Here is a 115,343-nt window from a genome sequence, read left to right as displayed (position 1 = left end):
ACTGACTTTGGTGATTGGCGGTTCTTTTGGTGCAGGTAACTACGGGATGTGTGGTCGTGCTTATTCACCACGTTTTATGTGGACATGGCCAAACTCACGTATTTCAGTGATGGGTGGCGAACAAGCATCGAGCGTATTGTCTACCTTAAAGCGTGATCAGATTGAAGCCAAAGGTGGTAGCTGGTCTGCAGAAGAAGAAGATCAGTTCAAACAGCCAATTCGTGAACAATACGAACGTCAGGGTCATCCATATTATGCGTCTGCACGCTTATGGGATGATGGTGTGATTGATCCAGCACAGTCGCGTGAAGTTTTGGCATTAAGTTTAGCCGCTGCCCTCAATGCACCCATCCAACCGACCAAATTTGGCGTGTTCCGCATGTAAGAGGTGACAAAATGGATTATCAGTTTTTACAGCTCGAACAGAACAACCAAGTGGCTACGGTTTGGATTAATCGTGCGGAATTGCATAACGCTTTCAATACAGAGGTGATTGAAGAATTACACGCCTGCTTTCAGACACTGAATAGCCGTGATGATATTCGAGTGGTGATTTTGGCAGGACGCGGCAAAAGCTTTTCTGCAGGTGCAGATTTGAACTGGATGAAACAGGCAGGTCAAGCTTCTACAGCAGAAAATCAAGCCGATGCCCTAAAACTGGCAAAAATGCTGCAAAGTTTAGCGACGTTAAAACAACCGACTATTGCCCGTGTGCATGGTATTGCCTTTGGTGGTGGTATGGGTTTGGCAGCTGCCTGTGATATTTGCATTGCTAGCACCGATGCCAAGTTTGCAACCTCTGAAGTACGTTTAGGACTAGCCCCTTCGACCATTAGCCCTTATGTCATTCGTGCAATTGGCGCACGTCAGGCATCACGTTACTTTTTAACGGCAGAGCGTATTTCTGCAGAACAGGCACAGCAAATTGGTTTAGCGCATGAAGTCACTTCAGCCGAAGACTTAGACAGCAAAATTGATGAAATTGTGCAAGCCTTATTGCTTGGTGGCCCAGAAGCGCAACATGCTTCTAAACAACTGATTCAGATGGTTAATCATCAAGTTTTGACCGAAGATTTACTCCAACAAACTGCACAGCATATTGCACATGTTCGCCAAGGAACTGAGGCGAAAAATGGCTTAAATGCTTTTTTAAATAAACAAAGCCCGGCTTGGATCAAGACCACGGCAGAATAAAAGAAGGATCGCACGATGTTTGAAAAGATTTTAATTGCCAACCGTGGTGAAATTGCCTGCCGTGTAATTCGTACCGCAAAAAAACTTGGGATTGCGACTGTCGCGGTGTATTCAGATGCCGATGCGCAATCACAACACGTTAAACTGGCAGACGAAGCCATTTATATTGGTGAATCGCCTGCGGCACAAAGTTATTTGCAAGTTGAACGTATTATTCAGGCAGCCAAAAGCACAGGTGCACAAGCGATTCACCCGGGTTATGGTTTCTTATCTGAAAATGACCAATTCGCACTTGCCTGTAAAGACAACAATATTGTTTTTATTGGCCCGCCAGTTGAAGCCATTTTGGCGATGGGTCTAAAAGCAACCTCTAAAGCCTTGATGGAAAAAGCAGGTGTGCCACTAACTCCGGGCTACCACGGCAGCAATCAAGATGCGGCATTTTTAAAGCAACAAGCCGACAGCATTGGTTATCCTGTGCTCATTAAAGCCAGTGCAGGCGGTGGCGGTAAAGGCATGCGTTTAGTAGAACGCAGTGAAGACTTTCTCAGCTCACTCGCTTCATGTAAAAGTGAAGCACGTTCTAGCTTTGGCAACGAAGACGTGCTGATTGAACGCTATGTGATTCAACCACGTCATATTGAAGTACAGGTTTTTGGCGATACTCACGGCAACTACGTGCATTTGTTTGAACGTGATTGCTCGGTACAACGTCGCCACCAAAAAGTGCTTGAAGAAGCACCTGCACCAAAAATGCCAGAAGATAAACTCGAAACTATGCGCCAAGCCGCAATTGATGCCGCACGTGCTGTAAATTACGTGGGCGCAGGTACGGTAGAGTTTATTGTCGAGCAAGACGGTACTGCTTATTTCATGGAAATGAATACCCGCTTGCAGGTCGAACACCCCGTCACAGAAATGATTACAGGGCAAGACTTGGTTGAGTGGCAATTGCGAGTTGCTTTTGGTGAGCCATTGCCAAAACAGCAACATGAATTGCAAATTCATGGTCATGCCCTTGAAGCGCGTGTGTATGCCGAAGAACCAGAAAAAGGCTTTATTCCTGCCATTGGTCAAATCAGCTATCTGCATTATCCAGAGCAAAATGATGCCGTACGTGTCGATAGCGGGATTGTCGAAGGTGATGAAATCAGCACCTACTACGACCCAATGATTGCCAAACTGATTGTTTGGGGTAAAAACCGTGAAGCAGCATTAACGCAAATGCACCATGCTTTAGGTCAGTTCCACGTCGATGGTTTAGGCAACAACATTGCATTCTTGGATCGTTTGGTGCTGTGTGATTCCTTTAAACATGCCAATTTGGATACAGGGCTTATTCAACGTGAGGAAGCATTTTTACTTAACGCAAAACCTGAAGTCGCTACAGAAACTGTCATTGCAGCTGCGTTAATTGATGTACTTTCTCGTATTCAAAACAACAAAGCGGCAAACAACGCGGTTTGGCAAAAAGACCACTTCTGGCGCTTAAATCAGCAAAGCGCCCACACAGTGCAATTACAGTGCAATGACCAAACACTCAAAATCCAGTTAAAACCATGCACTTCTGGTTTTGAGGCTCACTACAATGGGCAAACGCTGAGCGTTCAAGGCGAGCTTTTGGATGCACATCGTCTACAGGTTTGTATCAATGGTCAGCAACAAAAAATAGCATTTAACCAACATGCGCAAGGCATCACCCTGTTCCAAAACGGTCAGCGTCATGTGTTTAGCTATGTACAAGCAAACTTTAACAGCGATGATCAACAAGACAATGCCAACAATCTGACTGCACCAATGCCGGGTGTAATCACCCAAGTTTTGGTGGCAGCCAATGCCCGTGTGAAAAAAGATGATGTACTGATGACACTGGAAGCCATGAAAATTGAATATTCAATTCGTGCGCCTTTCGATGGCATTGTGGCAAGTTCGTACTTCCAAGCGGGCGATCAGGTCAAAGCAGGCGATGAACTGGTTGAATTTGAAGCCTTGACGGAGGAAGTTGCATGACTGAATTTGTCAAAATTGTAGAGGTTGGCCCACGAGATGGTCTGCAAAATGAGAAAACACCACTCACTTTGGCAGATCGTAAAAACCTGATTTTGGATTTAATGCAAACAGGTTTAAGCAGCATTGAAGTCGGTTCTTGCGTATCGGCCAAATGGGTACCGCAAATGGCAGACAGCGATGTGCTGTTTGCCAGCCTGCCACAAAACCCAAACATTCAATTCAGTTTACTGACCCCAAACTCAAAAGGTTTTGAGTCGGCTTTGGCGGTGGGTTGCAAAGAAGTTGCCGTGTTTACCGCCGCTTCTGAAAGCTTTACCCGAAAAAATATCAACTGCTCAATTGAAGAAAGTTTGGAAAAATTTAGCGATGTCATGCGTCAAGCCAAAGCGCACAACATTCGCGTGCGTGGTTATGTATCTTGTATGGTGGACTGTCCTTATGAAGGCGCAATTGACCCGAAACAAGTCGCAAAAGTCATACAGCAATTATTGGACATGGGCTGCTATGAAGTGTCTTTGGGTGAAACCATTGGTACAGCAACCCCTGACCGTGTGCAAAAAGTCTGGGATGCATGTTTGGCAGAGGTCGATGCCAAAGTTTTAGCAGGTCATTTTCACAATACTTACGGCATGGCGATTGCCAATATTTATCAATCGCTCTTACAAGGCATTCGTGTATTTGATTCATCCATTGCTGGTTTGGGTGGCTGTCCGTATGCCAAAGGTGCATCGGGCAATGTGTCTACCGAAGACTTGTACTATTTACTGTCCAAGATGGGTTTTGAAACAGGTGTGCGGTTAGAACCGCTGATGACAGCTAGTCGTAACATCAGCAATATCTTACAGCGTGATAATCCATCTCACTATGCCAATGCCTACTGGCAAAAGGTTTGTGCTTAAAACCCATTTCATCCTCAATAGCATTGGAACATAAGCAATAAGGATGGCAACAACACAACATGGCAAGTGAATGCCGTGCAGAGAATAAATAGAGGTGACAAATGTCCAATAAAGTATATGACAGCGCACAAGCTGCATTAAATGGCGTGGTTCAAGATGGGCATACCTTGGCGGTGGGCGGTTTTGGTTTATGCGGTATTCCTGAAGCCTTGATTGCTGCGTTAAAAGATACAGGCGTCAAACAACTGACTTGTATTTCTAATAACGCTGGCGTCGATGGTTTTGGTTTAGGCTTATTGCTTGAAACCAAACAAATCAAAAAAATGATTTCATCTTATGTCGGCGAAAATAAAGAATTTGAACGCCAGTTTTTAAGCGGTGAATTGGAAGTTGAACTCACCCCGCAAGGCACACTGGCAGAAAAACTACGCGCAGGCGGTGCAGGTATTCCTGCATTTTTCACCCCAACAGGTGTAGGCACTGTCATTGCAGAAGGCAAAGAAGTCCGTGAATTTAACGGCAAAGATTATATTTTAGAAGAATCTTTGACTGCAGATGTCGCTTTGGTCAAAGCCTACAAAGCAGATAAAGCGGGTAATCTTATTTTCCGTAAAACAGCACAAAACTTTAATCCTGTTTGTGCTATGGCAGGCAAAATCACCATTGCCGAAGTTGAACAAATCGTTGAAATTGGCGATTTAGACCCCGACGAAATCCACTTAGCTGGTATTTATGTGAACCGCATTGTCCTCAATGCAAGCCCAGAAAAACGGATTGAACAAATGACTTTAAAGGCGGAGGCTTAAGACATGGCTTGGACGCGTAATCAAATGGCGCAGCGCGCTGCACAAGAATTAGAAGATAGTTTTTATGTTAATTTAGGCATTGGCTTACCCACACTGGTCGCCAATTATATTCCTGAACATATCAATGTCTGGTTACAGTCCGAAAATGGCTTGCTTGGCATTGGTGAGTTCCCAACTGCCGAAACTGTAGATGCCGACCTGATCAATGCAGGTAAACAAACTGTGACAGCGCGTAAAGGTGCGGCTTTTTTCTCTAGCGCAGATTCCTTTGCCATGATTCGTGGCGGGCATGTCAATATCGCTATTTTAGGGGCAATGGAAGTTTCTGAACAAGGCGATCTTGCCAACTGGATGATTCCCGGCAAGAAAGTTAAAGGTATGGGCGGTGCAATGGATTTGGTTGCAGGCGTACAAAAAGTTGTAGTGCTGATGGAACATTGTGCCAAAGATGGTACGCCTAAAATTGTATCGCAGTGCAGTTTGCCACTCACAGGTAAAGCGGTGGTGCATCGTATCATTACCGACTTAGGCGTGCTTGATATTACTCCACAAGGCGTAAAGTTGATTGAACTTGCACCCGATGTCAGTTTTGATGAAATTCAAAAAGTCACAGGTGTTGCCTTACAAAAAGTCGCAGCTTGATGAATTTATCTCGAGTGAATAACCCTCTCCTTTGCAAGTTTTGATGCACTGCTTTAAAACCTAATACAAGGGAGAGGGTTTGTTTTGACTTTCATACTTTCCCACTCAACTTATTCAATCTACTCAACAAATCACTAATTTATAAAACTATTCCTCAAACCAAAGAGCATCCAAAAATTACTTTCAATTTCGATATTTGTACAGTGCTTCGGGATTGATCCACAATAAAAAAGCCCTCACTGTGTAAAGTGAAGGCTTACAAGAAAATAAACCTATTTTAAGATTAAGGCGCCTTTTGCTCTACCACGCCAGCATCTTCCACACTACGCACCGTGCCTGTATCTACATTCAAGACTTCAAACTCAATACGGCGGTTTTTAAATTGACCTTCTGGCGTTGCATTTGCCGCAATCGGCTGCTCTGAACCAAAACCAATGGCTTGCAATTGACCCGGATTTACACCACGTGATACTAAATAATCGACCACTGCTTGCGCACGTTGTTGTGACAAAGTTTTGTTGGCATTGGCATCACCTACGGCATCGGTATGCCCTTTCACGGTTAATTGCACTTGTGGCGCGCGCTGCATCAATACCGCAGCCTGATCTAAAATAGACTTATTGGCTGCTGGAATTTCAGTCGATGCAGAATCAAAATTAATGATTTGCATATTGAGTGCCGTCGCAATATCCAAAGCTTGAATATTGTCAGGATTAATTGCAGCCAAAGCCTGCTCGGCATTGCTAATACTGCTGGTTACAGCCTGATTCACATCAGTTACTGTAGTTTCTGCAGGTTGCTGAGTCACTACAGTCATGTTTTTAGCCAATGGACGAATTTGACTGGCTAAACGCTCTGCATCGGCAGGGTTCGGGGCTTGAATAGACAGTTGATTACCCACCCAGTTTAAATTGACATTCGGTACACCTTTCAGCATTTTTAAAACGCTTGGAATCACGTCCTGATCAATAAATTCCGAATGATAGTTGGCAAAATTTTCTGCACCACAACCTGTTGGATGATTGAAAATTTGCTTCACTTCATTCTGCAGAATTTCCATATAGCTTGGATTATTCAGCAAAATTTGACAGGTCACCAAATTACCATCACTGCCTGTACTGACTTGCAACATTGCAGCCTGATTTGCTGCCACTTGGGTCTGTGTGGTTGCAGGCGCTTGGTTGCGGTCACTACATGCACGGAATAAAAATGCCAATAAACCAATTAAAATAATTAAAGCTAAAATTGGCAATAACCACGAACGGCGTTCTTCTACTGGCTCAGTCACAATGACTTCAGGTGCTTGATGTACGGTTTGGCTCGCAGCATTATTTACCCCCAAAGCAGCCAATAATGCTGTTGCCCACTGCGGCAAAGCTGCCTGAATTGAATCTAAATTGTTTTGCAGTAAATGCTGAATTGCAACTGGGTCAGATGAACCTGCCTGATTTTCCAAAAAGTTTAAACTTGGTGCAATTGAACGATTCAGGGTGTTTTCAATTTCGGTTTGCGGTGCTGTGCCGCTGACCAAATCTAAAAACTGCTGTTTTAAAGATAGATTTGAACCAAATACATCGCCCACACGTGGATTCAGTTGTCGCAGCAGATTGTCAATCAGTTCAGGTCGTGAATTTAAAATAGACAATAAAATGGGATAAAAACTATTTAATGCCTGATTTTTTTCAAGCAAATGCTGGGTTTCCCCTTCCAATACAATGGATGACACACTTTGTTTGAGCAAGTCTATAAAATCTGTTTGCATATATATGCCCTCTTTTTTGTCTTTGTTTTCAAGTTGTTTTTTAGTGTATATGCTTAAAATTTAAACAAATGTAATAAATTGTGGTGTTTTGATTTTGTTGTGAAATTTGAGTCAACGGAATGTAGAGTCTATTCTTCGATTTTCTATTTTTGATTTTTTTAAGAATTCAATAAAAAAGCCAGCCGAAGCTGACTCTTATTTAAACTTGAAATCAAGGTTCTAAATAATAAATTTTTTGGCGTAATTCATTGGTACGTTCGTTGGTCATACTTGTTTCACAGTTTAAACGAAAAACTTCTGGATTTTCTGTATTTGAACTTTCCAATTTGCACTCTAAATCACGCTTCTTTAACCAAATTTTTTGTTCAGCAAGCAGCTGATCACGTACGTCTTTGGTGGTAGCATTCCATACTAAATTCAAATTCGCATTAGCTTTATCTAAATTTGATTGAGCTTCTGACAATAAAACTGATTGATACTCTTCAGCGACAGCTGACTCTTCAGCTATCCTTTTTATTTCTTCTTGTTTAGCAACCTCAGCCGCATTTTGTCGTGCAGTTTTGACTAAAGAATCAACAGCAATATCTCTGACAAAATATGCAAGAGCATCTGGATTTTCTAAAGTCACATAAACTTTTTTACCGTCATCTGTTGGTTGCACTAAGTATTCAATTTCTTTTTTCAATTGATTTGATTCAAAGGATAAATCAGACAAAATCGCAGACTGAGCAATATTATTTTCATCATAAATAGCTCGGGCTGCATCTGCATCTTTAATCATTTGATCTGGGATTTTAACGACAAATTCCGTTACACAATACTGCTTATTACTATTTGGATCAGAGTTATTTGTACGAACGTCATTCACATTAAATGTAATTTGCTGAAGGGTGCTTCTTAATTTACCCATATCAATTGTGATATTTTCACTATCAACTAACTCTTTCACACGCAATGCTGCAACATCACCTACTGTTTTACTAAAACTTTCAACAACCAACTGTTTGGCAGTTTCATTATCACATTTCTCTGTACACGACAAATTTCACAGAACCCTTATCCTATCAGGGTTCTGCCTTCTTAAAATTGCCAAAATTTCCTTAAACTCTTCTTTTTTCCCAAAACCAATTAAACGCTGAATCGCCATTTGAACATAGTCTAAACCATAGCGAAATAAACTCATTGAGAGTCGTCCATGCTTCTTTATTTTTATCGCTTTTTTTTGATCATGTTGCCATTCACCCGTTAAGTAACACCAACAGAAGCTTATAGCTAACACCGCAATCAATTTTTTCACTCGTCTAGGGTCTGTCAAGCGCGTATTTTCAAGATTAAACCCGCGTCCTTTGAGACAACTGAATAAGGTTTCAATTTCCCAGCGTAATGCATAATCCTGAATAGCATTGGCATTAAACTGAGGAGAAACGACGAGTAAAAGCTCTCCATTTTCTAACTGTAGTGCACTTATATATAGTTTCACCCGACCAACCAAAATCCGTCGTTTACGACATTCAATTTGACCAACTTTAAGATGGCGAAATAAATCACTAATTTTATGATTCTTTCCTAAATGATTGGTGACAATGAAGTTTTTTTAACACGAATGCAGAAGTTGATGTCTTGTTCAATTAACCATGTAAACCACTGCTCACCGATAAACTCTCTGTCTGCGAACACATTCACAATACGGTCTTTACCAAAAATGGCTATAAAGCGTTGAATCAAAGCAATACGCTCTTTCGTATCTGAATTTCCACGTTTATTAAGCAATGTCCAAAGGATAGGTATCGCTATTCCACGATAAACGATTGCGAGCATCAGGATATTAATATTTCGTTTTCCCCATTTCCAATTGGTTCTATCTAAAGTCAGTTGCACTTGGTCGAATGAAAACATATTGAAAATCAACTGAGAAATTTGACGATAATCAAAATACTGACCTGCAAAGAAGCGCTGCATACGTCGATAAAATGATTGTGGTAAGCACTTGATGGGCAAGGCTTTAGATGCAGAAGAAAGATTACATGTTTGCTTTAAAATAATCACAAGCATGATGAGCGCAAAGCACTTTAAATGTGACTTGTTCCATTTTAGATATTTGTTTAAGATAAGATATAACTCATTGAGATGTGTCATAGTATTCGTCGTTAGAAAACAATTATTATGACATTATTTCAATGAGTTATCTATTTTTGTCGTGTACAGAGATCACATTTAACTGAGCTACCTGTAATTGATTGTACTTTATCACAGCCAGATATAAAGAACATACTACCGATTAGTGCTAATAATTTAAATTTCATAATTACCCTATTATCAATTTATCTTTATTACAGAAACAGATTATTAATATTCTTCATAACTTTCTGCGAGCACTTCATCCGCTGCTGCATTAGCGGCTTCTGCAGCTTCTAAAGCAGCTTCGTTTGCTAAATAATCAGTATTATTTCTTCGCATATTAGCTTTGGTAGTTTCCAAATTTTGGACCTGATTCTTTTCAATTTGTGGTTTTAAGAAAGCATAAGTCAAAGTATCTGAAACTAAAGTTTGCATGTCAGATGAATTTTTTATTTGTGCTAAAACCTTGTCACCTTTATCAGTTGGTTGTAAAACATATTCTAAAGTTAAATTAATTTTATTATTTTCATAATTCACACCTAAATTATTTGCTTGTGCTTCAACACTTAGAGCATCAACTTTAGATCTTGCTTCATCAGATTTTTTTATTAAATCCGATGGAACTGTAACTGTTAAATCAATTGAGCATGAAGTTTTAGGACTATTCGGATCAATAAAATCTGTTCTGCTATCTGCCAAACTAAATTGGATATTATTTGCAGATAATTTAAGTTTTGCAGGATCTAAATCTTTAATCGAACCATCTTTGATTAACAATTTCAGTTCGCGTTCTAAAGATTTTTCCAAATTATCATTTAACACCTGTGTTACCAATGATGTAGCAGACTCATCATCACATTGAACATGATTTGAAAAAAGTTTATCACAACCTGTTAATACCAAACTGGATGTAAAAGCAATAAGTATTTTATTGTTAAGTTTCATTAATAACCCCTCTTTTATTTAATTAATTATATACTAAATTAACAATTAATAACAATTGAGTCACAAAAAAGCCAGCCGAAGCTGACTCTTATTACAACTTGAAAATAAAATATCAATCAGAGCGATTAGACAGTAAAGACGCGTACTGCTTTGCCTTTTACCATTTGATTAATTAAAGGCGTATTTTTACCTTGTGACACAATCGTTTCTTTGTTCAGCGTCCATTCCACTTCTGGATCAACCAAGACCCAACCCGCTTCCTGTTCCCAACGACTTTGCATTTTTGCTACACGTGCAGGTGCAAGGGTCACTTTTTCTACCCATTCCAATGGACTGAGGAGACCTTCCTGAATCAGTTGAATCCCAAATGGAATATAAGTATCAAATGCAGTAAAACCTGACAAAGTATCCGCAAATGGTGCCATTTTTGCAGAACTGTTTAAAGGCTCGTGATGAGTACAAATCGCATCAATCACGCCATCTTTTACACCTTGACGTAGCAAAGCTTTGTCTTGCTCTGAGCGCAGGGGCGGACGTACGTGCGCTAAGGAGTTAAAACCATCAATAATTTGATCGGTTAAATGCAGTTGATGCATCGCCACATCACAAGTAACAGGCAGACCTTTAGCTTTGGCTTGTTGAATCAACTCAACTGAGGCACCACAAGACAATAAACCAAAATGTGCGCGTACACCTGTTGCTTCAATCATTAACAAATATTTAGCAATCGCCACGGTTTCAGCCAAAGTCGGAATCATGGGTAAGCCTTGACGCGAAGCAATAAAACCTTCATGCACACAGCCATCTTTGGCAATTTGCGGTTCTTCGGCATAGAACACCACAGTCATGTCTAAACCTGCTGCATATTCCAGTGTCCGAATTACCACATCATCATTTTCAAAAGGCGCATTGGCATTGGACACTGCACTACAACCGCCCTTTTTCAAACCCGCCATATTGGCAGGTTGTTTGCCATTTAAACCTTGAGTTTGTGCGCCAATTACTTCTAAATAAATGCCACCATCTAGCATGGCTTTTTCGACCAAACCATGAATAAGCGCACCGTTATCTTGCACAATCGGTTTAGAATCAGGTGGGGTAAATAAGTGCAAAATGCCGTTTTCACGTGCGGCCTTGCCTTCAGATTTGAGCGTGCCGTGTTGTTGCTGACCCGGTTCACGTAAACGTGCGCATAAATCCACCATGGTTGGCATGAGCCATTGGCCTTGAGCATCAATACTTTCGCTAATCTCAGCACTTTCTGCAACCAATTTGCCATTTTCAAGATATACCGTTTGCACGCGGTCAATTTGCTGGATTGGGTCAAGCACACGTACATTTTCAATTTTTACAATCGCCATGACTTTTTCCTTATACCGCAATCGCGTCAATCAAACCTTGTTCTTGCAATTGACCTTGCATCGCCAAAGCCAATACCGCCATACGTACCGCAATACCGTTGGTTACTTGATTTAAAATCACCGATTGAGGCCCATCGGCAATGCTTGAATCAATTTCGACACCACGGTTCATTGGACCAGGATGCATCACAATACAGTTTGGTTTTGCAAGCGCCAAACGCTCTTTGTTTAAACCGTACATTTTGTAGAATTCGGCTTGTGAGGCAAGTGCTGGCGAATCAATACGTTCATTTTGAATACGCAGGGTGATAATCACGTCGCAATCTTTAATGCCTTCTTCCATTTTGTTAAATAAGCGCACGCCTGCGCCATATTCATCAAAACCGTAGGGCAACAAGGTGTTCGGTGCAATCACGCGAATGTCTTTACAGCCCAGTGTTTGCAAGGCAGCCACATCGGAACGCGCCACGCGTGAATGTTTGATATCACCAATAATCGCAACACTTAATTCTTCATAAGGTCGTTGGGTTTCACGGCGAATGGTCAGCATATCCAACATCGCTTGCGTTGGATGTGCATGACGGCCATCACCCGCATTAATAATGGCAACCTTTGGGCAAACCGTTTTAGCAATAAAATGTGCTGCACCTGAAGATGAATGACGCACCACAAAAATGTCAGCAGCCATCGCCTCTAAGTTCCACAAAGTGTCACGCAAAGTTTCACCTTTAGAGGTACTTGAACGGGCAATATCAATATTGAGTACATTGGCAGAAAGACGCTTGGCTGCGGCTTCAAATGTGGTGCGGGTACGAGTAGAGTTTTCGAAGAACAAATTCATCACCGTGCGCCCTTCGAGCAAATTATTGGTGATCAGTTGGTTTTGTTCATTGAAAAAGGACTGTGCTGTGTCCAGAATTTGGGTGAGGGTTTCTTTGGAAAGACCTTCGATGGTTAAAAAGTGTTTTAAATGCCCATCTTTATTCAATTGAATCTGGCTCGGAGTATGCAATGCCGCCAAATGCATGAGAGATTCCTTATACGTTAAGTTAACGCATTATACAGAAATTGATTTGGCAAAGCAGTGCAACTTGGCGTGATTTAGTCAAAAGAAACTTATGATTTTAAAAATTAAGTCATGCAGACTCATCTACACTTTCTTTCATGCTTAATACTCTACAAAGCGATGTGAAAGGATGGCATTTATATTTAACTGCTCTGCTAGCCAATCATCTTGATATGAGCTTGATGAACATCTGGTGGGTCAATCTTCGCCTACAACAGCCTACGCAACCTTCAGGCTATGTAGGCAAAGTCTGTACTATTCCCCGTTTAACGCAATGCCCCTATATAATGATGCGACACCTGCGCCCGATAAATTTCTTCAGCTGTCGGTTCAGTCAAGTCATCTATATTTTCTACTGCATCTAATTGCTGCACTTCAGTCTGCGGCGACGTTATTTCTGCATCAGCATCCATTAAGTTAGCCAATATACTGTTTAAGCGCAGCGCATAACGGCACAATTCCTCATCGTGTGTAGCGAGCGCTAATTGCAGCACTGCACGTGCATAGTCAGAATTTTCCACCAGATACATGACATCAATCACACGTCCACTGACCCGTCTTAATCGCGTATAAATTAAAGTTGCAACTGAAAAAATCTCGTTATTTGCCGCTAAAGCCTGTGCCGTGTTTAAAGTAGCCGTGGTCATTTAAATATTCCCCTTATCGCTTCATTGTTGTTTTGCAGTGTTTGATGCTCATCTGCAAAATGTTCACCATCACAACAATGTATGAGCAAAATACATAACCTGAGTTCGATATAAAAAAAGAGTAGAAAAAAAGCCCTGTATTTGTAACATATTGGTTCTCAAGACAAAATGTTATAAAACAAGGCTTTTCAATGGATCATATTACCGAATTATTTTGTATTTTGGATGATTTCTGCAAAAAATTTAATGAATCTTTAGAGAAAGCTTTAATTTCTGATCAAAAAACTAGGTTGAAAAAGTCAGCTTTAAGCTTGTCTGAAGCAATGACCATTGTCATTTTATTTCATCAATCTGGGTTTAGATTCTTTAAATATTTTTATTGCCAAATGATCGTTCCATTCTGGAAATCTGCTTTTCCTAAACTGCTTAGCTACAACCGATTTATTGAAATCATGCCCCGTTGTTTGCAAGCGCTGAGTAGTTTCTTCCATCAAGTGAAAGGAAAAGATACGGGAATCAGTATCATTGACTCCACTAAATTGGTGGTTTGCCATAATCTTCGGATTAAAAGACATCGTGTATTTAAAGGTTTGGCTGGTCGAGGAAAAAGTAGTACGGGGTGGTTTTATGGTTTTAAATTACATTTGGTTATCAATAATTTGGGGGAAATTATTAAACTCAAACTGACATCTGGAAATGTTCATGATGTTGCTCTATTGGACTCTTTAACTCAAGATTTAAAAGGGATCCTACTCGGAGACAAAGGCTATTTGAGCAAAGCCAAAGCCGAAGCTTTAGCAGCAAGAGGACTGAAAATATTGACCCCATCACGTCGAAATATGAAAAACAAACCTATCCAAACAGAAGAAGAAAAACAATTGCTTTGCAGAAGAGGATTGATCGAAACAGTGAATGATCAATTAAAAAATTTACATCAACTTGAACATTCACGTCATCGTTCGGTAAATAACTTCATGGTGAATATCATGGCTGCTGTAGTGGCTTATTGTTTGAATCCCAATAAGCCAACTTTCCAAAATATGCTAAAAGGCTAAATGGATTTCATCGAACTCAGGTTACATACCAATCATGTGAATATTCAGGTTTTTATTCTTGCGCAATACAATCACTCAAAATTTTTTAGAGATGTCATTGCATCCTCACTGCATTTTTAGAAAAAAACAGTAAAAAATGCCCTGAAACTCTTCAAACCAAGACCTTTAAAATTCTGCACGATTCACGCTAAATCACTAAGTTTTCTAGCACAAAATACGGTAAAATAGCCGATTGCTGAATTGCTTTTGGAAATTTTCATGAATTCGAAACCCCGTCTTTCTACATATTGGGTCACCTGTGCAGATGGACTTGAAACCTTATTGCAAGAAGAAATGCAAGGTTTAGGTATTCAAAATATCGAACGTTTACCGGGTCGTTTAATTTTCAAAGGCACACTCGAAAATGCCTATCGTGTCTGCATGTGGTCACGTTTAGCCTCACGTGTCCTTACGCCAATTCACACACACGAAATTGAATTCAGTCACGACGCGCGCGATGTAGCCGAAGAGCTTTATGAAGGTGCGCTTAGCTTTGACTGGTCACTCATTTTTGCCCCACAAAGTACATTTGCAGTGCGTTTACACATTGAACGTGACATCAAAGTAAATAGCCAGTTTGCGACCTTGCGCGTTAAAGATGGTGTGGTCGATTCATTTATGGATGCAGTGGGCAAACGTCCAAGCATCGACATCAAACAGCCAGAAATTACCTTATACGTGTTGGCAGGCAAAAAAGAACATACATACTGCCTTGATTTATCGGGCGATTCATTGCATAAGCGCGGCTATCGTCGTTTTATGACCGATGCTCCAATTAAAGAAAACCTTGCCGCAGCTATTCTGCAAAAAGGTCAATTACAACAAATTCAACCCGACATTATTCTAGACCCAATGTGTGGTTCGGGTACTTTTATTATTGAAGCATTAATGATGCTGACTGACCGTGCGCCAGGTCTAGTACGTCGTTTTGGTTTTAATGGTTGGCAAGGTCATGACCATGAATTATGGATGAGTATTAAAGCAGAAGCGGCAGAACGCCATCAAACTGCATTACAACAACCCTTGCCAAAACTTTATGCTTTCGATGCTGACTGGGAAGCAGTCAAAGCCACCAAGCAAAATATTATTGCGGCAGGCTTTGAAAGTCTGCTCGATCAGATTCAAATTGAAGAACGTACTTTGGCTGACTGGCCCGACTTTCAAGCCGAAGGCAAAAAGGACTTTATTGTAACCAACCCGCCTTATGGTGAGCGTTTAGGTGATAAAGCCTCAAACCGTGCCTTATATTTGGGTCTGTCTGCACTCTTGCAAAAGCATTTCCCAAATCAAAAAGCAGCCGTCATTGCAGCCCAAGTTGAACAAGCCGATGTGTTGGCTTTCAATGACCCACAAATTTTACGTTTGATGAACGGTAAACTACCAATTTATGTCCGTTTTGGTACGATCAAACCTGCAGCAGTCGCACGTCCATTCTTGGCAGATTGGCAACCGCAACAATTTGAACCCATTGAAGGTGCAGAAGACTTCACCAACCGTTTGCAAAAAAATATGCAAAGTCTGAAAAAATGGGCCGTGAAAGAAAATGTGCATTGTCTGCGTTTATACGATGCCGACTTACCTGACTTTAATGTCGCAGTCGATTTATACGGCGACCGTTTGCACGTGCAGGAATATGCACCACCGAAAAAAATTGACCCTGAAAAAGCCAAAAAGCGTTTTAACCTTGCCTTACAAGCCATTCGCGCCGTTACAGGTTTAGGGCGCGATGCGGTATTTATTAAAACCCGAGCCCGTCAAGAAGGTAAAAACCAGTACACCAAACAAAGTACAGCCTCGAAGCGTTTTATTGTGCAGGAAAGTCAGGCTAAAATTTTGGTCAACCTCACCGACTACCTTGATACAGGCTTATTCCTTGACCATCGTCAAATGCGTTTACGCATTGCCAAAGAAGCCCGTGGCAAGCACTTCCTGAATTTATACAGTTATACCTCAACTGCAAGTTTACATGCCGCGCTTGGCGGTGCAGCAAGCACCACCAGTGTCGATTTGTCTAATACTTATTTAAACTGGTCTAAAGAAAACTTTGTATTGAATGGTTTAACGGTAGACCATGCCGATGAGCAACATCAATTCTTTGCCAGTGATTGTTTTGAATGGCTCAAAGAAGGTCATGAACAATATGATCTAATCTTTATTGACCCGCCAACTTTCTCAAACTCTAAAAAATTCTACGGAACATTTGATGTACAACGCGACCACGTTTCTTTAATTAAACGTGCCATGAACCGCTTAACCACAGGCGGTACGCTGTACTTCTCCAACAACTACCGTGGTTTTGAAATGGATGAAGAAATTGAAGCCATGTTTGATGTGCAGGAAATTAGCCATGAAACTATTGGGCCAGATTTCAAACGCAATACCAAAATCCACCGTGCTTGGAAAATTCAGCATCCGCCTGTTTAATTAAACGATATGGTAATACAACAAAGCCTGTTCAATTGAACAGGCTCAGTTTTTTCGTAGGTCAGTATCTAGATTATTGACCAGTTAAAAACTTCTTTTCACCATATTGATAATGCATCGACAGTTTAAATTCATCACCATCACGTTCAATTTGCTGATTGCCTTGCATCGCACTGAGCATCTGCTCTAATTCTTGATCAGACATGCTTTTACCCGCAGCATTCATATAATTATTCATAATAGTTTTGACCACTTGCTTGTTAAAGCTCACATCGGTTTGCACTTCCAATAAACTTGGGAACATTTTTGCTAAGCCTTCTACAGTGGTTTGATGCCCTGGCATCACTTTACCGACCAAATCTGCCCGAATACTGCCTGTGCCTAACTTCAACTGATTCTTCTTCGATTCAAACTGAAAACCCTCATTAATCACCGCCAACAAGGCTTGTTGAACTTCCTTCTTAAAGTTTTCTGCTTCTAAGCAGGAATTGCTTTGTTTTTGAATAATATCAAAAAAGGTCTGCATTTTTGTGCGTTGCAAATCTTTAACATCCCAATTCACTTGCAAATCTTGCATGGCAGGCACATTATTTAAACCTAACTCGGCAATTTTAAATTTTGAATGAATATCAACCGTACGCTCATGCAGTTGAGTATCCATACGCCAACTGAAGTCCTTCATTTTGCCTGAACCCACTGCTTTTGGGTCTTGACGCTGCATTTCTGCAATACTGAATTGGAAATAGCCCGGCTCTAAAGACTGCACATTCAAAGCCTGATTGGTTTTAAACTGCATACCTTTTACTTGAAGATGTCCAAATTGATCCAGCACCGTCAATTGAGGCACATCAAAACTCATATTTACAATTTGCTGCTGCCCTTGACTTTGTTTCCCCTGAAACTCAATCTGCATAGGCGAAAATTTAGCTTCAAGTCCTGCTTCTTTTTTCTCTATGGCAGGTATGCTCAATTTCGTGGTTGATACGCCCAACCAATTTACTTGTGTTGTCATATTTAAAGGCTGCTGAAAGAACTCGGAAAATTGGCCCTGCCCTTGTTCCAGATTCATTTTAGAATCAATTTGGTAACCTTTCCATGTCCGCTGAATTTGATCTTGTCCGTGAAACACCAATTTTTCTTTAGCATTACACGGGTCTGAAATAATGGTCATTTTCCATTTGGCAGTACCTTTTAAAGTCCCCATGTCGTAGTCTGTATATTGCACGCTAATATTAGGTGCAGGATTTGAATTTTGTTGATAATGCTCACGCAGGCTCTTATCTGCATATAAATTTCCCGCAGCGGCAGCTCCTGCTAACACTGCAACCCCCATTCCACCCCATACTATTTTTGACATAGATTCTGCTCAGAATTTATCTATTTTTATTGAAAATAAATTATAATTAATCTTCTTTAAAAAAGATAATTGTTTTGCAAATAAATCACTTAAATAAAATATTTATCACAAAATATTTAAAATAGCTGTCACTTTTGACCAAAAATTTTACTAATGTGACCTGAATTGTCAGTCATAAAAAACCCAGCCGAAGCTGGGTTTCTTGAAAGTTGCTAACATATAGCCAATTAGCTGAGTTTCATTTTTTCAAACAGCAAATGACCATTTTCAGCTTTAATTAAAATCGTATCGCCTGCAACAAAGTCGCCTGCTAAGATTTTTTGCGCCAACGTGTTTTCCACTTGTTGCTGAATCGCACGTTTCAATGGACGCGCACCGTAGACTGGGTCAAAACCTGCTTCAATCAATTGATCAAATGCAGTATCGTCTATCGACAAGCGCAAATCGCGTTCGCTTAAACGTGCACGTAAACGATCCAATTGAATATCGGCAATGCCACGAATTTGTGCTTTTTCCAATGAATGGAACACCACCAATTCATCAATACGGTTAATAAATTCAGGGCGGAAATGTTGCGACACTGCTGCCATGACCACGGCACGTACTTCTTCACGTGTTGGATTGTCACCTAGTTCACGTACATCGTGAGAACCCAAGTTAGAAGTCATCACAATTACAGTGTTTTTAAAGTCCACCACGCGACCTTGTGAATCGGTCAGGCGACCATCATCCAACACTTGCAATAAGATGTTAAATACGTCCGGATGGGCTTTTTCCACCTCATCAAACAACACCACACTGTACGGTTTACGACGCACTGCTTCGGTTAACACACCACCTTCTTCATAACCAACATAGCCCGGAGGCGCACCGACTAAACGGCTAACCGAGTGTTTTTCCATAAATTCAGACATATCAATCCGAATCATGGCATCATCACTGTCAAACAAGAAGTTTGCTAATGCTTTTGTCAACTCTGTTTTACCTACCCCTGTTGGGCCAAGGAACAGGAACGAACCACTTGGACGGTTAGGATCAGACAAACCTGCGCGTGAACGACGTACCGCATTCGATACCGCTACCACAGCTTCGTCTTGTCCCACCACACGGTTATGCAAGAAATCTTCCATGTGCAGCAGTTTTTCACGCTCACCCTGCAGCATTTTCGATACAGGAATACCCGTTGCAGCACTGACGACTTCTGCAATTTCATTGTCCGTAACTTTGTTACGCAATAATTTTGGTTCTTCTTTCTCTTCAACCAACTCATCTTGTGCCAGTTGTTTTTCCAACTCAGGAATCACGCCGTATTGCAAACGTGACATTTCTGCCAAGTCGTTCTCACGCTGCGCCTTTTGCAATGCCATACGTGCCTGATCAAGCTGAGTCTGTATTTGCTTAGTGCCTTCAACCAAGGTTTTTTCCGCTTTCCAGACTTCTTCCAAATCATTGTATTCATTCTGAACTTCAATAATTTGTTTTTCTAGATGCGCAACTTCGGCACGGCTGCCTGCATCTTCATCTTTCTTCACGGCTTCAAGTTGCAGTTTCAATTGAATTAAACGGCGCTCTAATTTATCTAAGGCTTCAGGCTTAGAATCTAGCTCCATTTTAATCCGTGACGCGGCCTCATCCACCAAGTCAATTGCCTTGTCGGGAAGTTGACGGTCGGTGATATAACGGTGCGACATTTTAGCCGCGGCAATAATCGCAGAGTCTAAAATTTTAACCCCGTGGTGTACTTCGTAGCGTTCTTTCAGACCTCGTAAAATTGCAATGGTGTCTTCTACACTTGGCTCATCGACCAATACTTTTTGGAAACGACGTTCTAAAGCCGCATCTTTTTCAATATATTGACGATACTCATCTAAAGTAGTGGCACCGACGCAGCGCAATTCGCCACGCGCCAATGCAGGTTTCAACATATTGCCTGCATCCATGGCACCATCGCCTTTACCTGCACCCACAAGTGTGTGTAATTCATCAATAAATAAGATGACTTCACCTTCTTGTTTCGCCAAGTCTTTTAAGACCGCTTTTAGGCGTTCTTCAAACTCACCCCGATATTTCGCACCTGCCAACAATGAACCCAAATCTAAAGATAAAACACGTTTACCTTTTAAACTTTCAGGCACTTCACCATTCACAATACGCTGCGCCAAACCTTCAACAATCGCAGTTTTACCCACACCAGGTTCACCAATGAGTACTGGGTTGTTTTTGGTACGGCGTGACAACACCTGAACGGTACGGCGAATTTCATCATCACGACCAATTACAGGGTCTAGCTTGCCCGCCAACGCACGTTCGGTTAAATCAATGGTATATTTATTGAGTGAGTCACGTTGATCTTCGTGATTATTGCTCATGACTTTTTCATCCCCTCTAATTTTGTCAATCACGCTACGCAAACTGGCTGAAGTCACGCCTACACTGTTCAGTAGTGTTTTGGTCGCGCCCACTTCGGCCAAGCCAAGCATCAACCAATCGGTTGACAAGAACTCATCACCTGCTTTTTGGGCAAAACTGTCAGCCAAATTCAGGGCTTTAACTGCATCTGGACTTAAGTTGATATCGCCTGTTGGATTGGCCAAAGTCGGTGCATCTGCAATCGCTTGCTGTAATTTACTTTGCAAATCACGTAGGTTGGCGCCTGCTTGTTGTAATAAACTGACATTGGAGGCTTCTTCGAGCAAAGTCGCCAATAAGTGAATGCCTTCAATGGCAGTATGATCTTTCCCTATCGCGAGAGATTGGGCATCGGATAAAGCTTGCTGTAGTCGGTTGGTAAACTTTTCAAAACGCATTCTTGTTATTCCTCACAACAAATTGTGTACTTGATGGATATATGGGAACGCAGGCGTAAATTTCAATTAATTTTTTATATATTTTTCAAAATCTTAATTAAAATTAACAGTTGGATTTCAATTATAATATTGGACTTATTAAAGTAAATTTCAAGTTTATTCTGGTAATTTTTTTATGGTGAGTTGAATAATTGCCATACACTTGTATATCAATAAATTAAAGGCTTTTGATTATTATTCATGTAAATAGAAATATTTAGTTACAATGATTGGCAAATATACCAACCATTGTATGACCTATCAGTCAACGCTTAATCTTGTTCAATAATTTCAAAATCATGGCTAATTTCAACACCACCATCAGATAGCATTTTACTGGCAGAACAGTATTTTTCTGCTGAAAGTTCAACCGCCTTCGCGACCTGCTTTTCCTTGACAGCCTTGCCTTTGACCACAAAATGCAAATGAATTTTGGTGAACACTGCAGGGATGCTATCGGCACGTTCTGCTGTTAACTGACATTCAACATGCGTCACTTCTTGGCGTGATTTCTTTAAAATAGTCACAATATCGAATGAAGCACAACCACCAAGTCCCATTAAGATTAACTCCATAGGACGTGGACCACGGTTTTCACCGCCATATTCTGCGGATCCATCCATCACTACAGAATGACCACTTTCTGATTTGGCTTCAAAAGCAACGTTCTCTAACCATTGAACACTTGTTTGCATTGCAACTACCTAAAAAAAACTATAAATTGACACGGGTATTTGTACACTAACATAACTTGAGTTGATAAGGAATTTCATCTCTACTGTGTGACAAGTTCAGACTAGGTCTTGTGCGATCTATTATTTATCCATTTTCGGAACCGTTAGCATGACTTCCAACTTTTCACAGCTGAGTACTGATGCATTGTCCCCAGGACAACTGCCTGAATCAGTCAAAGCATTATTAAAACGTGCATACATCAACCGTTATCCAAAACGGACAACTATTGTTGATGCAGGGACTGAATCAAAATCATTATATTTGATTCTAAAAGGTTCAGTATCAATTATTCTTCGCGAAGATGATGATCGCGAAATTGTTGTGGCATATTTGAATCCAGGCGACTTTTTTGGGGAAATGGGTCTGTTTGAATCGAATCCGCAACGTACTGCAGAGGTTCGTACTCGTGATGTCTGTGAAATCGCAGAAATTACTTATGAAAATTTCCACGAACTCAGCAAACAATATCCCGATTTAAGCTATGCCGTTTTTGCACAGCTGGTACGTCGTTTAAAAAATACTACACGTAAAGTGACTGACCTTGCCTTTATAGATGTGTCTGGTCGTATTGCACGTTGCTTGATTGATCTTTCTGCGCAGCCAGAAGCCATGATTTTGCCAAACGGTCGTCAAATTCGTATTACACGCCAAGAAATTGGTCGTATTGTCGGCTGTTCACGTGAAATGGTCGGGCGTGTTCTAAAAACACTTGAAGAGCAAGGCATGATTGAAACTGATGGTAAAGCCATTCTTATTTTTGATGCTTCATTGGAGCAAAATGAATCCACTGATGGCAACTTTGATGACGAGTAAACCATCTATATGCTCATTAAAAAAAGCAAATCTTCGGATTTGCTTTTTTATTACCAGCTGTTAACTTTTTACCATTTACAATTATCAAAATACTATTATTGCTGTCACTACAATGAAGTAGCAATTTTCGCAGCCACAAGTGGCGCAAAATGGTTTCAGCTCTTGTAACATCAATATATACATATAATCTTGAGCGAGAGACAATATGCAATTTAAACCATTGGCAAAGACGGGGATTTTAGTTCCAGAAATCTGCTTGGGCACCATGACCTTTGGTGAACAAAATACCCAGCAAGATGCCTTTGAGCAACTGGATTATGCGCTAGAGCGTGGCGTGTATTTTTGGGATACCGCAGAAATGTATCCCGTACCGCCAAAAGTAGAAACTCAAGGTGCAACTGAAACTATCATTGGTAATTGGTTACAGCAACGTGGCGGACGTGATAAATTATTTTTAGCCTCTAAAATTGCAGGCCCATCGCAAGGCGGCAGTCATATTCGAGATGGCAAAACTCGCTTTAACGCACAGGATATTCAATCTGCGCTAGATGGCAACTTAAAACGCCTTCAAACCGACTATATTGACTTATACCAACTGCACTGGCCGCAGCGCCCGACCAATTTTTTTGGCAAACTCGGTTATGGCAACCAAGAAGCACAAAATACGCAAGAAGTAACCGACCTTGCTGAAACCTTAACCGCGTTGCAACAAGAAATTCAAAAAGGACGGATTCGCTATATTGGCCTGTCAAACGAAACCCCCTGGGGCACCATGAAGTTTCTACACTTGGCAGAACAGCTAGGATTAAGCAAATTTGTCAGCGTACAAAATCCTTATAACTTACTGAACCGCACTTACGAAATCGGCATGTCTGAAATTGCCCATTATGAAGGTATTGGACTACTCGCCTACTCACCTTTGGCTTTTGGTTATTTAACTGGTAAATTCCGTCATGGTGCACGCCCTGCCAATGCCCGTGTCACGCTATATTCACGTTTTAGCCGTTACAGCAATCCACAAAGCGAATGGGCGACCGAACAATATGCCCAACTTGCAGCACAACACGGCTTGAGTTTGACGCAACTGGCGCTGGCCTTTATCAAGCAGCAATTTTTTGTGACCAGTACCATTATTGGCGCGACCAATATGGCACAACTCAAACAAAATATTGATGCTTTTGAGATCAACTTATCTGATGAAATTTTACAAGACATTGAAGCGATTCACCGTCAGCAGCCCAACCCGGCACCTTAATTTTATTTTAAACCCTGTTTTAAAATGAAATTAAAAATATAAACTCAGCAATAACTCATCATTTTTATGCTGTTTAAAGTCAAAAAGTCTTCATAAAAAAAGATGCGCATAAAACCATGCGCATCTTTTTTGTGTTTTATCTTAACCAGTTGAACTGACTGATGTCATCTTAACGACGGTTTTGGTTATATACCGCTTGTGCTGCTGGCAAGTTTTTACGCATTGCTTCAATACGCTGACTGTTCGATGGGTGAGTCGATAAGAATGACGCACCGCCACCACCTTCAAGCTTGTTCATTTTCTCCCAAAGGGTAATTGCAGCTTGCGGGTTATAACCTGCACGCGCCATCAGCATTAAACCGCCCTGATCGGCACGACCTTCCAAATTACGCGAATAGGGCAAGCCAATCCCAATTTGCGTACCCAATTGTGCTGCTGCTGCACCCAATTGACCAACGTTATTACCTGCTGCACTTAAACCTACGTTCAAGGCAATATTGGTTAAGGCCTGTGCACCAATTTTACTTTTCGCGTGTTCTTCTAAGGCATGCACCATTTCATGCCCCATAATTGCGGCAATTTCAGCATCGGTTAAATTCAGTTTATTCACAATACCTGTGTAGAACACTACTTTACCGCCTGGTGCGACAAAAGCATTGACTTGATCAGATTTGAGTACCGCCAATTGCCACTGGAAAGGCTGACCAGTTTGGTTCATTTGGTTGGCATGTGGAATCAAACGCTGAAACACAGTATTGATACGTTTATACGTGGTTGAACTCGTGTCTAACTGATTTTTATTGCGTGCATCTTGCACCATTTCGTTATAGCTTTTGGTTGCAGTTGCATTTAGGGTCGCAGTATCTGCACCCGCCATGTCTGCAACAGTGGTACACCCTGAAACTGTGATTGCGCCTGCGGCACATAAACTTAACATCAGTTTTTTGTTCATTATAATAATCTCCGCCTTGCGAGCTATCTTCATACCAATCAATTATATGAAATCAATTCAAGGCTTTAAATCTATAATCACTTCATAATCATATCATTTATGTAAACAACGCCCAAGCTGTGTACAGATTGTATGTCTAAGCGATCAATAACTGCCTTAGTAAAGAAATTGATAAGACAACCAAAACACTAAACAGAAGATATTTAAACCCAAGTAAATTTTAGACACTACTTCTACTTTTTCTTCGATTGCTGGATTTTTGCGTTTGTAGAGTAGGTAAGCATTTTGAATCAGAATCAGTGGCACCAAAATACAGGCAAAAATAACGCTCAAACCAATAAATGCCTGATACATAATATTCGGATCATGCTTTTGCGATAAAATCAGCATCATGGCAATGGTCGGTGCTCCGCCCATCGCGAACAACAAAGAATAAAAAATCGTACTGGTAATATTTTTATGCATCCTGCATAACCTTAATTAAATTTAATTTTCTAAAGCCATTGTAACAAGCCACCCTGCGCTGCACAGTGCCAGTCATCTGCAACTTTAGTCTTGAAAAAACAACTCACTCAGCATCATCTGCAATTTTTCCCAAAATGAGTCGCTATTGAAACTGAAACAACATCAATAAAAAGCCCCATCATTTAGACAGGGCTGAGTACATCATCTGAACTTGAGTGTTATGTCAAAGCACAACCACTTAAGCATCAAATGGATGACGCAATACTATCGTTTCTGCGCGGTCTGGGCCTGTAGAAATAATATCGATTGGACATTCAATTAACTGCTCAAGACGTTTGATGTAGTTCACTGCATTTTCAGGCAATTGCTCTACACTGGTCGCGCCCACAGTTGATTCAGACCAACCTGGCATAGTTTCGTAAATTGGCTTTAAGTTTTCGTATGCAAGCGCATCAGAAGAACCTACACAACCTGAATCGGCATTTTCATAACCTACACAGATTTTGATTTCTTCTAAACCATCCAACACATCTAACTTGGTCAAGCAAATACCAGAAAGTGAGTTTACATCGACTGAACGACGTAAAATTTCGGTATCAAACCAACCACAACGACGTTGACGACCTGTAGAGGCACCGAACTCATGACCCACAGTACCTAAGTGTTTACCAATCGCATCACCCACGTCATTTGCTGCGTCATACACCAACTCTGTTGGGAATGGCCCTGCACCAACACGTGTGGTATAAGCTTTGGTAATACCTAAAACGTAGTCTAAATGTAATGGCCCTAAGCCTGAACCTGAGCTTACACCGCCCGCAGTCGTGTTCGATGAAGTCACATACGGATAAGTACCGTGGTCAACATCAAGCAATGAGCCTTGCGCACCTTCAAACATAATGTTGTCACCGTTTTTACGGTAATTATGAATTTCAGTCGTTACATCAACCACTAATGGTGCAATCACTTCACGCCATTGGTCACATAGCGCTAAAACTTCATCTAACTGAACTGCTTCAACACCGTAGTATTGTGTCAATTGGAAGTTGTGATAGTCCAATAATTCAGTCAATTGAGCGCGTAATGCTTCACCGCCACGAACCAAGTCAGCAACACGAATCGCACGACGTGCAACCTTGTCTTCATAAGCTGGGCCAATACCACGACCTGTTGTACCAATTTTGGCATTACCACGTTTTTTCTCACGTGCTTGGTCAAGTGCAATGTGGTTCGGCAAAATAAGCGGACAGTTTGGTGAAATACGTAAACGCTCTTTCACTGGCACGCCTTCTTGCTCCAAAATACCCATTTCTTTAATAAGTGCTTCAGGAGAAAGAACAACACCATTACCAATTAAGCACAGTACGTTTTCACGTAAAATACCTGATGGAATGAGGTGTAATACAGTTTTCTTACCACCAACCACGAGAGTATGACCTGCGTTGTGTCCGCCTTGATAACGAACGACTGCCGCCGCCTGATCGGTGAGCAGGTCGACGATCTTACCTTTACCTTCGTCGCCCCATTGGGTACCAAGTACCACAACATTCTTGCCCATAATAGCCTCATTACATCATGCTGTTAAAATTGAAAACCAAGACTTGTAACATGAAACATGCCTTGGCGATTAAATTTTTTCGACAGTCCACTCACCATTTGCAAGAACCAATTGGTGTGTTGCGTATGGAACCGAGTTTAAATCATCATTGCCCAACAATTGAATTACACTAAAGCCTTGCGCACGTGTATTTTGAATCGCAGCGATTAAATCTGGTTGTGAACCTTTAGGCGCAACAACAACAGACGATGATTCAAAACGGCCTGCACTTAATACAAACAAGTCACAAGAGAAACCTGTTGCAGGGCGCGCACGTCCGAAATGCTGACCAATGCCATCATAACGGCCGCCTTGTGCCAATGGCGCAGCACGATTGGGTGCATATACCGCGTACATTAAGCCAGTGTGATAGTGATAAGAACGCAGCTCAACCACATCTATACCAATATGCAAATTTGGCCAACGTGCCTGAATTTCAGCTTGTGTTGCTTTAACGGCTTCAAACGCTTGATTAAATTCGCTATTTGCCAACACTTCAACACTTAAATGAGCCTGCAAAGCATTTAAATCACTGGCATAGCGACCTAACGCATAAAAATCTGAACCGAATTTTAAATCTCGGGTAAATTCTGCCAGTTCAGGCAAGGCTTTACGCTGATATAAATCTGATAATTGACGTTCAATAGCTTTACTTAATTCTGCTTGTTTAACCAAGCTCCGGAACAAGCCGACATGACCCAAGTCTAAATGCACACCTTCTGACAGACCTGCTTCTTTGAGCAAGCTGATCATCAGATCAACCATTTCTACATCGGCATCAATGCTATCTGAACCAAATAACTCTGCACCCAATTGCAATGGTGCACGTGTGGAATTAAAACCTTGTGGTTTAGTATGTAAAACCGTACCTGCATAGCAGTAACGTGCAATACCATCTACAGGATGTACATGCGCATCGATACGCGCTACTTGGGGTGTCATATCGGCACGAACACCCAGCAAACGACCTGAAAGTTGGTCAATCACTTTAAATGTGGCAAGGTCTAAATCTTGATTCGATTCTGAAAGAGAAGATAGAGATTCAATGTATTCTATGAATGGCGTGTACACCAACTGATAACCTCGAGATGCGAGGAAATCCAGTGACTTACGACGCAAGTTTTCAATCACTTGCGCTTGTTCTGGTAATACATCAGCTACACCATCAGGTAATAACCATGTCTCTGAAATGGGCATGTTGTAAACCTAAATTCTTGTTTGCGCGGAACGAATCCGCATAAAAAAATCGGGAGCACACCCGATTTCTCCTAGTTTAGCATGATACTTTTGCGCATGCACCTGACTTTTTCTGAAATATGCGGTAAAAAATATGAATACACCACATCTTTCAAAGCCATCATTCAAAAGTCCTGATTTGATTTGACTGCCTTTGCCAATAAACTGACCAACTCGGCGTTTTGCATTTCAAGCTGTGCTGTTTTTTGCACGGTTTTATCCAGCGCATCTTGCTGAACCTGCATCTTTTTTGCCAAGTCTTGCATAATCTCTAAAGTCTTTTTCAGGTGCTCTTCTAAATGTAATACTTTTTGCTCGACTTGCTGTTGATGCTGCACGTCGCTGCTGCTGTCTGCCTGATTTTTAAACTGCAACCAAATCAGAAAAATGACGGCAAGTGCGAGCAAAAAAATAAATCCCCACAACAAAATAATCATCATGCTACTACTCTATTCAAATTTTCTATGCAAACTTTGTTTTATCAATTAGCGAATTAACCGTGAATACGAATTATAAAATCTGTCAACACTATTACATGCTTTTCACACTTTGTATATGTCTTTAAAAGTAGCCGCTTACACTACCCGCTGACTAAAAGATTCGCATAAATCAAGTAACCGATTGGCATAACCCCACTCGTTGTCATACCAGGCAAAAACTTTGGCTTGATGTCCTACCACCATGGTTTGGCTTAAATCGACAATTAATGAATAAGGTGAATGGTTAAAGTCACTCGATACCAAAGGCTCATCGGTCACTTGCATTATTTCGTCATAATCATGCGCAGCCGCAGCACATAACACCTGATTCAATTTGTGCACCGTAATTGGTGACTGCGAAATAAAAGTTAAATCAATAGCTGCAACATTAATGGTTGGCACACGAATCGAATAACCATCAATCCGATCTTCCATTTTTGGCATGACTTGTTTTAAAGCACCCAGGGCAGATGAAGTTGTCGGAATAATATTTTGTCCTGATGCGCGCGCACGACGTAAATCGCGATGCGCCTGATCCAATACAGTTTGATCGGCTGTAACTGCATGAATTTCAGTCATTAATGCGGTATCTATTCCAAAAGCATCATCAATAATTTTAACCAGTGGCACTAAAGCCTGCGTAGTACAAGACACACTAGAAATAATTTGATCGGTACTTTTGACTTCGTGATGGTTCACACCATAAACAATCGCAGCATCTACAGTATCGAATGGCGCGGCACCAATAATAACACGTTTTGCACCCGCCGTAATATGCTGCGTTGCTGCCTCACGGGAACGAAACAGACCTGTACATTCCAAAACCACATCGACATTAAGTGATTGCCACGGTAACTGTGCAGGTTGCGCCTGATTCAGCACCTGAACTTTGAGTTGTGCCAAGCCCGCAGAAATATTCAGAAAAACCTGTTCATCTTCAAGACTAATTTCCACCTGCCCTTTAAAACGACCATGGGTACTGTCGTATTTAAATAAATGCACCAAAGTTTCTACATCGGCAATATCGTTAATCGCCACGATTTCAAAATGAAAATCTTTGGGATTTTCAAACCAAGCCCGCAGCACATTGCGCCCGATTCTACCAAAGCCATTGATTGCCACTCGTTGCATGACTGATCCTTTCATAATGAAATCAAAATTGAAGCAGTGCTATGTTAATAGATTTTGCTCTACTACTGAAAAAAATCAGATCAATTCTACGAATTTTCACGCAATTTGTTGTTTAATTCGGCAAATTGAAATATCAGCTTTGGCTTTCTAACGCACATCTACATTTTATTAACTTTTCTGCATTCCGCTTTATGGCAGTTCGGCATACTCCGTGACCTGCAGTAAGCGCTTACTTTGAATGTAAATGTTCATCATCTTCTAATGCAAAGATTTATTCTGTGTAATCACAACAAAGTTTGCGTCAGAATTGTCATCTATTCACACTAAAATGATTGGTGATAGTGGCTTTTTCCGTTATAATTTGGCGTTTTTAAAATTTTAAGCCTGCATGACAGCAAAAGAATTATTTTTTGTCAGACTGTCTTGCATTTAGCCAAATCAGAATTTATGGAGTGACTTGGTTGTGAGTACTCGTTTTATGACATCAGCTGAAATTCGTGAAGCATTTTTGCGTTACTTTGAATCGCAAGGGCATACACGTGTCACATCGAGTTCTCTAGTTCCTGCCAACGACCCAACCTTATTATTTACCAATGCGGGTATGAACCAGTTTAAAGACTGTTTCCTAGGGCTGGAAAAACGTGATTATGTGCGGGCTGTATCGTCACAAAAATGTGTACGCGCAGGCGGTAAACACAACGATTTAGACAATGTCGGTTATACTGCTCGTCACCATACATTCTTTGAAATGCTAGGTAACTTCTCGTTTGGTGATTATTTCAAACGTGATGCAATTAAATTTGCTTGGGAGTTTCTAACAGGCGAACAATGGTTGGCGCTACCGAAAGACCGTTTATATGCCACGGTTTATCATACCGATAATGAAGCGTTTGACATCTGGAACAAAGAAATTGGTTTAGATGCTTCTCGTATTATCCGTATTGGCGACAACAAAGGCGGTCAATATGCTTCAGATAATTTCTGGGCAATGGGTGATACAGGTCCTTGTGGTCCTTGTTCTGAAATTTTCTATGATCATGGCGATCATATCTGGGGTGGCTTACCAGGCACGCCTGAAGAAGATGGTGATCGTTTCATTGAAATCTGGAACAATGTATTCATGCAGTTCAACCGTACTGCGGATGGTGTACTGCACCCACTTCCAGCACCGTCTGTCGATACAGGCATGGGTTTGGAACGTATTTCCGCAGTATTGCAACACGTCAACTCTAACTACGAAATTGATCTGTTCCAGCACTTACTCAAAAATGCTGCAGAAATTATTGGTTTAGATACTACTGAGCTTGAGGCAACGGCACAGCAAACTGGCAAACCTGTAGACTACCCTGCTTCGCTCAAAGTAGTCGCTGATCACGCTCGCTCTTGCTGCTTCCTGATTGCTGATGGTGTAAACCCTTCTAACGAAGGTCGTGGTTATGTTTTACGTCGTATTATTCGTCGTGCAGTACGTCATGGCAACAAATTAGGCGCAACAGGTTCATTCTTCCATAAAATGTTGAAGCCACTCATTGAAGTCATGGGTGATGCCTATCCTGAACTTGCAGCACAACAAGCGCGTATTGAAGCACAGCTTTTAAAAGAAGAAGAACAGTTTGCCAAAACGCTTGAGCAAGGTTTGAAATTGCTTGAAGGTGAATTGGCACAGCTTAAAGGCTCTGTCATTCCTGGTGAAGTAGTATTTAAACTATATGACACTTACGGCTTCCCGACTGACTTAACAGCAGACATCGCACGTGAACGTGAATTGACCATTGACGAAGCAGGCTTTGAAGTTGAAATGGCAGCACAACGCCAACGTGCACGCGACGCAGGTAAGTTTGCGGTTGACTACAACTCAATTGTAAAAGTTGAGGGTGACACCCAATTTGATGGCTATGACGCAACGACTGGTCAGGGTCAAATTGTGGCTATTTATAAAGATGGTGAGCAAGTTGATGAAGTCGTTGAAGGTGATGAAGCTTTAATCGTACTGAATCAAACTCCTTTCTATGCAGAAAGCGGTGGTCAAATTGGCGATACAGGTATCTTCAAAAACGAAACAGGGATTTTTGAAGTTCAAGACACCAAAAAATCTGGCGGTGCCTTTGTCCATCAAGGTATTGTCACCATGGGCAGCCTAAAAGCTGCGCAAACCGTCGAAGCCATTGTAAAAGCAGACATCCGCGAAGCAACTGCACGCAACCACTCTGCAACACACCTATTACACGCTGCCCTACGTCAAGTTTTAGGCGCACACGTACAGCAAAAAGGTTCATTAGTTGCTTCTGATATTTTACGTTTTGACTTTGCCAATGACCAACCTGTGTCATTTGAACAATTACAAGAAATCGAGCGTTTAGTGAATGCAGAAGTTATTGCCAATACCGCAGTTTCTACTGAATTACTGGATATTGAAGCAGCGAAAGCCAAAGGCGCAATGATGCTGTTTGGTGAAAAGTATGGCGATGAAGTTCGCGTACTTTCTATGGGTTCTATTATTGAAGATAAAAACTTCTCCATTGAACTTTGTGGTGGTATTCACGTAAAACGTACGGGTGATATTGGTCTGTTCAAAATCATTTCTGAAGGTGGTGTTGCAGCTGGCGTACGTCGTATTGAAGCAATTACAGGTAGCAAAGCCATTGAAGCTGTTCAAAAGACTGAACGTGACATCAACAGCATCAATGCCTTGTTGAAAGCACAAAAAGACCAGACTTTAGAAAAGGTCACTAGTTTGGTCGATACTGCTTCTAGCCTTCAAAAGCAGATTGAACAGCTCAATCAAAAATTAGCGCACTTCCAAGCAAATGAACTTTTAAGTCAAGTACAAGAACTTGCTGGACGTACTACGCTCATTACGACTGTACAAAATATGGATGCAAAATCACTGCGTAACTTGCACGACGGTGTAAAATCCAAACTCGACCAAGCAGTGATTGTACTTGCAGGTGTAGAAGGCGATAAAGTCAGCTTAATCGCTTCTGTTGCACCAGACTTTACTGCTACGATTAAAGCAGGAGACATCATCAAACACTTAGCGACAGAACTAGGTGGTAAAGGTGGTGGTAAACCTGATTTGGCACAAGGTGGCGCGCCACTTAACGAGAACTTTGCATCGGTGATGGCAGGTTTAACTGCTTGGCTTGCGGCAAAATAATCTCACTTTTTGTGTAACTGACCCTGAACAGGTAATTCAGGGTCATGGCTTATATGGAACAACTATGGCACTAATCGTTCAAAAATATGGCGGTACCTCAATGGGTACTCCCGAGCGCATTTTAAATGTTGCACGTCGTGTGAAGCGCTGGCATGATCATGGCCACAAAGTAGTGGTTGTCGTTTCTGCCATGAGTGGCGAAACCAATCGCCTACTCGCTCTCGCGAAAGCCATTACCGAAACCCCTGATCCACGTGAATTAGACCAAATGGTGTCTACAGGCGAACAGGTGACGATTTCGATGTTAGCGATGGCGCTGAATTCTATTGGTGTTGCAGCAAAATCACTAACAGGTCGCCAAGTTGGTATTCAAACTGACAGCGCATTTACCAAAGCACGTATTGAATCAATCAATACCGATGTATTGACTGAAAACCTAGACGCAGGTCGTGTGATTGTGGTTGCTGGTTTCCAAGGTTTTGATGCCGAAGGTAACACCACTACTTTAGGCCGTGGTGGTTCTGATACTTCTGGCGTTGCACTTGCTGCTGCATTGAAAGCTGATGAGTGTCAAATTTATACTGACGTAGATGGGGTTTACACCACAGACCCACGCGTTGCGCCAAAAGCTAAAAAAGTAGATCGTATTTCTTTTGAAGAAATGCTAGAAATGGCATCTTTAGGTTCTAAAGTATTGCAAATTCGTGCGGTTGAATTTGCAGGTAAATACCAAGTTCCTTTGCGTGTATTATCAAGTTTTGATAATGACGATGATGGCGCATTCGACGAAGATTTTAAACAAAATGTCGGCACACTCATTACTACTGAATTGGAAGACAACATGGAACAACCTATCATCTCAGGTATCGCGTTTAACCGTGACGAAGCAAAATTAACTATTTTAGGTGTGCCTGACGAACCAGGTATTGCATCTAAAATCTTGTCACCTATTGGCGCTGCCAATGTTGAAGTCGACATGATCATCCAAAACGTAGAAGAAGATGGTACTACTGACTTTACCTTTACCGTAAACCGCGGTGAACTTGCCAAAGCAAAATCAATTCTTGAAGCTACTGCAAAAGAAATTGGTGCGCGTGAAGTCGCGACACGTAGCGACATTGTCAAAGTATCTATCGTAGGTGTAGGTATGCGTTCACATGCGGGCGTTGCAAGCAAAATGTTTACTGCCCTTGCTGATGAAGGCATTAACATTCTCATGATTTCTACCTCTGAAATTAAAATTTCAGTCATCATTGAAGAAAATTATTTAGAGCTTGCAGTTCGTAGTTTACACACTGTATTTGGTCTAGATCGTGAAAGCGGTGAGTCTAGCGCACGCGCTTAATACGCCCCTGTCAGAAGATGTAATTGTCTGACAAATTTTGCGAAAAAGTACAAAAAAATAGAGCCACTATAGTTTTTTTTATAGTGGCTCTGTTATATTGAGCAACATGCTTTCATAAATTTTGGCAGCGCTGTATCTTATAAAATAAATAATGATACGTTCCGTTAAAATTTACTGGTTTTTTATTTGGTTGTGACTTTTAAATTGCTTTAAAAATCAATGCAGGTTTAGCATTTTGCAAGGAGATAAACATGCTGATTCTCACCCGACGTGTCGGAGAAACATTAATGATTGGGGACCAAGTCAGCGTGACTGTGCTGGGCGTCAAAGGTAACCAGGTTCGTATTGGGGTAAATGCGCCAAAAGAAGTATCGGTACATCGTGAAGAAATCTATCAACGTATTCAACACGAGCGTGCCATGCATGAGCATTTGCAACACTTAGATCAAGATTATCAACCTTCATTTGAAGAAGATAACTACTCGCATAATGACTTTAACGTTAAACGATGAAGTTTATTGAATATAAAGCGGCTCATTTGCCGCTTTAAATTTTTCTGCTGAATGCTTTTTAAAAACTTGCCCTGATTCAAATCATGTAAAAGCTATTTTACAGGCAACTCAGCACAAGTTTTGCATGAAAATTACTGTGAGTTTTCCATTAACTCTAAAGCCTTACGCACAGGTGCAAAACTTCGTCGATGTGCCGCAATTACGCCATGCTGCGCAATTGCTTCAAAATGGGCTTTGGTTGGGTACCCTTTGTGTTGAGCAAAACCAAATTGCGGAAATGCTTGGTCAAGCAACACCATTTCACGATCACGCGCCACTTTGGCTAAAATACTGGCTGCCGAAATCTCTGCATGTAATGCATCGCCCCCAACAACTGCATCACACGACATTGCTAAACCTTGCGGAATTTTATTGCCATCGACCAAGACATGCTCAGGTTGAATAGACAAGGCTTCTACCGCTCGACGCATTGCCAATAACGACGCTTGCAAAATATTCAGTTCATCAATTTCGGCTGCTGATGCTTCTGCAATTGCCCAAGCTAAAGCTTTTTCCTGAATTTCAACAAACAACTTTTCACGCTTTTTTTCAGTCAACTTTTTAGAATCATTTAAACCTTCAATCGGGTTATTCGGATCTAAAATAACTGCCGCAGCGACAACAGAACCCACTAAAGGCCCACGCCCTGCTTCATCTACACCTGCAATTTTCATCATCTTTTTCCATAAAAAATAGGCTGAAATATTCAGCCTATCTTACGGTGCGAGTCACAACGCACCATTTTTAATTTTACAGAATCGGTAAAACTTATTTTACTGCTTCTGCCACACATGCATTAATGGTTCGAGATACTGCATTGCTCACAATGGTTGCACGTGCAGCAGGGTCAATTGCTGCAGTGGCTAAATCTACTGCTGTCACGTTTTGTGGAGCTTTTTCGCTAACACAGCCACAAATTTCAGCTTGAACATTTTGCTTTTGCGTTGTTGTCATCATACGTGTCGCAGTGTGCCATGCAGGAATGTTATTCAGTTCAGTGACACATTTCGCGTTGATGGCAACTTTAATCGCCGCCATACCCAATTGTTGAGTTGCTGTCGGTGCAGTTGTCGTTCCTGTATTAGTACCTGTAGTTGTGGTACATGCAGATAAAGCCAAAGCGATAGGTGCAAATACAGCGAGTAGTTTTTTCATGGATATTTCCTGTATTTAATATTCAAGTCATTTGGATGAAACAATGTCGCTATTGTGCCTAAAGTTGTTTGGCGAAGGAATAGCTTTTTGCAATTTCTACATTCGTGTGCTTAGGCTTAAGGTCATAGTGGGGTTCAGCCACAGATTGAAACTTAAAACAAGATCAAAGGGGGGCAAATTTAGAATGCCGTTGAAACATATAGAACAAGAATTTAATCATGCAGAGCAAGGTTTGCTAATAAATGCAGGTTTATCAAGTAATGGGAGCGATCATTTTCTGGCTTAGCATCAATTGAACGTTACATTAATATATAAGATTTGCATTCTATCCATGTTGCAAAGCGACTGAAGCAATTGAAACGTTCACTGCTTTACAAGCCTGAACAATTAGCTGTTTAAATTCAGCAGGGTATGGCCTTCGTTTTTCGCATGAAAAATAATAGCTGTCTGGTTATTTGTAGACATATATTTAAATCCTCACTTGGGTATTTAAGTGAGGATTAAATTTAGGCTTAGAAGACAAGTGCATAAGATGTGTTTAGTGGATGCTTGCCTGCAATGTCTGAATTTTATCAATCCATTTTTGTTTTTCTTCAACCGAAATAAATGATGCTTCAAAAGAATTGATCGCCAATTGTTTTAATTCAGCATTGCTTAAATCTAAAGCTTGGCTAATTGCAACAAAGTTATCATTCATATAGCCACCAAAATAAGCTGGGTCATCTGAATTGACGGTCACTTTAACACCCTGCTGCAACAGACGACGAATATTGTGCTGTGCCATGTCATCCACCACACACAGCTTTAAATTACTCAATGGGCAGACCGTGAGCGAAATTTTTTCTGTAATTAAACGCTGCATTAACACAGGGTCTTCTTCAGAACGCACACCGTGATCAATACGGTTTACTTCCAGTAAATCTAATGCTTCCCATACATATTCAGCAGGCCCTTCTTCGCCCGCATGAGCAACGACCAAAAATCCTGCTTCACGCGCTTTAGCAAAGACACGCTCAAACTTTGAAGGTGGATGCCCGACTTCGCTTGAATCTAAACCTACTGCAATAATTTGATCTTTATAAGGTAAAGCCTCTTCTAGCGTAACAAATGCAGCATCTTCACTTAAATGACGCAAGAAACACATAATTAAATGTGAACTGATGCCTAATTGTGTTTGCGCATCATCGCAAGCACGTTGTAAACCATTAATCACGGTTGCAAATGCCACACCACGCTCGGTATGGGTTTGCGGGTCAAAAAATATTTCGGTATGTACCACACGGTCTTCAGCACATTTTTCAAAATACGCCCAAGCCAAATCGTAAAAATCTTGCTCATGCACCAACACTTGTGCGCCTGCATAATAAATATCTAAAAAAGACTGCAAGTTATGAAAATTATAGGCTTGTTTGACTTCTTCTACAGACTGATAAGGGATGTCAATTTGATTGCGCTGCGCAATAGCAAACATCAATTCTGGTTCAAAAGTACCTTCAATATGCACATGCAGTTCTGCTTTAGGTAATGCTCGGATAAGCTCAAGTTGATTCATGTTCTGTCCTTTTTGCTATTGAATGGGAGAGTTTCAAAATTGATCAAAATAAAAAAGGGTGCAAACTGAGTTTACACCCCTTTTCCGTTTAAAATATTAACCGCCAAACATGGCAAATTTTAATGCCCAAAGTGCAGCAATAATCCAAACCATATAAGGTACAGATTTCGCTTTGCCTGTGAGTAGTTTAATCAGCGCATAGCTAATAAAGCCCATGGCGATGCCATCGGCAATAGAATAGGTAAATGGCATGAACACGAGGGTTAAGAAGGCAGGTACTGCTTCGGTAATGTCATCCCAATCAATATGCACAATGCCCTGAATCATCAATACACCCACAAATAACAAGGCAGGTGCTGTTGCAAAACCAGGTACCGATTGCGCGAGCGGCGCCAGAAATAAACAGGCAATAAACAACAAGCCAACAATCACTGCGGTTAAACCAGTACGACCACCCGCAGCAACACCTGCAGATGATTCAATATACGGCGTTGTTGAAGATGTACCCAATGCCGCACCTGCTACAATGGCAGAAGAGTCGGCAAAAAGCGCTTTTTTCAAACGAGGTAATTTACCATCTTGTAACAAGCCTGCGCGGTGTGAAACACCCACTAAAGTGCCTGTAGAGTCAAATAAATCGACCAAGAAAAATACGAAAATTACACCAATTAAACTTGCTGTAAATAGACCTTCAAAGTCCATCTGCATAAAAGTAGGTGCAATAGATGGAATTTCACCAACCACTCCTTTAAATTCGCTTAGACCTAAAGCTGTTGAAATCGCAGTTAGCACCAAAATACTGATGATAATTGCACCACGCACTTTAAAGTGATGCATCACCACCACCATTAAAAACCCCAATAGCGCTAAAAGTACAGTGGGTTGTTTTAAGTCACCTAAGCCCACCAAAGTCGCAGGATTATCGACAATAACACCTGCATTTTTAAGTGCGATTAAAGCAAGGAATAAACCAATACCACCGCCAATGGCTAATTTTAATGACATGGGAATGGCATTGACTATTGCTTCACGGATTTTAAACATGCTAATGGCAATGAAGATAATCCCTGATACAAAAACTGCAGCCAAAGCCGTTTGCCAAGGCACTCCCATACCTAAACACACCGAGTAAGTGAAATAAGCATTTAGCCCCATGCCCGGTGCCAGTGCGATTGGGTAATTAGCAACAATCCCCATCACCAAACAGCCAATTGCTGCGGCTAAGCAGGTGGCGACAAAGACAGCTCCATGATCCATTCCTGTTTCAGATAAAATCATTGGATTGACAATAATGATGTAACACATAGTTAAGAAGGTGGTTACACCCGCCAAAATCTCGGTACGGAATGTAGTCTTGTTTTCGCTTAATTTGAATAAGCGCTCAAGCATTCCCGCTGAGGATGGATTAGGAGTCGTCATGACCTAGCCCCTGTAAATAAACTGAATTTGCAGCATGACGCAATTTTAAGTCAGCACTTAAAAGCCTGTGTTTGTTGCAACAATGGATTTGCCCAATAAGCATGTAAAATTACACAAAAAAGATAAACTTAATTCACAATCAAGCATTTGATTTTATCAAAATCAAAATTTCAGAATGCTAAATAAAAAAGCCGCATAAATTTTATGCAGCTTTGTTCATCTTTTTTACTTCAATCACACTCAAAAGCAATACGATTGAGTTGTGATGAAGCAGTTTCAATTGGCAAATTATATCATAGGGATTTTTTAAAAATTCTAGTTTTTTGAATTAAAGATAAAATTTTACGATAAAGTGAACCACACAAAAGAGTGATGAATAAAACAATTACCAGACAGCATGTTAGAAATTTCTTCGTTTATTCTGTGACTTGCAAAATCTGTGGTGTAGCCGCTTCTGTTTTTTCTAGCGATAAATTTGCAGATTCTGTCAAAACTTGGTTCAGTTCTGCCTGCTTTCTCGTTTGCTCTTCCAAGTAAACAAGATAACCTAATAAAACGACCAACACCACCAAAATTAGTACAAGATTGTGTTTCATGTCATTTACTTTTAGTGAACAATTTTAATACATAGTATCAAAAATTATGCGCGGTGTAACTCTTAATACGCCCCAGTCAAAATTTGTGCTTCAGCGATCAAACTCAATCTATTACATTAAGCCATTGTATGAATGGTATTTTTAAAACGTTTCCAAGATACATAGAAAAATGTTGTTGCAATTGCGATTAACCATAGAAACGAAGACCAGCCCACATTCAATCCTGCATTTCGGTATAAAATTGCTTGCGCCAATGTTACAAAATGCATTGTCGTTGCAATCAACATGATATTTTGAATAATTTCTGGCATGCTTTCTCGTGGTGTACTTGCCCCAGACAACATTTGCAAGGGAATCAGAATAAGCATCATCAGCAAACCGAATTGCGGCATCGATTTAGACACGGTTGCCATATATATACCCATTGAGGTTGTTGCAAATAAGGTCAGCAAGGCTCCAAAGAAAAATAACAGCAAACTTCCTTCTATGGGTACCTGTAATGCCCCCTGCACCACTACTTTTAAGCCTAAAAAAGCTGCTAAAAGCACCACAAGGCTCATCGATAAAACCTTTGCCAGCATAATTTCAAAAACCGTGACTAGCATAACCGTTAAATGCTTAATGGTGCCATGTTCTCGCTCACGAATCAGTGCACAAATGAAATGTGGAAAGAGGCTTCAAAGCTCTAGTGCAAAATAAAAACCAATTAGTGCAAAATAAGCCGAAAACTTACATGTGTATACCACTGTGTACATATTTTTAAACTATAAGCGAATTTATGTATCTTTAAGAAAAGCAATAAAAAAGCCCTAAATCGTTATAATTCAGAGCTTTATTACTTATATGAAGTTATGTAACAACATATAATTTTAATGTATTGGTAGGCATATCCAGACTCGAACTGGAGACCTCTACGATGTCAACGTAGCGCTCTAACCAACTGAGCTATACGCCTAAAGTGTTTCGCATCATATTCAGTTTTGGTTTTTAAGACAAGCCCTTTCTGTGTTTTTTCAGCACATCCGCGCAAGTTTTAAGCAAATCAAAAAACACCTGCTCTGAAACACGGTCATGTTCAGGCGCATAAGTATATTGTTGATAACACACGCCTAAACGCTTAAATGCCTCTTGCTCATTTGCATCTACCTGCGCTGCTAAACGCTGCATCCACACACTCACTGTTTCTGCATCTTGTTTTTGCAACTGAGCGGGCAATCTTTTAGAAAATTTGTTTAAGGCACGATTCACACGAAAACCTTGCTGACGTTTTTTCCAAAAAATCCAGCCAAAATAACCTGCTAAGATCATGAGAATACTTGAAACCAATACTGCTGCTAAAGCATAGTTAGAATGTAACCCTAAGCGTCCAAACCAGTGACGCTGTGACTCGGCATCATAACCCACGACCTTACTTTGCCATTGATAACTCGCATAATCACTCCACACCCGTAAAGAGCGAATAAAATTAGAATGTTGGTATTGCCACATTTGTGTGTTAGTACCTAAAACGGCTCGATCATCTGCCATTAGGTTTTGCATGCCATCATCTATACGTTGAGGCGCAATGATGGCTGTCGGATCTATACGCACCCATTGTTGATTGAGCAACACTTCTGTCCAAGCATGTGCATCTTGCTGTCGTACTTCCCAGCTTTGTCCATCGGGTGCAAGTTCCCCACCCTGATATCCCACGACTACACGCGCTGGAATCCCAACATAGCGCATCAGTAAGGCAAAACTTGAGGCATAATGTTCACAAAAACCTTGCTTACTCTGAAACAAAAACTCATCGACTCGATTTTGTCCGAGCGTTCCAGGTTTTAAGGTATAACTAAAGCCATTATTGCGATACCACTGCAATATATTCTTCACGTAGCGTTCGGGTTGTTGCTGACTTTGGGCAAACATCTGCAGGGCAAATTGCTGAGCTTTTGGGTCAGATTGCGTCTGCACCTGAACATTTAAACGTTGGCTAAAGCGTCGATAACGCTCGTTCTGTGCATCATCCCCTTGAATATGTGCGGATTCCCCAACCCACTGCAAAGCAATGGGTTGAATCCGACCATTTTGACGCTGCGGCACCATACTCCAATCACGGCGCAATATATATCCCTGCTGATTTGGTACAGATTTTTCCAATGCCATAATCCATTGGACACGTGGATCTGCTGCAATGTATTGATACTGAAAATCGACTTGCTCTGGCTGTAATTGTGCTGCCTGAACGGGTTGTTGATTGCTAAAATTGCTTGTCCATGTACGACCATCATATTGATCTAGTACCATCGCCCGCCAATATAGTTTTGAGCGTGGCGGCAGTTGCTGCATATCCCCCACAATACGAAATGCCAAAGCAGAAGATTGTGATAATTCAGCAATATCGCCCGGTGACATTGTGTCACTAATACCTGTCACGCCTTTGGCATCAGGAATAGGTACATGCCACAATGGCGGTAAACGTGGAAAGAATAAAAACAATAATAAAAAGAATGGCAAAGCGTATGCGATAAACTTGGCGACATTTTTAAGGTCATGCTTTGCATCTTGCCTGCTCGAATGACGCAACGCATAATGTGCAAATGCGCTTTTTTGAATTCGATATAATCCAATTAAACAGCTGATCAAACATAGAATGACCAACACGGTCATCCACATGCTTTGGCTGTATAAAAATGAACTCGCACTCACAAAGAGTGCAAAATTAAATAAAATAATCAGGTCGCGTTGGGTATGACTTTCTAAAGCTTTGGCAAACAAAAAGGTGCTTAATAAGGCAACCCCTGCCTCTATGCCTATCAGGCTTTGATAACTCAGATAAATGCTGACTAAGGCACAGCAGGTCAATCCATAAGTCAAAATTTTAGAAATATGCACTGTCTTCTTTTTATAGTGACGATACAACAGCAACAACATGATGGCGATAATAACACTCAATGCCACAGGACTAAACAGCATGTGAGCAGCCAAAATTAAAATCAGGCTAAGCAGAATAGATTGCTGAATCGAATTGTGCATGATCATCAAGCCTGTGCCAAAAGAATTTTTGCCTGTTTCAACTGCCGCTCGCCTACGCCTTTTTCAAGGGTCGCATGCGGCAAAAACATCGCATAATTCAACTGTTGTTGTTCACATTGTTCGGCCAAACCCATCATCAAACTTAGTTTTTCTTCGTGGGTCGGTGCAGGCATGTGTTCATAGTGAATGTCGATACTCTGTTGATCCTGATATTGTTCAAAAACTTTCACATATAAGCCTTGCCCTCGTGCCGCTTGCTTCCACGACACAGCTTGCAAAGAATCGCCCAATTGAAAATCACGCAGCTCACGAAACTCGTCTAAATCAGGTTGAAAGCTGTGTTGATGCTGTTTATTCTCTGCGCTATACATGGCGGCTTTGGGCGCAACCCACGCGGTACGTGTCAAATTCAAATAAGTCCACGCACGTACCAAGCCAAAAGGATAAACCGAATAAATGTGTAAATGAGGGAAATTAAACTGCCCACGTTGCTCCGCAAAAAATGTCAATACATACTGCTGCTGGGTGTCTTGGATGAGAACCTTTTCTAATTGATGATTGGCTTTAATCCATAAATAACGTGCCTGCGCGACCTCTTGTTTGAAATGCAATTGTAATTGCAACACTTCACCTACTTGCCCAACTTCGGTGGTCACAATTTCAATTTCTAATTCATGCAACTGCTTAAAGGTCAAATAAAAACTGATACATAAAATGGCACTGATCAAAAAGCAAAAGCCTAAAATCAGGTTATTGCCATAATTCACACCTGCAATAAACGTGATTAAAATCAGCACTAAATACAGATAACCCTGTTGGTAAATAAAAACCAAAATATCTTTTTGTTTTAAGGTTTTGTGTCGATCAAACTTAAAACGTGTCTTGATCCAGTTTTGCCATGCCTGCTTAAACATGCGTGTACTAACTCACTTTAACCTGTTGCATCACATGCAAAGTTTCTGCCTCACTCAATCCAATACGATGTGCGGCAACTGCCACAAATACCGCTTGAATATCATCGGCAGTGACAAAACTGCGTTGCTCAATTAGAGCATGTGCTTGCGCTGCTTTTTTTAGTGCCAAAACACCACGGGTAGATAATCCGTGACGCGCTTTACGGGTTTCTGCGGCTAAGTCGAGTAAGTAGTCTAGCGCGGTATCTGACACATAAATTTCTGTGACCAATTGCTGTAAATTTAAAATTTCTGTTTCAGTAAAAATATGGGCCAAACTGGCAATCAGCGCATGTCTGGAGTTTTGTTGCAGCAACATTTTTTCAGCAAAACGCGATGGATAACCCAAAGACAGACGCATTAAAAAACGATCAAGCTGTGATTCTGGCAGCGCATAAGTACCACTTTGAAACAGTGGATTTTGTGTGGCAATCACCCAAAAAGGTTGCGGCAAGCTATAACGCACACCATCCACCGTAACCGCGCCTTCTTCCATCGCTTCCAACAAGGCACTTTGGGTTTTAGGCGAACAACGGTTAATTTCATCTGCCAATAAAATTTGGGTAAAAATAGGGCCTTGCTTAAACTCAAATTGATGTTCTTTTTGATTAAACATATTCACGCCAATCACATCACTGGCCAGCATGTCATTGGTAAACTGAATGCGCTGAAATTGCAGACCCGCCAAGTGCGATAAAGCACTCGATAAGGTGGTTTTGCCTAATCCGGGTAAATCTTCAAAAAGCACATGCCCGCCCGCCAACAAACAACTTAACGCCAATTTGGTCTGCTGTTCTTTATCTAAAATAATGGTGTTAATTTCAGTCAAAAAAGCCTGAATTTTACCCGCATAAGATTCAATCTGTGCATTGAGCTGTTGATGCGCTTGCGTCAGTTGTTGTTTTTGAACTTTTTCTGTACCCCAAATCACAGTAAATCCCCTTATCCCCAAAAAAACGGCGCATGTTTAAACATACACCGTTTTTCTAAATTTCCAAAGAAATCCTAAAGATATTCTAAGCTGCCTAAAAAAGTAAGTTTTAAACAGCCCATATCTCTATACATTTCCATCCTGATGCGGGATTAACACGGACACTTTTTCAAACCACCTTTTGCCGATGGATAACGCGCATCGACACAGTAACGATAAAAAGTCTTCGCATCCATGGCTTCTAAATCTGGATGATGCTTACGCATGTGTTCCAAATAGTTCTGATAATCCGGTACACCAACCATTAAACGAAAACTTTGTTGCAAACGCTGCCACAAAGTAGCGATACGCGACCAGTTTTTCGGATTCAAAATCAAATCCTTTTGCGACATGATGGTCATTTTAATGATGTTGTAAATCACTGTTTTGCCCTGTTGGGCAAATTTCAGCTTAATCATGTGCTGACTCCTAATGACTGCTATTTGGCTGAATAGTTTCAGGATCACGATAAATCGCTTCGGCTTCATGTACAGTTGGCGTTGGGCTTGCCAATGCACGGCGAATTACCCTAATAGCAGCGAACAACATCACAAATGCCACAATCATAAAGAATGCACATAACACGGCGTTAATTTGATTCGACATCACAATGGTTTGCATTTCGGTGACTGTTTTAGCAGGTGCTAAAATTTCATTGCGTTGAATTGCGGCACTGAAACGATCTGCTTGCGCCAAGAAACCAATTTTTGGATTTTCGTGGAAAATCTTTTGCCAGCCTGCGGTCATGGAAGTAATGAACAAGAATACGGTTGGGATAATCGTCACCCAAACATATTTTTCTTTTTTCATTTTAAACAAAATCACTGTACCTAAAATGAGCGCCATTGCTGCCAAAATTTGGTTACCAATACCAAACAGCGGCCATAAACTGTTAATACCGCCTAAAGGATCGACCACCCCTTGATAGACGAAAAAGCCCCAACCTGCCACTGCGACTGCCGTGCCAAGCAAGTTACCAAAGAAGTTATGAGAATTTTTCACCACAGGAATAACAATCCCCACAGTATCTTGCACCATGAAACGGCAAGCACGTGTACCTGCATCTACCGCAGTTAAAATAAATAAAGCTTCAAATAGAATGGCAAAGTGATACCAGAACGCCATCATCGAGCGGTTATTAAAAATCTCGGTGATGATATGTGCCATACCAATCGCAAAAGTTGGCGCACCGCCCGTACGTGACAGAATCGAGCTTTCGCCCACTTCTTTTGCCAAAATGGTTAAAGTTTCAGGAGTCACCACAAAGCCTAAATTTCGTACCGCTTCTGCCGCACTTTCCACCGTTGTACCTAAAACTGCAGTGGGTGCGTTAATAGCAAAGTACACGCCTGGGTCTAGCACCGTGGCACAAATCATCGCCATGATTGCCACGAAAGACTCCATCAACATGCCGCCATAGCCAATCATCCGAATGTCTTTTTCGTTATTGACCAGTTTTGGCGTCGTACCTGAAGAAACTAAGGCGTGGAAGCCTGAAATCGCACCGCAGGCAATGGTAATAAATAAGAATGGGAACATTGAACCCGCAAATACTGGTCCTGTACCATCAATAAAATGGGTCACCGCAGGCATCTTCATTTCAGGCATTGCAAACACAATCCCCACAGCCAAACCTGCAATAACACCAATTTTTAAGAAGGTCGATAAATAATCACGTGGCGCCAATAACAACCACACTGGCAAAACTGAAGCAATAAAACCGTAGGCAATTAAACACCACGTTAATTCTGTGCCACTTAATGTAAACAAAGGTCCCCAGGTTGGATGCTGCGCAACATTTTCACCATAAATAATACCTAACATCATCAGTACAAAACCGATAATGGAAACCTCAGCAATTTTCCCTGGGCGAATAAAACGCATGTAAATGCCCATGAAAATCGCAATTGGGATAGTGGCCGCGATACTAAATACGCCCCACGGACTATTGGTTAAAGCTTTCACAACAACCAAGGCGAGTACAGCGAGAATGATCACCATCACGCCCAGCGCACCTAGCATGACAATCACGCCAGCAAATGAACCCAGCTCTTGCTTTGCCATTTCTCCCAGAGAACGCCCATCACGACGTGTAGAAATAAACAAAACCAAAAAGTCTTGCACTGCACCAGCCAACACCACTCCAACCAAAAGCCAGATGGTGCCGGGTAAATAGCCCATTTGTGCTGCAAGAATAGGTCCAACTAAAGGGCCTGCGCCTGCAATTGCGGCAAAGTGATGACCAAACAATACACTTTTATTGGTGGGAACATAATCTAGACCATCTGCTAGACGATGTGCGGGTGTTAAGCGTCGCTCATTTAACTCGAATACTTTGGTGGCAATAAATAAACTGTAGAAGCGGTATGCAATGCTATAGACACAGACCGCAGCTAAAACTAACCAGACTGCATTGACGTGTTCGCCTCTACTGACTGCCAATATCCCAAAAGATACTGCACCCAATATGGCGACCAAAAGCCATATAATTTTTGAAGTCAGAGTTGACTTCGGCTGAACAGATTCCATTTCAATCTCTCTTCTTGTTACATTTTTTAAGCGTTACTTTTATTGTCGAGATTTAGGGGCTGTAGACACTTCGTCTATGTTTGCGACTACGCATATTTTTTAACTGATATAAGGCATGAGGCAGGAAATTTAGTCATTCTAAATGACTGACTCATAACGAAATAGCAGCAAAAAAATATGCTTGTCCTTCGCTGCGCCTTGCACTGCAAACAAAGCAGTGCTTGTTTTTGCTAAGGCTGTGGCTAAAACTTTCTCAGATTGCGTTATGAAACTTGGCAATAGTCTCGCTATTCCCTGCGTTTCATGCCTGATCTGCTCAGTTTTAGCCTACAGCGCAAGCCATTTATGAAATGTCTACAGACCCTTGCTTTAATTCCTAAATCCTTGGTTGATCCTGCTCCTTTTATTTTGATGTCTGCTGCCCTTACATCCATAGTGTGCGCTACCGTACACTTAAATGGAGCACCAACAGTTTCCTATACTTTTCACCTATTCTTTTACCACATAATCAAATCAACAAAAAAGGGGGATGACGCGAATCATCCCCCTCTTTTACTTATGATTTATCAATAAATCATTATGCGCGTTCTAGGTATTCACCTGTACGAGTATCTACACGAACGCTTTCTTCTTGCTGAACGAATAATGGAACACGTACTACTGCACCTGTTTCTAATTTCGCTGGTTTACCGCCACCGCCAGAAGTATCACCACGTACACCCGGATCAGTTTCAACGATTTTTAATACTACGAAGTTTGGTGCGTTTACTGTTAAAGGTACGCCATTAAACAACATAATGGTACATTTTTCGTTTGAATCATCTTTTAACCATTTTGCAGCATCACCCATTGCGGTTTTATCAGCAGCTATTTGCTCAAAAGATACAGGATCCATAAAGTTCCACATTTCGCCATCGTTGTAGAGATATTCCATTTCTACTTCTACAATGTCAGCTGCTTCTAATGAATCACCAGACTTAAATGTTTTTTCTAAAACTTTACCAGAACGAAGGTTACGAAGTTTTACGCGGTTAAACGCTTGACCTTTACCTGGCTTTACATATTCATTTTCCATGATTGAACATGGGTTACCATCAAGCATAACCTTAAGGCCTGACTTGAAATCATTCGTAGAATAATAGGCCATGACTGGCACACTCCAAACTGACTAACTTAACTATATATGTTACAAGCAAATGACCAACGCAGCTTTGCGATGCTCGCCATCTTGCAACATCTTTTTTTTCATCGGACGTATTGTAAATGAGCAAGCCATAACGAAGCAATGAAAATCCACTACCGATCGCCTCAAGATATCGGTAAAATCAGCTGTTTTATAATGATTCTGATTCAAAGCGATCTAATCATTCACGGCATTCACGCTCAATAAACACAGAATTCTTCTAGGCTATACAGATGTGTGCTTGGTTCATTTCACCTTATATTTAAAACTTTTCTGGCATGATCAATTACCTGTACCAAGAACAAAACTGGCAATCTCAACTCAGTGACTTGATCACCGACCCACGCGAATTGTTAAATCTTTTAGAGTTGTCTGAACAGCAGTTGCTGTCAGGTGCATTACTGGCATCAAATCAGTTTAAATTGCGTACCCCGCGAGCATTTGTTGCCAAAATGCAAAAAGGCAATCCGCTCGATCCCTTGCTATTACAAGTTTTGCCGCATCATTTAGAACTTGAAGATCATCCCGGATTTGTCACCGACCCTTTGGGTGAGGAACAAGCCAATCAACAACCTGGAGTCTTACACAAATATAAATCACGCTTTTTGCTCACCCTGACTGGTGCTTGCGCCGTGCATTGCCGTTATTGTTTCCGAAGACACTTTCCTTATCAAGAAAACCTGCCAAAAACTGAAGATTGGGACAATATCCGTAATTATATTGAAAGTCAGCCCGATATTAATGAAGTGATTTTAAGTGGTGGTGACCCACTCACTTTGTCAAATCGTAAATTGAATATCTGGATTGAACGCTTAGCATCTATTCCGCAATTAAAATTTTTGAGAATTCACTCACGAGTTCCGATTGTTATTCCCAACCGTATCGATGAATCGCTGATTTCCTTACTAAAAAACAGTAGGCTGCGTATTATTCTAGTGGTACACTCGAATCACGCATCAGAATTAGATGACTTTACGTGTTCGCAACTCACCAAGTTAGTCGAGCAAAATTTCACCGTTCTGAATCAAGCAGTTTTATTAAATGGGGTCAATAATTCTGCTCAGGTCTTGGTCGATTTAAGCTATCGTCTTTTTGATGCGGGGGTGATGCCTTATTATTTACACGTGTTAGATAAAGTAAAAGGAGCGCATCATTTTGATTTAATGCCGCAAGACATTGATCACATCTATAAAGAGCTTTTAGCGAACTTACCTGGCTATTTAGTTCCTAAACTCGTTAGGGAAATTGCGGGCGAAAAAAACAAGACACCGCTTTTTGGGGTTTCAACTTATTGAGTTAAATAATAATCATGAATATAAATACTTCAGATCTTTTTCTAGTTCGCAGCGAACTAAAGCTGGAGCAATTGAGTTTTTGTCAAAATACGGTTAAAAGCATTCAAGCATGGGCAACGGATTTATCCATTTTACAATTGGGTGACTCTTCCCAAGCCCTGTTTAATGCACTGTTAGAAATTTCACAACTGAAATGTCAGGAAACATTACGTTTTGACTTAATTCAAGCTATTCATCCAACACTTGAAAATGTACTCACCAGCCTAGAAAAGCATTTTTTCAATCAGGCCTTAATTAGTAATGACCGCAACGATCATATTGTTGAACTCGCGCTGTTATTACGCAGTCACTTCGCCAAAGTGTATATTGATATTTCCCGACGCAGTCACCAACAACTCTCTCAACAAAAGTTTTCTTTATTTGCCTTTAATTTAAAGAAGAATTTACAAACTGCACGAGTTCTATCTAGCTATTATGCTTTACAGCAATTGGCTCTACTGCGCTATCAACAACACATGCTTTATAGCCCCGCCTTGCCAAATCAGTGGTTGATTGCACATCAACTTTTAGATACTGCAATTCAACAACATTATTATTTAAACAATATTAATCAGTTACAAGGTACACAACATCAACTGATTAATATTGCACAAGCATATGCACAGCTGATTTTATTGGAAATTTTCAATACCCATCAAATTCGACCTACTGAAATTCAAGGTTTATATCTTTGTAGCTTTGACTGGGCAAAACTGATTCAAGTTTTACCCAAAGAAACAACATTTTCACGTTACGTGGTCGATGCAAGTAAAGATCATCCCCCTATTTACAATACGCACCAAAGCCAAGGCTTTCATGCCAACATTTTTATTGCAACTCAATCCCTGCTTGATCATTTAAATGAAGCTCAAGGTCGTAAAGGTGAACATTTATCACGCAATGAAAAACTGTTCTTAACTCCTGCCTTACATTTCCACTTACATAATATTTTGACCAATACGGCAGAACGTGTGCATGAGCGTTATGAATATTCGGCACGAATTAAAATTTGCTTTGGGTTAACTGTGGCACATTTTTATCTCTCTAATGGTAAAAACTTCAATGAAACATTGGCTTTGAGAGATAACTACCAATTCCAGAATGAAAGCCAGTTTGTCAACGCCATGCATACCAATTCTACGGTAGATATTAGCGCTGTTAAAACTTTAGACCGTCAAGCCAAACAAATTCACAATGCCGATGTTTTAGATATTAGTGTCAATGGCTATCGTATTAAATGGACGGGTGAAACACCAAAAAACCTTAAAACTGGTGAATTTATTCTCGTTCAGGAAAATAGCCAAAGTCCGTGGCGTGCTGGTGTAATCCGTTGGATTAAACAATCAGCTGAAAAAAGTTTAGAAGTTGGTTTAGAAATTTTAACTCAAGATATTTATCCTTGTTCTGTTTTTATTAAAACAGATCGACATACGGGAAATTATCATCCAACATTATTGGTACAAAGTACACAGGTTGATGAAGTCAATAACACGTTGATTTTGCCAAATCTGCAATTATTACGTGATAAAAAAACCATACAATTACGTTTAGGTGAAGAAGAACTTAAAGTGTTCTTAATTAAACCGTTACTGATTACCCAAAGCTTTATTCGCTTTGATTTTGAGTTGTTAAATGATCAACAACAGCCTTTAATTGATGGTTTTATTCAGAAACAAGTGAATGAAGTTAAAAATCACGATATATGGGAAGCATTAAAGTGAGAAATCCATTATTATCTAAAAAGCTCAAACGTACCGAAACACGTTTACTCATAATCGATGACAACCAAATACGTTTTAATCAAATTTGTGAGCAACTCACTGCAAATGAGCACCGTGTTCAGGCTTATCTCTTAGATGACATAAAAAATTTTGAAAAACAATTACATTTAACTTGGGATTTGGTGATTTTTGGTCGTGCTTATGACATAAAAGTCGATCAGGCCCTTACTTTAATTCGTGCATCACAGCAACCGAATTTACCGCTACTGTTACTCAAACCAGATGATTACGATGCCACACAATATACCAGTTATGTGCGCAAAGGCATCTATGACATTATCAATTTAGATTATCCTGAACGCTTCTATTTTGGCTTAATTCGCGCATTGTCTTTTAGTCGCTTACAACAGTCACAAGAACAACTTATGACTGAACTTGATAATGCGCAATCACAAGCACAGGCGCTAGTCGAAGACAGTAGCAAAGCTGTGGCAATTATTCAGGAAGGAATTCATGCACAAGCCAATGCTGAATATTTACAGCTATTTGGTTTAAAAAGTGAAGATGACATTATTGGCTTGCCATTATTAGATTTATTGCAACCCCAAGATATTACAGATTTTAAATTCCGCTTTAAGAAAGTCAGTCAAGGACAGTTTGAACACGGCCATTTTGATATTCATAGCCAAAACCCGCTTCTGGCACAACAAAACCCACTCAAAATTGAATTTGTTGCAGCAGCTGACGACGCCATACAAATCACCATAGATATTGAAAATACTGCGCATAATACAGCCCCTACTCAAACTACAGCAGACAAAGCAGCGGCAAAGCCTAGCGCCTACCAATTGGTGAATCGTACTTTAGCCAAACAGCCTTCTAGTGCCAATGCTTTGGTGGTGTTTTCGTTGGCGAACTGCCCAGATTCAATTTTCCAATCAGACTGGCAAACTACAAAAAATTACTTTGCCAACATTAAAAACTTTTTAAAAGAACAGACCAATGTACCTTTATTTAATGTGAGTAATGGTTTAGTCGTTGGTTTGTTCCAAGCAGAATCGCCTACAATTTTAGAATCAAAACTGATTGGCTTAAACTCACTCACGAAACCCCAATTACTCACGGTAGATCAACACACTTACCCGCTTAATTTACGTATTGGTTATGTGCCATTCACTCAAGATATTCAAAATGAAAGCAATTTTGAACAACTGATTAGCCAAGGTTTTGCAAACGCATTACCAAAACCACAAGAACAACATAACTCAGGTTTAGCCTTAGAATTATCCTTTGGTGAATCTAATTTAAATGTAATTGAACCTGCTGCAGCTGTACCACAATCCTACAGTGAATCAGCAATTATTGCTGCTATACGTCAAAGCCTAGATCGAGGTGAAATTCATCTGAAGTATCAACAACTTTACGACAAGCAAGATACTAACTTATATACCTACGAAGTAACCAGCGGCTTTATTTTCAATAGTGAATGGCAACCACTGACTGGCTTAATTGACTTGGCAGAAGACCCAGAATTAGCCATTAAACTGGATCGTTGGATTTTGGTTGAAGCCTGTAAACAATTACACAATTTCATTACCCAATACCCTGAAGCAAAGTTGATTGTCAATTTAAACAAATTTGTTTTATTACAAGACCGTAGCTTCCCTGAGTTTGTGTCTAAACTGATTACGATTATTGGTAGCCGCATCAGCCATCCATTAATTTTGCAATTCTCAGAAGAAGATATCAGTCAAAACTTAGGTGATGCACAGAAACAAATCAGTTTATTAGGTCAACACGGTGCTGAAATTTCTCTGCGTGATTTTGGTCATTCCATTTATAGTGAATCCATCTTGAAACAAGTTGATATTCACTATTTAACCTTACACAGCGCACTGACTGAAAAACTGGCTTCAGATAACTCTACTCAAGAATTGCAGGAACAATTGAGCATTTATAGTGAAATTAAACCTATTGAAGTGTTATTACGTGACTTAAATGATATGAATCTGTTTGCAAATGCATGGAATGTCGATGCACGCTTTATTCAGGGTGATTATTTCCAGAAAAAACTCGATCATTTAATTGATGTGCAAGACCAATAAGGTCTTGTGCATTAGGGTCTATTTGTAGATCCTAAAATTTAAGGCACAAAAAAACGGGCAATTGCCCGTTTTTTTGTACTGGAGATTAACGTTTGATAGAACGTGACATACCAGCAAAACGTTGTTTGAACTTGTCGATACGACCGCCAGTGTCAACATTCTTTTGCTTACCAGTGTAGAACGGGTGGCATGCAGAACATACGTCAAGATAAAGAGTTTCTTTACCAACTGCTGAACGAGTTTCGATTACGTTACCGCAAGAACAAGTTGCAACTAATTTTTCATATTTTGGGTGAATATCGGCGCGCATCGTCGATTACTCCTAAGATTTAAGAAGGCTTAAGCTGTCATCGCAATTGGTCACTCTCATTAACAAAAATGAGGAAATGCTTTAAAGCAGACCAACACCACAACAGACCATTCTTTTGGCCCACCGAGACGGATACCGTCAGAGCTAAGCACAACAAGTTGGGCAATATTATACGGAATAAAATATTTTAAAGCTAATTATTCTTAGGAATTTAATTCTTGCGGGTCAGTCGAATCTGGTTGCTTCTCAAGATAATTGGCAATCACGCCACACACCATTAACTGAATTTGATGGAAAATCATGATAGGTAAAACAATCATCCCCAAAGGCTGACCAATAAATAAAATTTGTGCCATTGGTACACCACTGGCCAAGGTTTTTTTGGAGCTACAAAAAAATGCGGCAATTTGATCTTCACGTGCAAAACCCAACCATTGCGGTACAACCCACGCCAACCACATCACAAGGGTCAATAACACGGAACAGGCAATAATCAACAGCAATAAAGTCATGCCACTGACTTGATGCCACAATCCTGCTACCACTGCCCCACTAAATGCGCCATAAACCACCATCAAAATCGAACCCTGATCAAACACCTTGACCAATTTTGGCAATTTCAGCATCTGTGGAAAAACATAAGGACGTAATAATTGCCCCAAGATAAATGGCACCAATAACAATAACGTAATTTGAATAATCGAGTTTGTCGGGTCAAAACCGTGCTCAGACTGCCCTAAAATAAAGATTCCTACTAAAACCGGGGTAATAAACATCCCAATTAAATTAGAAAAAGACGCACTGCAGACTGCGCTGGCAACATTGCCTTTTGCCACTGAAGTAAAGGCAATTGAAGATTGCACGGTTGAAGGCAAAAAACACATGAACAAAAAGCCCCAATACAACTCCTGCCCAAGAATTGGCACTAAAATTGGCTTAGCTAGCAAACCTAAAATCGGAAATAACGCAAAAGTAAAAGTAAACACCAACGCATGCAATTTCCAATGCATCATGCCTTGAATTACGGCTTCACGTGATAATTTCGCCCCATGCAAAAAGAACAAAATTGCAATGGCAACCGTTGTAATCACACTAAAAACTTCGGCAGCCTGCCCTGACACAGGCACGACACTGGCGAGGATCACCATCACAAACAAAAGAATGGTAAAACGGTCCAATGCCAATAACTTCAACATAAACACATCCTGTATCTTTTACTGTTGCAAAAAAAGCCCAGTAATTTTTACCTTTCGATAAAGGTATATTACTGAGCTCTATTCAAAAAGCGAGCATTTTAAGGTGATGTTCAATATTTTTAAAATGAATACTGAACAATATGCAGTTTATTGTGTAATAAACGTTTGGTTTTTACTGCTTCACAGATAAAGACTTAATTATTGCGTGCGTTCTGATCTTGCTGAATCAGTTCAACTTTATAACCATCTGGGTCTTCAACAAAGGCAATGACCGTTACACCACCTTTCATTGGTCCTGCTTCACGTACCACCTTACCACCACGTGCTTTAATTTCTTCACATGCTTTGTAGGCATCGTCTACCCCAATTGCAATATGACCATAGCCATTACCCAAATCATAACTTTCTGTATCCCAGTTATGGGTCAACTCCAAAACGGTATGATTTTCTTCATCGCCATAACCTACAAAAGCAAGCGTAAAACGACCTTCTTCGTAATCACGCTTACGGAGCAAAGTCATACCTAAAACTTCTGTATAAAATTTTAATGATTGCTCTAAATTACCAACACGTAGCATGGTATGCAGCATGCGCATGACATTCATCCTTTTATTCAATCGGTTTTGCTTGTATGTGTTGATGCTCACGTAACAGTTTCGCTACCCACACCACTAAAATTAGAATAGGTATTCCGATTAAAGTGGTCATAAGGAAAAAGTTTGGATAACCAATATTCGTCACAATAGTACCCGAATAGCCGCCTAAAATCTTAGGGGTCAGGGTCATAAGTGAGCTAAAAATTGCATATTGCACTGCTGTAAATGATACACTGGTTAAACTCGATAAAAAAGCAATAAAAGCTGCACCTGCCAAACCTGAAGCCAAGTTATCGACAATAATCGCAAAATATAACCATGCTGTGCTATATGGCTTAATCACCTTGCCCTGAATTTCAACCATATTGTTTGAAGATGATTGAACGATCGGCAAAGGTTGTATATCTACATCCAAAGCATTGGCTTCATGTGTGTTTAAATCGACCTGATAGGTTTGGCTGTGTTGTTGTACTGTTTGCTGTCTATTCAATAATACGGCTTGCAGTTGTTTACTTGGTGAGTCTGCCAAAAGCTGCCCTGCAATCGCTGCCGTAAAAATTCCTTGTGCATCTAGTTTTGCATCAAAATTTTGACCATCTAGCTGCAGTACAATTTTTTGCTGTTCGGTTAAGGCAGGCCCTGCATATTGCCCACGTACGACAATACTGTTGCTGGCTTCATTTTCGCTAATACGATTATCCGAAGTCAGTGGTAAAAACTGGAGTTGTGCAGTTTCAATCTCAGTTTGGTGCAAATACGGCATCGACACTAAACGTGACGGCGTATCGCCCGTTTGGTATTGCGCACGTACCTGAATTTCATCCTGTGTTGCTAAAACCTGACTAGGCACAGCCACTTTCCAATATCCAACTTCATCGGCCTGGGTTTGATATTGTTGCTGCCCCACAGAAACTTGCACATCGCTCAGTTGCTGTCCTGACTTCACCAGACCAATAAAAATAAGATTGGTGGATGATGCCAACACCGCGCCAACAAACATTAATTTCATAATGTTCATACGCTGTGCCAGTAAACCGCCCAAGAAGCCACCCACTAAACTGAAAATGACCCCATAAACCTTAACCGCTTCGGCAATTTGTTCTTTGCTAAAGTTCAAATCCTGATAGAACACATTGGAAATTACACCTGCAATAATGTCTGAAACTCGATAAAAACCAATCAAGAGTAATAACACCAGTGCCAGTTTCATGCCGTAGCGTTTAAAGAAATCTGCAACAGGATGCACCCATGTTTCAAATGCCATCTGTTTATTGACTGCGCCCAATTTGACCAAAATTGTGCCCATGCCTACAGCAGCCGCACCCGATGCAATAAAACGTAAAGCTTCTATAGAAAATAATAAAAATGCATCTTTGAGTTGGAATTGTTGTTTTAAGGCTTCGGTAAAATTACCCGAAAAGACGTAGCACAATACAAAACTGAATACCGCAACAAAAAACACCGTAACCAGACGAAAATAGTCGCGTCGTTGATAATGCTTGCTGACCCGATTCACTTGCGGTTCACGAATCACCAAAGTCGTGATAATGCCAATCAGCATCACCGCAGCCATCGCCAAATAAGTAATTTTCCATGCACTATAAATATAGTTGCCTTTAGCAGTACCTAAAGATGCAGCCAAAAATAAAGCACCTGCCCCTGCAACAATCATCCCAATGCGATAGCCCGCGTTATAAGTCGATGCCAACACGGTTTGCATTTGAGTTTCAGCCAATTCGATACGGTAAGCATCAATCACAATGTCTTGCGTGGCTGCAGAAAAGCCTAGTAATACTGCACCCAATGCCATTTGATATAAATGTGCCTGCCCCAAAGCTGGGTCAGAAAATGCCATGACTGCAATTGCACAGACTATTAAACATTGAGCAATGAGCAGCCATGCCCGACGTCGCCCTAGTTTTTTGGTTAAATAGGGTACGGGTAATTCATCAATCAATGGTGCCCAAACAAATTTAAAGGAATAACCTAGAGCAGCCCAACTAAAGAAAGTGACCGCACTTTTGTCAATGCCTGCTTCGCCCAACCACAAAGATAGACTGGAAAAAATCAGTAAAATTGGAATACCTGCAGAGAAGCCCAAAAACAGCATGATCAGCGCACGACGGTCTAAAAATGCCGTAAATGCTGCTTTCCACCCTGTATTTTGTGCTGAAGTTTGCCCAGTCTGTTGTGTGGTCATTCGATTATTATTTTCTATCAAGTCAAATTGTTGTTATTCAATCGCGGAATAGCTTCTGTTTCAACAGTATTTATGAAATTATCCACAACAGCCTTGTCATTTTGTAGTAAAAATTACGGCTTAGCTTGAATTTTCCGCTTAAACCTGTATACCTTTAAACTTCTAACTGCAATATTTCGTTTTGGATTTCTACAGTGACCCAAAGACTTGATCAAATCACCCCATCAATGACAACCAACACAACAACAGCAGCGCAAGATGAACAACAACCGCTTCTCAGCTCTGCCTTTGAACAAAGCGAAATACAAACGACTTTAGAAAATACACGACTCAAAGCAACACAACTAACCCATATTCCAAATTACGATAACATTCCCGCTTCGACCCGACGCATTAAACCGCTGAATAATTTTTTAGGACAAGATCGGGCACGCGCTTCGGTGGAAGCAGGTATTTCCCTGCCATATTCTGGCTACAATATTTTTGCAGTGGGTACGGCGGGATTGGGCAAACGTACCATGGTCAAGCGTTTGCTGCAGCAACATGCCAAGAGCATGCCCACACCGAATGACTGGGTTTATGTCAATAATTTCAAACACCCGCGCCAACCGATTGCCTTGCAACTGCCTGCAGGTCAAGCGCCTAAATTTCAAAGTTTGTTACATCAAACTTGGCAAACTATTTTAAAGCAACTCGAACGTCGCTTTACCGCAGAAACCTATCACAACCGCATTGAAATGATTCGTCAGCAAGCAGGTGATGAACAGCAACAAGCCTTAATTGAGCTGACCAGTGAAGGTGAAGAACTCGATTTAAAACTGATTGCGCAGGAAGATGAACATTGCTTTGTACCCATGCATCTGAAATATGACAAAATGCAGGAAATGTCTAAGGAAGATATTAACGCCTTGGACAGCAAAACCCGTGCAGAAATTGCGTCCAATATTCGTTATATGAATAAAAAACTGGAGCGTTTGGGTTTGCATTTAGGCGATTTAGAAGATGACGCACGTGACAAAGTACAAGACCTGAACCGTGATATTGCCAAACAAGTGGTAATGCCACGCATTGATATTATTCAAAATAAATATCCTAGTGTCGAAGGTTTGACTGAATATTTACAATACTATGCCGAAGATATTATTAATAATGTCGAGTTTGTTTTAGAACAGGAAGAAGATGATTTCCGTCCTGGCACCTTTAGCCGTATTCCTGCGCGCTACCAAGCCAATATTATTGTGACGCACAAACCCAACAGCGGTGTACCTGTTATTTTTGAAGATTTTCCAACCCATTACAATTTATTGGGGCATGTAGAACAACTCACGCAAAATGGCACCATCACCACTGACTTTACCTTAATTCGTGCAGGTAGCTTACATAAAGCCAATGGCGGCTTTTTGATGCTCGAAGCAGAGCAGTTACTGGAACAGCCTTATGCATGGCAAGGACTGAAACGCGCTTTAAAATCGGGGCAATTGAAACTTTCATCTTTGGAACACATGCTAACTTTAACAGGCAGCATTTCAATTGAACCACAAGCCATTCCACTAAATATTAAAGTGATTTTACTGGCAGAGCCTGAAATTTATTATGAAATATTAGAGCTAGAACCCGAACTTGGCAGCGTGTTTAAAATCCGTGCCGACTTTACCGATACATTACAACGTAATGACGAAAACGAGCAGGCATATATGCAGCTGATTGCCGACTATGTGCAATCTGACAAATTATTACCATTTGACCGTTCTGCTTTGGCGGCTTTACTTACTGACTCAAGCCGTCAAGCTGAAGATCAAAGCTCACTCTCCTTACATGCCCTCACCTTGGGGGATTTAATTCGTGAATCGCATCACCATGCGGCACAGGCGGGCGATAAAACGGTTTCCGAACAGCATATCAATACCGCACTGGATCATCGCAAATATCGCTTAGGCTATTTAAGAGAACTGTACTGGCAAGATTTATCACGCGGTACGCAGTTAATAGAAACTCGCGGACATCGTTTAGGTCAAATTAATGCCCTGTCGGTCATTCACTATGCCGATGTCGAGTTTGGCTTACCTTCGCGCTTAACCGCCTCAGTCTATCAAGGCGGCGGCGATATTTTAGATATTGAACGCAGTGTTGAACTTGGCGGTTCTTTACATGCCAAAGGCGTGTTGTTGATGGCCAGTTTCCTCAAAGCACATTTTGGCCGTGAGCAAATTTTACATTTTTCTGCTGCCCTTGCCTTTGAGCAAAATTATGGTCAGGTTGATGGTGACAGTGCAACAGTGGCAGAGCTTTCTGCTTTGATTTCTGCAATCAGCCAACTACCTATTGACCAATCTTGGGCCATTACAGGCTCCATGAACCAACTTGGTCAAGTACAGCCAATTGGTGGCGTGAATGCAAAAATTGAAGGTTTCTTTGATGCCTGCAAACTGCAAGGTTTAACTGGCAAGCAAGGCGTGATTATTCCACGTCAAAATATGCAGCACCTTATGTTGCGTAAAGATGTGATTGAAGCGGTAGAACAAGGTCAGTTCCACATTCACGCCATTGATACCATTGACCAAGCCTTAGAAATTTTAATGGCGCGTCCTGTGGGTAAACTCACTAAAAAAGGACGTTACAGTAAAGGTTCAATTTACGCTGCAGTGATGGAACAACTTGAGTATTGGCAAGCCATTGAAGATGGTGCTGAAATTGAAGAAGAGCCAAAGAAAATGAAAAAGTCCAAGAAAGAAAAGGACAAAAAAGACCCAGAGAAAAAGGACAAAGCGCAAAAAGCCAAGAAAAAACAGAAATCGGCTGAACCATCTGATGCGGCAACTTCTGATGAAGTCACTGCTGAGTCGGCTGAAACTGCTGAACTTGCAACTGAAAGTACTGCGGTAAACTAAGTGCAGTGATTCAAATCAGCTATTCAAGTGGATTCCAGATATAAAAAAAGCGCCAAGGCGCTTTTTTTATATCAACTTTTTTGTATGGATGACTTTGGTCTAGTGTGACCCAAGTCCAATACTTTAAGCTTCAGGTGCTGGGCTGTATTGCTCAACTAAAGGCTTTAACTCACCTTTCTGGAACATATCCAACATAATATCGCTACCACCAATCAACTCACCGTTAATCCACAATTGTGGGAAAGTTGGCCAGTTGGCAATTTTTGGCAAAGTGGTACGAATATCTTGGTTTTCTAAGATATTCACATAGGCAAAAGGACGACCAATTTGACTGAGTGCTTCTACTGCGCGCGCAGAAAAACCGCATTGTGGAAATTGTGGTGTGCCTTTCATGTAAAGAAGAACAGCATGTTTAGCAATTTGTTCACGAATTAACGCTTCGGTATCGCGTACTTGTTCAGTCATTGGTAAATCCTCAACTCATCTGTGTGGCATTATACCCAAAACCGAGCAAAACAGTACGTCTAAAGCAATAAATCCAATTTTATTTACAATTAGGCTTTTCATCTGCAGTAGATTTTGCTTATATAAGTTTTTCCCTCCAACCTAACAGATAAGAGTTAGTCATGAATAACATTACCCTTGCTCCTGTGCAAACTGATCAACCATCACATTTGATGCCTGTATTTGGCCGTCAGCCGATCAGCTTTGTCCGCGGTCGAGGTTCTTATCTTTATACTGAAGATGGCACAGAATATTTAGATGCACTTACAGGCATTGCCGTATGTGGTTTAGGTCACGCACACCCTGCAATTACCGAAGCCATTGCAGATCAGGCGGCTACCTTAATTCACACCAGTAACTTGTTTGAAGTGCCGTGGCAGACTGCTGCTGCACAAAAATTGGCGCAAGTTGCTGGCATGGAAGAAGTGTTTTTTTCAAACAGTGGCGCAGAGTCTAACGAAGGTGCAATTAAAATTGCACGTAAATTCGGTCATATGCAAGGCGTAGCCAATCCTAAAATTATTGTTGCAGATCACTCTTTCCACGGTCGTACTTTGGCTACCCTGTCTGCAACTGGCAATAAAAAAGTTCAGGAAGGTTTTGCACCTTTGGTTGAAGGCTTTATTCGTGTGCCTTTTGGTGATGTCGAAGCCATTGAAGAAGCTGCGATTCAGCATCCTGATATTGTGGCTATTTTAGTCGAGCCGATTCAGGGTGAAGGCGGTGTGAATACTGCACCACAAGGCTTTAGCTACCTAGAAGACATCCGCCGTATTTGTAATCAACACAACTGGCTGATGATGCTGGATGAAGTACAAACAGGAAATGGTCGTACAGGTAAATTCTTTGCTTATCAGCACACCAATATTGTGCCTGATGTTCTGACTACAGCGAAAGGTTTGGGCAATGGCTTCCCAATTGGTGCAGTCATGACTCAAGGTCGTGGTGTGGGCGTTCTTACTGCTGGTAATCATGGCTCAACCTACAGTGGTACTGCGCTTGGTTCACGTGTCGTTTACACTGTGATTGACACCATCCAGAAAGAAAACTTGGTAGAAAATGCAGCAAAAATGGGTGGCTACATTGTGGAACAATTGCGTCAACAACTCGCAGACCAAAATGTAAGCGTGCGTGGTTTTGGCTTGATGATTGGTATTGAATTACCAAAACCATGTGCAGAGTTGGTCGATATTGCCCGCGATGAATACAAAATGATTATTAACGTAACTGCAGGTTCTGTGGTGCGTTTATTGCCAACATTAAATATTACTCAAGCCCAGGCAGATCAATTGATTGAACGCCTTGTAGCAATGATTAAAAAATTCTTGGCTTAAATAAATCCCTAACAAAAAGCCGCAGTTTGAACTGCGGCTTTTTGCTAACTAAATGGTCGATCAGTATATTATCAACATTCAATTAAGATGCTTCTTGAAACACTCGCCCACCCGGCAATTGAGAAAAATATTGTTTTAAGGCTTCCAAACAACGATGTACTTTCATCGGTTGTTGCTCATGTTTGGAAATGATTGCATACAAGGTAAATGCGGGTAATTTCCACTCAGGCAAAATTTCAACCAAACTGCCATTAAGCAAATCTTTTTGAATATCCAAATGCAAAATTCGCGCAAGCCCATGCCCTTGCATACACAAAGATTTAGACACCAACACATTATTGGTCGATAGACGCGAGCCCAACTCTACATCCACACTTTCTGCAGTGCTGATATGCTTAAAATTGAGTTGCTGAAAATTTTTCATAATGGTTAATGCAATAAACTCATGATGTTTTAAATCTTCAGGTCGTGAAATAAGTGCAGTTTGATTTAAATAGCTAGGTGATGCGACTAAAACTTGGTCAATATGTGCAATTGGAATCACATGCTGGTTTTGATCTTCATTTTTTGGACTCATATGCAGCGCAATATCAATACGACCATCAATCAGATCAATGTGTTGATTGTCGGTTTCTAAATGCACAGATAAACCTCGATGGGCAGATAGCTAATGAGAAAGTACGGCAATCACATGATTCGCGCCTAATTCTGGCGTGGTGGCAATGCTTAAATCACCCACCAAATCATCTCTTAATTCATTAATGCGGATTTTTCCGCGCTCAGTAGCGGCGAGCATTTCTTGACAGCTGTGGAAAAAAGCTTGTCCTGCTTCAGTCAAACTCAGTTTTCTAGTAGAACGATGCAGAAGTGTGACTTCCATTTCTTGTTCTAATGAACGGATTTGTTGACTGACGGCACTTGTGGTGATCCCTAGATCACGCGCTGCACCGCTAAACGAGCTTTTTTCAACAACACAAGCAAATAGATCCATTGCTCGTAGTTGATCTAACATAAATTCCCTCTAAAATTATACAGGTGCTCTTATCTTTCGATAAAAGCAACCTATTGTATTATACGGTGAAATTTATGTTTTGTATTTGCAAAATTTAATTTATTGGTAAAACCTGAGTCGGATTAATTGGCTTGCCATCTAGACGTACCTGAAACTCCAACATGGTACGTGTTGCACCTGAAGAACCCATTTCGGCAATCTTTTGACCTGCAGTCACATTCTGACCACTGCTCACATTCATCTTACTGTTATGCGCATAAGCGGTGATATAACCATCAATGTGCTTGATTAAAATCAAGTTTCCATATTCTTTTAAGCCATCTGCAGCATAAACCACCTGCCCATCTGCTGCGGCATAAATTGGATCACCGGCATTGCCACCATAACGAATACCTTTAACATTACTTGCTAAATTAAACTGTGCAATCACAGCACCTTGCGATGGTTTCACCCAACGTAATGTGCTGCTACGCACAGGTGTACTTGGTGTTGTTGAGCTAGTGGACGTGGTTGTAGTTGATGTTACCGGTGCAGGTGTCGTCGGCAAAGTGACTGTTTGACGCTGAATTGGTGCCGCCTGTGTTACAGGGCGTGTGGTTGTGGTACGTGGTGCATTGCCCGCTTTCAAACGAATAGACTGCCCGACATAAATACGATACGGCGGTGCAATATCGTTCATCTCTGCAATGCTGAGATAGCTCAAACCATAACGCGCGGCAATACCACTTAAAGTATCACCCGAACGTACAGTATAAAAATTCGGCGCTGTGGCAAAACGTGCAGAATTATTTACTTGAGGTTTAGAGGCACAACCACTCAACACAACGGTAGCAACAATAGCACTGGATAACACTAAGGTTTTCAACAATGCTGTTGGTGTGCTAAATAAACGATATTGAAACACCACGGGCATTCTTTCCTCTCTACAAATACTAAATACTTTCTATTGCGCTAAGAGTAGCAAAAAAGTCCTTGAAATGAGGTTTACAAGCTACTTTTTCACAAAGTTATAACATTAGTTAGCCAATTGGGGAAAATTGACTGTGCAATGATTTCAAAATGTCATAATTAGTGGCGTCCATCTGAATTGGCGTCACGCTGACATAGCCATTCGCTACCGCAAAAAAATCGGACTCAATTTCTGTTAAGCCTTTTTTCGGTGCCGCCACTGCCTCGCCCGATAAACCAATCCAATATACCTGACGTCCACGTGGATCGACCTGACTGGTAATAGGTTTGGACTGGGTACGCTGCCCTTGATACGTAATTTTTGTGCCCTGCAAAACAGGCACATCCGGAATATTGACATTAAAAATATGACGAGCTGGTAAACTTGGCAAACCTTGAGCAATAAAGTCATGCACCCACTGCGCTGCCTGCATATAATCTTGTGGATGCTGATAAGCACGTACATTATGCCCTGCAAGTGATACCGCAATCGCAGGCTGTTTCATCAAACGTCCTTCAAAAGCCGCACCAACTGTGCCTGAGTAGAGCACATCATCCCCCAAATTTGCACCACTGTTAATGCCGCTGACCACTAAATCAAACTCAAAATCGAACAATCCATTCATTGACAAATAGACACAGTCTGCAGGTGTACCATTGACTGCCCAGATATCTTCAGCAATTTGCACAGGGCGTAATGGTCGATCTAAAGTCAGCGCACTCGAATAACCACTGCGTTCACTTTCGGGTGCGACCATCACCACACGACCCAAAGGTTTTAGGGCTTGCGCCAAAGCTTGAATACCAGGTGCAAACACGCCATCATCATTGGCTATTAAAATATTCACAGGAAAATCTCAAATAAAACAAATATAAAGGTTATTTACGAAAATATAGCAATGTCGTTTCAATCTTAAAGTTGTTTGTGCCTGATTCATACCTAAGCACATTTCATAAGCACACGACAACAAAATGACTGATCAGCACATTTCATTGAAATATACAAAAGATTATATATATTTAGCGCGTAACATCCATCCGAAAATATATGTGATTCTCATGATTTTATCTTTGTCATTTCGTCGTTTATTGGGTCTAGGTTTCGCTGCTGTATTAACGCAGTCTGTAATTGCAGAAGATTTGACTGCAGCAGAAGCCAATACCATTGTGAAAGAAGATGTTGCTGCAGCACAAGTCATGACTGAAATGTGCCCTGCGCTGATTGGCAAAAATGCAAAATTAGATGCCAATATTCAAGCACTGATTCAAACCTATTTACAAGATTATTCTGAATCCAACATGACACTTGCAAAATTACAGGCCGACGCAGAATATCAATCCGTTTTAGCTGAAGCGCGTGAAGCAGCAAAAGATACAGCCAAAGAAGAGCAAAAAGTAGTGTGTCAGGAAGCTTTAGAATTAGCACTTTAAATCACATGATTTAAATACTATTTTGAGCCTGTAAATAATTTTGCATACTCACCCTTTAAGGCAAACTTTCAAAGTTTGCCTTAAATTTTATGCTTAGTTTTTATATCTGGTATTTTTCCACTATTATTTTACGCTTTATATCAAGCCACTGATTTTCAAATTTCAGACTTTAATCTTCACTTTTTATACATGATTTGCGCTCAGATCACACAGCTTTAATACATTTTCACTCTTTCAATTCGCAAATAAATGATTCATCTTATAAGCACTTAAATGAATCGGTAGATTCAGTTCAAACAATATTTAAGGTACTTGATATGCAATTTTCTGGCTTAAAAAATTCACGTGCAGTTCATTTTTTTGGCGCAGTTGCGCTCAGTTTGGGTTTAAGTCAAGCCGCAATTGCGCAAGAAGAAAATATTGAAGTGACGCCATTACAACAAGTGACTCAGCAAGAATTAGCCGCTATTTATGTGTTATCTGAAGTTTGCCCTTCACTAGTCAAAGAACAAGATCAATTTCATCAGGGTTATACAAAACTTGCCCAAGAATATATGCCTAAAGAAAAAGACGCTGTTACTGCCTTAAGTAAACTCAGCAAACAAAAAAGCTTCCAGCCAATTTTAAAAGAAGCCCGTGCCGATGCCAAAGCTGCTGGAACAGCCAAAAACCAAGCAATTTGCCAAGAATTGACAGCATATAGCAGATAATACAATTTGGTTACAATACTTTTATCAATAAGCCGATTTCTCCCATAGAAGTCGGCTGAGCTTTGCCCTAAAATGCTAGCTCTTTTGTGAATACCTCAAGTATTGGAACCTCTTAGAATGACCCCAAAAAGCGCCCTTGCTGCATTATTACTATTACCAAGCTTTTCTTATGCAGCAACTGTCTTAGCTACGCCACCAGAACTCAATAACAAATCATACGTTTTGATGGATTATGAGACGGGACAAATTTTAGCTTCAAAAAATGAAAACGAAAAACTCGCCCCTGCCTCTATGACTAAAATGATGACCAGCTTCATCATTGAACAAAAGTTATTAAAAGGCGAACTCACGGAAGATGAACAAGTCCGCATGAATGAGTCTGCATGGTGTCGTGGAAGTAGCACAGAATCATGTATGTATGTTCCTTTAAATGGCACTGCAACCGTACTTGAAATGCTGCGCGGGATTATTGTGCAATCGGGCAACGATGCATCTAAAGCCATGGCTGAACACATTGCAGGTAATGAAGGCACGTTCGTTCACATGATGAATGAAGAAGCCAAACGTATAGGCATGAGCAACACCCAATTTATGAACTCCACGGGTATGCCTGCCGAAGGCCACTTATCTACTGCAAAAGATATGGCGACTTTGGCACAGCACATCATCCATGACAGCTCAAAATACTACCCCATTTATTCTGAAAAAGAATTTACTTTTAATGGAATTAAACAAGGCAACCGTAATGCCCTGTTATATACCGACCCAAGCGTGGATGGTTTGAAAACAGGTCACACCAATGAAGCAGGTTATTGTTTAACCACTTCAGCTAAACGTGGCCCAATGCGTTTAATTTCGGTAATTTTTGGTGCGCCTACCATGCAGGCTCGTGCAACTCAAACCCGTGAATTGTTAGCTTGGGGTTATGCAAACTACGAAACTGTTCGTGTACAGCCTGCCAACCAAGTCTTGGCCAAAGCCAAAGTATGGTACGGTAAAAGCAAAGAAGCTCAAATTGGTTTACCAGAAAACTTTAACGTGACCATGCCAAAAGGCAAAGCCAACCAAATAAAAACCCAATTGGTGGTTCAACCTAAATTGACTGCACCTTTGAAAAAAGGTCAAGTCATTGGTAAATATGTGGCAACTTTAGACGGTAAAGTGATTGCAGAAAAACCATTGGTTGCTTTGCAGGAAGTGGAACAAGCAGGCTTCTTTGCACGTATGTTAGACCATATCAAACAGTTCTTTAGTAATTTATTCTAAGATTCATAAGCTTAGACTAAAGCGCAAAGCACACATGTCCGAATGTGTGCTTTTTTATTTTATACTGTCCTTAATCCTGAATTTATAAGCTATAGATGTGTCAATCATGAAAAAAAATATTCGTGCCTATTTAGACCACACCCCAAAAGTTGACGCAAGTTGTTATGTAGATGAATTATCGGTGGTAATTGGTGATGTGCATTTGGCTGCCAATGTATCGGTTTGGCCTTTTGCCGTGATTCGTGGCGATGTTAATCATATTCGAATTGGTCAAAATTCCAATGTGCAAGATCATGCTATGCTCCATGTCAGCCATAAAAAAGCCGAAAAACCTGAAGGTTCACCTCTGATTATTGGCGAAGATGTCACGGTTGGGCATGGTGTGACCTTGCACGGCTGCACCATTGGTAATCGGGTATTATTGGGCATCAATACAATTGTTTTGGATGATGTCATTATTGAAGATGATGTGATGATTGGCGCAGGGTCTTTAGTGCCACCGCGTAAGCGTTTAGAAAGTGGTTATTTGTACGTGGGTAGTCCTGTGCAAAAAGTTCGTCCTTTAACTGATAAGGAAAAAGAGTTTTTACCTTATTCTGCACGGCACTATGTGAAGGTTGCAGGGAATTATCAACAACCCCCCTCAAAGTTCTTTTTGATTGTTGTAATTTGAAGGATTACACGTTCTGCACCGTTAATTTTAAACTCAGTGTATGAATGACATGATTAATCTTATCAAATCGAGAGGCTGAATCTTGACTTAGAGTTTTATACAAAGCTTTACGGTCAATATCTGCCTCTTTTTCTATTTGTGCAATAGCTTTGACTTTGGCAACAACACCTAGCGCAAATGAGATCACATCCAGCATCACCAAATGAATCAAAGAACAAAGTACCCCTCACATCTTCCCACAACTACACAAACCTAGATTTACAGTTTTAAAGAAATCCCCTTTCAACATAGCCACATCCCCCTAAATTTTGTAGAATATGCGTTTTACCCCATGGTGCTTTTCAATGACCGCTTGGACTGCTCACGTTACCGTCGCCACCGTTATCGAAAAAAACGGAAAATTCCTGTTTGTTGAAGAACATACAGAGGGTGTGACGCATAGCGTGTTTAATCAGCCTGCAGGGCATGTTGAAGCAGGCGAAAGCTTAATTGAAGCCGCAGTACGTGAAACCATGGAAGAAACCGGGCATCGGGTTCAAATTAATGCCTTACTTGGCATTTATAGCTATACTCCGCCCATGTTTCCTGACCGCACCTATTACCGTTTCTGCTTTCTAGCCAAATCTTTGCAACACGATGTTCAAGCCCAGCTTGATTCCGATATAATCGGTACTGTGTGGATGTCTGCAGATGAACTGGCTGAATCGGCACGTGCCCGAAGTCCGTTGGTACTGAAAGCAGTGCAAGATGCGCTCAGCGGTCAGTCTTATCCTTTATCGCTCATTTACGAGCACCAAAATTCTCCCCTTATTTCTAATTTGGATGCCTAATCCTATGCAACAACGTGTCATCGTCGGTATGTCAGGTGGTGTTGATTCATCTGTTTCTGCTGCACTTCTACTTCAACAAGGTTATCAGGTTGAAGGGCTTTTCATGAAAAACTGGGAAGAAGATGACGGCACTGAATATTGTACGGCAATGGAAGACCTTGCCGATGCGCAAGCGGTATGTGACAAGCTCGGCATTAAATTGCATACAGCTAACTTTGCGATGGAATATTGGGACCGAGTTTTTGAGCATTTTCTTGCCGAATATGCGGCAGGACGCACGCCAAACCCCGATATTTTATGCAATAAAGAAATTAAATTCCGTGCCTTTTTAGATCACGCCATGAATTTGGGTGCAGATTTTATTGCCACTGGTCACTACGCTCGTCGTGGTGAAACGCAGTACAACTCTAAAGGCGAAGCCTACGCCCCACTATTACGTGGTTTAGATAAAAATAAAGATCAGACTTATTTCTTACATGCAGTGCATGGTCGTGAAATTAACAAAACCTTATTCCCAGTAGGTGAAATTGAAAAACCACAAGTCCGAAAAATTGCCGAAGAACTAGATTTAGTCACCGCCAAGAAAAAAGACTCGACTGGTATTTGTTTTATTGGTGAACGCCGCTTTAATGATTTCTTAAAACAATATTTACCTGCACAAGCTGGAAAAATTATTTTAGACAACGGCAAAGAGGTTGGTGAACATCACGGCTTAATGTACTATACGCTCGGTCAGCGTGGTGGGATTGGCATTGGCGGCTTAAAAGGTGTTGCCGAAGGCGCATGGTTCGTCCTGCATAAAGATATTGAAAACAATCGATTAGTGATTGGTCAAGGTCACGAACATCCACTCATGCAAAGCACTATTTTATGGAGCGAAGCAATTGATTGGGTTGCAGGTGAACAAGAAATTCCAGCCTCGGGCTTCCGTTGTACTTGCCGCACTCGCTATCGCCAAGATGATCAAGATTGTGTAATTTTCAATGATGACAGCATGCCTGGCGGTGTACGTGTGGAATTTGATGAACCACAACGTGCAGTCACTCCTGGTCAAAGTGTCGTATTCTATTCAGGCGAAATGTGTTTAGGCGGTGGTGTGATTCACCACACCAATGCACCTAAACCCGATTTTATTTAAGGATTGTTTTGGATGACAGAGTTACCGTTTCAACAGTCACCAACTCTGAATGTTCGCCAAAATCGTGCCTTGGCGTTAGCGGGTGTGTTTCAAGCGACCCAGCTCACGCACATGACTGCACTCACAGGCAGACAAAGTATTGGTGAAAGCGGTAACTTTTATTTTGAGCAATTAATTAAAGCCAGTTTAAATATCCGTCCAAGTAGCAATCACAGTTCACAAACTTTGGATTTTTTTAATCATTTGGCCGATATTTCTTTGGGTTTAAAAACGCTAGAAAGCAGTATCAACCAGCCTTTTAATACAGCCCCTAAATCGCGTTTACCTAAATTATCCAATACTAAATTACCTATGTCATATGCGATGGCTCTCTTACAATTAGAAAAAAAAGTGTATAGCAATCCTAAATACGTCGAAATTATTGAGCAATCCCAGCAAAAAATTTTAAAACAACTTTCATTTTTTGATCATAACTATTTGCATCCCAGTATTATTGCCAATTTAGCCCAAACCTATGTCGATACTGCGGGACAGATTAACCCGCGCATTATGGTACGCGGCAATGCAGAAGCATTTAAGGATTCTGCACATACCAACCGAATTCGAGCTTCGCTTTTTACAGGCTTACAAATGGCACACCTTTGGCGTCAACTTGGTGGCAGTTCATGGGGCATGGTATTTAGCAAACGTAAATTATTACGTGATATTCAAGATCTGGCGCGTTTACAGTATCAGGTGGTTTAAACCATGCTGAACACGCTTTTGTTTTAGGTTTAATTCCAAAGTTTAAGGAATCGATATGAACGCTTTAACCGCACTTTCGCCATTAGATGGGCGCTATGCAAGCAAATGTGATGCACTCCGCCCTTTCCTCTCTGAGTTTGGTTTAATCCATGCTCGTGTGACTGTTGAAGTGCGTTGGTTACAAGCGCTTGCCAATCGTCCTGAAATTACCGAAGTGCCCGCTTTCAGTGCGGCAACCAATGCTGCATTAGATGCTATTGTTGCAAATTTCTCTGAAGATGATGCCAATCGTATTAAAGAAATTGAACGTACCACCAACCATGACGTAAAAGCCGTTGAATATTTCTTAAAAGAAAAGATTGCCAACATTGATGAATTGAAAAATGCAGGTGAATTTATACACTTTGCTTGTACTTCAGAAGATATCAACAACTTGTCACATGCGTTAATGCTCAAAAATGGTCGTGAAGTATTGGTTGCAGCGATGCAGCAAATCATTGATTCGATTGTTGCATTGGCAGAAAAACACGCAGATCAACCCATGTTGTCACGTACTCACGGTCAAACTGCAAGCCCGACAACGTTGGGTAAAGAAATGGCAAACGTGGCATATCGTCTAGCACGTCAAATCAAACAGTTCAAGCAAGTTGAGCTTTTGGGCAAAATCAATGGTGCAGTAGGTAACTATAACGCGCACCTTTCTGCATACCCAGAAATCAACTGGCCTGCACATTCTCAAGCATTTGTAGAATCTTTAGGTTTAAGCTTTAACCCATACACGACTCAAATTGAGCCACACGACTATATGGCAGAATTGTTTGATGCGCTACGTCGTTTCAACACCATTCTAATCGACTTCAACCGTGACGTTTGGGGCTACATCTCACTTGGTTTCTTCAAGCAAAAACTGAAAGAAGGTGAAGTTGGTTCTTCAACCATGCCGCACAAAGTAAACCCAATTGACTTTGAAAACTCTGAAGGTAACTTGGGTATCGCCAATGCAGTCTTGGCTCACTTAGGCGAAAAATTACCAATCTCTCGCTGGCAACGTGACTTAACTGACTCGACTGTATTGCGTAATATGGGTGTTGGTTTTGCACAAAGCTTGATCGCATTTGAAGCTTGCTCTAAAGGTATTGGCAAACTTGAATTGAACGCACAACGTATTCTTGAAGATTTAGACAATGCTCAAGAAGTATTGGCTGAACCAATTCAAACCGTTATGCGTCGCTATAACATCGAAAAACCATACGAAAAACTAAAAGCCCTGACTCGTGGTCAAGCCATGACACGTGACATGATGGTCGATTTCGTGAATGGTAACGAGTTAGAAGGCGTTCCTGCAGCAGACCGTGCACGTTTAGCGACAATGACTCCTGCAACTTATATAGGTAATGCTGCTGAACAAGCTAAACAAATTCAAGATTTAATTGCTAAAATCTAATTTGTAAAAGCATTCATCACAATACAAAAATGCGAAGCTTCGGCTTCGCATTTTTATTAGAATAAAACAAATCTTCCAACTTAAACATCACATGCAAAATCAATTCCGCATTCAACATTACTGTGCTTTAGGCTTGGTCATACTCGCCATGCTTGCTGCCAGTATTCAACCACTGGAATTTGAATCGTATCTACTGCATCAGGCAGGCACAGTTTTTATGCTCGCGGCTTTATTGATTGCGTTTAAAAAAGTAGGACTGAGTTTTTCTAGCTTTGTGCTGTATTTAATATTTTTACTGATTCATATTGTCGGAGCACATTATCTGTATTCTTATGTGCCCTATAATGATTGGATTTTGCACAGCTTTGGCTTCAATTTAGATCAGAGCATGGGTTGGTCACGCAATATGTATGACCGTTTTGTGCATTTGGCTTATGGTATTTTGCTCTATCCTGTTTTATTGCGCTTGTTTGAAGTCTGGTTTCCAAAAAACAAACCTATCGTTTTATATCTTTTGGTCATTCAATTTATCATGGCAAGCAGTTTAATTTATGAATGGGTGGAATGGCTCATTGCGCTTGGCTTATCGCCAGAAGATGCTGAAAATTATAATGGTCAGCAAGGTGATATTTGGGATGCACACATGGATATGCTTTTAGCAACGATAGGAGCAATGCTGATGGGATGCTTCTACTTGATCAAGAAACCCTAACAGGATGCCTCTTTCGTACTAAATCCAAATTTATTGCCAATACCACCACCAGAAGCCAGCTAAACTTGCGACTGAAATCATCCAGATCAACACCGTTAATACTGCAGGTTTATCCGACCCCCAAAACATGGTTTTGGCAAGCCATTTTTTAAACAATACGCTGCTTAAAGTTAAGCTCGCTAAATGCACCAATACCGCAGCTAAGAATAAATTTGCTGCAAATTCATGTAGCTCTTTTAAAGTATGACTTTGGGTATAATCGGTGAAAAATCCAACCAACACAGTTAAAGGCAATGCCAACCAAATCAACAAAATACTGAATTGAAACGCACTGGAACTGCCTGACTTTAAAAACGGTAATGAAAAAAACTGCTGTGGCTGTTTCCAATCGCGTTTTACAAATTGTTGAATCATGCCTAAACGTTTAGAAATTCCTGTCGGCTGTGTGCTGTTCAACATACTCAACACCTGCCATACGATTCGTAAAGCTAAACTAATCCCCAACGTATAGCCAAAAGCCATATGTAACTGATGCCATTCTTCCGCATCACCTGTTAAGTAAGCCCCTGTAAAACTTAGCAGCATCACCACATGCAAAAAGCGAATCATTAAATCTGTAGATGTTGATTGCTTCGCGGGCACACTATTTGTTTGCATATTCAATCTATCAAGGTGGTTTTGTTCTTATCACAAAGATATAACATCAAGCTGAATTGAAAATTAAGATGCTTAAATCAAAGACCCTATATTTTTGAATAAAAGTGAATAAAAAAATTGCGCTCAATTGAGCGCAATTTTTAGATAAATTTTAGAAGTTAGATCATCACTATTACAGTTTAGGATCACGGATTTGCAACAAACTGCTGTTGGCTTTGCTTAGGCTATCAACCAGTTTATTCATCACTGCAGGAATCAAATTGTCTGCCATTTGTGCAGCTTGTAAACCCAGCTTTTCACCCAAAGTTGGCTTTTTACGAGTTTGAATCACATAGATATCATGCTGTGGCAACAAACTCAGCAAATATTCATCTGAGGTTTGTAACTTGTCTATCAAGTTTAACTCCAACGCATCCTGACCATACCAATGCTCACCTGTTGCCACTTTTTCAACATTCAGTTGTGGACGGTATTTTTCAACAAAGTGTTTAAATAGCACGTGAGTTTGTTGCAATTCTTCTTCAAACTTAGCCTTGCCTGCTTCGGTATTTTCACCGAACATGGTCACAGTGCGTTTATATTCACCTGCAGTGTACATCTCAAAATCTATATTTTTTTCTTTGAGCAAACGATTAAAGTTTGGCACTTGTGCCACTACGCCAATAGAACCCAAAATCGCAAATGGCGCTGACACAATTTCTGAACCAATACATGCCATCATATAGCCACCACTTGCTGCGACTTTATCGACGCAAATCGTGAGATGGAAACCTGCATCACGCAAACGTACCAATTGTGCAGCTGCAAGCCCATAACCATGCACCATACCGCCTGGACTTTCCAAACGTACCACAACACGGTCACGTCCAGCTTTGGCCGTTGCCAAAATTAGGGTGATTTCTTCACGCAATTGCTCTACAGCAGACGCAGCAGTATCACCTTTAAAATCCAACACATAAATTTTTTGATTGTTCTTTTTACGGGCGCGCGCTTCACGTGCCATTTGTTGTGAAAGTTGTAATAGCTCGAGTTTAGATGCCGTGGTTTGCGCAATTTTTTTTCGTTGTTCATTAATTCGCGCATTCAAATGACTAATCCGAATTTCGGCAGGTAGTTTAGGTAAATGAAATAACATAAAAATGAGTTCTCAATTTAATTCGGTTTATTAGGACTACATTAGGTCAATTTCGACTTTTTCAATACTTTTTCTATCTTAAAGCAGCTTCTTTTTGAATCAATCGTAAATATCGTTTAGAAATCTGCCGAACAGCCATTAAACGTACAGCAAACCAAATTTGCCCCTGATAGCAAATCCCAATAATAAGTGCGTTGATCGGCCACCAACCAAACAGTAGAAAACTACCTCTACGCTCATGATCTGAAGGTGTAAGCATTGAATAGAAACACACTAAACCTACGCAGAAACACATTACGCAAAGAAATTCACCTACTGCACTGTGCAAGAGCGGCAACTTATTTTTTTGTTGTGCTTTTACATAGCGATAAAACTTAAATTTAGCATTGGCATCAATATAGTCTCGCCAAGCCTGCCGAAAATCGGGATCACTTACTTGCTGCTGTACCCTAAAATAAACAACTAGCACTATCACACCTGAAACTATCACAAATTGATCATACAACCAACGATGATAATTGCTCATATTGGGGCTTTGAGAGGTTGGAAACCACCCATCATGGTTAAAAAAAGTTGCCAATAAAATACTCAGCAAAACCAAAACTGCTGCTATCGTCTCTGCACTATGTTGAAATCCAAACAAGGCATCGATCATTTTTTTCGTGGCTTGGCGTGCTGGTTTTGCCTGTTGTCGCTCTTCTTGTGAAGGAAACTGCATTTTTTATTTTCGCTACGCGTACAAAACAATCAATACTATAACAAAAAAACAGAATCCTAAGATTCTGTTTTAATAGCTTTCAGGACTTAAGCAGATTAACCAAAACGACCTGTAATATATGCTTCTGTTAATTGATGGTCTGGCTGAGTAAATACTTTTTCAGTTGCATTCACTTCAATCAAATCACCTAAATGGAAGTATGCGGTACGGTCAGATACACGCGCTGCCTGTTGCATTGAGTGCGTTACAATAGCAATCGTATATTGAGTAGAAAGTTCAGAAATTAGCTCTTCTACTTTTGCCGTTGCAATTGGGTCAAGTGCCGAACATGGTTCATCCATCAAAATTACTTCTGGACTTACCGCAATGGTACGCGCAATACAAAGACGTTGTTGCTGACCACCAGAAAGACCTGTGCCTGGTTGATTCAAACGATCTTTCACTTCATCCCACAAACCTGCTTTACGTAAGCTGTTTTCAACAATTTCTTCTAAATCGTACTTATCACGTGCTAAACCATGTAGTTTAGGACCATAAGCCACGTTTTCAAAAATTGATTTAGGGAATGGGTTTGGCTTCTGGAACACCATGCCCACTTGCGCACGTAATAACACCACGTCAAGGTTCGGGTCATAAATGTCTTGGTTATCCAACATTACTTTACCCGTTACACGACAGCTATCAATCGTGTCGTTCATACGGTTTAAAGTACGCAAGAAAGTCGATTTACCACAACCTGATGGACCAATGAAAGCAATAACTTCATTTTCATAGATATTTAAATCAATACCTTTAATCGCTTCAGATTCACCATAGTACACATGCACGTCATTGGTACTTAACTTTACATTTGATGATTTCGCTTCTTTTTTGCTCGAAGTTTGCGTATCAAATTTTGAAACAAACGAAGTCGTTGATTGCTTCTGTTCTACATCGGTAGATGTAAATTGGCTTTGTTGTGGATTCACTTGCTTATCCTGTTCTAAGGAATTCTGTTTTTCTGTGCTTGCTACAGCATTCATATTCTCTGCCCTCAATTACCAGCGTACTTCAAACTTCTTACGTAACCAAATTGCAAGGCTGTTTAAGCCAATCATTAGCGCAAGTAGTACGATAATGGCTGCAGCGGTACGTCCCTCGAAGAAGTTACGCAATTCATTACCCTGCCATAAGAAAATTTGCACAGGTAACGCAGTAGATTGATCAAGTGGAGTTGCTGGTACACTGGCAACGAAAGCACTCATACCAATTAATAACAATGGTGCGGTTTCACCTAAAGCTTGTGCGACACCAATAATTGCACCCGTTAAAATACCCGGCAATGCAAGTGGGAGTACGTGGTGGAACACTGTTTGTAAACGAGAAGCACCCAAACCTAAAGCAGCTTGACGAATAGACGGCGGCACTGCTTTTAATGATGCACGCGTGGTAATAATCACTGTTGGTAAAGTCATTAAACTCAGTACCAAACCACCGACCAATGGTGCAGACAATGGTAAATGCATCCAACCAATAAAGATCGCGGCACCCAACAAACCAAATACAATAGAAGGTACAGCGGCCAAGTTGTTAATGTTCACTTCAATAATATCAGTAATGGCATTTTTGGGCGCAAATTCTTCTAAGTAAATTGCCGATGCCACACCAATTGGAATCGAAATAAAGATCACAATGAGCATCATGAATAATGAACCCATGAATGCACCTGCCAAACCAGATGTTGCAGGAGAACTGCGTGAGTCTGGGCTAACAAAAATGTTGGTATTGAATGTACTTTCAATAATGCCTTGTGACTCTAACTGATCCGCCAATTGACGTACTTCAGGGCTTAATTGTTGCTGCTCATCTGGCAAGCTACGGTCAATATTACCTTCTAACCATACATCTACGTTAGCATCTGTAAGTACTTTCACTTCTTTAGTTTGACCAATTAAAGATGGATCAGCCAACACCATATCACGAATACGGTACGCTTCAGAACTGGTATATAAATAGCCAAGATCATCACGCTTAGCTTCTAGCGCTTTATCTTTCGCCACAATACCGTTCACGATTAAAGCATCCCAATCGACCATACCCATTTCAGTTTGCCACGCAATCATACGTTCTTCGTACTGAGCTGGTGACTCACCTGCAATTGCTTTCGGTTTTGGACCTACATTCACAATCGCTGGATCGAAATAAATTGGAAGGCTCATGCTGCTTTGCCAAAATGCTGGCAAGCCTTTAGATAAGATACTGCCGAATAACAACACGACAAAGAATAAACCTGCGATAACTGCCGAGAACCCCATCAAACGGAAAGTTTTTTCCTTACGATGACGCTTACCCAATGAACTGGCGATGGTTTTTTTACGCTGTTCACGTAATTCGGCAGCAACTTGTGGATCTAACTGATCCAAAGACGATGTATTTGAAGTACTCATTAGTCGTATTGCTCACGATATTTACGCACGATGTATAGTGCAACAATGTTCAAACCTAAGGTAATCACGAACAGGGTCAAACCAAGTGCGAAAGCAACCAATGCCTGCGGACTTGCGAAATCTGTATCACCTGTTAATTGGTTTACAATCGTAATCGTAACCGTAGATACCGCTTCTAATGGGTTTGCGTGTAGTAAAGGACTATTACCTGCAGCCAACACCACAATCATGGTTTCACCAATTGCACGTGACGCAGCAAGTAAGAATGCACCAATCACCCCTGGTAATGCAGCTGGCATCACCACGCGACGAATGGTTTCAGATTTGGTTGCACCTAAGCCTAAAGAACCATCACGTAGCGCACGCGGCACTTGCGTAATAATGTCATCAGACAATGAAGATACAAAAGGAATGATCATGATACCCATCACTAAACCAGCGGTTAATGCACTCGTGGCATTAATATCTAGTCCAATGATTGCGCCCGCTGTTTTAAGGAACGGACCGATGATCATCATGGCAAATACACCGTACACAATGGTCGGAATACCTGCTAAAACCTCAATGGTTGGCTTTGCCCATGCACGGAATTTAGGCGATGCATATTCTGCAAGATAAATGGCGATCATTAAACCAATAGGTACTGCAACTAATAAAGCAATACCACTCACCATCAATGTACCCCACAGTAATGGAAGTAAACCATAACTGCCATCTGCACTACCCGAGGTGCTAAAACCAGGATTCCAGACTGTACCAAAGAAGAAATCCAGTGGGCTAACGAAACTAAAGAATCGCATCGCTTCACTGAACATAGACATCACAATACCAACCGTAGTTAGAATCGCAACACCAGAACATAATGCCAAAGAAATGTTGATGATTTTTTCAACTTGGTTACGTGCGCGGAATTGTTGTGAAACACGTTTCTTTGCCCACACCAGACCAAATAAAGCCGCACAAATAACAACCGCAAGTTTAGCATAAGAACCAATCGTTTCAATTTTCGCTAATTGCTCTGCTGCTGCAATTTCGTATGCAGCTGGTGTATCACTTACACCAAAACCAGAAGCAATCGCTTGTACACGATCAACCAAAACACTGGTACTTGCAGGATCTAGACCAGCAGCAATGTGCGCAGGCACATTATTAATTACCACTTGCTCTAGAATACTTGGTTCAACCAAGTTCCAAACAATCAAAATTAAAAAAGCAGGGATACCACACCATAATGCTACCAACGCACCATAATATCCTGGGCGTGAATGTAACATTGCAGAGTTATTTCCCTTACCTGCTAGGTTACGGCTCTTGCTTAACCCGATTTGATAGGCTATGGCGATAATGGCCAATAACACACCTATGAGTAGCAGATTCATGTATTCTCCACTGTTTTTTCAATTTCGTTATTGAAAAAACATTTCTTAGCAAAAAGCCGATGGCAGGTCATCCCTGCCATCAGCTGTTTTAACTCAAATTACTTAACCGCTTTACCAGCTTTGAAGTTTGCAAGAACTTGTGCACGTTCTTTATCAGACATAGAAATTAAGCCTGCTTTGTCTAACTTAGAACCTTTACCAGATACTTTTTTGCTCAAGAAGTATTCAGTAAATTCTGGTAAGCCTTTGATTGATTTAAGGTGCTCACCTTTCACGTAGAAGAACAATGGACGTGATACAGGGTAAGAACCATTTAAAATTGTGTTTTCAGATGGTGCTACGTTGTTTACAGTTGCAACACGTAAACGGTCACGGTTTTGGTCATAGAAGCCTAAACCGAATACACCTACTGCGCTTGGAGAAGTTTTCAAACGTGCCAGTGTTTCTGTGTAGTCACCCGCGATTTCGATCACACGACCATCCTTACGGAAAGATGTACATGCTTTTTTCTTCGCATCTTTGTCTAAAGCTTTAATTGCTGAGTAAGCTTCACAGCCTGCATCAACCATTTTTTCTTGGAACACTTCACGTGTACCGTGGTTAGATGCTGGAATAACTAAAGTGATAGGCTCATTTGGAAGTGTTTTGTCAATTTGGTTCCAACGAGTATATGGGTTAGCAACCATTTTACCTTTAGATGGTAATTCAGCTGCAATTGCTGCATATACATGGTAAGGTTTTAATTTATAAGCTGCTTTGTTTGTATTTGATGCAAATACGATACCGTCGTAACCAATTTTAATTTCTAAAACTTGGTTAACACCAGCTTTTTTACAAGCTGCTAATTCTGAATCTTTAATTTTACGAGAAGAGTTCGCGATGTCGATTGTGTTATCACCTACACCTGTACAGAACTGCTTCAAACCACCTGAAGAACCGCCTGAACCAACAACTGGAGTTTTGAATTGTGGGAAAGTATTACCAAATTCTTCTGCTACAATACTTGCGTATGGTAGAACGGTTGAAGAACCCGCGATTTGGATGGTGTCACGAGCTGCGTTAGCAGTTGTTGTTACAGCTGCTGCAGATACGGCTAAAGCAATGGCGATGTTTGTAAAGCGCATTCTGTTCTCTCTCATAGTATGCAAGTTCGGAGTACGTCACTTGTTATTAAGTTTTGTACTTATTTCGATAACTGCATTGTGGTTTTATAATATGACAGCCATGTTACAACTTTGTTACGCTTTGGTTATATTTGCTTTTCGTATCTGAAATAATTTTTAAATTATTTAAAATCAATAACTAATAAAACACTAGAGTGCTTATTTTTTTCAGTATTTAAATTTCAAATTGTAATAATTCATGCCAATGTCATCATTATTTATGGTTTTTTCTACCAAAATTGATGGTTTATTCGCCAATTGCGTAATTTTTATGACATCCGCAGTGCATTATTTGAGCCCAAAACACCCAATCCATCACAAAATTCAAGCAAGAACGGTACAACACTTCACTGCAATATTTTAATCAGGCACAAAAAAAGCCACCGTAGTGACTTCTTTTGTTGTATTTCATAACAATCTGAATAATGAAAGCATTAGTCGATTGGTGGCGTATAAGTACCCGCGACAATCGCATCTTTAATGCGATCTGCTTCTGCCAATACTAGGCCTAACAAGTTTTTCACGTTTTCAAGTGTTGCCACTGGACTTAAAGTCGTCATTTTCAATGATTGGATATTGCCTACTTTCGTTACACCAATATTGGCCTCACCACGCGCAAATAATTCATCTGCCACGTTTTGGTTTAGGCTATCTAAGAACTCTGCAGGGTAACCCTCAGGCACAACACGGAACAACACTGAAGCAAACTGAGGCTCAACCAATAACTCTAAACCTGCCGTTGCTTTAATATAGTCAGCAACATCACGAGTTAGCTTCACACCATGGTCAATCATTGAACCGTAAAGCTCTTCACCTAAAGCTTCAATAGTCATCCAAAGCTTCAATGCATCAAAACGACGTGTCGTTTGTAATGACTTAGACACCAAGTTTGGTACACCATGTTCTTCATCATACGCAGAGTTCAAATATTCTGCTTCATAGTGCATGAAACGATAGTTCGCTTCATCTTTTAGCAAAAACGCACCACACGAGATTGTTTGGAAATAATGCTTATGGAAATCCAGTGTTACAGAGTCTGATAACTCAATACCATCAAGCATGTCACGATGACTGTTAGAAAGAATTAATGCCCCACCCCAAGCCGCGTCAATGTGCATCCATGCGCCATATTGATTGGTGATGTCACGAATCTTTCTAAGTGGATCAATCGCACCAGCATCGGTTGTACCCGCAGTTGCAACCACACAGGCAACAATCTTACCTTCTGCTTTTAAATGTGCCATGGTTTGCTCAAGTGCAACCACATCCATTTGTGCATTTTCATTCACAGGTACAGTAACAACCGACTGGAAGCCCATACCCATCATCGCCATGTTCTTTTGCACAGAGAAGTGTGCATTTTCAGAACAAATGACTTTTACGTTGCGCATTGCATCGCTTGGTACACCATCACGCTGAACAGACCACGGATTACCGTTTTCATCTTTCCAGTTCTTTGCAATACAAGCGTCACGTGCCAACAACACACCCATTAGGTTGGACTGTGTACCACCTGATGTGAACACACCTGCCTGACCTGCGCCATAGCCAACTTTTTGACGTAACCAGTCAATTAGCTGTACTTCCATCAATGAACCTGCAGGGCTTTGATCCCATGAATCCATAGATTGGTTGGTTGCATTAATTAGAACTTCTGCAATTTGGCTTGCCACCATGGTTGGGCAATGCAAATGTGCCAAAGAATGTGGATGATGAACTTTTAAACTTTTGTTTAAGAAAAGCTCTACCATGCGTTCCAATGACTTTTGTACACCTAAACCCTGTTTTGCAGGCTGGAAAGCAATCGCTTCACGCAATTCTTTAATGCTGCCGCCTGTGTACATTTTGTCATTTTGCAACCATGCCGCGACTGCTTGAGTCGCTTGTTCCATTGCTGCACTGTAGTCAGCAATGGATTGAGCATCATTGCAGAGTAACGCTTTACGATGTTCTGCAAAATCTACCATAAACTTATGCGCCTCGAACTGCGACTAACGCTTCAGCAACTGCTTTCTTGAAGCGAGCGATGACTTCTACACACTCTTCTTGAGTAATGATTAGTGGGCAAAGTAAACGGATTACCGTACCACCACGACCACCTTTCTCAAGCAACAATTTGTTGTCAAAACATGCAGCTTGAACAGCAGCAGCCAATTGAGAATCTGCTGGATAAGCACCTAAACGGTCTTTTTCTTGGCGTTCATCTACAATTTCGATACCAATCATTAAACCGCGACCACGCACGTTACCAATACATGGGAATTCAACAGCTAATTTTTTCAATTCAGCTTGTAAGAACTCACCACGCTCTTGCGCGTTTTGTGCAAGGTTTTGTTCTTTAATGGTTTTAAGCACCACAAGACCAGTACCCATTGCCAATTGGTTACCACGGAAAGTACCCGTGTGACCTGCAGGCTGCCATGCGTCAAACTTACGTTTAATAGCAAGTACAGCTAATGGCAAGCCACCACCAACAGCTTTAGACATAACAATCACGTCTGGCTCAATACCTGCATGTTCAAATGCAAACATTTTGCCTGAACGTGCAAAGCCCGCTTGTACTTCGTCTAGAATTAAAACGATGTTGTGCTTTTCAGTCACTTCACGGATTTTCTTCAACCATTTTACTGGTGCAGTCACAACACCGCCTTCACCCTGAATTGCTTCAAGAATTACAGCTGCAGGCTTAGTGACACCGCTTTCTACATCTTCAATGAAGTTTTCAAAATAATACGTTAACGCATCTACACCCGCTTCGCCACCAATGCCAAGTGGGCAACGGTATTCATGCGGATACGGCATAAATTGAACACCAGGCATTAAACCATTTACTGCATTTTTTGCAGACAGGTTACCTGTCATGGCCAATGAGCCATGTGTCATACCATGATAGCCACCTGAGAAACTAATAACTGAGCTACGACCTGTGTAGGTTTTTGCCAGTTTAATTGCAGCTTCAGTGCCATCTGCACCTGTAGGACCACAGAACTGTAAGCAGTACTCTTCTTGGCCGCCAGGCATGTGTGAAAGCAACGCTTCAGTAAAAGCATCTTTCAAAGGTGTCGTTAAATCTAGGGTATGTAATGGTAAGCCACTCGCTAAAGTGTCTTGGATGCTTTGAACCACCGCAGGATGATTATGGCCCAATGCCAAGGTTCCTGCCCCAGCCAAACAATCTAGGTACTCAGTACCTTCAACATCGGTAACCCAACAACCTAGTGCTTTCGCTATCGCTAACGGTAATTTACGAGGATAACTACGCACATTCGATTCCATCTGACTTTGGCGAGTCAAGTAGTATTCGTTTGTGGAATGGTTGGCAGGGTTTACAGAAGTAACGCTCATATCGAATTACCATCTCTGATATGGGTTGAAAGAAATAAGTCTGGTGACTTGCGGTCCTTTGACTCGGTGCTTTTTTGATCTAGCGAGATAGAGTTTTGCTCTTCAAGACTAGGAAGCGGGATAATACCTAATTTTTATAGAAAATAAACAGGTTTAACCCAAATAATGCCTAATTTCATCGAAAAAACATATCTTGCAAATGCTTCGATTGAATTATCATCTTAGATTGTGACAAAGGAAAGAAAATATAACTCTTTCCACTTCCTTTATACGTTTTTTTGCACAATCTCTCAAGTCATGCGGCATTTATTTTCAAAACAGTATAGATCATTATTTTTATTGAATTTTATAAATGCTTTTTTGCTGCAATTTTTAACGCATATTTTACAAAGCCACCACAAATTCAGCTAAATATCCTCACAAAGCAAAGTTACTATTTAAATCAATTCAAACGCTTTTCATAAATCCTGATCCCCTGAATAATAGGTCAGAATATGCGCTTACTTTCTCTCGCTGCTACCCTGTGGGCTGTTGGTGCTGCAAGCACTGCTTTTGCCCAACAAAATGAATCTTTAAATTACAATATTGTCAATGTTCAAGCCGAAGCTACACGCGAAGTTTCAAATGATCAAATGCACGCTGTGTTATATATTGAAAAAAGTCACAAACAGCCTGCCGAACTTGCATCACAAATTAATCAGTTAATGAGCCAAGCCATTGCAACTGCACGTAAGTATCCACAAGTGAAAGTTGAAACCGGTTCGCAAACCACCTATCCAATTTACGACAATGACAGTCGTAAGTTAAAAGAATGGCGTGGTCGTGCAGAAGTGCGTGTGCAAAGCACCGATTTTAAAGCGGCAAGCCAATTGGTGAGTGAGCTACAACAAAACTTCCAAACCCAATCAATTAATTTTAGCGTGTCGGATGCACAACGTAAAAAAGTTGAAAATGAGCTGATGGTCGAAGCGTCTAAAAACTTCCAGCAACGTGCGCAAATGCTCAGTCAGGCTTGGAATAAATCGGGCTATAACTTAGTGAATTTAAATCTGAATACTAATTCTTATTTCCCGCAGCCTGTTATGCGCGCGAGTATGGCTAAATTTGCAGTCACGGAATCGGCAGTAGCTGATCAAGATATGGCGGCGGGTGAATCTAAAATTACAGTCAATGCAAATGGAACGATTCAGTTTAAATAAAAATCTGAATTTACCTAAAACAGCTCATCAAGATTCATTTACTCGAATCATCTGAGCATATAAAAATCCCGCGAGGCAAACCAAGCGGGATTTTTTAAAACTTAAACTTAATTCAAAGCTTAAAATGCAAGCCAAATTTAGTAGATTGCCATGTGATTGCGGTGAATCATCTCCAGTGAACGTGCTTCACCTAAGACTTGATACACTTTGTCAGAAGCCAAGCCTTTGACCAAATCTGCAGAACGTGAACTAAAATTAACACGTCCCACAGCGACACGATGACCTTGTGTATCTACACACTCCACCACATCGCCACGTTCAAAATGCCCTTCTACCGCTTTTACACCCACAGGCAATAAACTGCGATGATTTTCTTTAATGGCTTTGACTGCGCCATCATCAATCACCAAACGTCCTGCCGTTTGTAAATGTGCCGCCAACCACTGTTGATGTGCGGCAATACGGTCATTGTCAGTAATAAATAAAGTACCCAACATTTCGCCCGCCATTAAACGCGCAAGCACATTGTCACTTTCACCACTGGCAATTAAAGTTGGACAACCCGATTTAGCCGCCAAACGCGCTGCACGGACTTTGGTCAGCATACCGCCACGCCCAAACTTGCCGCCACCACCCGCCATATCAAACAAGCTTTCATCCAAAGCGCGTACAGTATAGAACAGTTTTGCGTTTGGATTAGAACGTGGGTCGGAGTCAAACATGCCTTGCTGATCGGTCAAAATAATCAGTAAGTCTGCATGTACCTGCCCTGCCACCATCGCAGCCAAAGTGTCGTTATCACCAAAGCGAATTTCGTCAGTAGACACTGTGTCATTTTCATTAATGACTGGTATCACGCGCCATTCAATCAGGTTTTGCAATGCATCACATGAGTTTAAATAACGACGACGATCTGCCAAATCATCATGGGTTAATAGGACTTGTGCAGTTTGAATCTGGTGTTTTTCCAGCACACTTGACCAAGTTTGAATTAGTCCCATTTGACCAATGGCAGCGCATGCCTGAAGACTGGGTAGATCGGTGGGTCGATGCTCAAGTTTCATTCGCACCATACCTTCAGCCACAGCTCCCGATGACACTAAAATAATTTCGTGTCCAGCATTGTGTAGATCTGCAATTTGTCCCGCCCAATGCGAGATTGCATCCAAATCTAAACCTTGCCCATTGGCTGTGAGTAAAGATGATCCGATTTTAACAACGATTCGTTTACAACCCTTGAGCTGACGTTGCCCATCTACCACTTCTATCATCTTGTCCTCAGTCACTTTTTGTAGCGCTTAGCGTACGTAGTACACTTCTACTTCGCCATCTTCACCATCATCGTCTTCGTCGTCATCGCCCAACATACCTGCAAGACGTTGCTGACGGCGCATCTCACGATACGCTTCTTTCGCGGCAATGGTTTGTTCACGTGTTTCAGCTTCCAGCTGATCACGGAATGCTTTCATTTCTGCTGCGTACTCAGGATCTTCAACTTCGCGTTCACGTTGTTGCTCAATTTGATCCATCAAGTAATACACCACTTGCTGTGTACCTTCAGACATTAAGCCTGAAGTTTTGAACACAGGACCATCCCACTGCAATTCTTCAAGAATGTGTTTACACCATTCTTCACGTGAATCTTCAGGGATTTGATCAAGTTTATTCAACACCAATACGATTGGTAATTTGGCCAAAGTTGGAGAGAATTTTTCCAACTCTTGCAGAATCGTTTTGGCATTGTACGCAGGATCAGAACCATCAATAGGTTGAACATCCACAATGTGTAACAAAATACGAGAACGCGCCAAGTGTTTCAAAAAACGAATACCAAGGCCTGCGCCTTCTGCTGCACCTTCAATTAGTCCTGGAATATCCGCCATGACAAAAGAACGATGACGATCTGCATCCACCACGCCTAAATTTGGCACCATGGTGGTAAATGGATAGTCAGCAACTTTTGGTTTTGCCGCAGATACGGCACGAATAAAGGTCGATTTACCTGCATTAGGCATGCCTAGTAAGCCTACATCGGCAAGGACTTTCAACTCCAGACGGATTTCACGGAATTCACCTTTGGTACCATGCGTGAATTTACGCGGTGTACGGTTGGTAGATGATTTAAAGTGAGTATTCCCTAAACCACCATCACCACCTTGAGCGACCAATACTTTCTGACCACTTTCGACTAAATCTGCAATAATATCGCCAGAGTCTGTATCTACAATGGTTGTGCCCACTGGAACGGTCAAAATGACAGATTCACCACCACGGCCTGCACAGTTTGCGCCCGAACCGTTTTTACCACGTTCAGCACGAAATTTACGGGTATAACGATAATCTACAAGGGTGCTTGCGTTGTCGTCGGCTTGAATGAAAATGCTGCCGCCACGACCACCATCACCGCCATCTGGTCCACCAAATGGTACAAATTTCTCTCGGCGAAAACTGGCTACGCCATTGCCACCGTCGCCAGCCTCTACGGTAATGACTGCTTCATCAACAAAGCGCATCTTGCCAATCCTCTAAAAACTTTAAAAGCCGTATATTCTGCCATATTTTAGAGAATTTCTCGAATTATATTTATGCAATCGTATACAGAACTGCTTTTTATCCTTGGTTGTTCAAAACACTCATTGCTTTTAGCAATGAGAAGATCATTTTTTTCTTATACAGGTTTTGTATCGATCTTTTGATCTTGGGAAGCAGTCTATTTCGGTAGCGGCATCATGACCCTACTTTTTGCAGGCTTGTTATGGACAAAACTTCCATCTACGACTGTCAACACAGACTAGACTATAGCAGGCATATATCGTTCTTTAATTTAATTGGCTGTGACCCAACCATATTTAATTCATAGCGTGCGCAGGTGCTTTGGGCTTTGCCATTTTGTTCTTGGTTTTTACTCCCATAACTTTTGTTTATGTCATTCTGCCTTGTTGTTTTAGTGATTTCTCAAATTAGGCTTTTGGGTTTATTGGGTGGCAGCGGAATTTTCTCGTCAAGTGGGTCTGTTTAGACGGTGGGCAAAAGGCGTGAAATTGTGTCGCAATGTTATGTATTGGCTTGATGATATTTTCTTGCATTCCACTTTTTGCACAGCATAATATCGTGGCTTATGCCGTTGGCGTGTTGATGATTTATTTGGGTTTAACGGCTTTTCACGTATTAAATCACAACTTAGTGTACCGAATTGATGCCACCGCACGTTCCCGCATCAATGCGGTATACATGACCATTTATTTTTCAGGTGCGGCACTTGGTTGATTGACGGCGCTCTACACATGGCATTAGGGGGGCTGAATGGATGATTTTGCCAGTATATTGTTGTTTGCCTTAAGGATTTTGCTGATTGATCGTTATGATTTTTCACATCAACGCACTATTTAATCATCCAGAATGTGCTTTGGAGTAGGAACATCTACAGCGACTTCCCTAAAAGATGAGTAATCCATTAGTGGGAAGATTGTTGTGAATTTTCAGGCAAATGCTGTTCTAAATACTCAATGAGTTGATTCACTCTTATTGCAATTTGTGAGCCTTCAAAAGTGAGTTGATATTCCACTTTAGGCGGTATCGTTGGGTAAACTGTGCGCAAAATTAACCCATCTTGTTCTAGAATTTTAAGGGTTTGCGCCAACATTTTTTCACTCACCCCTTCAATGCGCTGTCTTAGCTCACTAAAACGGTGCAAACCTTCGCTCAAACAATGCAACACCAACATTGACCATTTATTGGCTAGATGCTCCAAACGAATCCGAGAGGGACAATCTTTAGCAAGGACTTGTCCAAGTAAGTGACTAGTGGCGTATGGCATAACGGCATCCTTCTGTTATTTCTATTGTTCAGGCTTTGAAAGCTTGAAAGCAAAATCAAATCTACTTACTTTTTAGTAGAGACTTTATTTTGGTAAGTTTAGAATAGCGTATTGGGTGAAAATTTCAACACTCATCCTTATATTTAAGAATGAAATAAATGCAAAAAAAGAGCTTCCTTTGAAGCTCTTTTTAATTTTAAAGTTCTGTATCTACAAATTATGCATTTGTTTCAGCAGGAACTTTAGGATAGCTTACGCCGCCCATTTGTTCAGCAATACGCAATACTTGGCAGCTATAACCCACTTCGTTGTCATACCAAACGTAAGCAGTTAAACGGTTGCCTGAAGTAATGGTTGCTTGCGCATCGAATACACCTGCAGTACGCGAACCAATGAAGTCGCTTGAAACCACTTCAGTCGAGTTGGTATAACCAATTTGACCTTGAAGATTAGAGTGAATTGAAATTTGACGAATGTATTCGTTCACTTCTTCACGATCTACTTCTTTCTCAAGCGTTAAGTTCAAGATTGCAAGTGATACGTTTGGCGTAGGAACACGTACAGAGTTACCTGTTAATTTACCTTGTAATGCAGGCAATGCTTTCGCCACTGCTTTTGCTGCACCTGTTTCGGTAATAACCATGTTCAAAGTTGCTGCGCGACCACGACGATCAGCCTTGTGATAGTTATCAATCAAGTTTTGGTCGTTAGTGAATGAGTGAACAGTTTCAACGTGACCATTCACAACGGTGTACTTGTCATGCAACACTTTTAAAGTTGGTGTGATTGCATTCGTTGTACAGCTTGCTGCAGAAATAATTTTATCTTCATCAAGAATGTCAGCTTGGTTAACACCGTACACCACGTTTTTCATGTCACCTTTACCAGGTGCAGTTAAAATTACGCGTGCAGCGCCTGGGCATTGAAGGTGTTGTGCAAGACCATCTGCATCACGCCATTTACCAGTGTTATCAATCACCAATGCATTGTTGATGCCATAAGCCGTATAGTCTACTTCAGATGGGTTTGACGCATAAATCACTTTAATGAAGTTACCATTTGCGATAATGGCTTCATTTTCTTCATCTACAGAAATAGTGCCTGCAAACGGACCGTGAATAGAGTCACGACGCAATAAAGATGCACGTTTTTCTAAATCACCGTCAGATGATTTACGTACCACAATAGCTTTAAGGTTTAAGCCACGACCAAGACCTGATTGACCAATGATTAAACGTGCAAGAATACGACCGATACGACCAAAACCGTAAAGAACAACATCTTTGCTTTCTACTGTTGTTGGGTTACCTGCTAAAGATTTCACAGCGTCTGCAACAAATGCATCTACATCGCCGCCTTTTTCTTTATATTCAACAGCAAGTTTACCCAAGTCAACTTCTGCTGAACCAATGTTCTCTACTTTGGTTAAAGCTTCAAGCAATGGGAATGTGTGAACAACTGAAAGTTCTACATCCATCATACGAGTACGACGGTGTGCTTTCAAAATTTGGATCACAGAACGGTTAACTAAAGAACGACCAAATACTGAAACCATGATATTTTTTTCACGGTACAACTGACCGAGTAAAGCAATCATACGTTCCGCGATTTCTTCACGGTTTTTCCAGCGACCTTGGTGCTCTGCGTGTAGGGCGATGATAGTCTCTTTGCTCACAGATACGTCCTCTAATTAATTGTATATCTAGGCATGAATTTCAAAACCCGATAATTGTAATGGAATTGTCGTCAAGATTGAATCAAAAGCTGGCATTGACCCGACTATTTTCTTATATATTCACTATAAATTCATAAAATAGTGGTAATTATTTTTGTGATTTTAGTTTTTTCAACAAAAGTTCAATTTTTTAGACGAAAAGGAGGATGATGCAAAACCTCCTTATCTTCTTCGAAATTTGAATATCTCACCATAACGACGGTTTTTATTGTCCAGATGACTGTCGAATTTTCCGCTGTAAATCCTGTTGATTTATTTTTTGCTTTCTTAAATGCAAGCACCCTTCAACCACCAATAATGCAACTGCCAACCAAATTGGAATATAAGTCAGCCATTCCCCTGCTTCAACTCGTTCACCTAACAACATAGATGCAAAAGCCAACAGCACAGGTTCTAAATAGCTCAATAAACCAAAAATCACAAAAGGCAAATAGCGACTGGCCAAAATATAACTGCCAAGTCCCAATGCACTTAAAAAGCCTAGCCCAAGTACCGACCAAATTAAATATGGAAAAGCTGCGATGACATTTACACTGTCACTATAATAAAAGCCTAGATATACCGCGATAGGAATGACTAGCAGTAAATCCCACCAAAATCCGCCCAAGTGATCGGTTCGGAAGACCCGACGTAAAAAGAAGTATAAAGGATAGGCACATGCGACATATAAAGTTTCCCATGCCACCGTGCCAATGCGCCAGATTTCATGACTGACACCTAGCACAGCTAAGGCAACTGCTGCCCTCTGCCAAGTCGATAATTTTTCCTTATACAGCACACATCCAAGCAGAACCATAACCAAAGGCAAGAGGAAATAACCCAATGAAACTTGCAAACCACGCCCGTTAATCGGTCCCCACAAAAATAACCACAATTGCGTAGTGCATAAAAAAGAACTAAAAATCAGCCAAAGTATGAATTGTGGTTGTTGTTTGAGCCGCTGAAAAATCGCGGAAATATGTTTTAAATCTCCCGACCACCACATAAACAAAGTTAGGAATGGCAAAGTTGCCAACATACGCCACGCAAAAGTTTCTTCGCTGTCTAAAGGTTTGAGTAATTGGGTATAAAAATACTGCACCCCAAAAGTGACCGATGCTAAAACCGATAGTGCAATGCCTTTATACATCCGACTCTCCCCTATATCAGTCGGCATTATACTCATATATACGTTGTTTTAGAGATTGATCGAATGTTCAAAATTTATAATGACAGGATATAAAAAACCACGCAGCTTTTGCGTGGTCAATTGGTCTGCATACGTTTGTCTGCTTATATCTATAAGTAGCTCTGGAGCTGCTGCAACTTAGTCTGACTTTTTAGTTTGCGTATGTCTGGTATAAATCACATCACTTAAGTCATAACCGAGTGATTTGGCATAGTTCAGATATTCAGTCACGACAGCCTGATCAGGATGCGGCGTACGTGAAAGTACCCATAAATATTTACGGCGTGGTTCACCCACCAAGGCAGTTTGATAGTCATCATCTAGCTTTAACACCCAATAATCACCACGCCCTACAGGCAACCAACGAATGACTTCAGGTAAAAAGCTAACTTTGAGTTTGCTGTTAAAAGGCGCATTTTGTACAAAAGCTTCGCCCAAAGCACGCATTTGTTTGCCATCTTTTGCAATACAACGGTTATCCACCTGCACATTGCCATTTTCATTCAATGTATATGCTGCTGTTACATTTGAACCGCATTTGTTTTGGAAATATAAAGGCTTTCTTGCAACCTCATACCAAACGCCTAAATATTTATCTAACTCGACTTTTTCTACCGTTTTCATCGGTTCATTGGTTTTGGAATATGCCATAGTCGCAGCACCCAAACCAATCAGCACCACACCACCAAGGGCAATTTTGGCAAGTCGCGCACCTGCAAACGGAAGTTTTTTAGCCATTGTCCCAACCTCTAAACTCTAATGTTCAGTCAATTTTGTTTATCTTCTTCAAAAATAACCGCAAGCATTTCAATTTACTGTATGGATATGTAATTTTTGCAACTCAAATTTTACATAGCAAGTTTAGTATGCAAACTCGCACTTACACTGACAGTGCAATTCGCCCCAATTTAGCCAGATTGCAACATTTGCGCTTTTAAACGCAAAATTTCATCACGTAAACGAGCCGCTTGTTCAAATTGCAGTTCTTTAGATGCTTTCAACATCTGTTTTTCAAGTTTGGCAATATGTTTGGCATACAGTTTAGGGTCAGCCAAAATGTGTTGTTCATCGTCACTCAACGCACGGCTTTGTGCATTGATTTTTTCCTCAATATGCTCATCATTCAGCACTTCACCTGTGTCAATTTCTTTAATCACTTGACGTACCGCACTGCGTGGGGTAATGCCATGTAATTCATTAAATTCAATTTGTTTTGCACGACGACGTTCCGTTTCATCTATCGCCTTTTGCATTGAGTCAGTAATGCGATCTGCATATAAAATTGCTTTACCTTTCAAGTTACGCGCCGCACGTCCAATGGTTTGAATCAACGAACGCTCTGAACGTAAAAAGCCTTCTTTATCGGCATCTAAAATAGCCACCAAAGACACTTCTGGCATATCCAAGCCTTCACGCAACAAGTTGATGCCGACCAACACATCATGTACGCCTGTACGTAATTCATGAATAATTTTAACGCGTTCTACAGTATCAATATCGGAGTGTAAATAAGCCACTTGAATGCCGTATTCTTTTAAATATGAGGTCAAATCTTCGGCCATGCGTTTGGTTAATGTGGTGACCAACACCCGCTCATTCAATTCTTTACGCAGATAGATTTCAGACAGCACATCATCCACCTGAGTTAATACCGGACGAATTTCAATTTCAGGGTCAATCAACCCAGTTGGACGCACCACTTGCTCTACAATTTGCTGCGATTTTTCCAATTCATATTGTGCAGGTGTGGCACTCACATAAATTGTGGATGGGACAATGCGCTCCCATTCTTCAAATTTCATCGGGCGGTTGTCTAACGCACTTGGCAAACGGAACCCGTAATTCACCAAGTTTTCTTTACGTGAACGGTCACCTTTATACATTGCGCCAATTTGCGGAACGGTCACGTGCGATTCATCAATAATCAGCAAGGCATCATCAGGTACATAGTCAAACAAAGTGGGCGGTGCTTCACCTGCAGGTCGCCCAGACAAATGGCGTGAATAGTTTTCGATGCCATTGGTATAGCCCAATTGCTGCATCATTTCTAAATCATAGCGGGTACGTTGTTCTATGCGCTGCGCTTCGAGCAATTTGTCATGTTCACGGAAAAACACCAAACGCTCTTTCAGCTCTTCTTTAATGGTGCCAATTGCACGTTCCAAATGATCTTTTGGGGTAACATAGTGACTTTTAGGATAAATGGTCACGCGCGGCACTTTACGTATCAGTTTACCTGTGAGTGGATCAAACCAACGAATCGAATCAACTTCATCATCAAACAGTTCTATGCGAATAGCATATTGATCAGATTCGGCTGGGAAAATATCTAAAATTTCACCCCGAATACGGTAAGTACCACGCAAAAACTCCAGCTCATTACGGCTGTATTGCATTTCGACCAAACGACGGATCAAATCATCACGATTCACCCGATCACCTTGCACCACATGCAGCAACATGCTCATATAAGCATTGGGGTCACCCAAACCGTAAATTGCAGATACCGATGCGACAATAATGGCATCACGACGCTCTAGCAAAGCACGTGTGGCCGAGAGTCGCATTTGGTCAATATGATCATTAATAGCCGCATCTTTTTCAATAAAAGTATCGGAAGATGGTACATAGGCTTCAGGCTGATAATAGTCATAATAACTGACAAAATATTCGACTGCGTTGTTCGGAAAGAACGCTTTAAACTCACCATACAACTGCGCTGCCAGCGTTTTGTTATGTGCCATGACAATGGTCGGACGCTGTGTTCTGGCAATCACATTGGCCATGGTATAAGTCTTACCTGAGCCTGTAACCCCAAGTAATAGCTGATCATGATAGCCCTGTTCTATCCCTTGAACCAATTTTTCAATGGCTTGTGGTTGGTCACCCGCAGGTTGATAGTTGGTGACTAAATCGAAAGGTTGCTTATCACTCACAAATGCAGCTCTCAGGTTTGATGCGACCTGATATTTTAGCAGATTTGCCTACACTCAGGACATCCGAATATGTTGTGGCGATGTTGCGTAGCTACAAAGCCATTGCTCGGTTTTAATTCTGTAGTGGACGCTGTTAGAACGAAGATGTGCTACGACTAAATTGAGCACGGGGAAACTGCTTTAAGACTTGACCCACTGGCTATTCAAAGGCAACATGAAATTTCAGGACGACAACCATAAAAGCACACATTCATGACTTACCAATATCACGACGAATCAATTATCAAAAGCCTCCCTGAAGATACTGTTTTCGTATTTGGCAGTAACATGGCAGGACAACATGCAGGTGGTGCAGCACGAACAGCCAAAGAATTTTTTGGTGCCGTTGAAGGCGTCGGGCGCGGTTGGGCAGGACAAAGTTTTGCCATTCCAACCATGAATGAACATTTACAACAAATGCCACTATCGCAAATTCAGCACTATGTGGATGACTTTAAAATCTATGCCAAAAACCATCCTAAAATGAAGTATTTTTTAACTTCAATTGGTTGTGGTATTGCAGGTTATACGGTTGAAGAAATTGCCCCTATGTTTAAAGGCATTGCCCATAATGTGATTTTTCCTGCGTCGTTTCGTCCTTTTGTCGAAAAAGCATTGCCTAAACTAACGCAAAAATTACTACACACCATTTACCGTGATTCTGTGATTTTTACCCCTGCCACCGATGAATTAATTGAAGTCTTGGCATTGAGCGATAATGAAAAAGCCTTGGCTAAAATCATATTGAATACACAAATGTACCCAACTGACAGCAATGGGCGTGATCGGGTCTTTGAAATTCAGGATATTTTGCACAACTTAAATGGTAAGGTATTCGAGTTCCAAATTAATTCAGAAGGCCCAATGCTATTTGGTGCAGCGATTTTGGCTTTATTGGAATTGTATAATATCAACGAGCAAGATTTTAGCGATGTATGGCATGGCGTACGTGAAATCTCGCCGCCAAAACCTGCCAACAAAGCGCGTAAGCATGTTCGTTAATTTCAATACTTTTAAATCCCCATCAATAAAAATGCCACGTAATTGTGGCATTTTTTTTAGCGCTTACCCATCGAACGACGAGTACCACGTGGCGGTGGCCAAGTCTTATCCGCATATTGCTCAGGTTTAGGACGCACCGAATTATGTACCGCCTGATCATTATCCTGCGCTGTGTTTGGCATTGGGAATGGGAGATTCACCAATGGTTTTTTTGAAGTAGGCTGCTGCTTACTCATGACCATCACTCTTATAAAATTTGGACTATTTTAAAGTTTTTTGCCGCCCGATGCGAGAAACTTCCACCTCACAGCAGTTTTAATCACGATTTCATAGGAAATTGGTCTAATTTGGTGATTTTTTATTAATTTGATGCAATTTTAAACGACGCAGACATCGAATTTAGGCTAAGATAATATGCTTTTTATTTTTTTATCCCTATAAGAAGGAATATGCCGTGGACGTACGTCTCTCTGATCGTGTCAATGCCATCAAACCGTCCCCAACACTTGCAGTAACCAATAAAGCCGCTGAACTTAAAGCTGCGGGTCATAACGTTATTGGTTTGGGTGCAGGTGAACCGGATTTCGATACACCACAACACATCAAAGATGCAGCTATTGCAGCAATTAATAACGGTTTTACAAAATATACTGCTGTTGACGGTACGCCTGGTCTTAAAAAAGCCATTATCGCAAAATTAAAACGTGACAATAATCTTGACTACCAAGCGAACCAAATTTTGGTTTCTTGTGGTGGTAAGCAATCATTCTTTAACTTGGCGTTGGCTTTGTTAAACAAGGGTGATGAAGTGATTATCCCTGCACCGTTCTGGGTAAGCTATCCAGATATGGTGATTATTGCTGAAGGCGTGCCAGTTATTGTGGAATGTGGTGAAGAACAACGCTTCAAAATCTCACCTGAACAATTAGAAGCTGCGATCACTGACAAAACACGTTTAGTGGTGTTAAACAGCCCATCTAACCCTACAGGTATGATCTACACTAAAGCTGAATTAGAAGCTTTGGCTGCTGTACTACGCAAATACCCTGAAGTATTCATTGCATCTGACGATATGTACGAACCAATCCGTTGGGATGATGAGTTCTATAACATCGCGACAGTTGCACCAGACCTTTATGACCGCACAATCGTGTTAAACGGTGTGTCTAAAGCTTATGCAATGACTGGCTGGCGTATTGGCTATGCAGCGGGCCCTGCTAAACTAATTGGTGCGATGAAGAAAATTCAATCTCAATCGACTTCTAACCCAACTTCTATTTCGCAAGTTGCTGCAGAAGCTGCATTGAACGGCCCACAAGACGTACTTGAGCCAATGGTTGAAGCATTCAAACGCCGTCATGACTTAGTTGTAAATGGCTTGAATGACATCAAAGGTATTTCTTGCTTACCTGCAGATGGCGCGTTCTATGCGTATGCAAACATCAAACCATTAATTCGTGCGAAAGGCTTAAAATCTTGCACAGAATTCTCTGCTTGGTTATTGGAAGAAACTGGTGTTGCCGTTGTTCCTGGTGATGCGTTCGGTTTAGGTGGTTTCATGCGTATTTCTTATGCAACTGCAGACGAAGTACTTGTAGATGCGCTTGCACGTATCAAAAAAGCTGCTGAATCAATTGAAGGTGTAGATGAAGCGATTGCTTCAATCGAAGCTGAAAAAGCTGCAAAATAATCTAAACCTGTTTAGATGAACAAAACCCACGATTGAATCGTGGGTTTTTGTTTTTAATTGCGTTTTTTCACTCACTATTTCCCCTTCTTTCTGAGGAGAGAGATCACAAACAACGCTTTAAAAAAGCCTCACAATCATTTCTTGATAGATATAAGAAATTCAATAAAAGACCAAACCCGCTGCAATCTAAACGGTTTTATACACGTGGTTTAGTTAAAATCACCATCAAAATACCACATAACACAATCAAGGTTGCCACGACCATCAACAGGGTGAGTTGTTCACCTAAAAAAATCACACCGCCTAAAATCGCCAAACACGGAACAGAAAGTTGCACAGTACTTGCGGTAATGTGATCAATTTTTTTCACAATGCTATACCACAACACATACGCCCCAGCCGAAGCCAATGCACCCGACAACACAGCCAAAACCACACCCTGCCAAGTGATAAAACTTGCAGGTAAATGCCAAAGAAAAAATACAGCAACAACTGGTGTGGCCAAAATAAAATTAGACAGCGTATTGGTTAAAGCATGCTGCATCGTCTTTGCAGCAATGCTATAAAAACCCCATGCAATACCTGCCAGCAACATCATTAATGCGTATTTGAGCGTTGGTGTACTAGCTTCAGGCAATAACAACAAGCCCATCCCTAATATAGCGCAGCCCAACCCGACCCAACGCGGTAAAGTCATGCGCTCACCATGCAAAATCGCATAGCTGATCATGGTGATTTGCACTGCGCCAAATAGAATTAATGCACCTATGCCTGCATCAATATGCAAATATGCCAACGAAAAACCAAGTAGATATACAGCAAGGCTTAGGGCAGATTTCCATTGGAATTGAATTGGTTGTTGAACCTGCAAAACAACATAGAATATGCCTAAGCACACCGCCCCGCTGCCAACTCGGAGCAAACTAAAACTCATAGGATCAATTTGCTGTTGAGCCAATGCCAAACGACACAGCAAAGAATTTGCAGCAAATGCGAGCATGGCAATACATATTTTAATCCACACGGCTGAATATCCTTTTCAAGCTGTTCGCAAATCTTTATCGCAGTTAATAACACTATTTTAGTGCAAGTCATTTAGCTCGATTCAATGCAAATCTATTTGGCTGAAATGATAAATCATCATAGATTAAACACTATTTAGATTAAACACCGTTTTTCAACGCAGCAATCAGTTCTGATTTAGACACTGCAGGTTGTGATGTCGCTTTATATTCACATAAATAGCGAAAAGCAGAGTCTAATTCTACACGCAATTGTTTTTGTTCAGACACAGACCATACACGTGAACGGTTGCTCCCCGAAAGTGCGCTGCCTGCTAGTTGGTACAAATATAAATCATGATCACGCGGCAATGGTTTTTTGGTGCCGTTGTCTGGATGGTCTGAAAGCAATTGACAGGTTGATTGAATGAGCCATTTTTCACTAAACCACAATTGCAATAAATCGCCCAGATACAAATCTTGAGGTGCAAAAGGCCAGACGTGAATATATGCACCTTTTACAGCAGTATAGTATTGTTCAGGCGCAGACAGGATAGAAAGATAATGTTCTTGATAATAAGAAAATTGAGAAAAAATATCAGAAATGCTGAGCGTATTCATTCGCTTACTCCGATTTAGCCATTTTAGTGCTGGCAAGTTGGGTTAAATCCACACTGTTTAAGATCTACTTAAACGCCTTGTTCTGTTACTCAGACTAACGACCGATTTTGTGTAACGCAAGTTTTATGGGTGATTTTTTTATAAAATTTTGTTTTTTGTTCAAATAAAAAGCATATAAAGTCAAAATGAACGAAACATGACAATTTATGCTTGACCCTTGCTTAAATCTGCTTATAATCGCATTCAGATTCTCCCATAGCTCAGTCGGTAGAGCGACGGACTGTTAATCCGCAGGTCCCTGGTTCGAGCCCAGGTGGGAGAGCCAAATTCTAAAAAACCCAAGCATAACGACTTGGGTTTTTTATTGCCTAAAATTTATGGATGATATGGTCTGTAAATATCTAAGCAGCGATTCATCCCTCAATCATTCAAAAAGATGAATGTAACTGTTTTGGGCAATTCAGCTTAATGTAATTCCTAATCTTAGCCTTGATCATTTCTAAGTGACTTAGGCAACAATCCACAATCAAAATACCTAAGCAATAACTTGATTGATAAAAAAACGGAACCGAAGTTCCGTTTTCTATCTTAGATCATCTACAAGTTTTAAGCTGCTTGCACTGGCACACCACTATGAAAACGAAACAGATGATCTGGACTTAAAATAAGATTCTTTTCCACTTCACGCATATGTTGAATTCGCCCCTGAATATCTTCTTCTGGGTTTTTCAGTTTTGCCGTTTTTGCCACATCCAAAGCCAGCGCCAAATAATCTTCATAATGACGTGATTCTGATTTAAGCAAATAACGGTAATACTTTCCTAATTCTTCATCCACCAGTGGCGCAAGCGCATAAAAACGCTCGCATGAACGTGCTTCTACAAAGGCACCAATCACCAAAACATCAATCAATGCTTCGGGTTCATAGGTGCGGATTTCTTTACGTAAACCACCTGCATAACGCCCTGCACTTAAACCTTGCCACGTTTGCCCACGCTTTGCCATCAACTCTAGCACCTGTTCATAATGCAACATTTCTTCGCGTACCAACTGTGCCAGTTTGACCTGCAAATCGATAAAAAAGCTGTAACGAAACATCAGATTCATGGCTGTGCCTGCTGCTTTTTTCTCACAGTTGGCGTGATCTTGCATCAAAATATCTAAATTATTTAATGCTTCATTCAACCATTCTTTGGGTGTTTCACAGCCTAAAAATGCCATTACAGGCTGCATCAATTCATCATAATTTATGCTGGACATAAGGTTTCAAATTTTATCTTTCAATTTCAAATATACAGATTAACGCGCTGCATCAATCGCGGCTTTCATGCGTTTAACAGCCTGTTCTAAGCCAACAAATACAGCATCACCAATTAACGCGTGACCAATATTTAACTCATGGATGTGTTGAATAGCGGCAATTGCACCCACATTATCCAAGTTCAAGCCATGTCCTGCATTAATCACCAAACCACGGCTAGTTGCGTATTCTACGCCCTGAACAATACGGGTCAATTCAGCTTGCTGTGCAGCTTCATTTTCTGCATTGGCATACGCGCCTGTATGGATTTCAATGGTCGGTGCACCACACGCAACAGCCGCATCAATTTGTGCTAGTTCTGCATCAATAAAGAGTGATACATCACAACCAATCGCTGTTAATTCCTGGGTAGCGGCCTTAACTGCTGCAAAATTTCCTACTACATCCAAACCACCTTCAGTGGTCACTTCTTCACGGCGTTCAGGTACTAAACACACATTCTGTGGACGAATTTCCTTGGCAAACTCGATCATTTCTTCAGTGACTGCCATTTCCAAATTCATGCGGGTTTTTAACAACGGACGCATGCGACGCACATCATCATCCTGAATATGACGACGGTCTTCACGCAAATGCAAAGTAATTCCCTCTGCACCTGCCTGTTCACAAACTAATGCGGCCTTTACAGGGTCTGGATAGTTCGTGCCACGCGCTTGTCTTAAAGTTGCCACATGGTCAATATTGACACCGAGTAAAGCCATAATAGGTTCCTAAATTACGCTTGGGTTTGAGAATTCTGAATCCACAATTGGCGACTTTTTAAGGGTCGATCACCCAACAGTGAACTAATCATTTGTCGATACAGCCGAGACAGTAATTGTAACTGCTCTGGATTAAAATCCCTACCTTTTTCATAGTCGCACATACTCAGGATCTGTACGCCAAGCAAATTTGTTCGTGATGCTTGCGCGGTGGGGATAAAACCATCATTCAGTTGAAAATGATAATGCATATTTGGCTGAATCGGCTCTTGGTTCGCATCAACTGAAAAATCAATGGCATAGCCTAATTCTTCCAATAAAGCATGTTCAAACTGACGCAAAATTTGTCTTAAGAATAGATTGGGATTTTCTTGACTAGATAAGTGTTGTAAGTGCGCTAAAGTCTGGTGATATTGCACAAAAGTTTCAGGCATTTCCACTTCTGCAGAACACAAGCGCAACACGATTTCATTTAAATAAAAGCCCGAAAAAAATGCATCACCAAAGAAAAAAACGGGTTGATTAACAATTTCGAGTTTAGTGAAATTTTTAAGATCCGATTTTCCCGAAGCTTGTATGCGAATCGGTTGATATTGTGGTGGTGGCATTTGTCTTAAAATACCATCGACCCGCCCATGCTCACGGGTAAACAAATGCACAATATAGCTACGTTCACGGTATTTTCGATGATGTATTAAATAACCATGCAAGATTTCATTACGCATGATTACGTTAATTAATCCTGTTCTTTAGAGGATTTTTGTTTTGATTGTTCTTCGTCATCCCCATCTGGAATGACCGCGCCGACCACAGCAGCAGTGCCTTTCACCACGCCTTTTGTAGTTTTGTAGGCGACTTTTACGGGAACTGTCACAACTTTGTGAATACAACCTTGCAAGACCAACATACATGCCACAATGGCCAAGACTTTCATCATCACAGTTCCCTTTTCGTCAAACTTAGATATCACTATATCCTAAGCTTTTTAATGCACGTTCATCATCAGACCAACCACCTTTGACTTTCACCCAAAGCGTCAGCATGATTTTTTGCTCGAACATTTTTTCCATGTCAACCCGCGCATCCATACCAATTTTTTTCAGCTTTGCGCCTTTTTCACCAATCACAATGGCTTTTTGACCTGGACGATCGACAAAAATAGTGGCATCAATATAGGTACAAGGCGCTTTCATACGACCTGTTTTTTCATTTAAAACCGCATCTTCAGTTTTAAAAGATTCGATTTGCACGGTTAAATCGTAAGGCAATTCTTCGCCCAATTGGCGCATGATCTTTTCACGAATAACTTCAGATGCCAAGAAACGCTCTGAACGATCTGTGATTTGATCTAGCGAATACAACGGCGGCTGAAATGGCAAATAGCGTTCGATCGTGTCACGCAAATGATCTAGGTTCGCACCGCGCAATGCCGATACAGGAACAATTTCGGCAAAGTTCATTAACTTGGCACGTTCTTGAATAATCGGCAAAGCCTGATTTTTATTTTCAAAGGTGTCGAGTTTGTTAATCACCAAAATCACTGGCATTTCAGCATTTTTCAGCTTTTCTAGGACTAACTCATCATTTTGTGTCCATTTTTGGGCATCTACGACAAACAAAACCAAGTTCACATCGCGCAAAGCAGATGATGCAGCACGATTCATCATTTTATTGATGGCACGAACTTCTTTTTTATGCATCCCTGGCGTGTCTACAAATACAGCCTGAGATTTTTCACGTGAATCAATTCCCACAATTTTATGACGTGTAGTTTGCGGTTTACGTGAAGTAATGGAAAGTTTTTGACCCAATAAATGGTTCATGAGGGTCGATTTACCCACATTCGGGCGACCCACAATCGCAACAAAACCACTGCGGAAATCAGATGGAATTTCAGTTCCCTGACCGCTAAAGAATTGGTTAATCAGCTCATTGGCGTCGTTATTCGACTCGTGATCAGCATCTACGTGATCGGAATGGATGGTCATTCAGACTTTTGCTCCAAAAATTTTAAAATATCTGCCGCAACTGCCTGTTCGGCAAAGCGACGGCTTGAACCTTCACCCTTCATTACAGGCAAGCTATCGACTCGGCATTCGACAATGAAATGCTGATTCGGGGCATCACCCTGAATATCTACAACCTCGTAAACTGGGAGAGGTTTTTTACGTGCTTGTAAATATTCTTGTAAACGTGATTTAGGGTCTTTGAGTTGATCGGTTGGCTCAATATGATCTAAATAAGGGCTGTACCATTTTAGCACAATCGTTTGCAGCAAATTCAAATCACCGCTATCGACATATATGGCGCCAATAATCGCTTCTACGGTATCTGCCAGTATAGACTCACGATGATGACCGCCAGATTTCAATTCACCAGTACTGAGAATTAAATTTTGGCTAAGCTTTAAATCATTGGCGATTTTGCCTAAGGCTTCTTGACGTACCAGTGTTGCCCGCATACGCGTTAAACGCCCTTCATTTTCGTGAGGATAGGCCTCATATAAATAATTGGCAACAATCATTCCCAACAACGAATCGCCTAGAAATTCTAGGCGTTCATAATTGTGTTTATGACTCACCGAGCGGTGAGTCAAAGCCAGTTTAAGCAATTCAGGTTGCTTAAACTGATAACCGACTCGGCTGGCTAGACGGGTCTCATTTAGCTTGGACTGAGCTTTGATCAAAACTTTTCTCGAACTTCATTACAATATCAATATTCAATAAGAAAGGTTTTCTTATTTCATATTCTTTTTTCACTTCTAAACCATCTACGTTGGTCACTTGAGCCACATCTGCAAATTTAATATCGCGAATGTTGTTCATGCTTAAACGTTTGTCCATTTCACCAATAAACTGTTGTGGTGATAGATTTTTTGGCCCATTCAACAATTGCTCTTCAATTTGATTGTCCAACATTCGATCATCGAAATATGGTCCCCAAACTGCAACTGCTACTTTTGCCATAAATGCAAAACCAATAATTGCAATTAAAATTGCAATATAAGATGCCCCTTGTTGATGACGCATTTTTTATTTTCCTAATCTGCTCTATTAATCAATTTTGCCGTTACGACTAAATGACGGCAAATTAAACCCAGGCTCTTTATGCATCCACACATAGAACGCACGACCTGTTAGGTTTTCCTCTGGTACAAAGCCCCAGAAACGACTGTCAGCACTTTGATCGCGGTTATCCCCCATCGCGAAGTAATGACCGTCAGGTACTTTAACTTCCCAATATAAACCATTTTCTGCTGAATATTTACCATTGTCTACATAGTTCAGGAATGGTGCCTGACGTGCCACGTTGACACCTTCAAGTTCGCGCATGGTAAATGTATGCGCACCTAAAGTTTCCTGATGGTAAATTGATGTAGGTGTATCTAAACTGTCTTTTTCACGGCTAAATTGGATTGGAGTTTTTGTTACTTTTTTACCATTGATGCTTAACTGACCATGGTCATAAACAATATGATCACCTGGTAAACCGACAATACGCTTAATATAGCTAATGCTTGGTTGTGGTGGATAACGGAACACCGCAACCTCACCACGTTCAGGCGAACCCACATCTATAATTTTGCTGTTGATAATTGGCAAACGCACACCGTATTCAAACTTGTTCACCAAAATAAAATCCCCCGTTTCTAAAGTTGGCACCATAGAATCTGACGGAATATTAAATGGTTCATACAGGAATGAACGCAGTACCATCACCACTGCCAAAACAGGCCAAAAATCATAAGCCCATGTGATAATGAAGTTTTCATTGCCTCGCCCTTTCGTTGCTCTTTGCTTAAATACAAATTTATCGAGCAGCCACACCGCAATAAAAAATAATGTGGCAGGAACGAGAATCAAATTAAAATCAAAATCCATGGGTTTATTATCCTTATAATTTTAGCGTTCGACTTTAAGTACAGCTAAGAAAGCTTCTTGCGGGATTTCAACACTTCCCACTTGCTTCATACGTTTCTTACCTTCTTTTTGCTTGGCAAGTAGTTTCTTTTTACGAGAAACGTCACCGCCATAGCACTTCGCAAGTACGTTTTTACGCATCGCTTTCACGGTTGAGCGCGCAATAATTTGCGCACCAATCGCAGCCTGAATAGCCACATCAAACATTTGACGCGGAATCAAGTCTTTCATTTTTTCAACCAAGGCAATACCACGGTGACGTGCATCTTGACGGTGGCAAATCATAGCTAAGGCATCGACTTTTTCACCGTTAATCAGTACATCGACTTTAACCAAAGATGAGCTTTCAAAACGGACAAAGTTATAATCTAACGATGCAAAACCACGTGAACATGACTTCAATTTATCAAAGAAGTCCATCACGACTTCTGCCATCGGAATTTCAAAAGTAATGGACACTTGGTTACCCAAGAATTTCATGTCTTTTTGCACACCACGACGCTCAATACATAAGGTCATGACATTACCCAAGTATTCTTGTGGCACTAAAATATGACATTCTGCAATCGGTTCACGCAAATCTTCTACAGTTGAACCATCAGGCATTTTAGAAGGACTGTCGATATAAATTGTTTCGCCATTTTTCATCACGGCTTCATAAATAACCGTTGGTGCCGATGAAATCAGGTCTAAGTCGTACTCACGCTCTAAACGCTCTTGTACGATTTCCATGTGCAACATGCCCAAGAAACCACAACGGAAACCAAAGCCTAAAGCATCTGAACTTTCAGGTTCAAAGAACAAAGCTGAGTCGTTAATTTGTAGTTTGTGCAATGCTTCACGGAACGGTTCAAAGTCGCTGGCATCAATTGGGAATAAACCTGCATAGACCTGCGGCTTAACTTTTTTAAAGCCAGGCAAGGTTTCTACTTCTGGTGTTGTTGCGAGTGTAATGGTATCGCCCACTGGTGCACCAAAAATGTCTTTAATACCCGCAATAACAAAGCCCACCTCACCTGCTTCCAAAATACCTGTTTCGGTATGTTTTGGATTAAAAATACCAACTGAGGTAATAATGTGCGTTTGACCTGTCGATTTCATCAACATTTTATCGCCTTTACGCACACGACCTTGCTTGATACGTACTAACGACACAACGCCTAGATAGTTATCAAACCATGAATCAATAATTAAGGCTTGCAAGGGCGCATCACGATCACCTTGTGGTGCAGGAATGACACTCACCAAGGTTTCTAATACATTGTCGATGCCTAAACCTGTTTTAGCCGAACAGGTAGGTGCATCTTGCGCTTCGATACCAATAATTTCTTCAATTTCATGAATCACACGCTCAGGTTCTGCCTGTGGTAAATCAATTTTATTCAGTACAGGTAAAACCTCTAAGCCTTGCTCGATTGCGGTATAGCAGTTTGCAACAGATTGCGCTTCCACCCCTTGTGCCGCATCAACCACCAATAACGCACCTTCACAGGCTGCCAAAGAACGTGAGACTTCATAGGAAAAGTCAACGTGTCCTGGGGTGTCAATGAAGTTTAATTGGTATTCCTGACCATTTGGATGGTTGTAGTATAAAGTCACCGAGGTGGCTTTAATGGTAATCCCACGCTCACGCTCAAGCTCCATAGAATCCAACACCTGAGCTTGCATCTCACGATCTTGTAAGCCACCACAGGTTTGAATGAAACGATCTGCTAGAGTCGATTTACCATGGTCAATATGGGCAATGATCGAAAAGTTACGGATGTTTTTAATATCAACAGTTTTTTTAGCTTGCGCCATGGGTTACCTTGAAAAATAACACGCTCTGCACCTAAAAATTCATGCAGAGCAAAAGCCGAATAGAAATTGCGAAGGATTATAGCAGATGGATTTTTCAATGTATCCATAATAATGACTTCCTTTTGCAGCCTCACGCATTTTTCTTTTTATTCGAGAGTTTCAGGCTTTTTATGCAGAGATTTATGTCGTGATTAAAGTGAGGATTGAAGAATACTTCATGCTATTTGAAACAGGTGAATACCTTCTTTAACAACATCGACAGCAATAATATGCAGCAACTTTCAATGATGCTACACTTGGTGATTCCACTCATCTTAATGAATCATACTCACTAAAATCTAAAGGATTTACATCAGCAGTAAGCGGTTGATAGGCCTGCGTAAATGTCGGTGACATGCGTTTTGGACGACCTGTAGCAATTTCCACACAAGCCCATTGCGTATTGCCCATAAACAGCAGACTTTTATCTTGAGGGCGATAAAACGCATATTGGCGAAAAGAATACAACGCATTCAAGTCGCTTAACCATGTACGCAAAATCAGCTCCTCACCTTCGAGTGCCGCTTTACGATATTGCACATGTTGTTCCACCGCCACCATCGCATGTTTTAATTTTAAGTATTCCTGCACCCCTAAACCTAATGTTTCGATATGTGCCGATGCCACATCCTGCATCCATTGCACGTACACCACATTATTGACATGCCCTAAAATATCAATATGTTCTGGCTGTACGGTGATTTTTACATCAAATATGCTGCTCATGTCATCCTTTTAACTAAAACTGCCATGACGGTCTAGTCTAACAAAAATACCGAGTTACATAAAAAAGTCGCCCTAATTCGAGAGCGACTTTCTTAAAATAAGTGACTATCTAAAGTTTAGTAAGATTCTAAATTTTAGATTGATTCACGATTTTATGCCACATCAACTTATTGAATACGCATGCCAATAATTGCACGTTGTCCTTGACGAATAATCACCACACGTGCAACTGTACCTTGTTTCAGGGTAGATACTGTTTCAACAAATTGGTTAGCATTTTGGATTGGCGTATTATTCAATTGTACCACCACATCGCCTGGCATAATACGCGCCTGCGCAGCCGAACCACCACGACGCACTTCCTGAATGAGCACACCGCCTTTAATATCTAATTGGCGTTGTTCTGCAACACTTAAATCGCGAATCGATACCCCTAAAACAGGACCTTTAGCTGCTGTGTCAGGGTTATTTTTGGCAGGAGTGTCATCAGGTGCAGTGCTTACCGTAGCGGTAATATTACGGCGTTTATCATCACGTAACACTTCAAGCTGAATACTTTGATTGGGCACTGAGCGGTTTAAATAGTTCAACAATTCAGACGTTCTGGAAATAGGTGTGCCGTTGTATTTAAGAATCACATCACCCGCACGTAAACCTGCACGCGCCGCAGGTGAATTTGGTGCTACTTGAGTAATTAATGACCCTTCAGGTTTACTGAGTTTATAAGATTCTGCCAGATTGCGGTCAATATCTTGCAAACTCACCCCTAAATAAGAGCGAGTCACTTTACCATTACGCTTTAGCTGATCGGCAACATCCATGGCAACATCAATAGGAATAGAGAATGACAGCCCCATATAACCGCCCGTACCACTAAAAATGCGAGAGTTCACGCCAACCACTTCACCACGCTGGTTGAACAATGGCCCGCCTGAGTTACCTGGGTTTAAAGCTACATCGGTCTGAATAAATGGAACGGAAGTTTCACCCATCATATTACGCATTTTGGCACTTACGATTCCTGCCGATGCAGAATAGTCAAAGCCAAATGGAGACCCAATCGCAAGTACCGGCTCACCTACACGCAATTGATCGACATTACCTGTACGCAGTTCTGGGAAACTTGTACCCTGAACTTTTAATAACGCGACATCGGTACGCTCATCACTGCCCACAACAGTTGCATCAAGTTCACGACGATCATTGAATACAATGGTAACTTTCGAAGCATCTTCAACAACGTGGTGATTGGTTAAAAGGTACCCATCTTTACTAATAAAAAAGGCACTGCCATAGCCTGTTTTTTCTTGAGGAATCTGTTGTTGAGGAATGATCACTTGATTGCCAAAAAAACGGCGTAAAATTTCGGGAACTTGTTGTTGTAAGAGTTCTTCCTGACTCATTTTTTTGACAACATTGACACTCACTACCGCAGGGCTAACCTGCTCAACCAAATTTGAAAAGTCTACTGGTGGTGCTGCTTGAGTCTGCACTGTTGCCATAGTAAAAACAGCCGCATATAAACCTTTTTTTAAGTTGCGATTTTTCATAAATAGCATTCACTCAATAATAATTATGACTTTGAACACATCTTATTTATCACAAAATAATAGACTTTTGCGTAATAAAATGTTGAATCTTTTTCAATTACGGTTTGGCAGGCACTGTGGAGGATAGCTGAGATAGCATCTTATATTTGACCCATCAAAAATGATGCGTCAAAGTGCTATAAATGAAATGCATTGGATCCATTCCCAATAAAAGCAGGATATTCCATAAAAGTTGCTATTTTATTCTTTTTTTTCATTATTCAAATCCACTTCTCACTTGCCTTTTTGTGTAAAAAGCGGTGTCATTATCCAACTTTTTTCAAATTAGCTGATGGACATGCCTAATTTAAACACAACACATCAATTTGATGTGATTATTGTGGGAAGTGGTGGTGCAGGTTTGAGTTTAGCGCTCTCATTACCCCAGCATTTCAATATTGCCGTTTTGGCGAAATCTACCCTCACTGAAGCCAGCACTTTCTATGCGCAAGGCGGTGTCGCAGCAGTGCTTGATGAAACTGATTCAATTGAACAACATATAGATGACACCATGATTGCAGGTGCACATTTATGTGAAATGGATGCCGTCAAACAAACAGTCGAAGGCGGCAAACCTTCGGTAGATTTTCTGCTGAAACAAGGTGTGCAATTTACTTTAGATGAACAAGAACAGTTGCACTTAACCCGTGAAGGTGGTCACTCACAGCGACGTATTATTCACGCTGCCGATGCAACGGGGCGCGCAATTTCGACCACTTTGGTACAACGTGCCCAAGAACAGCAAAACATCACCATTTTTGAAAATTATATTGCGATTGACTTAATTACCTCGCAAAAATTAGGTTTAAATGAAAGCAATCGCGCTTTGGGCTTATATGTACTAGATGAAAAAACACAAAAAGTGCATAGTTTCCTTGCGCCATTTACCGCACTTGCCTGCGGTGGTGCAATGAAAGCCTATCTATATACATCTAACCCAGACATTGCCACAGGTGATGGTATGGCCATGGCATACCGTGCAGGTTGTCGTGTGGCAAATATGGAATTTAACCAATTTCATCCGACCTGTTTGTATCATCCTCAGGCGCGTTCGTTTTTAATTACTGAAGCCATGCGTGGCGAAGGCGCATATTTGCGTTTACCCGATGGTGAGCGTTTTATGCTGCGTTTTGATGAGCGTGCAGAGTTGGCACCACGTGACATTGTGGCACGTGCAATTGACTATGAAATCAAGCGTTTGGGTATTCGTCATGTATGGCTAGATATTACCCACAAGCCTGCAGAATTTGTCAAGGAACACTTCCCTACACTGTATGCACGTTTGCTGGAATTAGGCATTGATATCACTACAGATATGATTCCTGTTGTACCTGCTGCCCACTACACTTGTGGTGGTGTGATGGTGGATGAACATAGCCAAACCGATATTGCAGGTTTATATGCGATTGGTGAAACTTCTTATACAGGTTTGCATGGCGCTAACCGTATGGCAAGTAACTCTCTTTTAGAATGTTTTGTCTATGGAATGGCAGCCGCCAAACATATTGAAGCCCATTACACCGCAGATTATAGCTCGCCTGAAGTCCCTGCTTGGGATGATTCTCAAGTCACTAACCCTGATGAAGATGTGGTGATTTTACAAAACTGGGATGAGCTACGTGCAACCATGTGGAACTATGTTGGGATTGTACGCACCACTAAGCGTTTAGAGCGTGCCTTGCACCGTATTGAAATGCTGAAACGTGAAATTACCGAGTATTATCAGGATTATCAAGTCAGTAAAAACTTGATTGAGCTGCGTAATTTGGTTCTGGTTTCTGAAATGATTGTGCGCTGTGCCATGCAACGCAAAGAATCACGTGGTTTACACTTCACGCTGGATTATCCTGAGCTTGCGCCTGAATTGCGTAAAACTGTGCTCATTCCACCTAATTTCCAAGTGGAAACTCCATTGGTGAATGAATAAAGTCGGTTGAATAGCGGTGATTGAAAGTTTGATATTTTCAATCATCGTTATTTTTATTTTGCAGTTATCTATTTCGTTTTACTTCTCTTTTTTGACCATCATTTCTACAAAAGTTTCCTGAACATCCCCTGCACTTTTATAAAAATAATATCTCGTTGATCATTTTTAAGCTGCCAAATATTAGTTTTGCTTAGGCTATTTTTCAATTCAATGGCATGGATGAAAACGATCAATGACAAAATAAGAATAAAAGATCAACCAAATTTACTTAGGCGATTGAACTGTAAACTTTAAGCGAAATGTTGATCTATTATTTTTCATATTGTAGCTTTAAACACTTACACTTGTGGAATCGAATACGTCCCTGTGACATGCGCCACGGCATCATCTACACCTTCGGAATATACCCAAACCTCACCGACTACAAGGTTTTTCCCTACTTTCATTAAGCGACATTCACCACGTAAATTACGCCCTGCTGCGGGCTTGCGTAAAAAGTTGATGTTTAAATTACTGGTCACCGCTAAAGCCACCAACCCCAACTCTCCTAGAATGGCGATATAAAGTGCATAGTCTGCAACAGTCATCATAGTCGGCCCTGATACCGTACCACCTGGGCGTAAATCACGTTCATCGATGTGATAATTTACCAATGCGCCACGTGGCGTGATGGACACAATTTCACATTTTTCCAGACTTTGCGGAAACTCTACTTTTAAAAATTCAATAATTTCTTCTTTGGTCATACTTAATATTCACTATTTAAAAAAATCTTCTAAGCATTTCCACTATAGAAGATTTTTCCATTCAATCAAATGTCTAGGGTCTGTTGACATTTCATAAATGGCTTGCGCTGTAGGCTAAAACTAAGCAGATCAGGCATGAAACGCAGGGAATAGCGAGACTATTACCAAGCTTCATAACGCAATCTGAGAAAGTTTTAGCCACAGTCCTTCGGAACGAGCATATTTTTTGCTGCTATTGCGTTATGTGCCAGTGATTTAGAATGACTAAATTTCCTGTCCCATGCCTTATATCAGCTAAAAAATATGCGTCGTCGCAAACATAGACGAATCGTCAACAGACCCTAATATGACCCGTTGGCTTGTTATGCATTTGTTTGTTATACCTTCGCTTGTAGATAGCTCATTGCTTGTGCAAATACTTGATCTGGACTTTGTGTTGCATCTAAACGCTTCACTCGCTCAGGATGCCGCTCCCATAAAGTTTGATAGCCACCCCTTACCTTCTCAAAGAAAGTTGCTTTCTCTTGCTCAAAACGGTCAAGCTCTCCACGCGCTCGTGCACGGGTCATACCCAGTTCAATCGGTGCATCGAGCCAAAAAGTTAAGTCAGGCATACGTGCGACAAAGTTATTATTTAAAGTCTGCAACTTGTTTTCACTCAATCCACGTCCCGCACATTGATAAGCAAAACTGGCATCACTAAAACGATCACATAGCACGGTTTTTCCTGCAGCCAACGCAGGTAAAATCACCTGATCTAAATGCTGAGCACGCGCTGCATACATCAACAATAACTCAGTGTCTGAACACATTTTTTCTTCATGGTTGACCGCGAGTAACAAAGCACGAATTTGCTCTGCCATAGGGGTTCCACCTGGCTCACGGGTTAAAACCACCGACTGACCTTGTGCAGTAAAATAATCATGAATACGGCGAATAAGCGTCGTTTTGCCTACCCCTTCGGTGCCTTCAAAACTGATAAACATGCTTATTCCCCTGATTTTTTCGCGCGCAGTACATTTAAATATTCCTGCACGGCACGGTTATGATCTTGCAAATTGGTGCTAAATTTATGTCCACCGTTACCTGTCGCCACAAAATAAATGTTGTCAGATTGGTCTGGATGCATCGCCGCTTCAATGGCTTTTTGACTTGGCAAAGCAATTGGTGTTGGCGTTAAGCCACTCATGGTATAGGTGTTGTATGGCGTTGGAGTGCGTAAATCCTTACGGGTGATATTACCCTGATAACGATCTCCCATACCATAAATGACGGTTGGGTCAGTCTGTAAACGCATACCCAGTTTTAAACGACGTACAAACACACCTGAAACTTGCTCTAATTCCGCATCAACATTAGTTTCTTTTTCAATAATAGATGCCATGATTAAAGCTTCATATTTATTTTTATAGGGCAAATCTGCTGCACGATTATTCCAAGCATCATCCAATGATTTCATTTGACGCTGATACAAATCGGTTAAAATTTTACGGTCAGTTTCACCTTTGGCAAAGAAATAGGTATTCGGCGCAAATAAACCTTCGGGATGTGTAAAAGGAATATTTAAAGCTTTGAGCATTTGATCATACGGCAAATGCGACACTTCTTTTGTGACCAGCTCATCTTTCTTTAACGCATCAATCAATTGTTTAAAGGTCGTACCTTCGATCACCAAAATACGGTTCATTTGTGCATTTTCAGCATTGGCGATCATTTCCAAAACCTGACGTACACTCATGCCCTGACGGACTTCATACACGCCTTTTTTCATGCTGTCGTGAATCATCACCCGTTGATAGAGTTTTAAAACAATTGGAAAATTCACATGATCTTGTTCTGCCAAACGATCAATAAAACGTGAGTAAGTATCACCATCATTAATCGCCAATAATTGTTTTTTTCCTTCAACTGGATAATCTTTAAATAAGCTGGACCATAAGATCATGCCAACGACCAAAAATAGTCCGAGTATAAAAATAAGCGTGCCCTGAATAGCACGCTTAGACCGCATAGTTTTGGTTTTCTTTTTAGATTTTGATGGACGCTTAGACATAAGAATGAATCTGATTCAGTTGAAGTTGCTTAAATAGTTCCACACACGGCTGCACATCTAAAACCTGCTGCCCTAAATGGCTAACAATTTTCATAGGCGTTAAAGCGTTACAGAAAAACAGACTTTGAATCTGCGCAATTTCCGAAACATGAACATCACGCTGTTCACAATGTAAATTCTGTTGTTGCATGCGCGATAAAATTTCTGCCCGCATGACACCGTGCACGCCATTATAACCAAGTTGCGGGGTAATCCATGTATTGTTTATACGAATGAAACAATTACTACTCACACCTTCAACCACACTGCCCTGTACATCAGTAACCAAAGCTTCTGCCCAGCCTTTATGATCGGCTTCTTGTTTGAGCAATACCTGTTCAAGTCTGTTTAGACTTTTCAGCCCAATTAAATTCGGCATGCTCAGTCCTATCGCTTGTGTCAAGACGCCACTTTGAATGATGTCATAATGATATGCTGTTTCTAAAGATGCTTGCACTTGTGGATAGAAAAACACCCAAACATCAGCAGGATGATCAGGCAAACTGTAACCACGCTGCCCCACACCACGACTTATAATAATCTTTAAAGTGCCATTTAATTCGCCATGCGCCTGTTTTAAAAGCGTCAATGTTTCAGTGATTAACTCAAGGTTAGCATTTAAATAAAGTTTGCAATTGGCATATTGCAAACGCGCCAAATGGCGGTCAAATAATTCAATTTGATTTTGGCGAATACGTGCAGTGCTAAAGCATCCGTCGCCATAATGAAACGCGCGATCTAACACATCAATCTGCCCAGTTGGCATGGCATTTTTATAACAATGCATGGAAAAGTACTCGTTATTTATCTCTAAATATAGAAAACAATGAAGAAATTTATATTTATCATTTACTCATATTCACCGCATTTTAAATTATTTTTTCAGCAAATAGACTACCGATATGCTTGCCTCATTCAACAACATATTTAATACATGAGGTCAAAAATGAACTTTACAAAACTGAAAATTGGACTACTGGCAGCCGTACTTTCGGCAACAACCTTGAGCGTTTCTGCAAAAGACTTTCTGAATGTGTCTTATGATCCAACCCGTGAATTATACGATAACTTTAACAAAGATTTTGGTGCGTACTGG

At 40.9% G+C, this 115,343-nt stretch carries 103 protein-coding genes, 2 tRNA genes and 1 pseudogene (2 of these 106 cut by a window edge); 34 read left to right on the top strand and 72 right to left on the bottom strand.

Translation table 11 applies throughout. From position 1 onward, the window contains the following. From LZP46_RS05675 to LZP46_RS05650, 6 genes are all read left to right on the top strand, one after another. Nucleotides 1–385, top strand: partial view of a carboxyl transferase domain-containing protein gene (locus LZP46_RS05675; protein ID WP_131261348.1) — the 3' portion only. Its footprint begins 1,217 nt before the window's first position; the window shows 385 of its 1,602 coding nt (coding positions 1,218–1,602); its start codon lies beyond the left edge, outside the window; the stop codon is at nucleotides 383–385. Nucleotides 386–396: 11 nt separating this feature from the next. Further along, nucleotides 397–1,194, top strand: a complete 798-nt coding sequence (locus tag LZP46_RS05670) for an enoyl-CoA hydratase/isomerase family protein (RefSeq protein WP_236094955.1) — start codon at nucleotides 397–399, stop codon at nucleotides 1,192–1,194. 15 nt (nucleotides 1,195–1,209) lie between these two features. Then, complete coding sequence (locus LZP46_RS05665) at nucleotides 1,210–3,204, top strand: acetyl/propionyl/methylcrotonyl-CoA carboxylase subunit alpha (RefSeq protein WP_236094954.1); 1,995 nt, start codon at nucleotides 1,210–1,212, stop codon at nucleotides 3,202–3,204. Further along, nucleotides 3,201–4,103, top strand: a complete 903-nt coding sequence (locus tag LZP46_RS05660) for a hydroxymethylglutaryl-CoA lyase (protein ID WP_236094953.1) — start codon at nucleotides 3,201–3,203, stop codon at nucleotides 4,101–4,103. The genes LZP46_RS05665 and LZP46_RS05660 overlap by 4 nt, the downstream gene beginning before the upstream one ends. A 101-nt stretch (nucleotides 4,104–4,204) precedes the next feature. Continuing rightward, nucleotides 4,205–4,909: a CoA transferase subunit A gene (locus tag LZP46_RS05655; RefSeq protein WP_004971542.1), complete on the top strand. Its 705-nt coding sequence runs from the start codon at nucleotides 4,205–4,207 to the stop codon at nucleotides 4,907–4,909. Between the two features lie 3 nt (nucleotides 4,910–4,912). Continuing rightward, nucleotides 4,913–5,551, top strand: a complete 639-nt coding sequence (locus LZP46_RS05650; protein WP_236094952.1) for a CoA transferase subunit B — start codon at nucleotides 4,913–4,915, stop codon at nucleotides 5,549–5,551. A 283-nt stretch (nucleotides 5,552–5,834) separates the two neighbouring features. On the opposite strand, the gene LZP46_RS05645 is transcribed toward LZP46_RS05650, so the two are convergent. The 7 genes from LZP46_RS05645 to LZP46_RS05615 form a co-directional block, all read right to left on the bottom strand. Beyond that, a complete protein-coding gene (locus tag LZP46_RS05645; protein WP_236094951.1) occupies nucleotides 5,835–7,313 on the bottom strand; it encodes an OmpA family protein in 1,479 nt (492 codons plus the stop codon). Between the two features lie 211 nt (nucleotides 7,314–7,524). Further along, the gene (locus LZP46_RS05640) at nucleotides 7,525–8,355 is read right to left on the bottom strand and encodes a lysozyme inhibitor LprI family protein (protein ID WP_236094950.1); all 831 of its coding nucleotides are present in this window, start codon (nucleotides 8,353–8,355) and stop codon (nucleotides 7,525–7,527) included. Nucleotides 8,356–8,358: 3 nt separating this feature from the next. After that, nucleotides 8,359–9,449 (bottom strand): IS4-like element ISAba1 family transposase gene (locus LZP46_RS05635; protein ID WP_085940413.1). Its coding sequence is split into 2 segments (ribosomal slippage): nucleotides 8,359–8,909 and nucleotides 8,909–9,449, totalling 1,092 coding nucleotides; the frame shifts between segments, so codons are not numbered across the junction. A 210-nt stretch (nucleotides 9,450–9,659) separates the two neighbouring features. Beyond that, nucleotides 9,660–10,376 (bottom strand): hypothetical protein, encoded by a 717-nt coding sequence (locus LZP46_RS05630; RefSeq protein WP_236094949.1) that lies wholly within the window; start codon nucleotides 10,374–10,376, stop codon nucleotides 9,660–9,662. Nucleotides 10,377–10,501: 125 nt separating this feature from the next. Further along, complete coding sequence (locus LZP46_RS05625) at nucleotides 10,502–11,737, bottom strand: dihydroorotase (protein ID WP_236094948.1); 1,236 nt, start codon at nucleotides 11,735–11,737, stop codon at nucleotides 10,502–10,504. 10 nt (nucleotides 11,738–11,747) lie between these two features. Beyond that, nucleotides 11,748–12,764: an aspartate carbamoyltransferase catalytic subunit gene (locus LZP46_RS05620; RefSeq protein ID WP_004971550.1), complete on the bottom strand. Its 1,017-nt coding sequence runs from the start codon at nucleotides 12,762–12,764 to the stop codon at nucleotides 11,748–11,750. Nucleotides 12,765–13,069: 305 nt separating this feature from the next. Next, nucleotides 13,070–13,450 (bottom strand): hypothetical protein, encoded by a 381-nt coding sequence (locus LZP46_RS05615; RefSeq protein ID WP_070156033.1) that lies wholly within the window; start codon nucleotides 13,448–13,450, stop codon nucleotides 13,070–13,072. A 191-nt stretch (nucleotides 13,451–13,641) separates the two neighbouring features. On the opposite strand from LZP46_RS05615, the gene LZP46_RS05610 reads away from it, so the two are divergent. Next, entirely contained in the window at nucleotides 13,642–14,505 is an 864-nt protein-coding gene (locus LZP46_RS05610; RefSeq protein WP_178319681.1) for an IS982 family transposase, read from the top strand. Between the two features lie 258 nt (nucleotides 14,506–14,763). Next, nucleotides 14,764–16,968, top strand: coding sequence for a bifunctional 23S rRNA (guanine(2069)-N(7))-methyltransferase RlmK/23S rRNA (guanine(2445)-N(2))-methyltransferase RlmL (gene rlmKL, locus LZP46_RS05605; protein ID WP_236094947.1), 2,205 nt, complete (start codon nucleotides 14,764–14,766; stop codon nucleotides 16,966–16,968). 73 nt (nucleotides 16,969–17,041) lie between these two features. Here rlmKL and LZP46_RS05600 read toward each other — a convergent pair whose 3' ends face one another. The 3 genes from LZP46_RS05600 to LZP46_RS05590 form a co-directional block, all read right to left on the bottom strand. Beyond that, nucleotides 17,042–18,325: a DUF945 family protein gene (locus LZP46_RS05600; protein WP_236094946.1), complete on the bottom strand. Its 1,284-nt coding sequence runs from the start codon at nucleotides 18,323–18,325 to the stop codon at nucleotides 17,042–17,044. A gap of 227 nt (nucleotides 18,326–18,552) precedes the next feature. Further along, nucleotides 18,553–21,132: an ATP-dependent chaperone ClpB gene (gene clpB, locus LZP46_RS05595; RefSeq protein ID WP_236094945.1), complete on the bottom strand. Its 2,580-nt coding sequence runs from the start codon at nucleotides 21,130–21,132 to the stop codon at nucleotides 18,553–18,555. A 311-nt stretch (nucleotides 21,133–21,443) separates the two neighbouring features. After that, on the bottom strand, nucleotides 21,444–21,866 hold the full coding sequence (locus tag LZP46_RS05590) for an OsmC family protein (protein ID WP_070156041.1): 423 nt from the start codon (nucleotides 21,864–21,866) through the stop codon (nucleotides 21,444–21,446). A gap of 148 nt (nucleotides 21,867–22,014) precedes the next feature. On the opposite strand from LZP46_RS05590, the gene crp reads away from it, so the two are divergent. Next, complete coding sequence (gene crp, locus LZP46_RS05585; protein WP_070156043.1) at nucleotides 22,015–22,719, top strand: cAMP-activated global transcriptional regulator CRP; 705 nt, start codon at nucleotides 22,015–22,017, stop codon at nucleotides 22,717–22,719. A gap of 205 nt (nucleotides 22,720–22,924) precedes the next feature. After that, nucleotides 22,925–23,974, top strand: a complete 1,050-nt coding sequence (locus tag LZP46_RS05580) for an NADP(H)-dependent aldo-keto reductase (RefSeq protein ID WP_236094944.1) — start codon at nucleotides 22,925–22,927, stop codon at nucleotides 23,972–23,974. A 169-nt stretch (nucleotides 23,975–24,143) separates the two neighbouring features. On the opposite strand, the gene LZP46_RS05575 is transcribed toward LZP46_RS05580, so the two are convergent. The 6 genes from LZP46_RS05575 to gap all read right to left on the bottom strand — a co-directional run bounded on the left by LZP46_RS05575 (nucleotide 24,144) and on the right by gap (nucleotide 29,834). Beyond that, entirely contained in the window at nucleotides 24,144–24,926 is a 783-nt protein-coding gene (locus LZP46_RS05575) for a M48 family metallopeptidase (RefSeq protein ID WP_236094943.1), read from the bottom strand. Nucleotides 24,927–25,082: 156 nt separating this feature from the next. Further along, nucleotides 25,083–25,391 (bottom strand): hypothetical protein, encoded by a 309-nt coding sequence (locus LZP46_RS05570; protein WP_236094942.1) that lies wholly within the window; start codon nucleotides 25,389–25,391, stop codon nucleotides 25,083–25,085. Between the two features lie 238 nt (nucleotides 25,392–25,629). Continuing rightward, nucleotides 25,630–26,949: an adenylosuccinate synthase gene (locus LZP46_RS05565; protein WP_236094941.1), complete on the bottom strand. Its 1,320-nt coding sequence runs from the start codon at nucleotides 26,947–26,949 to the stop codon at nucleotides 25,630–25,632. A 69-nt stretch (nucleotides 26,950–27,018) separates the two neighbouring features. Continuing rightward, entirely contained in the window at nucleotides 27,019–28,185 is a 1,167-nt protein-coding gene (locus tag LZP46_RS05560) for an ATP phosphoribosyltransferase regulatory subunit (RefSeq protein WP_236094940.1), read from the bottom strand. A 164-nt stretch (nucleotides 28,186–28,349) separates the two neighbouring features. Further along, nucleotides 28,350–28,664 (bottom strand): hypothetical protein, encoded by a 315-nt coding sequence (locus tag LZP46_RS05555; RefSeq protein ID WP_004971580.1) that lies wholly within the window; start codon nucleotides 28,662–28,664, stop codon nucleotides 28,350–28,352. 135 nt (nucleotides 28,665–28,799) lie between these two features. Further along, nucleotides 28,800–29,834 (bottom strand): type I glyceraldehyde-3-phosphate dehydrogenase, encoded by a 1,035-nt coding sequence (gene gap, locus LZP46_RS05550; RefSeq protein ID WP_236094939.1) that lies wholly within the window; start codon nucleotides 29,832–29,834, stop codon nucleotides 28,800–28,802. Between the two features lie 463 nt (nucleotides 29,835–30,297). Between gap and alaS the strand changes: the two genes are divergently transcribed. The 3 genes from alaS to csrA all read left to right on the top strand — a co-directional run bounded on the left by alaS (nucleotide 30,298) and on the right by csrA (nucleotide 34,848). Further along, nucleotides 30,298–32,991 (top strand): alanine--tRNA ligase, encoded by a 2,694-nt coding sequence (alaS, locus tag LZP46_RS05545; RefSeq protein WP_236094938.1) that lies wholly within the window; start codon nucleotides 30,298–30,300, stop codon nucleotides 32,989–32,991. A 64-nt stretch (nucleotides 32,992–33,055) separates the two neighbouring features. Next, complete coding sequence (locus LZP46_RS05540; RefSeq protein ID WP_236094937.1) at nucleotides 33,056–34,336, top strand: aspartate kinase; 1,281 nt, start codon at nucleotides 33,056–33,058, stop codon at nucleotides 34,334–34,336. Between the two features lie 251 nt (nucleotides 34,337–34,587). After that, nucleotides 34,588–34,848 carry a carbon storage regulator CsrA gene (gene csrA, locus LZP46_RS05535; protein WP_236094936.1) on the top strand — a complete coding sequence of 87 codons (261 nt, stop codon included), beginning with the start codon at nucleotides 34,588–34,590 and terminating at the stop codon, nucleotides 34,846–34,848. 131 nt (nucleotides 34,849–34,979) lie between these two features. On the opposite strand, the gene rnhB is transcribed toward csrA, so the two are convergent. The 13 genes from rnhB to efp all read right to left on the bottom strand — a co-directional run bounded on the left by rnhB (nucleotide 34,980) and on the right by efp (nucleotide 48,223). Beyond that, on the bottom strand, nucleotides 34,980–35,561 hold the full coding sequence (rnhB, locus tag LZP46_RS05530; RefSeq protein WP_131261363.1) for a ribonuclease HII: 582 nt from the start codon (nucleotides 35,559–35,561) through the stop codon (nucleotides 34,980–34,982). A 94-nt stretch (nucleotides 35,562–35,655) separates the two neighbouring features. After that, nucleotides 35,656–36,042, bottom strand: coding sequence for a hypothetical protein (locus LZP46_RS05525; RefSeq protein ID WP_236094935.1), 387 nt, complete (start codon nucleotides 36,040–36,042; stop codon nucleotides 35,656–35,658). Nucleotides 36,043–36,580: 538 nt separating this feature from the next. Beyond that, nucleotides 36,581–37,594, bottom strand: coding sequence for an adenosine deaminase (locus LZP46_RS05520; protein WP_236094934.1), 1,014 nt, complete (start codon nucleotides 37,592–37,594; stop codon nucleotides 36,581–36,583). A gap of 96 nt (nucleotides 37,595–37,690) precedes the next feature. Continuing rightward, complete coding sequence (locus tag LZP46_RS05515; RefSeq protein ID WP_178318482.1) at nucleotides 37,691–39,013, bottom strand: NCS2 family permease; 1,323 nt, start codon at nucleotides 39,011–39,013, stop codon at nucleotides 37,691–37,693. Between the two features lie 416 nt (nucleotides 39,014–39,429). Then, entirely contained in the window at nucleotides 39,430–39,609 is a 180-nt protein-coding gene (locus LZP46_RS05510; RefSeq protein WP_236094933.1) for a hypothetical protein, read from the bottom strand. Nucleotides 39,610–39,725: 116 nt separating this feature from the next. Beyond that, nucleotides 39,726–40,214: an ABC transporter permease gene (locus tag LZP46_RS05505; RefSeq protein ID WP_442863543.1), complete on the bottom strand. Its 489-nt coding sequence runs from the start codon at nucleotides 40,212–40,214 to the stop codon at nucleotides 39,726–39,728. A 273-nt stretch (nucleotides 40,215–40,487) separates the two neighbouring features. Further along, nucleotides 40,488–40,564 (bottom strand) — tRNA-Val (locus tag LZP46_RS05500). Nucleotides 40,565–40,596: 32 nt separating this feature from the next. Continuing rightward, entirely contained in the window at nucleotides 40,597–42,624 is a 2,028-nt protein-coding gene (locus tag LZP46_RS05495; RefSeq protein WP_236094932.1) for a transglutaminase family protein, read from the bottom strand. Between the two features lie 5 nt (nucleotides 42,625–42,629). After that, nucleotides 42,630–43,538 carry a DUF58 domain-containing protein gene (locus tag LZP46_RS05490; RefSeq protein ID WP_236094931.1) on the bottom strand — a complete coding sequence of 303 codons (909 nt, stop codon included), beginning with the start codon at nucleotides 43,536–43,538 and terminating at the stop codon, nucleotides 42,630–42,632. A gap of 7 nt (nucleotides 43,539–43,545) precedes the next feature. Beyond that, the gene (locus LZP46_RS05485) at nucleotides 43,546–44,472 is read right to left on the bottom strand and encodes an AAA family ATPase (RefSeq protein WP_236095179.1); all 927 of its coding nucleotides are present in this window, start codon (nucleotides 44,470–44,472) and stop codon (nucleotides 43,546–43,548) included. 188 nt (nucleotides 44,473–44,660) lie between these two features. After that, nucleotides 44,661–44,966: a YbdD/YjiX family protein gene (locus tag LZP46_RS05480; RefSeq protein ID WP_019837636.1), complete on the bottom strand. Its 306-nt coding sequence runs from the start codon at nucleotides 44,964–44,966 to the stop codon at nucleotides 44,661–44,663. A 10-nt stretch (nucleotides 44,967–44,976) separates the two neighbouring features. After that, nucleotides 44,977–47,076: a carbon starvation CstA family protein gene (locus tag LZP46_RS05475; protein WP_236094930.1), complete on the bottom strand. Its 2,100-nt coding sequence runs from the start codon at nucleotides 47,074–47,076 to the stop codon at nucleotides 44,977–44,979. A gap of 577 nt (nucleotides 47,077–47,653) precedes the next feature. Then, the gene (gene efp / locus LZP46_RS05470) at nucleotides 47,654–48,223 is read right to left on the bottom strand and encodes an elongation factor P (RefSeq protein ID WP_004971615.1); all 570 of its coding nucleotides are present in this window, start codon (nucleotides 48,221–48,223) and stop codon (nucleotides 47,654–47,656) included. Nucleotides 48,224–48,537: 314 nt separating this feature from the next. Here efp and epmB point away from each other — a divergent pair, with 314 nt between their 5' ends. Genes epmB through LZP46_RS05455 form a run of 3 tightly spaced genes read left to right on the top strand, consistent with a single transcriptional unit; the run spans nucleotide 48,538 to nucleotide 53,419 of the window. Continuing rightward, the gene (gene epmB, locus LZP46_RS05465) at nucleotides 48,538–49,554 is read left to right on the top strand and encodes an EF-P beta-lysylation protein EpmB (RefSeq protein ID WP_236094929.1); all 1,017 of its coding nucleotides are present in this window, start codon (nucleotides 48,538–48,540) and stop codon (nucleotides 49,552–49,554) included. 14 nt (nucleotides 49,555–49,568) lie between these two features. Next, on the top strand, nucleotides 49,569–51,314 hold the full coding sequence (locus LZP46_RS05460; RefSeq protein WP_236094928.1) for a GTPase: 1,746 nt from the start codon (nucleotides 49,569–49,571) through the stop codon (nucleotides 51,312–51,314). Beyond that, a complete protein-coding gene (locus LZP46_RS05455) occupies nucleotides 51,296–53,419 on the top strand; it encodes an EAL domain-containing protein (RefSeq protein WP_236094927.1) in 2,124 nt (707 codons plus the stop codon). Before LZP46_RS05460 ends, LZP46_RS05455 begins: the two co-directional genes overlap by 19 nt. A gap of 85 nt (nucleotides 53,420–53,504) precedes the next feature. On the opposite strand, the gene rpmE is transcribed toward LZP46_RS05455, so the two are convergent. The 4 genes from rpmE to LZP46_RS05435 all read right to left on the bottom strand — a co-directional run bounded on the left by rpmE (nucleotide 53,505) and on the right by LZP46_RS05435 (nucleotide 57,721). Further along, complete coding sequence (rpmE, locus tag LZP46_RS05450; RefSeq protein ID WP_004971624.1) at nucleotides 53,505–53,729, bottom strand: 50S ribosomal protein L31; 225 nt, start codon at nucleotides 53,727–53,729, stop codon at nucleotides 53,505–53,507. A 203-nt stretch (nucleotides 53,730–53,932) separates the two neighbouring features. Next, nucleotides 53,933–54,931: a bile acid:sodium symporter family protein gene (locus tag LZP46_RS05445; RefSeq protein WP_230244253.1), complete on the bottom strand. Its 999-nt coding sequence runs from the start codon at nucleotides 54,929–54,931 to the stop codon at nucleotides 53,933–53,935. Nucleotides 54,932–55,119: 188 nt separating this feature from the next. Continuing rightward, nucleotides 55,120–55,521 carry a lactoylglutathione lyase gene (gene gloA / locus LZP46_RS05440; protein ID WP_236094926.1) on the bottom strand — a complete coding sequence of 134 codons (402 nt, stop codon included), beginning with the start codon at nucleotides 55,519–55,521 and terminating at the stop codon, nucleotides 55,120–55,122. Nucleotides 55,522–55,534: 13 nt separating this feature from the next. Further along, entirely contained in the window at nucleotides 55,535–57,721 is a 2,187-nt protein-coding gene (locus LZP46_RS05435) for an AmpG family muropeptide MFS transporter (protein WP_236094925.1), read from the bottom strand. A 194-nt stretch (nucleotides 57,722–57,915) separates the two neighbouring features. On the opposite strand from LZP46_RS05435, the gene LZP46_RS05430 reads away from it, so the two are divergent. Then, nucleotides 57,916–60,609, top strand: a complete 2,694-nt coding sequence (locus LZP46_RS05430) for a Lon protease family protein (RefSeq protein WP_442863542.1) — start codon at nucleotides 57,916–57,918, stop codon at nucleotides 60,607–60,609. Nucleotides 60,610–60,732: 123 nt separating this feature from the next. Here LZP46_RS05430 and grxD read toward each other — a convergent pair whose 3' ends face one another. Continuing rightward, on the bottom strand, nucleotides 60,733–61,074 hold the full coding sequence (gene grxD, locus LZP46_RS05425; RefSeq protein WP_019837647.1) for a Grx4 family monothiol glutaredoxin: 342 nt from the start codon (nucleotides 61,072–61,074) through the stop codon (nucleotides 60,733–60,735). A 161-nt stretch (nucleotides 61,075–61,235) separates the two neighbouring features. Here grxD and LZP46_RS05420 point away from each other — a divergent pair, with 161 nt between their 5' ends. Further along, nucleotides 61,236–62,447 carry an aspartate aminotransferase family protein gene (locus tag LZP46_RS05420; RefSeq protein ID WP_131261143.1) on the top strand — a complete coding sequence of 404 codons (1,212 nt, stop codon included), beginning with the start codon at nucleotides 61,236–61,238 and terminating at the stop codon, nucleotides 62,445–62,447. Between the two features lie 82 nt (nucleotides 62,448–62,529). Here the strand turns inward: LZP46_RS05420 and LZP46_RS05415 are convergent. From LZP46_RS05415 to surE, 3 genes and pseudogenes are all read right to left on the bottom strand, one after another. Continuing rightward, a pseudogene (locus LZP46_RS05415) lies at nucleotides 62,530–63,459 on the bottom strand (LysR family transcriptional regulator). A 94-nt stretch (nucleotides 63,460–63,553) separates the two neighbouring features. Beyond that, on the bottom strand, nucleotides 63,554–64,372 hold the full coding sequence (locus LZP46_RS05410; RefSeq protein ID WP_236094924.1) for a peptidoglycan DD-metalloendopeptidase family protein: 819 nt from the start codon (nucleotides 64,370–64,372) through the stop codon (nucleotides 63,554–63,556). Nucleotides 64,373–64,478: 106 nt separating this feature from the next. Next, nucleotides 64,479–65,255, bottom strand: coding sequence for a 5'/3'-nucleotidase SurE (surE, locus tag LZP46_RS05405; RefSeq protein ID WP_236094923.1), 777 nt, complete (start codon nucleotides 65,253–65,255; stop codon nucleotides 64,479–64,481). 211 nt (nucleotides 65,256–65,466) lie between these two features. Here surE and LZP46_RS05400 point away from each other — a divergent pair, with 211 nt between their 5' ends. The 4 genes from LZP46_RS05400 (at nucleotide 65,467) to LZP46_RS05385 (ending at nucleotide 68,487) form a co-directional block, all read left to right on the top strand. Further along, nucleotides 65,467–65,838, top strand: a complete 372-nt coding sequence (locus LZP46_RS05400) for an MCR_0457 family protein (protein ID WP_236094922.1) — start codon at nucleotides 65,467–65,469, stop codon at nucleotides 65,836–65,838. Nucleotides 65,839–66,155: 317 nt separating this feature from the next. Then, nucleotides 66,156–66,548 carry an MCR_0457 family protein gene (locus tag LZP46_RS05395; RefSeq protein WP_004971644.1) on the top strand — a complete coding sequence of 131 codons (393 nt, stop codon included), beginning with the start codon at nucleotides 66,156–66,158 and terminating at the stop codon, nucleotides 66,546–66,548. Between the two features lie 117 nt (nucleotides 66,549–66,665). Continuing rightward, on the top strand, nucleotides 66,666–67,814 hold the full coding sequence (gene dacC / locus LZP46_RS05390; protein WP_236094921.1) for a D-alanyl-D-alanine carboxypeptidase PBP5/6: 1,149 nt from the start codon (nucleotides 66,666–66,668) through the stop codon (nucleotides 67,812–67,814). 106 nt (nucleotides 67,815–67,920) lie between these two features. Beyond that, nucleotides 67,921–68,487, top strand: a complete 567-nt coding sequence (locus tag LZP46_RS05385; RefSeq protein ID WP_236094920.1) for a gamma carbonic anhydrase family protein — start codon at nucleotides 67,921–67,923, stop codon at nucleotides 68,485–68,487. Between the two features lie 4 nt (nucleotides 68,488–68,491). On the opposite strand, the gene LZP46_RS05380 is transcribed toward LZP46_RS05385, so the two are convergent. After that, the gene (locus LZP46_RS05380) at nucleotides 68,492–68,698 is read right to left on the bottom strand and encodes a helix-turn-helix domain-containing transcriptional regulator (protein WP_104851773.1); all 207 of its coding nucleotides are present in this window, start codon (nucleotides 68,696–68,698) and stop codon (nucleotides 68,492–68,494) included. A 133-nt stretch (nucleotides 68,699–68,831) separates the two neighbouring features. On the opposite strand from LZP46_RS05380, the gene LZP46_RS05375 reads away from it, so the two are divergent. The 5 genes from LZP46_RS05375 (at nucleotide 68,832) to LZP46_RS05355 (ending at nucleotide 73,355) form a co-directional block, all read left to right on the top strand. Beyond that, nucleotides 68,832–69,317 (top strand): NUDIX hydrolase, encoded by a 486-nt coding sequence (locus LZP46_RS05375; RefSeq protein ID WP_236094919.1) that lies wholly within the window; start codon nucleotides 68,832–68,834, stop codon nucleotides 69,315–69,317. Nucleotides 69,318–69,321: 4 nt separating this feature from the next. Next, complete coding sequence (gene mnmA, locus LZP46_RS05370; protein WP_236094918.1) at nucleotides 69,322–70,455, top strand: tRNA 2-thiouridine(34) synthase MnmA; 1,134 nt, start codon at nucleotides 69,322–69,324, stop codon at nucleotides 70,453–70,455. Nucleotides 70,456–70,467: 12 nt separating this feature from the next. After that, entirely contained in the window at nucleotides 70,468–71,199 is a 732-nt protein-coding gene (hflD, locus tag LZP46_RS05365; RefSeq protein ID WP_004971659.1) for a high frequency lysogenization protein HflD, read from the top strand. Nucleotides 71,200–71,254: 55 nt separating this feature from the next. After that, nucleotides 71,255–72,643 carry an adenylosuccinate lyase gene (gene purB, locus LZP46_RS05360; RefSeq protein ID WP_236094917.1) on the top strand — a complete coding sequence of 463 codons (1,389 nt, stop codon included), beginning with the start codon at nucleotides 71,255–71,257 and terminating at the stop codon, nucleotides 72,641–72,643. A gap of 91 nt (nucleotides 72,644–72,734) precedes the next feature. Continuing rightward, a complete protein-coding gene (locus LZP46_RS05355) occupies nucleotides 72,735–73,355 on the top strand; it encodes a DUF2238 domain-containing protein (RefSeq protein WP_004971662.1) in 621 nt (206 codons plus the stop codon). Between the two features lie 30 nt (nucleotides 73,356–73,385). Here the strand turns inward: LZP46_RS05355 and LZP46_RS05350 are convergent, their stop codons facing one another. From LZP46_RS05350 to LZP46_RS05310, 9 genes are all read right to left on the bottom strand, one after another. Further along, the gene (locus LZP46_RS05350; protein ID WP_178318435.1) at nucleotides 73,386–74,012 is read right to left on the bottom strand and encodes a cytochrome b/b6 domain-containing protein; all 627 of its coding nucleotides are present in this window, start codon (nucleotides 74,010–74,012) and stop codon (nucleotides 73,386–73,388) included. 172 nt (nucleotides 74,013–74,184) lie between these two features. Next, nucleotides 74,185–75,147 carry a protease SohB gene (sohB, locus tag LZP46_RS05345; RefSeq protein ID WP_236094916.1) on the bottom strand — a complete coding sequence of 321 codons (963 nt, stop codon included), beginning with the start codon at nucleotides 75,145–75,147 and terminating at the stop codon, nucleotides 74,185–74,187. Nucleotides 75,148–75,220: 73 nt separating this feature from the next. After that, a complete protein-coding gene (locus LZP46_RS05340) occupies nucleotides 75,221–75,865 on the bottom strand; it encodes a hypothetical protein (RefSeq protein WP_236094915.1) in 645 nt (214 codons plus the stop codon). A gap of 95 nt (nucleotides 75,866–75,960) precedes the next feature. Then, entirely contained in the window at nucleotides 75,961–76,887 is a 927-nt protein-coding gene (gene pstB, locus LZP46_RS05335; protein ID WP_236094914.1) for a phosphate ABC transporter ATP-binding protein PstB, read from the bottom strand. Nucleotides 76,888–76,902: 15 nt separating this feature from the next. Further along, nucleotides 76,903–78,291, bottom strand: a complete 1,389-nt coding sequence (gene pstA / locus LZP46_RS05330; protein WP_236094913.1) for a phosphate ABC transporter permease PstA — start codon at nucleotides 78,289–78,291, stop codon at nucleotides 76,903–76,905. Beyond that, nucleotides 78,291–79,670 carry a phosphate ABC transporter permease subunit PstC gene (gene pstC, locus LZP46_RS05325; protein WP_236094912.1) on the bottom strand — a complete coding sequence of 460 codons (1,380 nt, stop codon included), beginning with the start codon at nucleotides 79,668–79,670 and terminating at the stop codon, nucleotides 78,291–78,293. The genes pstA and pstC overlap by 1 nt, the downstream gene beginning before the upstream one ends. A gap of 98 nt (nucleotides 79,671–79,768) precedes the next feature. Further along, nucleotides 79,769–80,794 carry a substrate-binding domain-containing protein gene (locus LZP46_RS05320; protein WP_236094911.1) on the bottom strand — a complete coding sequence of 342 codons (1,026 nt, stop codon included), beginning with the start codon at nucleotides 80,792–80,794 and terminating at the stop codon, nucleotides 79,769–79,771. Between the two features lie 473 nt (nucleotides 80,795–81,267). Continuing rightward, nucleotides 81,268–82,800, bottom strand: a complete 1,533-nt coding sequence (locus tag LZP46_RS05315) for a pyridoxal phosphate-dependent decarboxylase family protein (RefSeq protein WP_236094910.1) — start codon at nucleotides 82,798–82,800, stop codon at nucleotides 81,268–81,270. A gap of 4 nt (nucleotides 82,801–82,804) precedes the next feature. Then, nucleotides 82,805–84,178: a diaminobutyrate--2-oxoglutarate transaminase gene (locus LZP46_RS05310; protein ID WP_168418176.1), complete on the bottom strand. Its 1,374-nt coding sequence runs from the start codon at nucleotides 84,176–84,178 to the stop codon at nucleotides 82,805–82,807. Nucleotides 84,179–84,672: 494 nt separating this feature from the next. Between LZP46_RS05310 and LZP46_RS05305 the strand changes: the two genes are divergently transcribed. Then, nucleotides 84,673–85,377 carry an SIMPL domain-containing protein gene (locus tag LZP46_RS05305; protein ID WP_236094909.1) on the top strand — a complete coding sequence of 235 codons (705 nt, stop codon included), beginning with the start codon at nucleotides 84,673–84,675 and terminating at the stop codon, nucleotides 85,375–85,377. 137 nt (nucleotides 85,378–85,514) lie between these two features. Here LZP46_RS05305 and proB read toward each other — a convergent pair whose 3' ends face one another. Next, nucleotides 85,515–86,648, bottom strand: coding sequence for a glutamate 5-kinase (gene proB / locus LZP46_RS05300; RefSeq protein WP_236094908.1), 1,134 nt, complete (start codon nucleotides 86,646–86,648; stop codon nucleotides 85,515–85,517). Between the two features lie 27 nt (nucleotides 86,649–86,675). After that, complete coding sequence (gene cgtA, locus LZP46_RS05295) at nucleotides 86,676–87,890, bottom strand: Obg family GTPase CgtA (RefSeq protein ID WP_236094907.1); 1,215 nt, start codon at nucleotides 87,888–87,890, stop codon at nucleotides 86,676–86,678. 556 nt (nucleotides 87,891–88,446) lie between these two features. Between cgtA and LZP46_RS05290 the strand changes: the two genes are divergently transcribed. Continuing rightward, nucleotides 88,447–88,644 carry a hypothetical protein gene (locus LZP46_RS05290; protein ID WP_236094906.1) on the top strand — a complete coding sequence of 66 codons (198 nt, stop codon included), beginning with the start codon at nucleotides 88,447–88,449 and terminating at the stop codon, nucleotides 88,642–88,644. 187 nt (nucleotides 88,645–88,831) lie between these two features. Here the strand turns inward: LZP46_RS05290 and LZP46_RS05285 are convergent, their stop codons facing one another. The 5 genes from LZP46_RS05285 to uvrB form a co-directional block, all read right to left on the bottom strand. Then, nucleotides 88,832–89,194 carry a winged helix-turn-helix transcriptional regulator gene (locus tag LZP46_RS05285; protein WP_236094905.1) on the bottom strand — a complete coding sequence of 121 codons (363 nt, stop codon included), beginning with the start codon at nucleotides 89,192–89,194 and terminating at the stop codon, nucleotides 88,832–88,834. A gap of 217 nt (nucleotides 89,195–89,411) precedes the next feature. Further along, a complete protein-coding gene (locus LZP46_RS05280; protein WP_236094904.1) occupies nucleotides 89,412–90,869 on the bottom strand; it encodes a glyceraldehyde-3-phosphate dehydrogenase in 1,458 nt (485 codons plus the stop codon). Nucleotides 90,870–91,134: 265 nt separating this feature from the next. After that, nucleotides 91,135–92,058, bottom strand: coding sequence for an EamA family transporter RarD (gene rarD / locus LZP46_RS05275; RefSeq protein WP_236094903.1), 924 nt, complete (start codon nucleotides 92,056–92,058; stop codon nucleotides 91,135–91,137). 177 nt (nucleotides 92,059–92,235) lie between these two features. After that, on the bottom strand, nucleotides 92,236–92,835 hold the full coding sequence (locus LZP46_RS05270; RefSeq protein WP_004971700.1) for a lipocalin family protein: 600 nt from the start codon (nucleotides 92,833–92,835) through the stop codon (nucleotides 92,236–92,238). Nucleotides 92,836–93,005: 170 nt separating this feature from the next. Next, nucleotides 93,006–95,033, bottom strand: coding sequence for an excinuclease ABC subunit UvrB (uvrB, locus tag LZP46_RS05265; protein WP_236094902.1), 2,028 nt, complete (start codon nucleotides 95,031–95,033; stop codon nucleotides 93,006–93,008). 252 nt (nucleotides 95,034–95,285) lie between these two features. Between uvrB and LZP46_RS05260 the strand changes: the two genes are divergently transcribed. Beyond that, on the top strand, nucleotides 95,286–96,074 hold the full coding sequence (locus LZP46_RS05260) for an A1S_2505 family phage non-structural protein (protein WP_236094901.1): 789 nt from the start codon (nucleotides 95,286–95,288) through the stop codon (nucleotides 96,072–96,074). 56 nt (nucleotides 96,075–96,130) lie between these two features. Here LZP46_RS05260 and LZP46_RS05255 read toward each other — a convergent pair whose 3' ends face one another. Next, nucleotides 96,131–96,310, bottom strand: coding sequence for a hypothetical protein (locus LZP46_RS05255; protein ID WP_004971707.1), 180 nt, complete (start codon nucleotides 96,308–96,310; stop codon nucleotides 96,131–96,133). 218 nt (nucleotides 96,311–96,528) lie between these two features. Between LZP46_RS05255 and LZP46_RS05250 the strand changes: the two genes are divergently transcribed. Next, the gene (locus LZP46_RS05250) at nucleotides 96,529–97,764 is read left to right on the top strand and encodes a pyridoxal phosphate-dependent aminotransferase (protein ID WP_236094900.1); all 1,236 of its coding nucleotides are present in this window, start codon (nucleotides 96,529–96,531) and stop codon (nucleotides 97,762–97,764) included. A 196-nt stretch (nucleotides 97,765–97,960) separates the two neighbouring features. On the opposite strand, the gene LZP46_RS05245 is transcribed toward LZP46_RS05250, so the two are convergent. Further along, nucleotides 97,961–98,788 carry a DMT family transporter gene (locus LZP46_RS05245; protein ID WP_236094899.1) on the bottom strand — a complete coding sequence of 276 codons (828 nt, stop codon included), beginning with the start codon at nucleotides 98,786–98,788 and terminating at the stop codon, nucleotides 97,961–97,963. A 139-nt stretch (nucleotides 98,789–98,927) separates the two neighbouring features. Next, on the bottom strand, nucleotides 98,928–99,386 hold the full coding sequence (locus LZP46_RS05240) for a hypothetical protein (RefSeq protein ID WP_236094898.1): 459 nt from the start codon (nucleotides 99,384–99,386) through the stop codon (nucleotides 98,928–98,930). Between the two features lie 249 nt (nucleotides 99,387–99,635). Here LZP46_RS05240 and LZP46_RS05235 point away from each other — a divergent pair. Further along, nucleotides 99,636–99,711, top strand: a tRNA-Asn gene (locus LZP46_RS05235). Between the two features lie 281 nt (nucleotides 99,712–99,992). Here LZP46_RS05235 and LZP46_RS05230 read toward each other — a convergent pair. The 11 genes from LZP46_RS05230 to LZP46_RS05180 form a co-directional block, all read right to left on the bottom strand. Continuing rightward, entirely contained in the window at nucleotides 99,993–100,646 is a 654-nt protein-coding gene (locus LZP46_RS05230; RefSeq protein WP_236094897.1) for a tRNA-(ms[2]io[6]A)-hydroxylase, read from the bottom strand. 39 nt (nucleotides 100,647–100,685) lie between these two features. Next, nucleotides 100,686–101,411 carry a pyridoxine 5'-phosphate synthase gene (pdxJ, locus tag LZP46_RS05225; protein WP_236095177.1) on the bottom strand — a complete coding sequence of 242 codons (726 nt, stop codon included), beginning with the start codon at nucleotides 101,409–101,411 and terminating at the stop codon, nucleotides 100,686–100,688. An 11-nt stretch (nucleotides 101,412–101,422) separates the two neighbouring features. Next, nucleotides 101,423–102,136 carry a DNA repair protein RecO gene (gene recO, locus LZP46_RS05220; RefSeq protein ID WP_236095176.1) on the bottom strand — a complete coding sequence of 238 codons (714 nt, stop codon included), beginning with the start codon at nucleotides 102,134–102,136 and terminating at the stop codon, nucleotides 101,423–101,425. 8 nt (nucleotides 102,137–102,144) lie between these two features. Then, nucleotides 102,145–102,345 (bottom strand): NF038104 family lipoprotein, encoded by a 201-nt coding sequence (locus LZP46_RS05215; RefSeq protein ID WP_236094896.1) that lies wholly within the window; start codon nucleotides 102,343–102,345, stop codon nucleotides 102,145–102,147. A gap of 22 nt (nucleotides 102,346–102,367) precedes the next feature. Then, on the bottom strand, nucleotides 102,368–103,396 hold the full coding sequence (era, locus tag LZP46_RS05210; protein WP_442863541.1) for a GTPase Era: 1,029 nt from the start codon (nucleotides 103,394–103,396) through the stop codon (nucleotides 102,368–102,370). After that, on the bottom strand, nucleotides 103,393–104,094 hold the full coding sequence (gene rnc / locus LZP46_RS05205; protein WP_236094895.1) for a ribonuclease III: 702 nt from the start codon (nucleotides 104,092–104,094) through the stop codon (nucleotides 103,393–103,395). The genes era and rnc overlap by 4 nt, the downstream gene beginning before the upstream one ends. Then, nucleotides 104,066–104,437, bottom strand: coding sequence for a DUF4845 domain-containing protein (locus LZP46_RS05200; protein WP_230244174.1), 372 nt, complete (start codon nucleotides 104,435–104,437; stop codon nucleotides 104,066–104,068). The genes rnc and LZP46_RS05200 overlap by 29 nt, the downstream gene beginning before the upstream one ends. Before the next feature lie 24 nt (nucleotides 104,438–104,461). Continuing rightward, nucleotides 104,462–105,289 (bottom strand): signal peptidase I, encoded by an 828-nt coding sequence (gene lepB, locus LZP46_RS05195; protein ID WP_236094894.1) that lies wholly within the window; start codon nucleotides 105,287–105,289, stop codon nucleotides 104,462–104,464. Between the two features lie 21 nt (nucleotides 105,290–105,310). After that, nucleotides 105,311–107,128: a translation elongation factor 4 gene (lepA, locus tag LZP46_RS05190; RefSeq protein ID WP_236094893.1), complete on the bottom strand. Its 1,818-nt coding sequence runs from the start codon at nucleotides 107,126–107,128 to the stop codon at nucleotides 105,311–105,313. 309 nt (nucleotides 107,129–107,437) lie between these two features. Then, the gene (locus LZP46_RS05185) at nucleotides 107,438–107,893 is read right to left on the bottom strand and encodes an acyl-CoA thioesterase (protein WP_236094892.1); all 456 of its coding nucleotides are present in this window, start codon (nucleotides 107,891–107,893) and stop codon (nucleotides 107,438–107,440) included. A gap of 167 nt (nucleotides 107,894–108,060) precedes the next feature. Beyond that, complete coding sequence (locus LZP46_RS05180) at nucleotides 108,061–109,443, bottom strand: Do family serine endopeptidase (protein WP_236094891.1); 1,383 nt, start codon at nucleotides 109,441–109,443, stop codon at nucleotides 108,061–108,063. Nucleotides 109,444–109,774: 331 nt separating this feature from the next. On the opposite strand from LZP46_RS05180, the gene nadB reads away from it, so the two are divergent. Beyond that, the gene (nadB, locus tag LZP46_RS05175) at nucleotides 109,775–111,409 is read left to right on the top strand and encodes an L-aspartate oxidase (protein WP_236094890.1); all 1,635 of its coding nucleotides are present in this window, start codon (nucleotides 109,775–109,777) and stop codon (nucleotides 111,407–111,409) included. A 338-nt stretch (nucleotides 111,410–111,747) separates the two neighbouring features. Here the strand turns inward: nadB and LZP46_RS05170 are convergent, their stop codons facing one another. The 4 genes from LZP46_RS05170 to pabC form a co-directional block, all read right to left on the bottom strand. Next, the gene (locus LZP46_RS05170; protein WP_236094889.1) at nucleotides 111,748–112,155 is read right to left on the bottom strand and encodes a PaaI family thioesterase; all 408 of its coding nucleotides are present in this window, start codon (nucleotides 112,153–112,155) and stop codon (nucleotides 111,748–111,750) included. Nucleotides 112,156–112,532: 377 nt separating this feature from the next. Next, nucleotides 112,533–113,141 (bottom strand): dTMP kinase, encoded by a 609-nt coding sequence (tmk, locus tag LZP46_RS05165; protein ID WP_236094888.1) that lies wholly within the window; start codon nucleotides 113,139–113,141, stop codon nucleotides 112,533–112,535. A 2-nt stretch (nucleotides 113,142–113,143) separates the two neighbouring features. Beyond that, nucleotides 113,144–114,208 (bottom strand): endolytic transglycosylase MltG, encoded by a 1,065-nt coding sequence (gene mltG / locus LZP46_RS05160; protein ID WP_236094887.1) that lies wholly within the window; start codon nucleotides 114,206–114,208, stop codon nucleotides 113,144–113,146. Next, nucleotides 114,201–115,034 (bottom strand): aminodeoxychorismate lyase, encoded by an 834-nt coding sequence (gene pabC / locus LZP46_RS05155; protein ID WP_236094886.1) that lies wholly within the window; start codon nucleotides 115,032–115,034, stop codon nucleotides 114,201–114,203. The genes mltG and pabC overlap by 8 nt, the downstream gene beginning before the upstream one ends. 159 nt (nucleotides 115,035–115,193) lie before the next feature. Between pabC and LZP46_RS05150 the strand changes: the two genes are divergently transcribed. Beyond that, nucleotides 115,194–115,343 carry the beginning of a sulfate ABC transporter substrate-binding protein gene (locus tag LZP46_RS05150; protein ID WP_236094885.1) on the top strand. The gene runs 858 nt beyond the window's last position, so only the first 150 of its 1,008 coding nucleotides appear in the window; it begins with the start codon at nucleotides 115,194–115,196; its stop codon lies off the right edge, out of view.

It is taken from the genome of Acinetobacter sp. SCLZS86 (genome assembly GCF_021560715.1).
In the GTDB taxonomy this organism is placed as follows: Bacteria; Pseudomonadota; Gammaproteobacteria; order Pseudomonadales; family Moraxellaceae; genus Acinetobacter; species Acinetobacter towneri_A.
This window is presented reverse-complemented; position numbering and strand designations above follow the sequence as displayed.

Excerpts from the sequence above, each read along its gene's own strand:
- LZP46_RS05670 (WP_236094955.1), top strand. The coding sequence starts at position 397 with ATGGATTATCAGTTTTTACAGCTCGAACAGAACAACCAAGTGGCTACG.
- LZP46_RS05665 (WP_236094954.1), top strand. The coding sequence starts at position 1,210 with ATGTTTGAAAAGATTTTAATTGCCAACCGTGGTGAAATTGCCTGCCGT.
- LZP46_RS05660 (WP_236094953.1), top strand. The coding sequence starts at position 3,201 with ATGACTGAATTTGTCAAAATTGTAGAGGTTGGCCCACGAGATGGTCTG.
- LZP46_RS05655 (WP_004971542.1), top strand. The coding sequence starts at position 4,205 with ATGTCCAATAAAGTATATGACAGCGCACAAGCTGCATTAAATGGCGTG.
- LZP46_RS05650 (WP_236094952.1), top strand. The coding sequence starts at position 4,913 with ATGGCTTGGACGCGTAATCAAATGGCGCAGCGCGCTGCACAAGAATTA.
- LZP46_RS05645 (WP_236094951.1), bottom strand. The coding sequence starts at position 7,313 with ATGCAAACAGATTTTATAGACTTGCTCAAACAAAGTGTGTCATCCATT.
- LZP46_RS05630 (WP_236094949.1), bottom strand. The coding sequence starts at position 10,376 with ATGAAACTTAACAATAAAATACTTATTGCTTTTACATCCAGTTTGGTA.
- LZP46_RS05625 (WP_236094948.1), bottom strand. The coding sequence starts at position 11,737 with ATGGCGATTGTAAAAATTGAAAATGTACGTGTGCTTGACCCAATCCAG.
- LZP46_RS05620 (WP_004971550.1), bottom strand. The coding sequence starts at position 12,764 with ATGCATTTGGCGGCATTGCATACTCCGAGCCAGATTCAATTGAATAAA.
- LZP46_RS05615 (WP_070156033.1), bottom strand. The coding sequence starts at position 13,450 with ATGACCACGGCTACTTTAAACACGGCACAGGCTTTAGCGGCAAATAAC.
- LZP46_RS05610 (WP_178319681.1), top strand. The coding sequence starts at position 13,642 with ATGGATCATATTACCGAATTATTTTGTATTTTGGATGATTTCTGCAAA.
- rlmKL (WP_236094947.1), top strand. The coding sequence starts at position 14,764 with ATGAATTCGAAACCCCGTCTTTCTACATATTGGGTCACCTGTGCAGAT.
- LZP46_RS05600 (WP_236094946.1), bottom strand. The coding sequence starts at position 18,325 with ATGTCAAAAATAGTATGGGGTGGAATGGGGGTTGCAGTGTTAGCAGGA.
- clpB (WP_236094945.1), bottom strand. The coding sequence starts at position 21,132 with ATGCGTTTTGAAAAGTTTACCAACCGACTACAGCAAGCTTTATCCGAT.
- LZP46_RS05590 (WP_070156041.1), bottom strand. The coding sequence starts at position 21,866 with ATGCAAACAAGTGTTCAATGGTTAGAGAACGTTGCTTTTGAAGCCAAA.
- crp (WP_070156043.1), top strand. The coding sequence starts at position 22,015 with ATGACTTCCAACTTTTCACAGCTGAGTACTGATGCATTGTCCCCAGGA.
- LZP46_RS05580 (WP_236094944.1), top strand. The coding sequence starts at position 22,925 with ATGCAATTTAAACCATTGGCAAAGACGGGGATTTTAGTTCCAGAAATC.
- LZP46_RS05575 (WP_236094943.1), bottom strand. The coding sequence starts at position 24,926 with ATGAACAAAAAACTGATGTTAAGTTTATGTGCCGCAGGCGCAATCACA.
- LZP46_RS05570 (WP_236094942.1), bottom strand. The coding sequence starts at position 25,391 with ATGCATAAAAATATTACCAGTACGATTTTTTATTCTTTGTTGTTCGCG.
- LZP46_RS05565 (WP_236094941.1), bottom strand. The coding sequence starts at position 26,949 with ATGGGCAAGAATGTTGTGGTACTTGGTACCCAATGGGGCGACGAAGGT.
- LZP46_RS05560 (WP_236094940.1), bottom strand. The coding sequence starts at position 28,185 with ATGCCCATTTCAGAGACATGGTTATTACCTGATGGTGTAGCTGATGTA.
- LZP46_RS05555 (WP_004971580.1), bottom strand. The coding sequence starts at position 28,664 with ATGATGATTATTTTGTTGTGGGGATTTATTTTTTTGCTCGCACTTGCC.
- gap (WP_236094939.1), bottom strand. The coding sequence starts at position 29,834 with ATGCAACGAGTGGCAATCAATGGCTTTGGTAGAATCGGGCGCAATGTG.
- LZP46_RS05540 (WP_236094937.1), top strand. The coding sequence starts at position 33,056 with ATGGCACTAATCGTTCAAAAATATGGCGGTACCTCAATGGGTACTCCC.
- csrA (WP_236094936.1), top strand. The coding sequence starts at position 34,588 with ATGCTGATTCTCACCCGACGTGTCGGAGAAACATTAATGATTGGGGAC.
- rnhB (WP_131261363.1), bottom strand. The coding sequence starts at position 35,561 with ATGAAAATTGCAGGTGTAGATGAAGCAGGGCGTGGGCCTTTAGTGGGT.
- LZP46_RS05525 (WP_236094935.1), bottom strand. The coding sequence starts at position 36,042 with ATGAAAAAACTACTCGCTGTATTTGCACCTATCGCTTTGGCTTTATCT.
- LZP46_RS05520 (WP_236094934.1), bottom strand. The coding sequence starts at position 37,594 with ATGAATCAACTTGAGCTTATCCGAGCATTACCTAAAGCAGAACTGCAT.
- LZP46_RS05515 (WP_178318482.1), bottom strand. The coding sequence starts at position 39,013 with ATGACGACTCCTAATCCATCCTCAGCGGGAATGCTTGAGCGCTTATTC.
- LZP46_RS05510 (WP_236094933.1), bottom strand. The coding sequence starts at position 39,609 with ATGAAACACAATCTTGTACTAATTTTGGTGGTGTTGGTCGTTTTATTA.
- LZP46_RS05505 (WP_442863543.1), bottom strand. The coding sequence starts at position 40,214 with ATGCTAGTCACGGTTTTTGAAATTATGCTGGCAAAGGTTTTATCGATG.
- LZP46_RS05495 (WP_236094932.1), bottom strand. The coding sequence starts at position 42,624 with ATGCACAATTCGATTCAGCAATCTATTCTGCTTAGCCTGATTTTAATT.
- LZP46_RS05490 (WP_236094931.1), bottom strand. The coding sequence starts at position 43,538 with ATGTTTAAGCAGGCATGGCAAAACTGGATCAAGACACGTTTTAAGTTT.
- LZP46_RS05480 (WP_019837636.1), bottom strand. The coding sequence starts at position 44,966 with ATGATTAAGCTGAAATTTGCCCAACAGGGCAAAACAGTGATTTACAAC.
- LZP46_RS05475 (WP_236094930.1), bottom strand. The coding sequence starts at position 47,076 with ATGGAATCTGTTCAGCCGAAGTCAACTCTGACTTCAAAAATTATATGG.
- efp (WP_004971615.1), bottom strand. The coding sequence starts at position 48,223 with ATGGCCTATTATTCTACGAATGATTTCAAGTCAGGCCTTAAGGTTATG.
- epmB (WP_236094929.1), top strand. The coding sequence starts at position 48,538 with ATGATCAATTACCTGTACCAAGAACAAAACTGGCAATCTCAACTCAGT.
- LZP46_RS05460 (WP_236094928.1), top strand. The coding sequence starts at position 49,569 with ATGAATATAAATACTTCAGATCTTTTTCTAGTTCGCAGCGAACTAAAG.
- LZP46_RS05455 (WP_236094927.1), top strand. The coding sequence starts at position 51,296 with ATGGGAAGCATTAAAGTGAGAAATCCATTATTATCTAAAAAGCTCAAA.
- rpmE (WP_004971624.1), bottom strand. The coding sequence starts at position 53,729 with ATGCGCGCCGATATTCACCCAAAATATGAAAAATTAGTTGCAACTTGT.
- gloA (WP_236094926.1), bottom strand. The coding sequence starts at position 55,521 with ATGCGCATGCTGCATACCATGCTACGTGTTGGTAATTTAGAGCAATCA.
- LZP46_RS05435 (WP_236094925.1), bottom strand. The coding sequence starts at position 57,721 with ATGACCACACAACAGACTGGGCAAACTTCAGCACAAAATACAGGGTGG.
- grxD (WP_019837647.1), bottom strand. The coding sequence starts at position 61,074 with ATGACTGAACAAGTACGCGATACCGAAGCGTTAATTCGTGAACAAATT.
- LZP46_RS05420 (WP_131261143.1), top strand. The coding sequence starts at position 61,236 with ATGAATAACATTACCCTTGCTCCTGTGCAAACTGATCAACCATCACAT.
- LZP46_RS05410 (WP_236094924.1), bottom strand. The coding sequence starts at position 64,372 with ATGCCCGTGGTGTTTCAATATCGTTTATTTAGCACACCAACAGCATTG.
- LZP46_RS05400 (WP_236094922.1), top strand. The coding sequence starts at position 65,467 with ATGATTTTATCTTTGTCATTTCGTCGTTTATTGGGTCTAGGTTTCGCT.
- LZP46_RS05395 (WP_004971644.1), top strand. The coding sequence starts at position 66,156 with ATGCAATTTTCTGGCTTAAAAAATTCACGTGCAGTTCATTTTTTTGGC.
- dacC (WP_236094921.1), top strand. The coding sequence starts at position 66,666 with ATGACCCCAAAAAGCGCCCTTGCTGCATTATTACTATTACCAAGCTTT.
- LZP46_RS05385 (WP_236094920.1), top strand. The coding sequence starts at position 67,921 with ATGAAAAAAAATATTCGTGCCTATTTAGACCACACCCCAAAAGTTGAC.
- LZP46_RS05375 (WP_236094919.1), top strand. The coding sequence starts at position 68,832 with ATGACCGCTTGGACTGCTCACGTTACCGTCGCCACCGTTATCGAAAAA.
- mnmA (WP_236094918.1), top strand. The coding sequence starts at position 69,322 with ATGCAACAACGTGTCATCGTCGGTATGTCAGGTGGTGTTGATTCATCT.
- hflD (WP_004971659.1), top strand. The coding sequence starts at position 70,468 with ATGACAGAGTTACCGTTTCAACAGTCACCAACTCTGAATGTTCGCCAA.
- purB (WP_236094917.1), top strand. The coding sequence starts at position 71,255 with ATGAACGCTTTAACCGCACTTTCGCCATTAGATGGGCGCTATGCAAGC.
- LZP46_RS05355 (WP_004971662.1), top strand. The coding sequence starts at position 72,735 with ATGCAAAATCAATTCCGCATTCAACATTACTGTGCTTTAGGCTTGGTC.
- LZP46_RS05350 (WP_178318435.1), bottom strand. The coding sequence starts at position 74,012 with ATGCAAACAAATAGTGTGCCCGCGAAGCAATCAACATCTACAGATTTA.
- sohB (WP_236094916.1), bottom strand. The coding sequence starts at position 75,147 with ATGTTATTTCATTTACCTAAACTACCTGCCGAAATTCGGATTAGTCAT.
- LZP46_RS05340 (WP_236094915.1), bottom strand. The coding sequence starts at position 75,865 with ATGCAGTTTCCTTCACAAGAAGAGCGACAACAGGCAAAACCAGCACGC.
- pstB (WP_236094914.1), bottom strand. The coding sequence starts at position 76,887 with ATGAATGCTGTAGCAAGCACAGAAAAACAGAATTCCTTAGAACAGGAT.
- pstA (WP_236094913.1), bottom strand. The coding sequence starts at position 78,291 with ATGAGTACTTCAAATACATCGTCTTTGGATCAGTTAGATCCACAAGTT.
- pstC (WP_236094912.1), bottom strand. The coding sequence starts at position 79,670 with ATGAATCTGCTACTCATAGGTGTGTTATTGGCCATTATCGCCATAGCC.
- LZP46_RS05320 (WP_236094911.1), bottom strand. The coding sequence starts at position 80,794 with ATGCGCTTTACAAACATCGCCATTGCTTTAGCCGTATCTGCAGCAGCT.
- LZP46_RS05315 (WP_236094910.1), bottom strand. The coding sequence starts at position 82,800 with ATGGTAGATTTTGCAGAACATCGTAAAGCGTTACTCTGCAATGATGCT.
- LZP46_RS05310 (WP_168418176.1), bottom strand. The coding sequence starts at position 84,178 with ATGAGCGTTACTTCTGTAAACCCTGCCAACCATTCCACAAACGAATAC.
- LZP46_RS05305 (WP_236094909.1), top strand. The coding sequence starts at position 84,673 with ATGCGCTTACTTTCTCTCGCTGCTACCCTGTGGGCTGTTGGTGCTGCA.
- proB (WP_236094908.1), bottom strand. The coding sequence starts at position 86,648 with ATGATAGAAGTGGTAGATGGGCAACGTCAGCTCAAGGGTTGTAAACGA.
- cgtA (WP_236094907.1), bottom strand. The coding sequence starts at position 87,890 with ATGCGCTTTGTTGATGAAGCAGTCATTACCGTAGAGGCTGGCGACGGT.
- LZP46_RS05290 (WP_236094906.1), top strand. The coding sequence starts at position 88,447 with ATGATATTTTCTTGCATTCCACTTTTTGCACAGCATAATATCGTGGCT.
- LZP46_RS05285 (WP_236094905.1), bottom strand. The coding sequence starts at position 89,194 with ATGCCATACGCCACTAGTCACTTACTTGGACAAGTCCTTGCTAAAGAT.
- rarD (WP_236094903.1), bottom strand. The coding sequence starts at position 92,058 with ATGTATAAAGGCATTGCACTATCGGTTTTAGCATCGGTCACTTTTGGG.
- LZP46_RS05270 (WP_004971700.1), bottom strand. The coding sequence starts at position 92,835 with ATGGCTAAAAAACTTCCGTTTGCAGGTGCGCGACTTGCCAAAATTGCC.
- LZP46_RS05260 (WP_236094901.1), top strand. The coding sequence starts at position 95,286 with ATGACTTACCAATATCACGACGAATCAATTATCAAAAGCCTCCCTGAA.
- LZP46_RS05255 (WP_004971707.1), bottom strand. The coding sequence starts at position 96,310 with ATGAGTAAGCAGCAGCCTACTTCAAAAAAACCATTGGTGAATCTCCCA.
- LZP46_RS05240 (WP_236094898.1), bottom strand. The coding sequence starts at position 99,386 with ATGAATACGCTCAGCATTTCTGATATTTTTTCTCAATTTTCTTATTAT.
- LZP46_RS05230 (WP_236094897.1), bottom strand. The coding sequence starts at position 100,646 with ATGTCCAGCATAAATTATGATGAATTGATGCAGCCTGTAATGGCATTT.
- LZP46_RS05215 (WP_236094896.1), bottom strand. The coding sequence starts at position 102,345 with ATGATGAAAGTCTTGGCCATTGTGGCATGTATGTTGGTCTTGCAAGGT.
- era (WP_442863541.1), bottom strand. The coding sequence starts at position 103,396 with ATGACCATCCATTCCGATCACGTAGATGCTGATCACGAGTCGAATAAC.
- LZP46_RS05200 (WP_230244174.1), bottom strand. The coding sequence starts at position 104,437 with ATGCGTCATCAACAAGGGGCATCTTATATTGCAATTTTAATTGCAATT.
- lepB (WP_236094894.1), bottom strand. The coding sequence starts at position 105,289 with ATGGATTTTGATTTTAATTTGATTCTCGTTCCTGCCACATTATTTTTT.
- lepA (WP_236094893.1), bottom strand. The coding sequence starts at position 107,128 with ATGGCGCAAGCTAAAAAAACTGTTGATATTAAAAACATCCGTAACTTT.
- LZP46_RS05185 (WP_236094892.1), bottom strand. The coding sequence starts at position 107,893 with ATGAGCAGCATATTTGATGTAAAAATCACCGTACAGCCAGAACATATT.
- LZP46_RS05180 (WP_236094891.1), bottom strand. The coding sequence starts at position 109,443 with ATGAAAAATCGCAACTTAAAAAAAGGTTTATATGCGGCTGTTTTTACT.
- nadB (WP_236094890.1), top strand. The coding sequence starts at position 109,775 with ATGGACATGCCTAATTTAAACACAACACATCAATTTGATGTGATTATT.
- LZP46_RS05170 (WP_236094889.1), bottom strand. The coding sequence starts at position 112,155 with ATGACCAAAGAAGAAATTATTGAATTTTTAAAAGTAGAGTTTCCGCAA.
- tmk (WP_236094888.1), bottom strand. The coding sequence starts at position 113,141 with ATGTTTATCAGTTTTGAAGGCACCGAAGGGGTAGGCAAAACGACGCTT.
- mltG (WP_236094887.1), bottom strand. The coding sequence starts at position 114,208 with ATGTCTAAGCGTCCATCAAAATCTAAAAAGAAAACCAAAACTATGCGG.
- pabC (WP_236094886.1), bottom strand. The coding sequence starts at position 115,034 with ATGCATTGTTATAAAAATGCCATGCCAACTGGGCAGATTGATGTGTTA.